The sequence below is a fragment of the Gordonia sp. PP30 genome, assembly GCF_023100845.1.
Taxonomy (GTDB): Bacteria; Actinomycetota; Actinomycetes; order Mycobacteriales; family Mycobacteriaceae; genus Gordonia.
This window is the reverse complement of record NZ_CP095864.1, coordinates 3,890,987-4,002,038: the sequence shown is the minus strand read 5'-3', so window position 1 is coordinate 4,002,038 and position 111,052 is coordinate 3,890,987. Positions and strand designations below refer to the sequence as shown.

Sequence of the window (111,052 nt, the reverse complement as noted above, 5' to 3'; positions counted from 1 at the left end):
TGGCCGCGGCCCGTGCGGCGGCGCCCGACCGGGAGATCATCGTCGTCGACCGCACCGATCGTGACCTGCCACCGTACGTGGAGGGCGATCCCGCCCGGCTCACCCAGGTGCTGCGGAACCTGATCGGCAATGCGATCACCCACGCGCCCGAACCCGCGCCGATCATCGTCGAACTGTCCGCCGACGACCATCGGGTGCGCGTCGAAGTGATCGACCAGGGGCCGGGCCTGTCGGAGGACGACGCCGACCGCGTCTTCGAGCGCTTCTACCGGGGCGACGACTCCCGGCACCGCGACTCGTCGTCCGGCGGCAGCGGCCTCGGCCTGTCCATCGTGGCCGCGCTGATCGCCGCGCACGACGGCACCGTCGGCGTGGCGTCCCGGCAGGGGGAGGGCGCGCGGTTCTGGTTCGTCCTGCCGCGGCTCGATCTGCCGGAGTGACCTTCGGCCCGGGCCGGGCGCGTGAGATGAACCACAGCGGGGTGCGAGCCCTACTCTTCCTCTGACGACTGAGAAGGCGGGGACTCGTAGGGGATGGGGCGGTGTTCGATACCGGCACGACGAGTACGTCGCGATCGACGCGCCGGATCCGTATCGCGAAATCGTCGTCCGGCTCCACCGGGTCGCCACGCACGTCGTCGAGTCGGAGTCCGGCGAAGTGTCGGGCCGGGTCGGTTCGGCGTTCTTGTACCGGCTGTTCGGCGTGTGCAATCGGTTCGGCCGCGAGAACCTTCCGCTGACGATCCGGGCGCGCGTGCAGGGGCCGGGTGCGCACGTGTCGATCAGCGACCGCTCCGGTCCCTGGATCTACGGGTCGGACACGCTGCTGACGCCGGTGTACGAGGTCCACGCCGACATGATCCTGTCGATACTGCGCGCGGTCTGAGTCGCCCGGCCGCCCCTTGTCTGGTCCGGGTGCCGACACCGCCCGCGCCATCTAGGCTGAGGTCATGGCTTCGATTTTCAGCAAGATCATCAACGGAGAACTGCCCGGGCGCTTCGTCTGGAAGGACGGCCAGTGCGTCGCGTTCCTGACCATCAACCCCGTCACGCCGGGGCACGTGCTGGTGGTTCCGCGCAAGGAGATCGACCACTGGGAGCAGATCGACACCCCCACGTTCACGCATCTCTCGGACGTCTCGCAGAAGCTGGGACGGGCCATCAAGGAGGCCTACGACGCCCCGCGCATGGGTCTGCTGATCGCCGGCCTCGAGGTGCCGCACCTGCACATCCACGTGTTCCCCGCGTGGAGCGAGGACCTGTTCGACCTGCGGGCCGCGGAGAAGAACCCGGATCCGGACGTGCTGGACGAGTCCGCCCGCCGGATCCGCGCCTCGCTGCGGGCGATGGGCTACCAGGAGAACGTGCCGGACGAGCCCGCTTCCTGACGACGGCCGCGGTGGCCGCGCCCCGGCGCGGTCACCACTGCTGTTGCAGGTCGCTGTTGCGGCCGATCACCTTGGCCTGCGCGATGATCCCGGTGATTACGAACACGAAGTACAGCAGGTACCACCACCAGCCGTGCGAGACGCGCGCGGTCACGTCGCCGTCGCTGAACTCCGAGGTGCGGATGGTGTCGGACAGCAGCATCAGGCCGCCGACGATGGCCGTGGAACCGCCGAGCGCGCTCAGCACCACGAGCAGGATGGCGGGCAGGTTCATCGCGAGCGCGGCCCAGGCCAGCAGGACGCCGACCACGACGCCGACCACGATCACCAGCCAGTTCCAGTCGACGCCGACGGCGGCCATCACCGCGGTGCCCAGCGCGAAGCCGATCGACGCCATCGCCAGCAGGACCGCCACCGCGTAGTAGAGATAGGCCAGCAGCGCGAAGACGACCGCGAGCAGGATACCGACGACCCACCCCAGCGCCGAGGTGAGAAATCCCTGGTCGCCGATCGCCGAGACCAGACCCGCGCCGAGATTGAAGCCGACGAAGGCGCCCCAGACGGTGATGACGATGCGCATCGCCACCACGCCGCGCAGACAGAAGACCGCACCCACGAGGATGGCGACGATCCCGATCACGATGTTCGACGTCATGCGCAGATCGTAGCCTTCCGCGGGCCGGCTCGTCGGCCGCTGGCTGAGGTGTGAACCCACCTCCGAGTCGCACCGCGCCGGTGATCCGTCGCGGATCCTGTCGCCGGGCGGCAGACGTCGCGGATCCTGTCGGATCCGTCGGCGAATCCGCGACAGATTTCGGCCCCGGCAGGATCCGCGACAGATCGCCCCGGGCGTCGTCGACGATGCGACCTCGTCTGGGTGGCGGTGCTGGCGTTTCGCCATCCTGCGGGCGACTCTGGACGCCGCTGGCCAGGTAGCGCCCGCACAATCCAAGTTCGCCCGCACCGTCCAAGTTCGCCCGCACCGTCCAGATCCGCACGATCGCGCGGCCGGGCCGTCAGACCGACTGGTGGATCAGCAGCGGCAGTACCGGTCCCGCGCCGGCCTCGCGGAGCGCCGCCGCGGCGAGAGCGATCGGCCAGGTCGAGGAGGTCTCGTCCACGACCAGCAGCACGCTCTCGCCGGTCCCGGCGGGCGGCTCGCCGAGCCGGTCGCGCCAGTGCGCCGCCTCGGCGGCGCCGTTGGCGTCCCGTCCCGGCCCGGGGCCCGGCTGCACCGGATAGTCGCCGCCGCCACGCCGGCCGACCGCCCGCAACCTCGCGGCGAGTTCGGTCGCCATACCGGTGCCGAGGTCGAGCCCACAGATCAGCTCCGGCCGGATCCCGGCCCGGCCCCACTGGGCCAGCACCTCGACCGCGGCCCGGGTCAGCTCGTCCCACGCCTGCTCGCGTGCGGCGGCGTCGCCGGAGCCCCGGATCGCCCGCAGGGTGTCCTCCCACTGCGGTGCATCGGCGAAGGCGAGCACCCGCCCGGTCTCGGCGAGCTGTCCGGCCGGGATCCGGCCGCGGGTACCGAAGACGCCGCCCGGCCACATCTTGCGCGGCTCCAGGACCTGCGCCTGCCGTCGCAGCGCCGCGGAGACCGTACCCAATGCTTCACGTGGAACGGTCTCGGTCAGCGGCGGCGTCAGGGCGCGGCGGCACACGCTGCAGCGCCCGCAATCGGCGGCGCGCGGATCGTCAAGGGCCTGGGTGAGCAGCTTCATCAGGCAGTCGCGGCCGCCGATGTAGCGGCGCATGATGTCGGCCTCACGCCGCCGCACGGCCAGGACCCCGGCGTAGTGCTCGGCGTCATACGACCAGCCCTGCCCGGTGCGGACCCAGCCGTCGGCGGTCCGTTCCACTGCGCCGTCGACCGCGAGCTGCTTGCACATCAACTCCACCCGCGTGCGCCGCATGCCGGTGAGCGCCTCCAACTGCGGCACGCTGACGGGACGGTCCTCGGCGGCCATCGCGGACAGCAGCCGTTCCATCCGCTGCGGGTCGGGGATGGTGGCGGTCGCGAAGTACTCCCACACGGCCTCGTCCATCGCCGACGCCAGCAGCACCACGACGGCCTCGTCGAGCGCACGGCCGGCACGACCCACCTGCTGGTAGTACGACACCGGTGACGGCGGTGCGCCCACGTGCACCACGAAGCCGAGATCGGGTTTGTCGAAACCCATCCCCAGCGCGGAGGTGGCGACCAGGGCCTTGACCCGGTTGGCGAGCAGATCGTCCTCCAGCCGGTGACGCTCGTCCGGCGGCAGCTGGCCGGTGTACGCGGCGACCGGATAGTCGTCGCCGTGCACCGCCCGGATCGCCGTCACCAGCCGGTCGGCGTCGGCGACGGTCAGCACGTAGACGATCCCCGAACCCGGCAGCGACGGCAGCTGGTCGGCCACCCAGCCGTACCGCTCGATCGGCGAGAGACCATCGATCACGTTGAGGTGCAACGACTTCCGGGCCAGTGGCCCGCGGAGCACCAGCGTCTCGGTACCGCCGCCCGATTGCAGTTGCTGCGCGACGTCGTGGGTCACCCGCTCGTTGGCGGTGGCCGTCGTGGCCAGCACCGAGGTCTGCGGATTGAGTCGCTGAAGGACGTCGGCGACGCGCCGGTAGTCGGGCCGGAAGTCGTGGCCCCAGTCGGAGATCGCGTGCGCCTCGTCGATCACCACCAGCCCGAGCCGCCCGGCGAGGGTGTCGAGCACGCGGCGGCCGAAGCCGGGATTGGCGAGTCGTTCCGGGGAGACCAGGAGAACGTCGAGCTCCCCGGCGGTCAGGTCGTGCTCGATCGCCGCCCAGTCGTCGACGTTCGACGAATTCAGCGTCGCCGCCCGCAGACCGGCCCGCGTGGCCGCCGCGACCTGGTCGCGCATCAACGACAGCAACGGTGACACGATCAGCGTCGGGCCACCGCCGGTCGGATTCGGCCCGCTCGCCGCGTTCCCGGCGCCGGCCTGCCTGATCACCGCCGTCGCCGCCCAGTACACCGCTGACTTGCCCCAGCCGGTCGCCTGCACCACCAGCGCGCGGGCGCCGGGCGTCGCCAGCGCGGCGACCGCCGTCTCCTGGTCGGGCCGCAGCCGGGCGTCGGGCCCGGCCAGGGCGGCGATCACCCGGCCGGCCACCTCCTGCTGGGCCGGATTCAGCTGGATCGGCCCCGCCATGCTCGACTCCGTCATGCCCCGAATCTATCGGTCACCGCCGACAACCAGGCGGCGTCGTCCACAGGCCCGCACGAGTGATGCCCGGTTGTCCACAGGCAGCTGAGCGCACACAGGAAGCTCCCAGCAACAGTCCAGGCGGGCTCCAGCGGCGTCGAACAGGCTCTGCACCATGACAACCACCATCGATCCCGAGCCGGCGGAGACGGAGCCCAAGGCGCCACCGCCACCGGTGCTCGACGTCGTCGTTCCCGTCTACAACGAGGAGCGCGACCTCGAACGCACGGTCCTGCGGCTGCGCGAGCATCTGGCCGCGCAGGTGCCGTACACCGCGCGCATCACCGTCGCCGACAACGCCAGCACCGACGCCACGCTGGCGATCGCGCAGCGGCTCACCGAGCGTTTCGACGGGCGCGACGGTGCCGCCGTCCGGGTGGTGCACCTCGACGAGAAGGGGCGTGGCCGGGCGCTCACCCGGGTGTGGGGGAGCAGCGACGCGCAGATCGTCGCCTACTGCGACGTGGACCTGTCGACCGATCTGAACGCGCTCATGCCGCTGATCGCGCCACTGATCTCCGGCCACTCGGACGTCGCGATCGGTACCCGGCTGAGCCGGTCGTCGCACGTGGTCCGGGGCGCCAAGCGCGAGTTCATCTCCCGCAGCTACAACCTGATCCTGCGGCTCGGCATGCGCGCGCACTTCTCCGACGCGCAGTGCGGCTTCAAGGCGATGCGCACCGACGTCGCCCGCGAACTGCTCCCGTACGTGGCCGACACCGGCTGGTTCTGGGACACCGAGATGCTGGTGCTCGCCGAACGGATCGGTCTGCGGATCGCGGAGGTCCCGGTCGACTGGGTCGACGACCCGGACAGCTCCGTCGACATCGTCGCCACCGCCGTCGCCGACCTCAAGGGCTGCGCCCGCGTCGGCTGGGCGCTGGCCGCCGGACGACTGCCGATCGATCAGCTGCGCCGCAATCTCGGCCGCGAACGCGACGACGGCCCCGACCTGCGCGGGGTGCCGACCGGCATGACCGGCCAGGTGATCCGCTTCGTCACCGTCGGCGTCGTCTCCACCGCCGCCTACGCGCTGCTGTATCTGCTGCTGCACGGCTACGTCGGCGCGCAGATCGCCAACTTCCTGGCGCTGGCGATCACCGCCGTGCTGAACACCGCGGCCAACCGGCGCTTCACCTTCGGCATCCGCGGCCGGTCCGGCATGGTCCGGCACCACGTGTTCGGCTGGGCCGTCTTCCTTTTCGGCTGGGCGGTGACCGCGGGGGCGCTCGCCGGCCTGCACGCCGGGATCCCGCACGCGAGCCGCGGCCTCGAACTGACCGTTCTCATCGTCGCCAACCTGGTGGCGACCGTCACCCGCTTCGTCGGACTCCGCTGGGTCTTCGTACGACGCAACCCGAACCTGGAGGTTCTTTCATGAGTACGACGATCGCTCCGCCGGCCCCGCCCGCCGAGCCGCCCGCCGCGGCGGAACCGGCGGGCAGCGCCGCGCCGCAGTCGAGTCCGCGGACCCTGCTGGTCGAGCGGCTGAGTCTCGGCGCACTCCTGGTCGGTACCCTGATCGCCTACCTGTGGAACCTGTCCGCCAACGGCTGGGCCAACTCGTTCTACACCGCCGCCATCCAGGCCGGCTCCAAGTCGTGGAAGGCGTGGTTCTTCGGGTCGTCGGACATGGCGAACTCGATCACCGTCGACAAGCCGCCCGCCTCGCTGTGGATTCCGGGGCTGTCGGTGCGGGTGTTCGGCCTCAACTCGTGGTCGGTGCTGGTGCCGCAGGTGCTGATGGGCGTGGCCACCGTCTGGCTGCTGTATGTGATCGTGAAGCGGTACTTCGGCCACTGGGCCGGGATCGGCGCGGGCCTGGTGCTCGCGCTGACGCCGGTCGCGGCCCTGATGTTCCGGTTCAACAACCCCGAGGCGCTGCTGCTGCTTCTGCTGACGGCCTCGGTGTGGGCGATCATGCGGGCGATCGACACCGGTAAATGGAAGTGGTTGATCTGGAGTGGCGTGGCCGTCGGCTTCGCCTTCCTCACCAAGCAGTTCGCCGCATTCCTGGTGCTGCCCGCGCTGGTGATCGCGTTCTTCGCCTTCGCTCCGGGCACCTGGCTGCGCCGGGTGGGGCAGTTGTTCGCGGCGCTCGGCGCGCTGATCGTCAGCGCCGGCTGGTGGATTCTCACCGTCGAACTGTGGCCGGCCGGCTCGCGGCCGTGGATCGGCGGCTCGCAGCACAACTCGATCCTGGAACTGACCTTCGGGTACAACGGCTTCGGCCGGCTCGACGGCAACGAGCGCGGATCGGTGGTGCCCGGTGGTGGGCACGGCGGGTCGTACGGGGCCGGTGGCATGTTCGGCGGTACCGGCGCCGAGGGCTTCCCCGGTGGCGGCTTCCCCGGTGGACGACGCGGCGGCGGCATGTGGGGGCAGGCCGGCTTCTGGCGGATGTTCCAGCCCGAGCAGGGCGGCCAGATCGCCTGGCTGATCCCGACCGCGCTGATCTTCGCGGTGGCCGCGCTGGTCCTGATCGGGCGTGCGCCGCGCACGGATCGCCGTCGTGCGTTCATCGTGCTCTCGGCGATCTGGATGCTCACCACGATGGTCGTGTTCAGCTACATGCAGGGCATCTTCCACAGCTACTACACCGCGGCGATCGCCCCCGCGCTCGCCGGCCTGGTGGCCGCGTCGGCCGCCGTCTGCTGGGGACAGCGAGACAAGCTGTGGGTGCGGCTGGTGCTGGCCGCCGGTGCGGCCACGGCCGCGATCTGGGGCTATGTGCTCCTGAACCGTGCGCCGGACTTCGTGCCGTGGCTGCGCTGGGTGGTGCTGGTGGTCGGCGTGCTCGCCGCCGTGGCGCTGATCGTCGTGCGCAAGGGTGTCGCCGGATACGCCGTCGCGGCGGCGGCGATCGTCGCCGCGCTGGCCGGCCCGGCCGCCTACACGTTCGACACGATCGGCACGCCCGCCGAGGGCTCGATCATCAGCGCGGGTCCGCGAGTGGCCGGCGGGTTCGGCCCCGGCGGCGGCCACATGCCCGGAATGCGCGGCGGCATGCCCGGTGGACGCGGCGGCTTCGGCGGCGGAAACGGTATGCCGAACGGCTTCCCTGGCGGCGCGGGGATGCCCGGCATGCCCGGCGGTACCGGGCAGCACGGCACGACGATGCCCGGCTTCGGCACGGGCCACCAGAGCGGCAGTCGCCGCGGCGGTGGCGGCGGCGGCCTGCTGATGGGCTCCAAGCCGAGCGAACAGGTGATCGCGACGCTGCGCACCGACGCCGACCGGTTCACCTGGGTGGCCGCGGCGGTCGGGTCCAACGAGGCCTCCGGGTACCAGATCGAATCCGGCTACTCGGTGATGCCGATCGGCGGATTCAACGGCACCGACCCGTCGCCGACGCTGGCGCAGTTCCAGAAGTACGTCGAGCAGCACAAGATCCACTACTTCATCGGCGGGAACAGCGAGTTCGGTGAGGGCTTCGGCGGCGGCTTCGGCGGCGGTGGCCGCTCCGGGACGTCGTCGGAGATCCGCGAGTGGGTCGAGGCGAACTTCACGCCGACCACGGTCGACGGGGTCACCCTGTACGACCTGACCGCTCCGAAGAAGTAGGCCATGTCTCCCAAATCTCTTTCCGGTCCTCGGCGTCCCGCTGAACGCCTGGCGGCGTTGTCGTCGGTCGGCATAGCGCCGCTATGCCTCCCTCCTCCGCCTTGCCAGCCGCCCAGCGGATCCACCGATGCCTACGGAGAAGATTTGAGAGACACGGCCTAACCGCCCGGTCGCGAACTCGCGGCTCCTGCGCTGGCACGCGCCTACGGCACCGATTACCGTAGGCGCGTGCCAGTGCGATCACAGCTGATGAAGATGACCGGCCGCGACCCTCATGAAGAGGGGCGCGCCGGCAGCAGCCTGGAGATCCTGTACGACCTGGTATTCGTGGTCGCCTTCTCGGTGGCCGGGGTGCAGCTGGCCGAGTACGCCGCCGAGGGACATTGGCTGCCCGCGATCGCCGGCTATCTGCTGACCACCTTCGCCACCATCTGGGCGTGGATCAACTTCGCCTGGTTCTCGTCGGCCTTCGACACCGACGACTGGTTCTACCGGCTGCTCACCCTGCTGCAGATGATCGGCGTCAGCATCATCGCGATCGGCATCCCGCCCGTCTTCTCGTCGATCCACGAGGGCGGTCACGTGGACGTGACCGTGCTGGTCATCGGCTACATCGTGATGCGGCTCGGGATGATCACCCAGTGGCTGCGGGCGGCGCTGCAGGCCCCGGACTACCGGCGGACCGCACTCGCCTACGCCCTGTTCACCGCGATCGCGCAGGTCGGTTGGGTGATCCTGATATTCCTGCCGACCGGGCTCTGGGCCACCCTGGCGATCGGGCTGGTGCTGGTCGGGGTGGAGATGGCCGGCCCGTTCGTCGCCGAGACGCGCATCCGGGCCACGCCGTGGAATCCCGAGCACATCGCCGAGCGCTACGCCACGCTGATGGTGATCACCCTCGGCGAAGGAGTGGTGGGCACCGTCGCGGTGCTGCAGGCGGTCGTCGGCCGGGAGGGCTGGAGTCACGAGACGGCGGTTCTCGGACTGGCCGCGATGGGCGTGACGTTCATGATGTGGTGGCTGTTCTTCCTGATGCCCAACGGTGCGATTCTGGCGCGGCGCCCGGAGAAGTGCTTCGGATTCGGCTACGGCTATCTGCCGCTGTTCATGGCGTGCGCGGCCGTCGGCGGCGGCCTGCACGTGGTGGCGTTGTGGATCGAGCGGCACGCGACCATCGGCCCGGTCGCGGTCGTGGCGACCACGGCGGTTCCGCTGGCGGTGTTCTGCCTGGGGCTGATCGGGATCCACGGATGGCTGGTCGGCGGACATCGGGTGCTGTGGCCGATGGGTATCGGTGCGACGGCGCCGATCGTGCTGGGTCTGGTGCTCGCGGCGGTGGGAGCACCGGTGTTGGTGGGCACGGTGGTGGTGTGCCTGGCGCCACTGATACCGGTGGTGATCGCCGAGGTCGCGACCGACGAGAGCGATGCCCTAGGCTGACCTGCGTGCGAGTACTCGTGATCGGCTCGGGCGGCCGCGAACACGCCCTCCTCCTCGGTCTGGACCGCGACCCTTCGGTGACGCAGCTGCACGCGGCACCGGGTAACGCCGGCACCGCCGCGGTGGCCGTCAACCACCCGGTCGACGTCGCGTCACCGGAGGAGGTCGTCGGGCTGGCCCGTTCCGTCGAGGCGGATCTGGTGGTTATCGGACCCGAGGTGCCGCTGGTCCACGGCGTCGCCGATGCGCTGCGTGACGCCGGTTTCGCGACCTTCGGTCCGGGTGCCGCCGCCGCCCAGATCGAGGGCTCCAAGGCCTTCGCCAAGGACGTCATGGCCGCCGCCGGGGTGCGCACCGCACGCGCCGAGGTGGTCGACGAGCTGGCCGGGCTTGACGCCGCGCTCGACCGTTTCGGCCCCACCTGGGTGGTCAAGGACGACGGTCTCGCCGCCGGTAAGGGCGTCGTGGTGACGCCGGATCGCGCCGCCGCCCGCGCTCACGCCGCGGACTGCCTGGAGCACGGTCATCCGGTGCTGCTGGAGAGCTTCCTGTCCGGCCCGGAGGTCTCGCTGTTCTGCCTGGTCGACGGCGACACCGTGGTGCCGCTGCTGCCGGCCCAGGATCACAAGCGCGTCGGCGACGGCGATCAGGGCCCCAACACCGGCGGCATGGGCGCGTACACGCCGCTGCCGTGGCTGCCGCCCGAGATGGTCCAGCGGATCGTCGACGAGGTGGTGGCCCCGGTCGCCGCCGAACTCGTCCGGCGCGGGACCCCGTTCTCCGGTCTCCTCTACGCGGGTCTGGCGATCGACGACGAGGGGCCGGCCGTCGTCGAGTTCAACTGCCGCTTCGGTGACCCGGAGACCCAGGCCGTGCTCGACCTGCTCGAATCCCCCCTCGGCGAGGCCCTGAACGCCGTCGCCACCGGCACTCTCGCCGACCTGGCGCCGCTGCGCTGGTACGACGGCAGCGCGGTGGTGGTCGTACTGGCTGCCGAGAACTACCCGGGCACCCCGCGCACCGGCGACGCCATCACCGGCGCGGACGGCGAGGGGATCCTGCACGCGGGCACCAAGCTCGGCGCCGACGGCGAGGTGCTCTCGGCCGGCGGCCGCGTGCTGTCGGTGGTCGGCCGCGGCCCCGATCTGGCCGCCGCTCGCGCGCAGGCATACCAGCGGCTCGCCGCCGTCACGCTCCCCGGTTCACACTTCCGCACCGACATCGGCCTCGCCGCCGAGGAGGGCCGGATCTCGCTGTAGGCGAGCGGTGCCGCGCGGACGAGCCTGGCACCGTGCCCGGGGCGTCGTGCCAGGCTGTCCCGACTGTGGCGTAGACGAGGCGACTCGCGGCCGGATCCGGGATCTCCCCAGGTCATGCGCACGGCCGGAACATCTACGCCACAGTAGGGACAGCTGTCCGCCGAGATACGGTCAGAGGGCGTCGATCACGGCCTGCAGCCGGGTCGTCACCTCGTCGGCGACCTCCGCCAGCGCCGGATTGTCGTCCACGACGGTCACCATGATCTGCGGGTTCATCGCCTCCACCAGCACGCGGCCGGCCTCGGCGGGATCCTGCCGGACCACCACGTTGCAGGGCAGCAGCAGCCCGATCTGCTTCTCCGCACTCACTGCGCGGTGCGCCATCGGGGGGTTGCAGGCGCCGAGGATGAGGTAGTCCTCCATATCGACGTCGATCTTGTTCTTCAGCGTGGCCGACATGTCGATCTCGGTGAGCACGCCGAAACCCTGTTCGGCGAGGGCGGCGCGGACGCGGCCGGCCACCTCGGGAACGGTGCCGGGGACCGCGGTGGAGAGGGCGATCTGCATGGGGTTCTCCTTACATTTCCGGAAGGTGGGGGTCGGCGCGTGTCAGGCCAGCGCCAGGAACAGCTTCTCCAGCTGGTCCACGTTGAGGCTCTCGCCGGTCTTCTCGCCGTCGGGCCGCTCGTCCTCGGCGAGGCACTCGCGCAGGCCGGTGGCGACGATCTTGAATCCGGCGCGGTCGAGCGCCCGGGACACCGCGGCGAGCTGCGTCACCACGTCCTTGCAGTCCCGGCCGTCCTCGATCATGTTGATGACGCCGGCCAGTTGTCCGTGCGCCCGGCGCAGGCGGTTGATGATGGTGGCGGTGGCCTCGTCGTCGCCGATCATGGTGAGTCCTTTCGTTCGTCTCCCGCATTCTATGCCCGCCGGGGTATCGACGGTGGGAGCGTCGTTCGCCGACGGTCTCAATGCTTGAAGCTGATCTTCGGCAGCAGCCGATCCAGCCATCGCGGGCTCCACCAGGCGCCGTGCCCGGAGATCCGGAGAATGGCAGGCAGCAGGATCAGGCGGATCAGGAGCGCGTCGAGCAGCACCGCGACACCGAGGATGATGCCCATCTCCTTCGGCGGCAGCGGATCGGCGAGGGCGAACGAGAAGAACACGGCCACCATCACCGCGGCGGCGGCGAAGATGATCCGGCCCGAGTAGGCCATCGCGTCGACCTGGGCCTGGTGCGGGTCGTCGTGGTGTTCGTAGTGCTCCTTGGCGGTGGCCAGCAGGAACACCGTGTAGTCCATCGCGATCGCGAAGATCATCGCGAAGAAGAACACCGGGCCCCAGCCGTTCAGGAAGCCCTGCGGCTGGAAGCCGAGCAGGCTGGCGCCGATGCCGTCACCGAAGATCAGCTTGGCGACGCCGAACGCGGCCGCGGTCGACAGCAGGCTGACGACGGTGCCGAGCAGCGCGATCACCGGTGCGCGCAGGGCGACCAGCAGGAGCAGGAAGCCCAGCGCCAGGATGGTTCCGGCCACCCGGGGGAACCAGGTGTTCAGCGCGTCCTGCAGGTCGAGGTTCTCCGCGGACGGGCCGCCGACGATCGCACCGTCCGGCATGGCCCGCCGCAGCGAGTGCAGAGTGCCGCGCATCGAGGGGTCCGACGGATCGGCCTTCGGCACGGCCTGGATCATCACCAGGCCGGAGTCGTCGGCGGCGGGTGCGGCGGGCATCACCATGGCGATCCCGGGGTTCTTCGCCGCGACGGACGACGCCTGCGCCGCCTCGTCGGCCGGGGCGATGACGGTCAGCATGCCCGGCACGCCGGGCCCCATCTCCTGGGCGATGATCTCGTAGCCCTGGCGGACCGGGGCGTCCTGGGGGACCACCGCGATCGACGGCATGGCGACCTTGAGCCCGAAGACGGGCGCGGCGAGGGCGACCAGGATGCCGATGGCGATGACGGCCGGTCCCCACGGGTGGCGGTGCAGGAAGTGTCCCCACTTGGTGAACAGCGGTGACGCGCCGTGGTGGCCCTTGGACCAGGGGAGCGAGCCGGCGTTCACCTTGCCGCCGAGTGCGGCCAGGGTGGCGGGCAGCAGGGTGAGGCTCGCCGCGAGGACGAAGACCACGGCCAGCATGATGCCGACCGCCATGGTCCGGACCGACGGCGCGGGCACCATCAGCACCGCGGACAGACTGACCAGAACGGTGAGCCCGGACAGCAGGATCGCTTTGCCCGCGGTGTCCATCGTCTCCGAGGTCGCACGGACCGCGGCACGTCTCTTGCCTGCGTCGTCGAGCCCGTCCGGTTCCTGCAGCGCGTAGGCCGCGCGGAACCGCGCGACCATGAAGAGCGCGTAGTCGATGCCCAGGGCCAGAGCGAACATCATGGCGAAGTTCATCGCCCACACCGAGATCGGCGTGACCATGTTGAGCAGCACCAGCGCACCCGCCGACGCGACCAGACCCGCCAGCGTCAGCAGCAGCGGAAGTCCGGCGGCGACGATGGAACCGAAGGCGACGATCATGATGGCCAGCGTCAGCGGCCACGAGAACATCTCGGCCTTCATCATCGCGTCGTGGTTGGCCTTGTTGAAGTCGCTCCACAGCGCCGACGAGCCGGTCGGATAGACGTCGATCTCGTCGCGGGAGAGCGCGGTGATCTCCTTCTTGTGGTCGTCGACGGCCTTCACCATCTCGTCGGTGTTCGCGTTCGCGCCGATGATCGCGATGGCGGTGCGCCCGTCCGGACTCACGGTCATGCCGGGCTGCGGCGGGATCACCGACGCGAAGCGGTCGTCGGCGTGGGCGATCCGGTCGAGCCCGGCGAGGATCTGGGACTCTCCGGTCTGGTTCAGCGGCCCGGACTCGGAATGCAGGACGACTTGGATCGCCGCCGAGGAGTTGCCGCCGAAGTGTTCCTGGGCGAGTTCGCGGACGTGGACCGACTCGGAACCGTTCGCCTGCCAGCCGGCTCCGGCCAGCGACGAGAACACCGACGGTGCCGCCGCGCCGAGGCCGATCACCAGGATCGCCCAGATGCCGAAGACCCACCGGCGATGGGTCGCGGCCCAGGTGCCGAGCCGGGCGAGGGGGCCGGGGCCGGTTGTGGTGGCTGTGGTGCCGGACTGTTCGTCGGGGGTGTCGCCGGCCGGGGCCGGCGGAACGTCGATGCTCATGCGATGACCTTTCGTAATACCCATGGGGGTATATGACTGACGGCCAATATACCCCTGTGGGTATAGGAGGACAAGACTGCGATCTGGACTCGTGGCGGCCATCGGGCCGTGACGCAGGTCCCGCGGCAGTTGCGCGATCTGTACAAGCGGCCGCGAGCACCGGCGATGAACACTGAGTCGGTGCTGACATCAACTACCCAGAGGAGCCGGAAACGGCTGGTCACGACCGCCGTGGTGCTGCTGCTCGCCGTTACCGGAGTGCTGCTGTTGCCGTCGACGATCGCTCGGCTCGGCTCGGGCGGCATGACCGCCGACTCGGCCGAATCGGTGCGGGCCGAGCGGCTGCTGAAGGACCGGTTCCCGGCGGCCGACCCCGACGTGGTCCTGCTCCTGACCCCGGCCGGCGGCGACTCCGCCGCGGCTCGGCGCGTCCTCGACGCGGTGGCGAAGCGGCCGGAGGTGACGCAGGTGCACTCCTCCTTCACCGATCTTCCCGTCGACGAACTCCGTTCCGGCGACACCGGTCTCGCCTTCGTCGCCGTGCGGCCCGGGACCTCGCCGGCCGATCTGCTGACGATCGTCGACGACGCCCGCGACACCGGGCACGCGCGGGACGTCACGGTCACCGCCAGCGGAAACGGAGTGATCGACGGCTCGATCGACGCGATCGCCGAGGCATCGCTGGTGCGGGCCGAGCTGATCGCGGCGCCACTGGTCGGGCTGATCCTCGTCGTCGTCTTCGGGTCGCTGTGGGCGGCGCTGATGCCGCTGGTGGCCGGAGGGGCGGCCGTCGCCATCGCCATGCTGGGGCTGAGTGTCCTCGCCCGGGTGACCGAGGTGTCGACCTTCGCCCTGAACCTCGCCACCGCGATCGGGTTCGGCCTGGCCGTCGACTATTCGCTCTTCATCATCGCCCGGTGGCGGGAGGGCCGGATGCTCGGCATGTCCGCCGAAGAGGCGCGGGCGCTGACCATCCGTACCTCGGGGCGCACCATCGTGTTCTCCGGCGTCACCGTGGTGATCGCGATGGCCGCCCTGCTCGTCTTTCCCGGCTACTTCCTGAAGTCCCTGGCCTACAGCGGAATCCTGACGGTGACCACCGTGATGGTCGTGACGGTGCTGATCGTGCCGTGGATGCTGGTCGCCCTCGACCAGCGGGCCGTCCGCCGCTACGCGTGGAGCCGGTGGGCCGCCGTCGAGCATGACCCGTCCGCGGTCGTCGTTCAGCGACCGCCGAGCCGGGCGCGCGTCTGGACGAGCGCGGTACTGATCACCGGGGCGCTGCTGGCGGTCGCCGCACCCTTCCTGAGCGCAGACTTCGTCCTGCGCGACTATCGCGAGCTGCCCTCGGGCGACCTCGCTCGCGCCGGTACCGAGCAACTGGCCGGCGAGTTCCCCGAGCTGAGCCGGAACGCGGTGAACATCGCCTTCCCGGACACGCCCGACCCGGCGACGCTGGGCGCGGTCGCCGATCGGCTCGCACGTGTGGACGACGTGCGCGCGGTGCACTGGGCGGGTGGCACGACCACGACCGCCCCGGCGTCGCGCGGCCCGGCGACGACCGCGCCGCCCAGTCCGTTCGACGCGATGGTGTTCACGGCACCGGACGGTGCGAGCTGGATGCGGGTGGACCTGTCGGTGGAGCCCGAATCGCCCGGGGCGGCGGCCGCGGTCCGCGCGATCCGCGAGGTGGTGAGTGAGCGCGGCGGGCTGGCCGGTGGGCAGACCGCGGCCCTCGTCGACAGCACCGAGGGGATCAAGAAGAACCTTCCCTATGCCCTGGCGGCGATCGTCGTGGTCACGGCGGTGCTGCTGTTCCTGCTCACCGGCTCGGTGGTGCTTCCGCTGATCGGTGTCGCGCTGTCGGTGCTGTCGCTCGGCGCGACCTTCGGCTCACTGGTGTTCATCTTCTCCGAAGGGCACTTCGCCGGGCTGCTCGGCGGCTTCACCGCGTTCGGCGCGATCAACGTGACCGCCCCGATCCTGCTCTTCTGCATCGCCTACGGGCTGTCGATGGACTACCAGATGTTCATCCTGTCCCGGATCGCCGAGGAGCGATCCGCCGGACGCAGCAGCGAGGAGGCCATCCAGGTCGGCCTCTCGGCGACCCGCCGGGTGATCGGCGCCGCGGCCGTCCTGATCGCCGTCGTGCTGGCCGCGATGGCCACCTCGGGCCTGACGTACCTGAAGATCCTGGGGTTCGGCCTGGCGGCGGCGGTGCTGGTCGACGCCTTCGTCGTGCCTGTATCTGCTGCCCGCCGCGATGCGCATCTTCGGCGACGCCGTCTGGTACCGGCCGTCCTGGCTCGACCCCGTCTACCAGCGCTTCCGGCTCTCCCACGGTGCGGGACCGGCCGCCGAGTGCGGACCGGAAGCCGGCGACGGCCGCAAGCCGATCGCCGCCGTGGCCGACTGATCCGCCCGGCGACATCGCACCGCAACGAGGTGTCGCGCGACCGGCGCGGCACCACCGACAGAAAGGCAACCCATGACCGAGCACGACCTGTCGCACCTGCACGTCGCCGTCACCGGCGGAGCGCAGGGCATCGGTGCGGCCACCGCCCGCCGGCTCGCCGCGCGAGGCGCCGCCGTGAGCATCGGCGACGTCGACGTGCCCGCGACCACCGCGCAGGCGGCCGCGATCGCCGCCGCGCACGGCCGCGGCCGCTGCTTCGCCGCGGAGCTGGATGTGCGCGCGGAACCGGACTTCCGGAGGTTCCTGGCCGCGGCCGGAGACTTCCACGGCACGGCCATCGACGTCATGGTGAACAACGCCGGGATCATGCTCGTCGGACCCTTCCGCGAGGAGGCCGTCGCCCTCACGGACAAGCAGCTCGCCGTCAACGTCGGCGGCGTCGTGAACGGCACCCGGGTCGCGCTGGAGGTCTTCGAGGACAGGGGCTCCGGACATGTCGTGAACATCGCCTCGGTGGCGGGCCGCAACGCCTTCGCGAACATCGCGACGTACACCGGCACCAAGCACTTCGTCTACGGCTTCACCGAGGCCCTGCGCAGCGAATACTCCGGCACCGGCATCGAGTTCACGACCGTGCTCCCGAACATCGCCAAGACCCGGCTGGGATCCGGCGTCTCCGGCGTGAAGATGGTGCGCAAGAGCGATCCCGAGGACATCGCCGAGGCGATCGTGGCCGCGATCGCGAGTCCGGCGCCGGCGACCTACATCCCGCGCACCCTGGCGCCGCTGTCCGGTCTGGCGCAAGCCGTCCCGTCGGCTGTCCGCGACCGGGTGTTCGGCCTCCTCGGTGCCGATCGGGCGCTCGTCGACACCGACGACGCCGAGCGGGCGGCCTACGACGAGGTGCTGGGTCGCTGAGCGCGGGGCGCCGGCGGTCGCGCCGTCGGCCCGGGGGGACTACCGTCGGCGACCGGACGCCGGGGTGCCGGACGCGGCGAGTAGGGAGTTGTCGATGACGGTGGCCTGGCGCGGCGAGGTGGTCGACTACGGGACGAATGCGGCGATGTACGTCGGCGCCTTCTGCCCGACCGCGCAGCACCGGCACTACGCGATCCAGCTGATCGACTGCCCGGGCGGTCTGTCGCTGCGAGTCGCCGCGACGAGCCACACCGGCGCGACCGCCGCGCTCATCGGTTCCGGCGTGCCCCACCGGCTGACCTCCGGCGGGGAGGGCACCTTCGTGTACGTCGCGCCGCACTCGGCGCACGGCCGGGCGCTGCGGAATCGGCTGCGCACCGACGGCGATGGCGAGGCGCTGGTGTCCACCGCCGATCGGACGGCCGCCCGGAGCGGTGCGCACGCCTGGACGCTGCCCGACGACCACGCCGGCGCCGGAATCGCCGACGAGATCGTGCTCTGGATCGGCGATCGGGTACGCCGCGCGCCGCATTCGCCGCTGTACCTCGCCGACGTCGCCCGGCACTTCCACCGTTCCGGCGCCGCCGTGAGCAGGTCGTTGCGCGAGGAGCTGGCGGTGAACTTCGCGTGCGTGGTCCGCTGGGAGCGACTTCGACTGGCGATCGATCTGATCGCCGGCGGCGCGTCGTGCACGCGCGCCGCCCACGACGCCGGCTTCTACGACGGCTCCCATTTCACGCGGGTGTGCAAATCGATGTTCTTCGATCCCGCCGAAGCTGCTGGAACTCGGGTGCCTGGCACCGGCGGACATCGACGACCTGCCGGCCGGACTCGGTCCGCGGGAGGTCTCCTGACCGCGCGTCGGGTGCGGTCGTCTGCCGCGCGGGATCGCGGATTCTCCCGAGCGTCCGTCGAGCCACTAGACTGGCTCGACGTGGGTAAACCTGCCATCAGCAATGTCCTGGCCAGCCGCTACGCCTCCGAAGGCCTCGCCGAGATCTGGTCGCCGCGGAACAAGATCATCCTCGAGCGCCGCCTCTGGATCGCGGTCCTGAAGGCCCAGCGCGACCTGGGTATCGACGTGCCGGACGGTGCCGTCGACGACTACGAGCGGGTCGTCGATCAGGTCGACCTGGAATCCATCGCCGACCGCGAGCGGATCACCCGGCACGACGTGAAGGCCCGCATCGAGGAGTTCAACGATCTCGCCGGGCACGAGCAGATCCACAAGGGCATGACCAGCCGCGATCTGACCGAGAACGTGGAGCAACTGCAGATCCTCAGCTCGCTGCGGTACGTGCGCGGGCACGGTGTCGCCCTGCTCGCCCGGATCACCGAGCGCGCCGCGCAGTACTCGTCGACCGTGATGGCCGGTCGCAGCCACAACGTGGCCGCGCAGGCCACCACCCTCGGCAAGCGCTTCGCCTCGGCCGCCGACGAGCTGATGACCGCGCTCACCCGGCTCGACGAGTTGATCGCCCGCTACCCGCTGCGCGGCATCAAGGGGCCGATGGGCACCAGCCAGGACATGCTCGATCTGCTCGACGGCGATGCGGCCAAGCTGGACGCCCTCGAGGGCAAGGTGGCGCAGCATCTCGGTTTCGATCGGGCGCTGACCTCCGTCGGCCAGGTGTATCCGCGGTCGCTCGACTACGACGTGGTCTCGGCGCTGGTGCAGCTGGCCGCGGCGCCGTCGTCGCTCGCCACCACCATCCGGCTGATGGCCGGGCACGAGCTGGTCACCGAGGGCTTCCAGCCCGGCCAGGTCGGCAGCTCGGCGATGCCGCACAAGATGAACACGCGCAGCTGCGAGCGGGTGAACGGTCTCGCGGTGATCCTGCGCGGCTACGCCTCGATGACCGGCGAACTGGCCGGTGCGCAGTGGAACGAGGGCGACGTGTTCTGCTCGGTGGTGCGCCGCGTGGCGCTGCCCGACGCCTTCTTCGCCATCGACGGCCTGATGGAGACCTTCCTGACGGTGCTCGCCGAGTTCGGCGCCTACCCCGCGGTGATCGCGAACGAGCTCGACCGGTACCTGCCGTTCCTGGCGACCACCAAGGTGCTGATGGCCTCGGTGCGCGCGGGCGTCGGCCGCGAGACGGCCCACGAGGCGATCAAGGAGAACGCCGTCGCGGTCGCCCTCGCCATGCGTGAGGAGGGTCGCGAGCCCGACCTGCTCGACCGGCTCGCCGCCGACGAGCGGATCCCGCTCGACCGGGCCGCGCTCGACGCGCTGATCGCCGACAAGTCCGCCTTCGTCGGCGCCGCGGAGGCGCAGGTCGCGCAGGTGCTCGCCGCCGCGGCGGCGGTCATCGAGAGCGACCCGCAGGCCGCCGCCTACGCCCCGGCACCGATTCTGTAAGCCCTTCCCGCACCAGAGGATTGACCGCCATGCGTCCAGCACTGTCCGATTACCCCCACGTCGCCTCCGGCAAGGTCCGCGACATCTACGAGATCGACGACGAGACGCTGCTGCTGGTGACCTCGGACCGGATCTCCGCGTACGACTTCATCCTGGACACCCCGATCCCGGACAAGGGGGCGATCCTCACCGCGGCCAGCTTCTTCTGGTTCGACGAACTCGGTGTGCCGAACCATCTCGCCGGCGGGCCGGAGGACGAGCGGATCCCGGCCGGGCTGGTCGGCCGCTCGATGGTGGTGCGCAAGCTCCCGATGGTGCCCGTCGAATGCGTCGCGCGCGGCTACCTGACCGGCTCCGGCCTGGTCGACTACCGCGCGACCGGAGCGGTCTGCGGCGTCCGGCTGCCCGCCGGACTCACCGAGGCCGACCGGCTCCCCGCGCCGATCTTCACCCCGGCCACCAAGGCCGCACTGGGCGACCACGACGAGAACGTCACCTTCGACCAGGTGGCCGAGCAGGTGGGCGACGACCTCGCGCGCACGCTCCGCGACGTGACCCTGGACATCTACAGCCGCGCCGCCGACCTGGCGCGTGATCGGGGAATCATCCTCGCGGACACCAAGTTCGAGTTCGGCCGGGCGCCGGACGGCTCGCTGGTCCTCGCCGACGAGGTGCTGACCCCGGACTCCTCCCGCTACTGGGAGGCCGCCACCTGGAAGCCCGGCGAGGTGCAGCCGAGCTTCGACAAGCAGATCGTCCGGAACTGGCTCACCTCCGCCGAATCCGGCTGGGACCGCCACGGCACGGTTCCGCCCCCGCCGCTGCCCGACGACGTCGTCGAACGCACCCGCGCGCGCTACATCGAAGCGTACGAGCGCATCTCGGGCCGCAGCTTCGCCGACTGGCCGGGTGGCAACAGCCCGTTGAGCCGGTGAGGAACGAAGTGACGAACCGAGTCGAAACGTCGTCTGCCCCACCCGTCGCGAAGAAGATCCCCGCCCGCCGCGAGCACCACGGCGACGTCTTCGTCGACGACTACGAGTGGCTGCGTGACAAGGACGATCCCGAGGTGGTCGCCTACCTCGAAGCCCAGAACGCGTACACCGAGACGCAGACCGCGTCGCTGGCCCCGCTGCGCAGCGACATCTACAACGAGATCCGTTCCCGCACACAGGAAACCGACATGTCGGTGCCGGTGCGCTCGGGCCGGTTCTGGTACTACGTGCGCACCGAGGAGGGGAAGTCGTACGGGATCCGGTGCCGTCGTCCGATCGCCGGTGACGACGACTGGACGCCGCCCGAGATCGCCGGCGACGGACCCATCGAGGGCGAGCAGATCCTGTTCGACAGCAACGTCGAGGCGGAGGGGCACGAGTTCTTCTCGCTCGGCGCGCACTCGGTGAGCCACGACGGCCGCTGGCTCGCGTACAGCACCGACACCGTCGGCGACGAGCGGTACACGCTCCGCATCAAGGACCTGGAGACCGGCGAACTGCTGCCCGACGTCATCGAGGGCACCGCGGGCGGGGCCACCTGGTCCAAGGACGCGAAGTACCTCTTCTACCTGACGGTCGACGACGCCTGGCGTCCCGACACCGTCTGGCGCCACACCGTGGGCGCCGGGAGCACTTCGACTTCGCTCAGCATGAATGCGGCGAGCGGGCCCGATCGAACCGGATCGGGCACCGACGACGTCCGGGTGTTCCACGAGCCGGACGAGCGCTACTGGGTGGGCTTCGGCGCCACCCACAGCGAGGAATACCTGATGATCGCGGCCGGCTCCAAGCTGACCAGCGAGATCTTCGCGCTGAGCATGAACGACCCGACCGGCGAGTTCACCAGCGTCGCCGGTCGTACCGAGGGCGTCGAGTACAGCGCCGAGCACGCCCGGCTGGGTGGCCGCGACTACTTCCTGATCGTGCACAACGATGAGATCGACGGCGTCAAGGCCGTGGACTTCGCCGTCGACGTGATGCCGGTCGACGACCCGTCCGCGCGTCGGAACCTGCTGCCGCACCGGCCGTCGTTCCGGATCGAGGACGTCGACTGCTTCGCCGACTATCTGGTGCTGTCGTACCGGGAGGATGCGCTGCCGCGGCTCGCGATCGCCGACCTGCGGGGGCGCGACGCGCTGCCCGGCGCGGACGACTTCGTGCCGGTCACCTTCGACCAGGAGCTGTGCTCGGTCGGCCTCGGACCCAATCCGGAGTGGGACACCCCGCACCTGCGGATCGTCTACGGCAGCTACGTCGACCCGACCGAGGTACTCGACCTGGACGTGAGCACCGGCGAGCGGACGCTGCTGAAGCGGGCCGTCGTGCTCGGCGAGTACCACCCGGCCGACTACGTCGCCGAACGCGAGTGGGCCGTGGCCGACGACGGCACCCGGATCCCGGTGTCGATCGTGCGGCGGGCCGACGCCGACCGCGGCGTGCCGGCGCCGGTGCTGCTCAACGGATACGGCGCGTACGAGATCAGCTCCGACCCGGGCTTCTCGGTGCAGGCGCTGTCGTTGCTGGACCGGGGTGTCGCGGTCGCGACCGCGCACGTCCGCGGCGGCGGCGAGATGGGTCGTGACTGGTACGAAGAGGGCCGCGTCCTGGCCAAGAAGAACACCTTCACCGACTTCGTCGCCGTCGCCCGGCACCTGGTCGAGACGGGGGTGACCACGCCGGGACAGCTGGTGGCCGACGGCGGCTCGGCGGGCGGTCTGCTGATGGGCGCGGTCGCCAATCTGGCACCCGAGCTGTTCGGCGGAATCCTGGCGGCGGTGCCCTTCGTCGACCCGCTGACCTCGATCCTGGATCCGTCGCTGCCGCTGACCGTGACCGAATGGGACGAGTGGGGCGACCCTCTGCACGACCCGGAGATCTACGCCTATATCCGCAGCTACGCGCCGTACGAGAACGTCGCCGAGCTGCCGTATCCGGCGATGCTGATCCTGACGTCGTTCCAGGACACCCGGGTCCTCTTCACCGAGGCCGCGAAATGGGCCGCGCGCCTTCAGGAGTCGACGACGTCCGGCAAGCCGGTCCTGCTGCGCACCGAGATGAACGGCGGCCACGGCGGGCCGAGCGGGCGGTACCGGCAATGGGAGGAGGCGGCCTTCGAGCTCGCCTGGATCCTGTCCGTCTCCGGCGCTGTGTCTGCCTGAGTGGCTGCGGCGGACGGCCGGGTCGATTCTCGGCAGTCCTCGCTACTGGACTCGAGCCGGCTCGCTGCCTGCTAGATGGGCTGCGGAGGGCTCGAATTCGACCCCGGCCGTCCGCCGCTCCCTGGCATGGCTCAGTGCCGCGGCTGGTGGCCGGTCGGTTCGAAGAGGGCCGCTGGTGACGCCTGGCGAAGTGGCCTTGTGTCGAGACACGTGCTGCTTTGCCGGCTGAGCGACCCCTCGTGATGGGCGAGCGGCCCCTTCGTGCTGGTCGAGCGGAGTCGAGACCGTGCGGCCTCGTCGAGTGGCAGCTGGTCGCCTCCCCACCTGCTTCCCGCACTCTGTGGACGTATGCGACGGAACGGTACGGGAGGGCGACGGGCGGCCGGAGGAGCGACGGTGGTGGGTGTCGCGGGGAACTGTCCCAACTGTGGCGTAAAGAGGCCGCCTCCGCCGTGAGGCGACCCGTTTTCCCGGTCGTGAGGCGGGGGCTCGGGTCGTACGTCACGGTTGGGACGGTCGCGGGGCTATCCCTCGCCGGCGAGGCAGAACAGGCCGTCGTCGGTCAGCTCCACCAGGCCGTCGGTGAGCAGGGAATCGAGGGCGCGGTCGCGCTGGGCGGGATCCCGGGTCCACGCGATGTCGAGAGCGGGTCGTTCGACCGGGCCGGAGCTGCCGCGCAGAACATCGAGCAGCCGGCCGCGGGCCTGCCGGTCGGTGCCCTCGTACTTCTGGGTGCGGCGCGCCGGACCGTCGTACGAGGGCCGCCCGCGCGCCAGCCACCGGCAGGAGTCGCTGACGGGACACACCTCGCACTTCGGGTTCCGCGCGGTGCAGACCAGTGCGCCGAGTTCCATCAGGGCGGCCGAGAACTCGGGCGCCTCGGCGGTCGGGAGACCGGCCGAATCGCGGGGCAGCAGAGCCTCGGCATCGGCCAGGTCCGCCTTCGACGGGTTTCCCGGCTCGCGGCCGTGGATCGCGCGGGCGATCACCCGTCGCACGTTGGTGTCCACGACCGGCACCGCCTGGCCGTAGGCGAAGCACGCGACGGCACGGGCGGTGTAGTCGCCGATGCCGGGCAGTGCCAACAGCGTGCCGACATCGTGGGGGACCACGTCGTCGTGCTCCGCGGCGAGAACCTTCGCGCACTCGTGCAGGCGCAGGGCGCGGCGCGGATAGCCCAGCTTGCCCCAGGCGCGCAGCACCTCGCCGCCGGTCTCGGCGGCCATCGCGGACGGAACGGGCCACCGCTGGACCCAGCTCTGCCACGGCTGCACCACCCGCGACACCGGGGTCTGCTGCAGCATGATCTCGCTGATCAGGATCTGCCAGCCGGAGACGCCGGCCGCGCGCCACGGCAGATCGCGCCGGACCAGACGGAACCAGTCCAGAATCGCCCGGTTCCAGTGGCCCGCATTCACGTCGTCGCATGTGGGCGGTGTAACACTAGAAGTCATGAAGAACCTCACCCCCGCACAGGCCTGGCAAGTCATCAAAGAGGGCAACGAGCGTTTCGTCCGGGGCGAGTCGATACATCCCAGTCAGGGTATCGCCGACCGCGCGAAGCTGATCGACGGCCAGGCGCCGCACGTCGTGCTGTTCGGCTGCGGCGACTCGCGCGTGGCCGCCGAAGTGATCTTCGACCAGGGGCTGGGCGACATGTTCGTCGTCCGTACCGCCGGGCACGTGATCGACTCGTCGGTGCTGGGCTCCATCGAGTTCGGCGTCGACATCCTCGACGTGCCGCTGATCGTCGTGCTCGGGCACGACAGCTGCGGTGCCATCTCGGCGACGCTGCGCGCGCTCGACCAGCTCGAACTGCCGTCCGGCTACGTCCGCAGCATCGTCGAGCGGGTGGCGCCGAGCGTCATCGCGGGTCGCAGCGAGGGTCTGACCAGGGTCGACGAACTCGAAGCGCGCCACGTGAACGAGACCGGCAAGCTGCTGATGGAGCGCAGCCGGATCATCGCGGAGCGCGTCGAGGCCGGGAAGCTCGCGATCGTCGGCCTCAACTACCACCTCGCGGACGGCAAGGTCAGCATGTCCGGGAAGATCGGCGACATCGGAGAATAGCCGCTCGGCCGCGCCGCGCGCCTGAGGTGAAGCTGTGATCTGTGCCGGCAACTCGCGACACGCCGCCGCAGGTCGGCGAGGCCTCTGGCGTGCGGCGATACCGTGGCAGGCGTGATCGAACCACAAGGACCGCTGCCTCCCGAGGTGTACTGGCGGCGCCGGCTGCTCGCCATCGCCGTCGGGGTGGTCGCGATCGCGGTGGTCGTCGGGCTGATCGTGTGGGCCGGCTCCGGGGGAAGCGGCGACAACAAGGCCGCCAATACCGCCGCCACCTCGTCGGCCACCGGCACGACGCCGGTCGCACCCGCACCCACCGGGGACAGCTCCGCGGCGCCGAAGCCGGGCGACGGCCAGCAGCCGGAGAGCACGCCGGTCGCGCCGCCGTCGTCGAGCGATCCGGCCGCCGGTGCGCAGACGCCCCCGACCGACGGCCAGGGCACGGTTCCCTGCTCGGATCAGGCGATCTCGGTGGTGCTCTACACCGATAAGCCCACCTATACCAAGGGTGATCAGCCGGTGTTCACCATCGTCGTCACCAACGCCGGTCTGGCCGCGTGCTCGCGCGACGTCGGCAAGGCCAGCCAGAACGTCGTCGTCCGTTCGCTCGACGGCACTCGTACCCTGTGGACCGCGCAGGACTGCGCCCCGGACAAGACGGTGAACGAGCAGGTCCTCGCACCGGGTCAGCAGGTCACCGACACCCTCACGTGGTCGGGCACCACCAGCAACCCGGGCTGCAACAAGCCGCGCGTCGCGATCCCGGTGGGCGCCTACCAGGCGATCGCCAAGATCGGTGCCAAGGAGTCGGCGCCGATCACCTTCAACGTCGTCGCCCCGGCGCAGCAGTAGCTAGTCGAAACGTTCGAGGCTCGACTCGGCCAGCCGGGACAGGCCCTCGCGGATGTGGCGGGCCCAGATGCTTCCGATGCCCTCGACGGCCTGCAGGTCGGCCGCACTGCACGCGAGCAGGGCCTGCAGGGTCCCGAACTCGCGGACCAGCCGGTCGATGTGCCCGAACTGCAACCGGGAGATCCGGGCGAGCAGCCGGTAGCCGCGCGGGCTCATCGGGAGGTCCTGCGCTTCGACCTTCGTCGGGTAGCCGAAGGCGCCGGCGACCAGGGTGAGATCGAGCAGGTCCACGTTCGACAGGTTCTCCAGCGCGTCCAGGATCTGCCGGACCTGTTCGGTGTTCGGGGCCTCGGGGCTGGAGTGGTAGTCGCGGACCAGCAACTCGCGCATGATGTCGTTGTCGCTGCTCAGTTCCTCGAGTTGCAGTGCCACCTGACGTCCGTAGACGCCGAGTTCCAGCACGTACTCCTCGATCTCGACGCCGACGCGGCGCACCATCTCCATCCGCTGGGCGGCGCTGCACGCGTCGCGCAGCAGCACGTAGTCCTCGATCTCCGCGCGGGAGAGCTGAGCGCTGACCTCGTCGAGCCGGGCCTTGTAGCGTTCCAGGGTCGACAGCGCGACGTTCGCCCGCGACAGCAGCGCGTCCGGGTTCTCCACGACGCGCCGGTTGCCGCCGACGTACAGGCTGACGATCGACATCGATGAACTGACCGTGATCACCGGCGTTCCGGTCTGGATCGCGGTGCGCTCGGCGGCGCGGTGACGGGTACCCGACTCGACGGTCGGGATGGTCGGGTCGGGCACCAGCTGCACGTTGGCGCGCAGAATCCGGGTGCCGTCGCCGGAGAGCACGACCGCGCCGTCCATCTTCGCGAGCTCGCGCAGCCGGGTGGGAGCGAACTCGACGTCCAGGTGGAAACCGCCGTCGCACAGGCGCTCGGTGTCCTCGTCGTAGCCGAGGACGATCAGTGCGCCGGTCCCGCCGCGCAGAATGCGCTCCAGGCCGTCGCGCAACCCCGTGCCGGGGGCCACCCGGCGCAGCATGGACCGCGTCTCGTCGGACGTGGGCTCGCTCAGGGTCATCGTCGTCTTTCGGTTCGCGGGCGGCGCGGCCGTCGTACAGCCACATGGATTAGCGTAGCCCGATGTGAACGACGCCCTCGATCTGCCCGCACACCCCGAACCGATGACGCGCCACCCGAAGGCGCCGTCCGCGGGTGAAGAGATCCGCTTGCATCACTCCCTGTGCTTCGCCTGCGGCGACGACGCTCCGGTGGGACTGCGTGTGCGAGTCGTGGCGGGGGAGGGCTTCACGGTGACCGCGTCGATGAAGGTCGAACCGTGGATGCAGGGCGGACCCGGTGTGATCCACGGCGGGCTGCTGGCGGCCGCGTTCGACGAGGTCCTCGGCACCGCGCCGCTGCTGATCGGCGCGGGCGTGGTGACCGCCCACCTCGAGATCGACTTCGCCGAGCCCATTCCGCTCGGGTCCACCCTGCACTTCCGGGGCGAGGTGCTCGCCAAGGAGCGTCGCAAGGTCTACCTGCGCGCCACCGCCCATCTCGACGACCCCGAGCGGCCGGTCGCGGCCGCGCACGGCATCTTCGTCGCGATCGACGTCCGCGAGCACTTCTCCCGGTACCGCGACACCGCGGTGAAGGTGGCGCGGTAGCCGCCCGGAAAGCTCCGTTCCGCGCCGATTCCGTGCCGTTGCGGCGATACTTGGCACTGACTCGATCCTCAGGAGGCAGTGCCATGAATCGTCTTGTCAGCCGGGCCGGTATCGCGGCCATTGCCGCCGTCGTCCTCGCCATCACCGGGTGCTCGACGTCGGTTGAGCTGTCGCAGAAGCAACTCGAAGACGGATCGTCGACGCAATTGGCGCTGGACCCCGAGCACAAGCCCGAAGTGCGTTGTGACGGCGGGCTGAAGGGCGAGGTGGGCGCGACGCAGAAGTGCAAGGTCGACGTCGGCGGTGGACGCTGGGTCGACTACACCGCCACCGTGACCAAGGTCGACGGCAAGACCGTGAATTGGGACATCAAGGCCGATCACCCGGAGCAGGTCTCCGGATAGCGGGGAACATTCCGGGTCGCCGTGCCCGTCCAATAGTCGACCGTCTCCGATCGTCGGGGACGCCGACGTGGACGGAGCGGTGCGACATGAAGAAGGCGATCAAGGGGATCACGCTGGCCGGACTGGTCGCGGCGGCCGTCGCGCTGAGCGGGTGCGAGGCGCACGTGAGCGTGGGCGACGCGTCGACGACGACCACCTTGACGGCGCCCGTGGTGAGCACCGAGAAGCTCGCCGAGGGTGTTCGCGATCAGCTCACCGAGACGGTCGGGCAGACTCCCGACCAGGTGCGCTGCGCGGGGAACCTCGAGGCGCGGGTGGGTGCGACGCAGCAGTGCGCGCTGGAATCGGGCGGTTCGTGGCTGCCGGTCACGGCGACCGTGACCGCGGTCGAGGGCACCGACGTCAACTACCACATCGAGGTGGGCAAGGACGAGATTCCGGAGCCGTCGTACTGACCGGCGAACGGGCGACGGCGAGGCGCCTTCAGAACGGCGCCTCGTCGTGATCGTCGTCCCCGGCCGGGCCGCGGCCGCTGCGGATCCTCGCCGCGGCGGCGGCCTCGGCCAGCGTGTTGACCTCGGTGACCCGGATGCCGCGCGGCATCTCCTCGCCGCACCCGGCCGGGATTATCGCGTGCGTGAAGCCGAGGCGCTTGGCCTCGGCCACCCGGCGGGCGGTGGACGACACCCGGCGCACCTCTCCGGTGAGCCCGACCTCGCCGATCGCGACGGTCCCGTCCGGGAGTGCGGAATCGTGTTTGGACGACGCCAGCGCCAGGAAGATCGCGAGATCGGCGGCCGGCTCAGTCACCCGCATGCCGCCGACGGTCGAGAGATAGACCTCGTGGTCGTGGGCCCGGACGCCGGCGTGCTTGGCCGCGACGGCCAGCATCATCGCCATCCGCGCGGTGTCGAGCCCGGACGCGGCGCGGCGCGGGTTGTGCGCCTCGGTCTTGTGCAGCAACGCCTGGATCTCGCCGACCATCGCGCGCCGTCCGTCCATCGCCACCATGTTGACGCTGCCGGCGACCGGCCCGTTGCGGGCCTGGACGAAGATCCCGGACGGATCGGCCACCTCGTGGATACCGTCGCTGCGCTGCTCGAAGCAGCCGACCTCGTCGGACGCCCCGAAGCGGTTCTTGATGCCGCGGATCAGCCGCAGTGACGAATGCCGGTCGCCCTCGAACGACAGCACCACGTCGACCAGGTGTTCCAGTGATCGTGGACCGGCCACGTTCCCGTCCTTCGTGACGTGTCCGACCAGTACGACGGCCACGCCGCTGTTCTTGGCGAGCGACACCAGGGCGGTGGTGACCGCGCGGATCTGCGTGACGCCGCCGGTGACCCCGTCGGTTCCGGTCGCGACCACCGTCTGCACCGAGTCGACGATCAGCAGTGTCGGCCGCACCTGTTCGACATGCCCGAGGATGGTGGCCAGATCGGTCTCCGACGCCAGGAAGATGTTCTCGCGCACGGCGTCGGTGCGCTCGGCGCGCAGCCGCACCTGTCCGGCGGATTCCTCGCCGGTCACGTAGAGCGCGGTCCGGCCGGCCTGCGCCCAGTGCTTGACGGTCTCCAGCAGGAGCGTCGACTTGCCGACGCCCGGCTCGCCGGCCAGCAGGATCACCGACCCGGGCACCACGCCGGTGCCGAGGACCCGGTCGAACTCGCCGATTCCGGTCGGGACGGCGCCCGCGGCGTTCGCGTCGATCTCGGTGATGCGCACGGCCGGGCTGCGCGGGGCCACCGCGGCGGCGCCGCTCGCCGCGACCGCCGGGGCGCCCTCCTCGATGGAGCCCCACTCGCCGCACTCGGGGCAGCGGCCGACCCACTTGGGGACCTGGTATCCGCAGGCCGCGCACCGGTACACCGATTTCGTCTTCGCCACGCGCTCACTGTAGTGGCCGCCTCCGACAGGGCCGGAGACGACCGCGGGCCCCGATCCGGTGTGGATCGGGGCCCGCGGTGACAATCGATGGGGAGGTGCTCAGTGGCCGCCCTCGCCCTCCTGCTCCGCCGGCTGGGCGTCGCGCACCACGTCCTGGCGGTCGAGTGCGCTGGCGTCGACGGGGACCTCGATGGTCTTCTGCTTCGGGCCCAGCTTGGTTGGCGCCGCGCCGCCCTTGCCGAGGTCGTAGACGTCGAAGTGCAGGGTCAGCGGGGTGGTCTGGCCCGCGGCGACGGTGTCGCCGGTGCCGGACAGCTCGGCCTCGATGTAGGTCACGTCCGCCGCCTTGGCCAGCGCCTCCGCGTTGGCGGGATCCTGCGGATTGCCGGTGCTGATCGCGGTGTTCGGCGCCATCGTGCCGGCGTCGCCCGGCGTGGCCGAGCGGGTCACGTTGCCCGAGGCGTCGCGGGTCAGGAACTGGACGGTGCCCTTGCCCGCGGTGATCCCGGTCAGCTTGATCGTGCGGATGTTGCTGTCGTTCGCGATGGTGAAGGCCAGCTTGAACGGGCCGCCGTCGCCCCAGATCTCCGAGGCCTTGTCGACCGGGTAGATGATCTGCAGATTCCGGATCGCGATGGTGCCGGCCTCGACCGTCTGATCGCCGAGCTGCTCGGCCGGATCGAGCTTGATGGTGCCGTTGGCGCCGTTGATCGCCGCATCCTGGTTATTGGTCTGCGAGATCTTGCCTGCTCCACACGCGGTGGTGCCCATGGCGACCGCGATGCCGAGCGCGCCGATCGTGGCGCCCTTGGCGATGCGGCGGGTGGTCCGAGTGAAGACTGACACCTGAATCCTCCGAGAGTCGACTCGCGCGCCACGCAAGTCGTGCGTGACGCTTCACTACGCAGCGTAGTGGGCGCGACCGGCAAAAGTCAGACGGGGTGGCCACATTGGCCCGAATTGGTGCGTGACGGGCCGTGTCCGCGGGCCGATGGCCTGCGGTGATCGGGGCATCGGAGGCGGGTCGGACGCGGCTGCTTCGGGCCTCGCACAGTGCCCTGACCTGCACCGTCGAGATCTCTGTCGGTGGGCGCGTGTTAGACTGGTAACACTCGAAAGGGGCACGGAACATTGAATTTCAAAGTTGGCGACACCGTTGTCTACCCGCATCACGGTGCTGCCAGGGTAGAAGACATCGTCGTACGGACCATCAAGGGCGAAGAAGTCGAGTATCTGGTCCTGAAGGTGACCGACGGTGACATGACGGTGCAGATCCCGTCGAGCAAGCTCGAGTACGTCGGTGTTCGCGACGTGGTCGGCGCCGAGGGGCTGGACGAGGTGTTCGAGGTGCTGCGCGCACCGCACACCGAGGAACCCACCAACTGGGCGCGTCGTTTCAAGGCCAATCAGGAGAAGCTGATCTCCGGCGACATCATCAAGGTGGCCGAGATCGTGCGCGACCTGTGGCGTCGTGAGCAGGACCGCGGCCTGTCGGCCGGCGAGAAGCGCATGCTGACCCGTGCGCGGCGCGTGCTGGTCGACGAGCTCTCGCTCGCCCAGGACACCGACGAGGCCCGCGCCGACAGCATCCTCGGCGAGATCCTGGCTGCGGCGTCCTGACCGACGATGTACAGGGCCGGATCGTCGCACTGATTCCGGCGGCCGGCCAGGGGACCAGACTGGGGCTCGACCGGCCCAAGGCCTTCGTCGAACTCGACGGCCAGACCCTGCTGAACCGCAGTATCGATGCGGTTCGCGCCAGCGGCGTCGTCGACCAGGTGGTGGTGATCGTGCCACCGGAACTGGTCGACGACGTCCGCGCGCGTTTTCCGGAGGTTTCGGTGGTCGCCGGTGGCGCCGAACGCAGTGACTCCGTCCGCGCCGGCCTGGCCGCAGCGGACCCGGACACCGAACTGGTGCTGGTGCACGACGCCGCACGCGCCCTCACTCCCCCCGCGTTGTTCGCCCGCGTCGTCGAGGCGCTGCGCGGTGGTGCCGGGGCCGTCGTCCCCGGCCTGCCGGTGACCGACACCCTCAAACGTGTCGACGACACCGGAGTCGTGATCGACACCCCGAATCGCGCCGAGCTGCGCGCCGTGCAGACCCCCCAGGGTTTCACCGCCGAACTGCTGCGGAGGGCCCACGCGAGTGCCGCCGACGCGACCGACGACGCCGGCCTCGTCGAAGCCCTCGGTGAGCCGGTGGTCGTGGTGCCCGGTGAGGCACGTGCTTTCAAGATCACCACCCCGTTCGACCTGCGGCTGGCCGAATTGCTGTGCGGCACACCGGATGTCGTCGAACCCGACCCGGAGGAGCAGTCGTCGTGAGAACCGGTATCGGCACCGATGTGCATGTGATCGAACCTGGCCGGGAGTGCTGGATGGTCGGGTTGCTCTTCGAGGGCGAGGACGGCTGCTCGGGCCACTCCGACGGCGACGTCGGCGTGCACGCGCTCTGTGACGCCCTGCTGTCGGCGGCCGGGCTCGGCGACCTCGGTTCGGTGTTCGGCGTCGATCGCGCCGAATGGCGGGGGGTGACCGGCGCGCAGATGCTCACCCACGTCGCCCGTCTCCTCGACGAGAACGGCATGGTCCCGGTCAACGGCGCCGTGCAGGTGATCGGGAACCGGCCGAAGATCGGCCCGCGGCGCGTCGAAGCCCAGGACACGCTGTCCGGATTGCTCGGTGCGCCGGTTTCGGTGTCCGCGACCACCACCGACGGCCTGGGGCTGACCGGCCGCGGCGAGGGCATCGCCGCGGTGGCGACGGCACTGGTGGCCCTGAAGTAACATTGCAGGTCGTGACTCTCCGCCTGTACGACTCCGCGTCCCGCGAGGTCCGCGACTTCGTTCCGCTCCGGCCCGGCATCGCGACCGTGTACCTCTGCGGTGCCACCGTGCAGGGCGTTCCGCACATCGGCCACGTGCGCAGCGGTATCGCCTTCGACGTGCTGCGGCGCTGGCTGGCCTCGCCCGATCGCGCGGACGGCGGCCTGGACGTGCTGTTCGTCCGGAACGTCACCGACATCGACGACAAGATCCTCCGCAAGGCCGCCGAGCACGACCGGCCCTGGTGGGAATGGGCGGCCACGCACGAGCGCGAGTTCACCGCCGCGTACGACGCCCTCGGTGTGCTGCCGCCGTCGGCCGAGCCGCGCGCCACCGGCTTCGTCACGCAGATGGTCGAATACATGGAGCGCCTGATCGAGCGCGGGCACGCCTACGCCGCCGACGGCAACGTGTATTTCGACGTCCGCAGCCAGCCGGACTACGGCAGCCTCTCGCGCTTCAAGCTCGACGACGTTCATCAGGGCGAGAGCGCAGGCACCGGCAAGCGGGACCTGCGCGATTTCACGCTCTGGAAGGCAGCCAAACCCGGGGAGCCGTCGTGGCCGACGCCGTGGGGTCCGGGCCGGCCGGGATGGCATCTCGAATGCTCCGCGATGGCCACGTCGCTGCTCGGCGGTGAGTTCGACATCCACTGTGGCGGAATGGATCTCATCTTCCCGCACCACGAGAACGAGATCGCCCAGGCGCACGGCGCCGGCGACGCTTTCGCGCGCTACTGGCTGCACAACGGCTGGGTGACGATGAGCGGCGAGAAGATGAGCAAGTCGCTCGGCAACGTGGTCGCGATCCCGGAGATGCTCAAGAAGGTCCGCCCGGTGGAACTGCGCTACTACCTCGGCAGCGCGCACTACCGCTCGATGCTGGAGTACTCCGATGCCGCGCTGCACGAGGCCGCCGCGGGCTACCGGCGCATCGAGTCGTTCGTCCAGCGCGTCGTCGACCGGGTGGGTGAGGTCGGGATCGGCGGTGTCGCCGCCGATTTCGCCGCGGCCCTGGACGACGACCTGGGTGTGCCCGCCGCGCTGGCCGTCGTGCACAACACGGTGCGTGAGGGCAATACCGCGCTGGAGGCCGGCGACGGTGAGCGGGCGCGGGAACTGGCCGCGCAGGTCCGCGGTATGGCGGCGATCCTGGGCACCGACCCGCTCGACCCGCACTGGGCGTCGGCGGGCGTGGACGAGGCCGCGACCGCCGCGCTCGACGTGCTGGTCGGCGCCGAACTGGAACGACGCGCCGCCGCGCGCGCGGCGAAGGACTGGGCGGTCGCCGACGAGGTGCGCGATCGCCTCGCCGCGGCCGGCGTGGAAGTGACCGACACCCCCGACGGCGCCCAGTGGGTGCTGGCAGAGAAGGACTCCTGACATGGCAGGCAACTCGCAGCGCAAGGGAGCCGTCCGCAAGGGTGGCTCCAAGAAGGGGCAGGTCGTCGGTTCCGGCGGCCAGCGTCGTCGCGGTCTGGAAGCCCGCGGCGCGACGCCGAAGGCCGTCGACCGCACCTATCACCCCGCCCACAAGAAGGCGAAGGCCGCGGCCAAGACGAAGACCGTCGCCAATCGCAAGACCAGCCGGCGCGGCGAGGGCGGCCCGGAGTACGTGGTCGGCCGCAATCCCGTGGTCGAGTGCCTGCGTGCGGACGTCCCGGCCACCGCGCTCTACGTGATGACCACGATCGACGCTGACGACCGGGTCCGCGAAGCCGTCGCCACCGCCGGCGACATGGGCATCGCGATCCTGGAGGCGAGCAAGCTCGAACTCGACCGGCTCACCACCAACGGACTGCACCAGGGGCTCGCGCTCCAGGTGCCCGAGTACACCTACGCTCATCCCGACGACCTGCTGGCCGACGCGTTCGCCTCGCCGACTCCGCCGCTGCTGGTGGCGCTGGACAACATCACCGACCCGCGCAACCTCGGCGCGGTCATCCGCAGCGTCGCCGCGTTCGGCGGCCAGGGCGTGCTGATCCCGCAGCGGCGCAGCGCCAGCGTGACCGCCGTGGCCTGGCGGACCAGCGCCGGCGCGGCCGCGCGGCTGCCCGTCGCCCAGGCCCCGAATCTGACCCGCACCCTGGTGGAGTGGGCCAAGGCCGGCTGCCAGATCGTCGGACTCGACGCCGACGGCGATGTGACCCTCGACGACTACGACGGCACCGGCCCGACCGTGGTGGTCGTGGGCTCGGAAGGCAAGGGCCTGTCTCGCCTGGTCCGGGAGAACTGCGACTCGATCCTGTCGATCCCGATGGCCGGCGATGTGGAGAGCCTCAACGCCTCGGTCGCCGCGGGCGTGGTCCTCGCCGAGTTCGCCCGTCAGCGCCGGATCGCCTCCGCCTGACCCGGGGGCGTTTCGACACGCTCCGGGTCCTGAGCTGGCGCGGCGGAGCGTGCGACGACGCGGCGCCGAAGGGCGCCCTTGCGGGCTCGAATCGGCTCAACGGGCTGGACGGGGCCCGGAACGACGCAACGGGCCGGACGGGCTCGGATCGGCTCAAGGGGATGGGCGGGTTCGGGAACGACTCATCGGGCTGGAACGAGTCGGAGGGACCCAGGAGGTGGACGGGGGCCTCACACGACAACGGCACCATAGCGAGCCACGATCCATATATGCCCGCGTGACCGCCCACAGTGCCGTTGTCATACTCGGGAACCGCACGCGACGACGCGGCGTCGAAGGGCGCCCTGCGGGCTCGGGACGGCTCAATGGGCCGTCTGACAGCCCCCGTGTCGAACGGATCGCCTGACCTGGTCGAAAGCTCGACGCGCCGCGCGCTCAGCCCGGCAGTTCCTCGCACTCGGAGATCCGGCGGGCGCGGGAGCGTCGACGACCGGCCAGCAGGGCGTCGGCGGTCAGCACCACCAGCGCCACCCAGACGATCGCGAAGCCGATCCAGCGAGCCGTGGTGACGTGCTCACCGAGGACGGTCACCGCGCATATCAGCTGGATCACCGGGGTGATGAACTGGATCAGGCCGACGGTGGTCAGGGGAATCCGGCGGGCCGCGGCGGCGAACAGCAGCAGCGGGACGGCGGTCGCGACGCCGCTGAACACGAGCAGCCCGGCGTGGACCGGCCCGTGACGGCCGAAGTCGAGCCCGGTGTCGGCCGCGATGAAGACGAGGATGCCCGCGGCGATCGGCAGCAGGATGAAGGTCTCCAGGCTCAGGCTGTGCAGCGCGGGCAGCGTCGCGCCGACCCGGTTCTTCACCAGACCGTAGAGGGCGAACGACGTCGCCAGGGTCAGCGCCGTCGCCGGGAACGACCCGCCCGCCACCGACAGATAGACGCCCGCGATCAGGCCGATCCCGACCGCGATCCACTGCAGCATCCGCAATCGCTCGCGCAGCACGACCACCCCGAGCGCCACGGTGACCAGCGGATTCAGAAAGTAGCCGAGGGCGGCATCGCTGGTGTGCCCGGACGTCACCGCGGCGACGTAGACCACCCAGTTCACGGCGATCAGGAGCGCGGCCAAGGTCACGCCGATCATCAGCCTGCGCTGGCGCACGAGCGGCGGCAGCCACGCCCAGTCGCGGGAGAGCGCCAGCACGATCAGGCAGAAGACCGCGGTCCAGACGATGCGGTTGGCGAGGATCTCCCACGGGCCGGTCGGGCGCAGGGCGTCGAAGTAGATCGGGAAGACACCCCAGATGCCGTACGCGGCGAACCCGGCGGCGATGCCCGCCGTCGCCCGTTCGGCCCTCATCGGGCGCGCACGTCGATGCCCGCGGCCTCCAGCGCGGCCCGTACCGCGCGGGCGTGCTCGACGGCGCCGGGGGTGTCGCCGTGCAGGCAGACCGAGTCCGCGTGCACGGCCACGTCGGTGCCATCGATGGCGGTGACCTCGCCGGTGGTCACCAGCCGCACCACCCGCTCGGCGATCGCGGAGGTGTCGGTCAGCACCGCACCGGGCGTCGTCCGCGGCACCAGCGTGCCCTGCGGGGTGTACGCGCGATCGGCGAAGGCCTCGGTCAGGATCGGGACGCCCGCGGCCACCGCGAACTCCAGTGCCACCGACCCAGGCAGGTTCATCAGCGGCAGCCCGGCCTGCGCCACCGCGGACACCACGGCCCGGGCCTGCTCCCGGTGCCCGACGATCGCGTTGTAGAGCGCGCCGTGCGGTTTCACGTAGTCGACGGTGCCGCCCACCGAGCGGGCGATCTCCGACAGCGCGCCGATCTGGAACAGCACATCGGCGACCAGGTCGTCGGGCTCGATCTCCATGAAGCGGCGGCCGAATCCGTCCCGGTCCGGATAGGACACCTGCGCGCCGATCCGCACCCCGGCGGCGACCGCTTCCGCGCAGGTGCGGCGCAGCAGGGAAGGGGTGCCGGCGTGGAAGCCGCAGGCGACGTTCGCGCTGGTCACGAGGGCGACCATGGCGGCGTCGTCGCCGATGCCTTCGCCGAGATCCGCGTTCAGATCGACGCTGGTGATGGCCATTGCATCATGGTAGGCCCGCCCCGATCGGGACGGTGCCGTGCGTCCCGCGGGCGGTGTCGTGCGGCGCGTATCACGAACGCCGGAGACGGCTGGGAGGCTGTCATCGTCCGGCGATAAGGTTGGTGTCCATGACGCAGATGGACACGACGGTCGACACGGTCGAGGGCACGGTCGACGGCAAGCGGGGCCGGCGCAGCAGGCGCGGCACGGTGTCGTGGCTGGGCATCCCGTACGCGGCGCCGCCGGTCGGGCCGTTGCGGCTGCGCGCCCCGCAGCCGGTGCAGCCGTGGGACGGCGTGCTCGAGTGCTTCGACTACGGCTTCTCGCCGATCCAGGACAAGCTCTTCACGGCCCGCGCCGACGGGACGTTCCAGCCGCGCAGCGAGGACTGCCTGACGGTCAACGTCTTCGCGCCGGACACGGTGTCGGCGACGCCGCGGCCGGTGATGGTCTTCAACTACGGCGGCGCCTACGTGCTGGGCGGATCGTCGACGCCCATCTACGACGGGTCGTTCCTGGCCCGGGCCCGCGACGTGATCGTGGTGACCGTGAACTACCGTTTCGGGCCGTTCGGCTTCCTCGACCTGTCCGAGTACTCGACGCCCGAGCGCAGGTTCGACAGCAACTGCGGCCTGCGCGACATGGTCGCCGCGCTGGAGTGGGTGCAGCGTAACATCGCGGCCTTCGGCGGTGACCCGGACCGGGTGACCGTCTTCGGCGAGAGCGCGGGCGGTGCGGCGGTGCTGACCCTGCTGTCCACCCCGGCCGCCGAGGGGCTCTTCTCGCGGGCGATCGCGCAGAGCCCGGCCGCCGAGCTCGTCGTGCACGAGGAGAACCGCGCCGTCCTCGCCGACGAATTCGTGCGTCAGCTGGAGAACCCGGGGCGGCGCAGCGGGCCGCAGCGCACCGAGCCGCCGATGTCCCCGGAGAAGGTGGCCGCGCTCATCGACGATGCCGACCCGTACGCGCTGCTCGCCGCCGGGAACCGGCTCCTCGGGTTCACCAAGCACGCCGAACTGTCCGACCCGATGCCGTTCGCGCCGGCCGTCGACGGCGACTATCTGCCGCTGGCCCCGGTCGACGCCGCCCGCGCCGGGACGACGCACCGCGTGCCGCTGATCGCCGGCAGCAACCGCGACGAGGGCGAGCTGTTCGCGCGGTTCTGGAGCATCCTGCCCGAGCCCACGCACTACCTGGTCGGTGTGCACGACCCGGAGGTCCGCGAGGAGCTGACCAGGCTCTATCCGGGCACCCGCGATCAGGTGCGGCTGTCGGCGGATGCGGTGTTCTGGATCCCGACGATGATCTTCGCCGAGAACCACGCCAAGCACTCGCCGACGTACGTCTACCGGTACGACTACGCCGTCCGCGCGCTCAAACTCACCGGAATCGGGGCCACGCACGCCACCGAACTGCTCGCGATCTTCGGCGTCTACCGGCACCCGATCGGCATCGGGCTGGCCGCCGCCGGAAGCTGGTTCTCCACCAAGCGCATCACCGGCACCATGCAGTCGATGTGGACGTGGTTCGCCCGGACCGGAGTGCCCGCGGAGAACTGGCCGCGATACAGCGCGGACGACCGCCGCGTGCTGGTGCTGGATCACCCGGTGACCGTCGAGGACGACCCGGACGGCGCCCGCCGCGCCGCCTGGGAACGAGTCCACCTGGAACTGCGGAACTCGTGAACGTGCGCCGGTCGAGGTTCGTCGCCGTCGCGGTGCCACTCGCCGCGGCGGCCGCACTGCTGGCCGGCTGCGGGTCGGACTCCGGCCCGGTTTCGGCGCCGGCATCGTCGCCCGCCACGTCGTCGACGAGCGCCGTCGCGCCGTCGTCCGAGACGAGTGCTGCCGAGTCCGAGGAGTATCCGTCCACGTCGACGCCGCCCAGTCTCCCGCCGCCGTACATCGACTACACCGAGTGGGTGCAGACCGCCGTCGGCCCGAGCCTGCAGATCCACCCGACGCAGGCCGGCCGCACGGTCACCGGGGACGGCACGCAGGACGAGGCCTGGTCCGAGGTGCTGAAACTGTCACCGAACGCCGACACCCCGGGTATGCGCGCCCAGTTCGACTGTCACTGGACCTTCGCGCGGCTGGTCGATCCGAACAAGCCCAGCTGGAATCTGGAACCGGGCCGGCCGGTGGTGTCGCAGAGCGAGATGATCGCCACCCGGTGCAACCCCGGTTTCGCCGAGGAGTGACGGCCGGCGGTTCGGCCGAATCCCGCGTGTCGACCGCCCGGCCGTGAGACCGTTTCTGCAGATTTTCCTGGTGGACGATGTGGGGACGAAGTGAGATCGATGCGAACCTTGTCCGGCCGCGTGGTGAGCGGCCTTCTCGCCTGCGGGCTGCTCGTGGGCGTGCCGGTGGTGGTCGGCGCGCCCGCCGCTGCCGTTCCGCGGACCCAGCAGCAGCGCGATCTGGCCGCCGAGTTCGACGCCTACCGGGCCGGGAACTCCGGGGAGCGCGGTTTCGCCGGTCTGCCGTGGCCGGCCACCCGTCCCGGTCCCTACGTCGCCGCCGTCACGTGGGTGACGCTGCCGACCGGGCCGAGCCTGCAGATCCGTCCCACCGCGGCCGGCCGCCGTGCGACGGGCTGGGGCGTCCCGGATGCGGCGTGGCGCGAGGTGCTGGCGCTCGCTCCGGACGGCGGCGGCCCGGGTATGCGGGCGCAGTTCGACTGCCACTGGGTGTTCGCCCGGCTCGTCGATCCGAACAAGGCGAGCTGGAATCTGGAGCCGAACCGGCCGGTGGTCGGGGTGGCCGAGATGATCGCCACCCGCTGCAATCCCGGCTTCGCCGAGGAGCGCCTGACGAATCTGTCCCAACCGTGACGTAACTTCGCCGCGGACGGCCGACCCGAACGGAAACGCCGTGGTCGGTGCGGGTGGCGAGAGTGCCGGTACTGCCTGGACGTCACAGTACGGTCAGCCGGGCCCGCTACTCGGTTCAGTCGCGGGCGCGCATGCCCACCGCGCGGCAGAGCAGATAGATCACGAACGAGATGGTCGTGACCAGCACCGACACCGGCAGTTCCGGCGCCAGCGACAGGATCAGGCCGCCGACCGAGGCGATCAGCGCGAACAGCACCGACAGACCGACCTGCTTGGCCGGCGAAGCGGTGAGGCGTGCGGCCGCGGCGGCCGGGGTGATCAGCAGCGACATCACCAGCAGCGCGCCGATGATCTGCACGCCCTGCGCGGCGGCGAGGCCGACCAGCACGGCGAAGACCACCGACAGGCCGCGCATCGGGACACCCGACGCGGTCGCCACCCGGGGATCGAGGCTGGCGAACAGCAGCGGGCGATAGATCACCGCGAGAACCGCGACCACCACCGCCGCGGTGACGGCGACCGCCAGCAGGCCGCCGGAGCCGACGCTGACCACCTGGCCGGTCAGCAGTGCGAAACCGGTGCCGGTACGGCCGTGCAGGTGCAGGAACAGCACGCCGAGACCGAGCCCGAAGGCCATCACCACGCCGATCACCGAGTCGCGTTCACGCGCACGGTTGCCCAGCCAGCCGAAGACGGCGGCGGCCACGACCGCGCCGATCACGCCGCCCAGGTTCACGTTGATCCCGACGAGCAGGGCCGCGGCCGCGCCGGTGAAGCTCAGCTCCGAGGCGCCGTGCACGGCGAAGCTCATCTGCCGGGACACGATCATCGGCCCGAGCAGGCCGCCGACCAGTCCGAGGAGAGCCAGTGCCAGCAGCGACTGCTGGACGAAGGTGCGGGAGAGGAGATCGCCGGTCTGCGAGAAGTTCCAGAACTGGCCCATCTGGGCGGCCACCGTGTACGTGGTCATCGGGTGATCACCCGGGGCTCCTCCGTGTTCTCGTCGTAGGGGTGTTCCTCGCAGTGATAGTGCTCGCCCTCGCCGCCGACCACCACCAGGCGGCCGGCCACCTCGATCACCTCGACGCGGCTGCCGTACAACTCGGAGAGCGTCGCCGAGTTCATCACCTCGGCGACGGTACCGATCCGGAACCGGCCGTCGACCAGGTAGAGGACGCGGTCCACGAACGGCAGGACCGGATTGATCTCGTGCGTCACGAACAGCACCGCGGTGTCGCGGCGGCGCCGGCGTTCGTCCAGCAGATCGACGACCGTGCGCTGATTCCGCAGATCGAGGCTGGCCAGCGGCTCGTCGCACAGCAGGACCGCCGGATCGTCGGTGAGCGCCTGCGCGATACGCAGACGCTGCTGCTCGCCGCCGGAGAGCAGCCCGAACGGGCGATCCACGAAGTCCTGTGCGTGGACCTCGGCGACGGCGGCGTCGATCCGCCGGCGCCGGTCGGTGCGGCGCAGCAGACCGATGCCCCACGACGCGCCGTCGACGCCGAAGCCGACCAGGTCGCGGCCGCGCAGCGCCATCGTGTCGGAGTCGTCGGCGTGCTGCTGCGGCACGTACCCGAGTCGGCCGTGCACCGCGAGCGATCCCGAGGTCAGCGGCAGCCGCCCCAGGATCGCCCGCAGGAGAGTGGTCTTGCCCGAGCCGTTGGGGCCGAGCACGGCGATGAACTCGCCGGGTCGCACGTCCAGGTTCAGGTCGTGCCAGAGGACGCGGTCGCCGATGGCCAGGGTGGCCCCGGAGAACTCGATGACGGGGTTCATGCGTTGAGTGCTTGCTCCAGTTGCTGAATCTGCGCGGACTGCCACGCAAGATAGTCGGTGACGCCGGCCGGCAGCGACTCGGTCACCTGGACCACCGGAACGTTCGACGTGCGCGCCACCTTCAGCAGCGCTTCGGTCGCCGGATCGACGGCCTGCGTGTTGTAGATCAGGGCGCGGACCTGGCGGCCGGTCAGCAGATCGTTGAACTTGGCGACGTCGGCGGCCGACGGCGACTGACCGTCCTCGACGGCGGCGGTGAACGACGCCGGGGCGACGTCGACCAGGCCGGCCTCGGTCAGCAGGTAGCCCGCCAGCGGCTCGGTGGCGGCGACCTTCGCGCCGTCGTGGCGGGCCTTGATCGCGGCCAGCCGATCGCGCAGGCCGGTGATCCCGGTGTTGAACTTGGCGGCGTTGTCCTTGTAGTACTGGGCGTTCTTGGGGGAGACCTTGCCGAGCTTCTCGGCGGTCTGGTCCGCCACCTTCCCGACGACGGTGAGGTCGTAGAAGACGTGCTCGTTCACACCGCCGTGGTCGTGGTGATGGCCCTCGTCGCCGTGGTCGTGGTCGTGATCTTCCTGGGTGGCGTCACCCGCGCCGCCGGGGAGCAGCGAGACGGCGTTCACCTTGTACGCCTTGGAGTTCTTGGCGGCCGTCTCCATGTAGGCGTCGTAGTCGAGGCCGTTGAACACCAGGACATCGGCGTCCTCGATCTTGGCGGTGTCGGCCATCGACGGCTCGAACTCGTGGGGGTCGGAGCCGGGCGAGTGGAACAGCGAGGTGACGGTGCCGTGGTCGCCGACCACCGCGCTCGCCACCGATCCCCAGACGTCGGTGGAGGCGACGACGGTCGGGTTGTCGGTCTCCTTCGGGACCTCGCTGTCGCTGCCGCAGGCGACGGCGGCGAAGCCGGTCGCGGCGATCAGGGTGGTGGCGGCGAGACGACGCAGCGCGACGCGCCGGGTAAGGGTGGCTTTCATCAGCGAGTCCGAACCTTCCGATAATGACAATCGTTGCTGACAGCAGTCTAGGGAGAGGTGCGGTGCACCACTAATCTCCAACCGTGCATAGATGTGCCCGGGGAAGACGTTCGCGGTGGGGCCGGGGCGCCGAGGACCGGAAAGAGACTTGGGCGACATGCCATAGGCTGGATCCATGACCGGTGGACTGCGGCCGCGACGCCTCGCGCTGATCTCAGTGCACACCTCGCCCCTCGCGCAGCCGGGTATCGGCGATGCCGGTGGGATGAACGTCTACGTGTGGCAGACCGCGACCCGCCTGGCGCGCCGCGGGATCGAGGTCGAGATCTTCACGCGGGCGACGTCGTCCGATGATGCGCCGGTGGTGCACGCCGCCCCGGGCGTGCTGGTCCGGCACGTGGTGGCCGGGCCGTTCGACGGCCTCGACAAGCGTGATCTGCCCGGCCAGCTGTGCGCTTTCTCGGCCAACGTGCTGCGCGCCGAGGCCGCGGAACCCGGCGGCTACTACGACCTGATCCATTCGCACTACTGGCTCTCCGGCCAGGTCGGATGGCTGGCGCGGGATCGCTGGAAGGTTCCGCTGGTGCACACCGCGCACACCCTCGCCGCGGTGAAGAACGCGTCTCTCGCGGGGGGTGACACCGCCGAGCCGATGGGCCGGGTGATCGGCGAGCAGCAGGTGGTGGACGAGGCCGACCGGCTGATCGCCAACACCGCCACCGAGTTCGCCGAACTCGTCGATCACTACGGGGCCGACCCGGACAAGATCGACGTGGTGGTGCCCGGCGCGGACCTGGACTGCTATTCCCCGGGAGACAAGTCGGCGGCGCGGGCCGCGCTGGGTCTGGACGACGACGATGTCCTGGTGACCTTCGTCGGGCGCATCCAGCCGCTGAAGGCTCCCGACGTGCTGCTCGCCGCGATGGCCCCGCTGATCAGGTCCGATCCGACCGGGCGGCGGAAACTGCTGATCGTGGGCGGGCCGTCCGGCACCGGGCTGGAGCGGCCGACGGTGCTGACTGAACTCGCCCGTGACCTGGGTGTCGCCGACCGGGTGATCTTCCGTCCGCCGCAGTCGCCGGCGGTGCTCGCGCAGGTGTACCGCGCGTCGGATCTCGTCGCGGTGCCCAGTTTCTCGGAGAGTTTCGGGCTCGTGGCCGTCGAGGCGCAAGCGTGCGGGGTGCCGGTGATCGCGGCGAACGTCGGCGGCCTGGGCGTCGCCGTCGACGACGGGGTGACCGGCCGGCTCGTCGCCGGGCACGACATCGACGAGTGGACGGCGCAGCTGGCCGACCTGCTCGGCGACCCGGCGCGGCTGACCCGCTTCGGCGCGGCCGCCGCCGGGCACGCCGCCCGCTTCTCCTGGGAGCACACCACCGACGCGCTGCTGAATTCGTACAGCGCCGCGCTCTCCGGGTTCCGCCCGGGCCCCCGCTGGACTCCGACCGGACGGCTGCGGCGGAGCTGGCTCAAGAACCGACCGAGGATGGCAGGATGACCGCAACCGCGCAACAGAACCTGGCGGCGCTCGAGGCCGCGCTCACCGAATCCGGCATCGACTATGTGCGCAAGGACTCCGGCAGCGCGCGCGCCGAACACGTCGTCGTGGAACTGCCCGGCGAACGCAAACTCAAGACCACGGTGCTGCTGACCGCTGGTGTGCACGGGGTGCGGGTGGAGGCCTTCGTGTGCCGGCGGGCCGACGAGAACTTCGCGTCGTTCTATCACTATCTGCTCCTGCAGAACCGGCGCATGTACGGCGTCGCCTACACCCTCGACAACATCGGCGACGTGTATCTGGTCGGCCGGATCTCCACCGACGCGCTGACCCGCGACGAGGTGGACCGGGTGCTCGGTCAGGTCTTGCAGTCCGCCGACGGCGACTTCAACAAGCTGCTGGAGATCGGCTTCCTCACCTCGATCCACCGCGAGTGGGCCTGGCGCAAGGCGCGCGGCGAGTCGATGGTCAATCTGCTCGCCTTCGAGCATCTGATCGACGAGGACAAACTGCCCGAGATCGGCCCGCTCGACGGTGCGGCTCCGGCCGGGATCGAGGAGGCGTCACCCGGCGGGGACGCCGCCGACGACGAGTAGAACCACCCCGAGGCAGAATCGGACATACCCGATGATCTGCCGCGGCGCCGGGTGGCCGCCGTCACCGAAACCGTGACAATCACCATTGCTACCATTGCTCCGCACACCACCGATGGAGGGCCCATGAGCTTTCGCAATCCGTACGACGACGTCGAGATCCCGAATGTCAGCGTCTACGACTTCCTCTTCGGCTCGATCGCCGAGAGTGATCTCGACCGAGTCGCCCTGATCGACGCCAAGACCGGCGCCACCACCACCTACCGCCAGCTGATCGGCCAGATCGACGCGGCCGCCGGTGCGCTCGCCGCCCGCGGCATCGGCGTGGGCGACGTGGTCGCCGTGCTGTCGCCGAACATCCCGGCGTTCGCCACCGTGTTCCACGGCATCCTCCGCAGCGGCGGCACCGCGACCACGCTCAACGCGCTGTTCACCGAGAAGGACATCGCCAAGCAGCTGGTCGACTCCAAGGCCAAGATGATCGTCACCATCTCGCTGCTGTCGCCGCAGGCCATCGAGGCCGCGCGCGAGGTCGGCATCGACGACGCGAACATCATCGTTCTCGACGGCGAGGGGCAGGCCGCGAGCGGTCACCCGAACGCCGCCGACCTGCTCGGCGCCGGGCTGCGCGCCCCGGACGTGTCGTTCGACGCGGCCACCCACCTCGCGGTCCTGCCGTACAGCTCCGGTACCACCGGCAACCCCAAGGGCGTCATGCTCACCCACCGCAACCTGGTGGCCAACGTGGCGCAGATCGAGCCGCTCAACGGGATGACCCCGGACGACGTGGTCCTCGCGGTGCTGCCCTTCTTCCACATCTACGGCATGACCGTGCTGCTCAACGCGGCGCTCAAGGCGCGGGCCTCGCTCTTCGTGATGCCGCGCTTCGACATGATCGAGTTCCTCGAGGGCATCCAGACCCACAAGATCACCTACGCGTTCATCGCGCCGCCGGTGGCCGTCGCCCTCGCCAAGCACCCGATCGTCGACAAGTACGACCTGTCGTCGGTGCACACCATGCTCTCCGGCGCGGCACCGCTCGACGCCGAGCTGGGCCACGCCGTCGCCGAGCGCCTGAACCTGCGGATGCTGCAGGGCTACGGCATGAGCGAGCTGTCGCCGGTCAGTCACATCATCCCGTTCGACGGCGGCGAGAACACCCGCGGCGTGCTGGCTCCCCTGTCGTCGGTGGGCTGGCCGGTGCCGAACACCGAGAACCGGCTGGTCGACCCGGGTACCGGCGACGACATCGACATCCCCGCCGAGGGTGTTTCGGAGCCGGGTGAGCTGTGGGTGCGCGGCCCCAACGTGATGGCCGGCTACCTGAACAACGACAAGGCCACCGCCGAGACCATCGACGCCGACGGCTGGCTGCACACCGGCGACATGGCGACCGTCGATGCGAGCGGCTGCATCACGATCGTCGACCGCCTCAAGGAACTGATCAAGTACAAGGGCTACCAGGTGCCGCCGGCCGAGCTGGAGGCCCTGCTGCTGACCCATCCGAAGATCGCCGACGTCGCCGTCGTCGGCTCGCACGACGACGAGGGTGAAGAGGTGCCGAAGGCGTTCGTCGTGCTCCAGGAGGGCCAGGAGCTGACCGCGGACGAGGTGATGGCCTTCACCGCCGAGCGGGTGGCCCCGTACAAGAAGGTCCGCCAGGTGGAGTTCATCGCCGCGATCCCGAAGTCGGCCTCCGGCAAGATCCTGCGCAAGGATCTGCGCAAGTAGTCCTCGCTCAGCGATTCAGTTTTGGCCGGTGATCAGCGGAAACGTTGACCACCGGCCTTCACTGTATCTGAGTACAGCGCTGTGTGGCAAGATATAGGGCATGTCCGGCGAGTTCACCACTGACGACCTGAGAGACCTCATGGCCTCCTGGGTGCTTCACCTGCGCGCCGAACGCAAGTCCGCGAACACGCTCAAGGGCTACACCACCGGCGTCTCACAGTTCCTGGCCTGGGCCGACGAGACCGGGACGCCGCCGAACCTCGACCGCACCACCGTCGCGGCGTTCATGACTCACCTGCTCGACAACGGGGCGGAACCGGCGACTGCCGCCACCCGACATCTGGCGCTGCGCCGATTCTCGGCCTGGCTCGCCGCCGAGGACGAGATCGACGCCGACCAACTCCTCAACAGCAAAGCGCCGAAGATCGACGTGAAGGTCGTCGAGACCCTCGACGACACTCAACTCGCCGCCCTCGTGAAGGCGTGCCAAGGCAAAGAGTGGACCGATCGCCGCGACGAGGCGATCGTGCGCGTCATGCTGGAAACCGGAATGAGAGCCGGTGAAGTCGCCGGGCTCACCCTCGACGACATCGACCTCGCGAAGGGGCTCGTCACGGTCCGCCGCTCGAAGTCCAAGCGCGGCCGCATAGTGCCGATCGGACCCGAAGCCGTGCAAGCCCTCGACCGCTGGATCCGAGCCCGCCGTAAGCACCGACTCGCCGAGTCTCCGCGCCTGTGGCTCGGGGAGCGGGGGCGCACCTTCGAGTACATGGGTCTCTATCGCGCACTGGAACGCAGAGCGACCGCCGCGGGAATCTCCAACTTTCACCCGCATGTACTCCGACACACCGCGGCGTCCCGGTGGCTGGCCGCCGGCGGATCCGAAGGCGGCCTGATGAGCGTCGCCGGATGGCACAGCCGCGAGATGGTCGACCGATACGCCGCACACACCAAGTCGATGCGCGCCGCCGATGAGGCGCGCCGTCTGAACCTGGGGGATCTGTGATCGACACCGTTGTCGTCGTGGACGGCCGCAAGATGCTGCACACCCTTCGCCGGGCCGGGTCCGCTGGCCAGCGCTGGGACATCGACACACCGCAGTCGGCACAGCAGGACCGGCGCGACGGATACACCCGCGAGCCCGGCAACGTCCGCACACGAGCCGATGACCCGTTCGCCGTCGTCAAGGCGATGGACAAGGCCCGCGAGCAGGAGCAAACCGACGCGCGCGCTCACCTGCAGAACTTCAGTTTCTGGGAACCGCCGACCGGCAAGAGCGGGCCCGAGCGCCAGAAGGACGCGCTCGATAGCGTGGATCCGAGTAAGACCATCGCGCGCCGCCGGGACGTCGGGCGCACTCACTCGGCGCGGAAGGCACCAGGCGGTCCGGTGCAGATCGGTCAGGAGACCTGGGATCTCGGTGGCGGGGTGCCGCGTGCTCGCGCGCGGCTGTTCTATCAGATCTTCAACGGGCTCTGCGATGCCGCCGAGCACGGAACTGAACTGCCTGCCGGGATCCGAATCGACGGAACTGCGATTCTGATCGACTCCGGCGTGTTGCGCACACTGGTCACTCGCGCGCGCTGATACGCTGTGCCCGAGTACATAGGTACTCCGGGAGCTTGGGACTCGTGATTATCCCGAGCGCAGCACCCACCGGGTGTGAGCCACTACAGGACTGCTTCACCACAAGTAGTCCACCTCGACGTACCCCGAGGTAAGTCATGGCTCTCACACCTACAGAGCGCGCACTTCGCGCCGAAATCGCCGCCCACGAATCATGGGCACGCACTCCCGACCGCGCCGCGCGCACCGCACCGGCCCGTAAAGCCGCTCTCGACCGGTTCGAGAAGCAGGTGGACCCAGACGGCACCCTGCCGCCGGCCGAACGCGCACGCCGCGCTGAGCACGCCCGCAAAGCGTACTTCAAGCGGCTCGCACTCAAGTCGGCGCAGGCTCGTCGCAAGTCCCGAGAGTTCGCCGAGACCGCCGCTGCGGCCGAACGCGAGCTCGCCCAGGCAGAGCACGCTGATCTGGGACTCACCGATCACCAGGCCGACCGGATCGGCGGTGAGGTCTGATGCAGACAGAAGAAAACCCCGGCGTGCAGACCGGGGCTCTCCAGAATGATCGGGCGGATCACCTCGATAGTAGCTCGGATCCGAAAACGAAGCGCCGACCCTGCAGCTACCAGGAAGCACTGGTCGTCCGTTCCAGGCTCCGGGCGATCGTCCCGCCGCCGGCAGTTGATCCCGAGCTCTGGACGGACGCGCTCACGTGCCTCGTGCGCGGCGCGCTCGACCGGGAGCGTGAACGTCTGCAGCGGGCCGAGGCGATGAAGGCCGCATCCGTCGCTGTCTCCGCCGCCCGGGACTGGTCGGCCGAGGCGAAATTCTTGTCCGACCGCGCGTCTGCGGCATACATTCCGCGAGCTGAGAGCGGGGTGAGCTAGATGACGTACGTGAAGACGGGCGATCAGCTCGACGCTCAGGTGTTCCCGCCGCTGCGCTGGGCCGTGCCCGGCCTCATCCCCGAAGGTATGGGACTTCTCACCGGCGCGCCCAAGGCCGGCAAGTCCTGGGCCGCACTCGGTATCGCCCTGGCGGTGGCCTCAGGTGGTCGTGCGCTCGGGAAGGTGCCGACCGGACACGCGCGGCCGACCCTGCTGATGGCACTCGAAGATGGGGAACGCCGCCTCCAGGGTCGCTGTCGCGCGCTGCTCGACGGGGAACCGATCCCGCCGCTGCTGCACTACATCACCAGGATCCCGCCGGCGCATGTGTGGGACGAGATGGGAGCGTGGCTGTACGAGCACGGAAGTGCTGCGCCCCTGGTCATTCTGGACACGCTCGGGAAGGTCGCACCGGATAGCGCACCGGGCGAGTCGGCGTATCAGCGGGACTACCGGATCGGCTCGAAGTTGAAGGCGTACGCCGACGAGCATCCGGGCGCATGTGTCCTGGTCGTTCACCACGTCCGGAAGGCGGCATCGGATGACTGGATGGACTCGACCAGCGGCACGAACGGGCTCAACGGGGCCGCGGACTTCACGCTCAACCTATCGCGCAGTCGCAACGATGACGCCGGGATCATCCGGGTCACGGGCCGCGACGTTCCCGAGTCTGAGTATGCGGTGACGTCCCGAGAGGGGCGCTGGGTGCTCGATGGGGAGGTGCTCGCCGAGGCCGCGAGCAAGGCGCAGACCGCGCGAGCCTCGGCAGGGCTGGGAGACCGGGCGATCGAGATCCTGAACGTCGTCACCGAGCACCCCGGGGGCATCGGACCGACCGCCGTCGCCGAGGCCCTGGATCCTCCGATCACGGCCGAATCGGCCGGAACGTATCTCGGTCGCCTGTCCAAGGCGGGCCGGATCATGAAGGCAGGCCGGGGCGTCTATACCCCTGTTGAAAGTGTTGAAAGTGTTGAAACCGACGAACACTCGGATGCCGACCATGACCGCGTTTCAACACTCCCCCTCGGCAATGTTGAAACCGAACAGGGCCTCTCACCAGGCAATTACACACTTTCAACGGTTTCAACACCCGATGTCGACTGCTCAGTGTGCGGATACGGACCGCTCGACGCCGAGGACGCTCCGCTAGGCCGCCACGCCATGTGCGCGCCACCGCCGGGCGGTCTCACACCCGACTCGCCGGGGCAAACCGACCGCGTCGCCGCCGCCCTCGCCAACGCACAGAAGGAGGCCGACCGATGATCTCTCCTGACCGCGATACTGATCGCCTGATCCACGCCGCGCGCCGCCTGGTTCGCACCAGCACGTGGTTGCTCCAGGAACTGTCCGATCACGGCCATAGCGACGACTGCTGTAGCGAGCCTGCCGAGGCGTTCACCGCCGCGCTGATCGCCATGCCGCCGGACCCGTTCACGCGGTACAGCGACGGCCGCCCGATCTGCTCGACGGTCCGCGTCGACGGCGACGGCATGGAGTTCGAGCACCTGTGGCCGGCCGATCCGGCGAACCTGCCTACCGAGGCCTGGGAGGAACTGCCGACCGCCCTGGCGCCGCACGCCCGGCACGGGGATCGCGGGTACGCGGTGGTGCGCTGGTGCCCGGTGACCTTCACCGGGTCGGTCAGGTACATCGCCCCTCCACGGTTGGAGGTAGTCCGATGAAGAAACGTCGCGGTGTCCGATGCAGATCGTGTCCGAAGGTCACCCGTTCAGCGACCCGGTACTGCCGGAACTGCCGGCCCGATCAGCTGATCCCGGTCGTGCACCTGCTCGGCGACGGCATGGTGTCGCTGGAGGGGATCACGCTCACAGCCGGGCAGGCCCGCCGTCTCGCCGACGCCCTGCATGACGCCGCCGATCGCGGGGTCGAGCTGTGAGCGCCCGGAAGCTCGCCGAGCTGCTGGCCGACCAGCCCGACCTCACCGAGGCCGCCTGCCGAGGGCAATGGGCGCTGTTCGATCCGGCCGCCGAGGACGAGGACCACGCCGAGGTCGAAGCACGACACCATCGCGCCGCCGCCATCTGCTCGAGGTGCCCAGCGCTGGCCGCCTGCCGGGACTGGGCCGAGCGGATCCCGCCGAAGCACCGACCTCCCGGCGTCCTCGCCGAGATCATCCCCCAGGCCCGACCGGGCCGCCCCCATGAAAGGAAAACACCCTGATGACCACTGAACCCACCGTGAAAGACGAAATCCGGGTCCGCCGCGGCCGCCTCCAAGCGTTGGACATCGCCGCCAAGATCCACTGGAACGAGCCCGAAGAGGCGGACATGCTCTATCGGCACGAGCAGACGAGCGGGACCGTCGACGAACTCCTCGCCGGCGCCACCGCGATGCTGCTGTCGGTGGTCCGCAGTTTCGCCGAGCTCACCGGCAGCACACCCGAGGCAGTGATCGACGCCCTGTGGCAGCAGGAAGCACACGTGATGGTCACCCTCGCCGACATCGACCAACTACCCACCATCACCACCGACCAGGAAGGCCAGCAATGACCGAGCAGACCAGCACCGAAGACCAGCGCATCGACGACCCGACCGTCGAGCCCGAGGACACCATCGACGAACAGGTCGACGACGGATCCGACGAACAGGAGAGCGAAGCACCGGAGGACAAGGGCAACGGCAACCGTGAGGCCGCCAAGCTCCGGCACCAGCGCAACCAGGCCCGCACCGAACGCGACGAACTCGCCGCACGCCTGGAAGCGGTCGAGACCAAACTGCTCGGCCACGCCCTGGCCACGGCGAACCTCGACCCGCGTCTCTGGGAGGTATCCGAGCAGAAGCTCGACGACTTCCGCGACGACGACGGCCACCTCAACCTGACCGCCCTCACCGAACGCGCCCAGGCGATCAAGACTGAACTCGGGCTCGGCGGGCCACGTCCCAACCCGCAGCAAGGGCTACCGTCTCACCGGCCCCGCGGCACTCTCGAAGCGGCGTTCGACTACCGCCAGCAGGGCCGATAAACTGAGAGGGCCGGGACCAGCCGAGGCGAGAGGCCCCACGGTCCCGGCCCGATCGCCCCAGGAGGGCAACCGACGCACCGCGTGACGCGGACACCGGAACCCCGACACTCCAACCTGGGAGCAATCCAATGCCGCACACCATCTCCACCGCCGCCGCCGCTACCCCGTGGCGTCCCGACCAGCACGTGTTCGACGCCGGCGAAGTCCTGCCGGACGCGCTGATCCTCACCGACACGCTCACGGTCGGAGCGATCGAAGGCGACCAGCCGGTGATCGAAGTCGCCTACATCGTCGACGACGACGCCCAGTTCGTCGCCGAAGGGCACGCTCGAAGCCGCGTTCGACTGGCGCACGCGATAAACTGTGAGGGCCGGGACCGGCACAGGCGAGACGCCCCAACGGTTCCGGCCCGCACGCCCCAGGTGGGCACCCGGCAGACCGCAGGACGGCACCGGATCCCCTAAGCCCTTTTCATCACACCTGGAGCACTCATGGCACACACCGCCACCACCAGCAATTCCGCCAGCCCCTGGCGCCCAGATCAGCACGTGTTCGACGCCGGCGACGTCCTGCCGGACGCGCTGATCCTCACCGACACGCTCGCTGTCGGCGCGATCGAAGGCGACCAGCCCGTCATAGAGGTTGCCTACGTCGTCGACGACGACGCGCAGTTCGTCGCCGAAGGAGACGAGATCCCCGAAGGCGAACCCGGACTCGCCGCAGCCACCATCTACAGCCGCAAAATCGCCCAACTGATCCGCCTCACCAGCGAGCAGTACCGGCAGAACAACACCCCGGCCGAGCTCGCCCGCAGCGTCTCCCGAGCACTCACCCGCAAAGCCGACCAGGCACTGCTGGCACAGGCAGCACCGACCGCACCCGCAGTCGCACCCGTCGCCGGGATCCTGAACACCACCGGCTTGTCGGTCGAAGTCGTCGAAGACGGCAACCTCGACGCGCTGATCGACCTCGAAGCGTCCGTCCGCGCGGCTGGCGCCAACCCCACCGCGTGGGTACTCGCGCCCGCGACGTGGGCCGAGATCCGAAAGTTCAAGACGGCCGCGGCCAGCAACCAGAACCTGCTCGGCGCCGGCACCGAGAACGCCCAGCCACTCCTGCTGGGCATCCCCGTCAAGGTCAACCCCGCGATCCCCAGCGGCTCCGGTGTCCTCCTCGACCAGTCCGCGATCCTCACCGCTGCTGGACCCGTCACCGTCACCACCGACCCGTCCGCCTACTTCGCCCACGACTCAATCGGAATCCGGGCAACCTGGCGAACCGGCCACGTCCTGCCCCGCCCCGACCGAATCGGGAAGTTCACCATCGACGACGGCGAAGGCTGACACACAAGACCCGGGCGGATCACGCTTGGTCGCCTGACCGCCCGAACCGAGACCCGGCCCGCAGTTTCTGGTTACTGCCGGCCGGGTCTCACCCTTTCTGCGACACGCGCGACCACCAGCACAAACAGAGGGGTGGGACATTGCCCCCTCCGCCCCCGGGGTCAGACGGGCCCGTTGGTCATACGTGCTCAGGTTCTGCACGGGTCTGGGGATTTCGGCCTCCTGGGGGAGGGGGGATCAGAGAGAGATACCGCCTATGCCCTGGACGGCGGCTGGACCCTTCGCGGGGGATCAATGCCCCAGCCCCGCTCGGTGCTCTCCGTTGTGCACGGGCCGGACCCCCGGACAGGGAACATGGTCTGCAGAAGACGGTGCTCTCCCGCTGCGCGCGGGCCGGACCTTGATGGTCTTCTTCTGAAGGAGACCATCCCGGTGCTCTCCGCTGCGCACGGGCCGGACTTCCTGTTGACCAGGTTAAGAAGAACTCCCCAAGTTCTCCTCCCATGCGCGCGGGCCGGACACTTCCCGAGCTGGACTGATCGGTGCGACACGCCCGGTCTACGTTCACTTCCAAGCCAGTCGAACCCAAGGGTGCCGGTGTCGTTGCCCCATCGCCGTTCGACCCACGAGCCTTGCCTACCTATCGCGTCAGGCCATCACCGAATGGACCCGGCCCGTTGGGACGTGTCTGGGTAATGGCACCGATAGCGCGTTGATCAGGCGTGTCTACGGTGGCCCATGAGCACGGCATGGGACTGGGCTACGTGCTGCTGGTCGGTTTACGTCGGACCCTGCGGATAGCGACGGCAACGCGGTCGGAACGGTTGCGTGCGTGCCCTGCGCGGGAATCGAACCCGCGCACTCGAAGTCAGGGACAAGGTGTCACCGACTTCGAGCGGACCGTCAGGGCCGATCGGTTAAGCGTTGCCGATCCGCGGGTGCGGGCCGTCGATACCGGAGGCGACGTCGGCGAGCCAGGTGAGTTCGGCGGCGAGTTGCCGCGCCTCGGCCGGTGAGAGCAGAACGTCAGGGATCAGACTGCATTCGGGCCCGGTCTCGATGAACAATCCGATGCCGGAGTGTCGTTCGAGTTCGTCGAACGCGCGCCACTGCTCGCGTGTCTGGGCGCCGTGGAAGTACGGCCTGACCGGGTTGAGCCAGAGCCGGGTGCGTTCCCCGCGCGGCCCGCAGCCGAGGCCGCCGAGGGACACGCCGAGGCAGAACGCCCCGTGGTCCTCGTTGGTCGTGCCGGATCGGGGATGGTCGCCGTTGATCGCACCCTGACAGAAGCTGCTGCAATGCCCGTGCCGGTCGAACGCCTCGCCGCTGCTCATGCTGCACCGCCGATCACGGCCGCGTCGAGCATGTACCCGTCTGCCGGATCGGTCGTCGGCCACACAATCACCTGCACCTCGTCGGATAACTGCGCGACCGAGATCGTCACCGACGTCGGCCACCACCGCGCCCGCATCGCCTGCTCCCGGCACCGGATCTCCCGGCACGCGTCGTCATAGGCCGCCAGGTCGTCGGCGGTCAGCCCACGCTCGCGGGCCGCGTTGAGCCGCGCCCGCGTGGCGTCATGCAACTCGCGGATCGTCTGCGCTTCGGCGGCCTGCTCGACCGTCAGCGTTGTGGTCGGGGCGCTCATGACGGTGCTCCGGCGTACCAGCCGAGTGCGAACACCAGGTGAGCGAGCAGCAGGAACGCGCCATAGACGGCGAGCGTGCCGACCCCGATCAGGGCCGCGGATAGGATGTGATGACGGTGCATCGGAATGTCCTCCGGTGTGTCCGAGGCCCTGGCCGGTGCGTGAACACCTGTCGGGGCCGTCTCAGTTGTGACACCGAATCGCCAGGCAAGGATATTTCGCGGACAGCGCTAGTCTGTCTACTGGGCTATTGCCTCGTCCGCACAGCGTTCATGCGGCCATACTGCGCAAGGATCTGCGCAAGTAGTCGTACGGACGACGACCCCCGGGCCGGTGCCCCTGCGACTCCCGCAGGGCGCCGGCCCGCGTCGTCCGGCGATGCGGTCCGGCGCGGTCTGGCGGCTCGGCCTGCGGCTCGCCGACGATGTGCGAAACTGTGACCATGAGCAACGGCAAGCTGATTCTTATGCGGCACGGCGAGTCCGAGTGGAACGCCTCCAACCAGTTCACCGGGTGGGTCGACGTCGACCTCACCGAGAAGGGACGCTCCGAGGCGGTGCGCGCCGGCGAGTTGCTCGCCGAGAACGGCCTGCTGCCCGACGTCCTGTACACCTCACTGCTGCGCCGCGCGATCACCACCGCGAACATCGCGCTGGACAAGGCCGACCGTCACTGGATTCCGGTGCACCGCGACTGGCGGCTCAACGAGCGCCACTACGGTGCGCTGCAGGGGCTGAACAAGGCGGAGACCAAGGAGAAGTACGGCGACGACCAGTTCATGCTGTGGCGCCGCAGCTACGACACGCCGCCGCCGGCGATCGACCCGGACACCGAGTACAGCCAGGTCGGCGACCCCCGCTACGCCGGAATCGAGGTGCCGCTGACCGAGTGCCTGCTCGACGTGGTGAAGCGGCTGATCCCGTACTTCATCGACACCATCGCGGCCGACCTGCGGGAAGGCAAGACCGTTCTGATCGCGGCGCACGGAAACTCGCTGCGCGCCCTGGTCAAGACCCTGGACAACATCTCGGACACCGACATCGCGGGCCTGAACATCCCGACCGGCAATCCGCTGGTCTACGAGCTCGATGCGAACCTCCGTCCGATCAACCCGGGCGGCACCTACCTGGACCCGGAGGCGGCCGCCGCCGGTGCCGCCGCGGTCGCCGCACAGGGCAGCAAGTAGTTCGAACACGGCCCGCCGTGCCCGGCCCGTATCGCCGAGCCCACCCGTCGCACGCCACTGCGCGACCGGGTGGGCTCGGCTACATTGGAGGGCATGAGTGACGGGGCAATCACGGTGACGCATCTGGACGAGCGCGAGCGGTTCCGCGCGGAGATTCTCGACGAGGACGGTGTGCCGACCGAGGTCGGCTACCTCGACTACACGCGCGACAGCGGACACTCCGACGGAGACCATCTGGCGCTCACCCACACCGTCGTCTTCGCGCAGTACGGCGGGCGCGGTTACGCCGGCCAGCTCGTCCAGCAGGTCTTCGACCAGATCCGCGCCGACGGCAACAAGGTGATCCCGGTCTGCTCCTACGTCATCAAGTACCTCGGCCAGCACCCCGAGTACGACGACCTCGTCGTCAGCTCCAGCTCCTGAGCGCGGTTCACCTCGTGGACACTCGCGCGAATCTTCCGTGAACAGCGCGCTAACCGGCTCGTCTCAGGTCGCCCCTGCGGGTTGACTGGTCGTAGACTGCCGGTTGTGTCCGAGTCCACCGCTAGCCCGCGCGTGCCCGATCATGCGGCCGGGCTGTCGGGTCCGGCCTTCGTCGACGAGGGTGCCGTCACCTACAACTCCGACGGCTCGGTGAGCCGCGGTGGCCTGCTGAATCTGCTGGTCACCCACTCGGAGTCGGGACTGGCCGTGGTCGATGTGGACCACAACATCGTGCTGTTCAACCAGCGGGCCGTCGAACTCGGGTTGCTGCGCGACGTGCTCGCCGATCCGGTCGCCGAAGTGGTCACCGAGGTCTTCGCGACCGGTGTCGACCGGCACTTCGAGTTCGTGCCGCCGGTGTCCACCATGGGCTTCGTCTCCACCGGGCGCACCATGCCGCGGACCATCGAGAACGTGCGCTGCGTGGTGCGCCTCGCCGAGCACGGGACGTCCCGGTACGCGCTCGTCTACGGCGACGACGACTCCACCAACCTCCGTGTCGAGGCCACCCGCCGCGACTTCGCCGCGAACGTCTCGCACGAGCTGAAGACCCCGCTCGGGGCGATCAGCCTGATGGCCGAGGCGATGCTCGAGTCGCGCGACGACCCGGCCGCCGTCGAGCACTTCGGGCACCGCGTGCTGCACGAGGCCACCCGGATGAGCACGCTGATCAACGAGCTGATCGGTCTGTCCCGTCTGCAGGAGGGCCGGATCGAGGAGTTCACCGAGGTCGACGTCGACGCCCTCATCGACGACGCGCTCTCGTCCGCGGCGGTGAGCGCCGAGGTGGGGCAGATCGAGCTGGTCAGTGACCGGCGGGCCGGTTACGTGGTACCCGGCGACCGCACCCTGCTGCTCACCGCGCTCAACAATCTGCTGGTCAACGCCATCAACCACTCGCAGCCCGGCGACGTCGTCTCGATCAGCCGGAAGCTGGTCGAGGTCGACGGTCAGACGATGGCGTCGATCGCGATCACCGACCGCGGCATCGGCATCGCGCCGGTCGATCAGCAGCGCGTGTTCGAGCGCTTCTTCCGCGTCGACAAGGCCCGGTCGCGCGCCACCGGCGGTACCGGGCTGGGCCTGGCGATCGTCAAACACGTGGCGGCGAGCCACGGCGGCCACATCGGACTGTGGAGCCGGCCCGGCACCGGATCGACCTTCACCCTGTATCTCCCCATCCAGCCGTCCCCAGAAACATAAGGAACCCACGCCTTGACGCACGTATTGATCGTCGAAGACGAGGAAGCCCTCGCCGACCCGCTGGCCTTCCTGCTCCGCAAGGAAGGCTTCGAGGCCAGCATCATCAACGACGGCTCCGAGGCCGTCGGCGCCTTCGAACGGCTCAGCCCCGACATCGTCCTGCTCGACCTCATGCTGCCCGGCATGTCGGGCACCGAGATCTGCAAGGTGATCCGCGCCAAGAGTTCCGTGCCGGTCATCATGGTGACCGCCCGGGACAGCGAGATCGACAAGGTGGTCGGCCTGGAACTCGGCGCCGACGACTACATCACCAAGCCGTACTCGGCGCGCGAGCTGATCGCCCGCATCCGGGCCGTGCTGCGCCGCGGCGGCGTGGTCGCGGACGACGATGATGCGGCGATCGGTGTCCTCGAGGTCGGGCCCGTCCGGATGGACGTGCAGCGGCACACGGTGACGGCCGCCGGCAACGAGGTGACCCTCCCGCTCAAGGAGTTCGACCTCCTGGAGTATCTGCTCCGCAACGCCGGCCGGGTGCTCACCCGCAGCCAGCTGATCGATCGGGTGTGGGGCGCCGACTACGTCGGCGACACCAAGACCCTCGACGTGCACGTCAAGCGGCTGCGCTCCAAGATCGAGCCCGATCCGTCACAGCCGCGTCACCTCATCACCCTGCGCGGTCTCGGCTACAAGTTCGAGCCCTGACGGTCGCTGCGCGACGTCTTTCGACTGAAGACTGTCTTTTTCGGGGCTGCTCGCTGCGCTCGCCCAGGTGAAGGAATGCGGTAGGACTCGCTGCGCTCGTGCTGCCGCATTCCTTCACCTGGTCCGGCCGCGGACTCGCTTCGCTGCGTCCGGGGCCGGAGGGTCGGGGTGTCCGTTCAGCCTGTTGGGTCCGGGGCCGGAGGGTCGGGGTGTCCGTTCAGCCCGTTGAGCCCGGCCGAGGCGATAGCCGAGGGCGGTGTCGAAACGTCGCTTCGTGACGGTGGCTACAGCTGCTCGTATTTGAGGTCGCGATCCAGGCGGGTCGTGGCGGCGGCGGTGGCCGGGTGGACCGCCACGATGCCCAGGCGGGTGCGCTGCCGGCACGCGGCGGCCAGCACCTCGTAGGCGGGGGCGCCGAGCAGTTCGGTGAGCTCCGGCGCGTACGACTCGAAGACCGGCGTCGCGCCGACGTGCGCGTCGGGGGAACCCGAGCAGTACCACTGCAGGTCGTGCCCGCCCTCGCCCCAGCCGCGGCGGTCGTATTCGGTGATCGTGGTCTTCAGGATCTCGGTGCCGTCGGGCCGGGTGACCCACTCCTGCTCGCGGCGCACCGGCAACTGCCAGCAGACGTCCGGCTTCACGGTCAGCGGCTCCAGGCCGCGGCGCAGGGCCATCGAATGCAGCGCGCAGCCGGGTCCGGCGGCGAAGCCGGGACGGTTCAGGAAGATGCACGCGCCCTTGACGGTGCGGGTCTTCAGCGCGGGCTCGTCGTCCAGATCGCTCTCCTCCAGATAGCCGCGCTCGCCCAGCGGATCGGCCCCGGAGCCCTTCTTGAAGAACTGCCAGTCGTCCGCGGTCAGCAGCGCCATCCCGGCCGCCAGTCGTTCGCGGTCCTCGTCGTCGGTGAGATACGCGCCGTGCGAGCAGCAGCCGTCGTCCGGCCGTCCGGCGATGATCCCCTGGCAGGCCGGGGTGCCGAACACGCACGACCACCTCGACAGCAGCCAGGTCAGATCGGCGCTGATCAGGTGCTCGGGATCGGCGGGATCGAAGAAGTCGTACCACTCGTGCGGGAAGTCGAGCGGAACCTCGGGCGCGGGCCGGCGCGGTTGATCGGGGGACACAACGATCCACGGTAGTCGCGCGCAGTTCACACGAGCGCCGCTGACACAGTAATTTGAGCGGGTGAGACTCGGAGTGCTCGATGTGGGCAGTAATACGGTGCACATGCTCGTCGTGGATGCGAAGGCGGGCGGCGCACCGACCGCGATGAGTTCGACCAAGGCGGTGCTGCGTCTGGCGGAGCAGATCGACGACGACGGCCGGATGACCAAGGCGGGCGCCGACTCGCTGGTCAGCACGATCGAGGACTTCACCCGGATCGCCGAGTCGTCCGGTTGCGGCGAGATCATGGCGTTCGCCACCTCGGCCACCCGCGACGCGACCAACTCCGACGAGGTGCTGCGCCGCGTCAAGAAGACCTCGGGGCTCGACGTCGTGGTGCTCAGCGGCGTCGACGAGGCCCGGCTGACCTCGCTCGCGGTGCGCCGCTGGTACGGTTGGCAGGCTGGCCGGATCCTGGCCCTCGACATCGGCGGCGGGTCGCTGGAGATGTCGAACGGCGTCGACGAGGAGCCCGACATCGCGATCTCGCTGCCGCTCGGCGCCGGCCGCGTGACCCGCGAGTGGATCCAGGACGACCCGCCGGACAGGCGCCGGATCGCGGTGCTGCGCGACTGGCTCGATGCCGAACTCAAAGGGCCGGCCAAGGAACTCCGCGCACCCGGCAAGCCCAGTCTGGCGGTCGGCTCGTCCAAGACCTTCCGCTCCCTGGCCCGGCTCACCGGTGCCGCGCCGTCGAGCGCCGGCCCGCGCGTGCAGCGCTCGGTGACCCAGGACGGCATCCGTCAGCTGATCTCGTTCATCTCCCGGATGACGACGGCCGACCGGGCCGAGCTGGAGGGGGTCAGTGCGGACCGGGCGCCCCAGATCGTGGCCGGCGCACTGGTGGCCGAGGCGACGATGCGGGCACTGGGTGTGGATAGACTCGAGATATGTCCGTGGGCGCTGCGCGAGGGCGTCATTCTCCGACGACTCGACAGTGAGCCTGCGGGACCGATGACCACCGACCACTAGGATTGTCGGAAACCCGCGGGGGAAGCACTCGCGGGCCGCGCGAGCAGGATGGAGTGGCCGCTGATGGCGCAGGAGCCGGATCCCGATTCCCGACCGATCACGGTCGACGAGTTGATCGCCCGTACCTCCGACGAGGCCGCCTTCCCGCGCGCCGGATCGCCGTCGGTCCACCGCGACCACCCGGCCGACGACGCGGCGGCGCCGACCGCCTCGGGGATGCCCGGCTACACGCCGCCGGCCAAGACCCCGACGGCCCGCGTGGTCGGCGCGAGCGGAATGCCGGCCTACGTGCCCGCGCCGTCGACGCAGGTCGGCGGCGAGTCGGCGAACGTGGTCACCGGCATCATCCCGGTGGTCTCCGGCGACGAGGACGACTTCGCGCCGATCGACACCGGGAGCCTGCGGGCCGTCGAACGCGACGACCTGCTCGGCGAAGACCTGCCGACCGGTGAACAGCCCGTCGTCACCACCACCGCCGCTTTCGCCTACGACGATGAGACCGGGACGGCGAGCGACACCGAGACGGTCGCCACGATCGTCGCCGACGAGGATGCCGACCACCTCGCGAGCCCGAGTGAACTCGCCGCGGCGCAGCGGGCCGACGACGACGCGGTGGAGGCCGCGGGCGACACCGGCGAACACCGGCGCTCGCCGGTCTGGGGCTGGCTCGGCCTGATCGGCGAGGTGATCCTCGGTCTGGCGATCGGTGCCGGCCTGTTCTGGGGCTTCACCGTGCTCTGGAGGGAGTACGTGTACTTCGCCCTGGTCCTGGCCGTGCTGGTGATCTTCGCGATCGTGACCTTCGCGTACGTGCTGCGCAAGCGCGACCTGCCGACCACCCTGCTGGCGCTGGCGGTGGGTCTGATCGTGACGATCGGCCCGCTCGTCCTGCTGGTCTAGCGTCGAGGGAACGGCCGTGCGCCCCGAGATCCCGATCGGCCTGTCCACGGCCTCGGTCTATCCGCAGAACACCGAGGCGGCGTTCGCCTACGCGGCGGAGATTGGCTACGACGGCGTCGAACTGATGGTCTGGTCCGATCCGGTCAGCCAGGACGTCTCGCATGTCGCGCACCTGTCGCAGAAGTACCAGGTGCCGGTGCTCTCGATCCATGCGCCGTGTCTGCTGATCAGCCAGCGGGTGTGGGGCCGTGATCCGTCGGCCAAGCTGGTGCGTTCGGTGCAGGCGGCGGAGGACCTGGGCGCCGACACCGTCGTGGTGCATCCGCCGTTCCGCTGGCAGCGCGAGTACGTGCGTGGCTTCGACCGGCTGGTACGACGCCTCGAAGCCGAGTCCGACGTCCGGGTGGCCGTGGAGAACATGTTCCCGATGCGGGCGGACCGGCTGTTCGGCAGCGGCACCCGATCGGCGCAGCGGATGGCCAACCGCGGCGGCGGGCCGGGACTCGCCGCATCGGCCTTCGGGAAGTCGATCGACCCGACCGATCACGGATACGACAGCTACACGCTCGACCTGTCGCATGCGGCCGCGGCCGGCGTCGACGCGCTTGCGATGGTGGAGCGGATGGGCGGCGCGCTGGCCCACCTGCACCTGACCGACGGGACCGGCGCCGCGACCGACGAGCATCTGATCCCCGGCGACGGCGGTCAGCCCTGCGTCGAGGTCTGCCGTCACCTGGCGGCCGGTGATTTCACCGGGTCGGTGGTGCTGGAGGTGCACACCGGATCGGCCAAGAGCAAGGCCGAGCGCACCGCGATGCTGACGCGTTCGCTGGAATTCGCCCGGCGCCATACCGATCGCAGTACCGCGGAGGAGACCGATGTCGACCGCACTTGGTGACCTGCTCGATCTGACGGTGACCGACCGGGCGCCGGATTCCAGTGCGATCGGGTACCGGGGGAGTATCTCCGCGGTGTTCACGATCGGGCCGAAGGTACACGGCGGAAGCCTGCAGATGATGGTGGCCGCCGCGGCCCGGCGAGCGCTGAGCGACCTGGCCGAGCCCGACGCCGATCCGGCGTTGCTCGACGGGGTGTCGTCGCTCGCGCTGGCCAGCGACTACCTGGCCGCACCCGATCCGGACGAGGTGGACCTGGCGGTACGGATCGTCAAACGGGGCCGGACGGTGTCGCTGGCCCACGTCGAGGTGACCCAGCGCGGCAGGCTCATGGTGTCGTCGACGGTCACTCTCGGGCGCCTGGACACCGGGGAACCGCACCATCGTGGCGCCACCCCGGTCGACGACCTGCCGGCCGAACCGGTGCCCGGAGCCGTGGCTATCGGCGACTCGCCGCTCGGCGAGGTGATGCACCTGGCGCCGGCGCTCGACCTGTCGCTCGACCCGGACTGGTTCCCGGTGCTGCGCGGCGGGACCGGTGAACCCGCGATCCGCGGGTGGACCCGGCCGCGGGACGCGGCGGCGCAGCCGGAGACGATGGCTCTCGACTTCCCGGTGCTGGTCTGCGACATCTCGCCGCCGGTGGTGATGAACCTGGGACTGTTCGGCTGGGCGCCGACCGTGCAGCTCACCACCTATCTGCGGCGCGTTCCGGAACCGGGCTGGCTGCGCTTCGCGGCGACCAGCACCGAGGTGGGCCGGGGCATGTTCGCCGAGGATCACGTCGTCGTCGACGCCGCCGGTGCGTTGGTGGCGCAGTCCCGGCAGCTGGCACTGATTCCGGCGCGGCGCTGACCGGCCCGGGAGTCCAGGGCGATTTTCCGTGACGAGAACGAGAGTGGAGACATGACAGAGCGCATTGCGATCATCGGCGGCGGCAAGATCGGCGAGGCCCTGCTGGCCGGGCTGATCAACGCGGGGAAGCCGGTGCGGGACCTGGTGGTGGTCGAGAAGCTGCCCGCGCGGTCGGCGGAGCTGGCGGACGAGTACGGCGTGCGGGTCACCACGGACACCCGCGACGCCGCTGAGAGCGCGCAGGTGGTGTTCCTGGCCGTCAAACCGGACGGTGTCGACGATGTCCTGCGCGACCTGGCGCGCGCGGAGGATCACGGGGAGAGCGAGCGCATCACGGTGACCCTGGTCGCCGGGATCCCGACGGCGCGTTACGAGGCCGCGCTCCCGGCCGGCTCTCCGGTGGTCCGTGTGATGCCCAATACGCCGATGCTCGTGAACGAGGCGATGAGCGCCGTCAGCGGCGGGCGGTACGCGAACGACGACCAGGTGGCCGTCGCGGTCCGGCTGATGGAGACCGTCGGCAAGGTGATGGTGGTCCCGGAGAAGCAGATGGACGCGGTGACCGCGATCTCCGGTTCCGGCCCCGCCTACTTCTTCCTGCTCGTCGAGGCGCTCACCGACGCGGGCGTCGGACTCGGGCTGGCCCGGCCGCAGGCGCTGGAACTGGCCGCGCAGACGCTGCGCGGTTCGGGACTGCTGCTCAGCGAGTCGGGACTCTCGCCGGTCGACCTGCGGGCCGCGGTCACCTCGCCCGGCGGCACGACGGCCGCGGCGCTGCGCGAGTTCGAGCGATTCGGGCTCCGGCACGCGGCGAGCGAGGCCGCCCGGGCGGCCGCCGAGGTCAGCCGTCAGGCGACACGTCGAGTCGACATTGAGGGTTCTCGCGGGTCGGGTGCGTCGAACGCCGATTTGGGCGCCGACGAGCACTGACGCCGCTACCTGCGATTTCTTCCGCTTTTCCGGTGTGAACCGACGCCGATCGGCAGGTTTTAGCCACTCACGTCGCATATTTCACATCCGCCACGTTAAGCTGCTGGCAGCACGTACGTGTCTATGTCCGCCGGAGGGGAAGCCGGTGGCCGCGATGCGTGCACCGGAGGTTTATATATTCATGGCTGCTGCAGATAAGCCTGGAGATAGGAACGACTTCGCCGACGCCCGCACCGCGGGCGCCAGTTCGGCGTCGCAGTTCCTCACCGTCGCCGAGGTCGCCGCGCTGATGCGCGTCTCCAAGATGACCGTGTACCGCCTGGTGCACAATGGTGAGCTGCCCGCCGTCCGCGTGGGCCGCTCGTTCCGTGTGCACGCCAAGGCTGTGCACGACTACCTGGAGACCTCCTACTTCGACGCCGGCTAGTCGACCGGGTCCTTCGCCGAGTTCGTGACGGTCGAGCGGAGTCGAGACCACACGGCAGATGTGTGGCCTAGACTCCGCTCGATCGGCATGGAAGGCGCAGCCGATTTCGCCATGAAGTCGGGTAATCGCTAGAATGAACACTCGGGTCCCGGTCGCTGCTGAGCGGGACTGGAGCGCCGCCGTTCGTCGTCGCTTGACGCCGTGGTGGCCTACGGACCATCAGCACCGATCGTGAGGAGACCCCCATGGGTTCAGTGATCAAGAAGCGCCGCAAGCGCATGTCGAAGAAGAAGCACCGCAAGCTGCTGCGCCGCACGCGCGTTCAGCGTCGCAAGCTCGGCAAGTGACGATCATGTGAAAGAGACCCGCCCGATCCCGGGCGGGTCTCTTCGTTCGTTAACCTGATGTCATGTCTGAGGCAGCGCCGATCACTCCGCCGCGGTCGGTGCTCGTCACCGGCGCCTCCAGTTTCATGGGCGGCTACCTGGTGTCGCGGCTGGCCGAGAACCCGGACATCGAGCGCGTGGTGGCCGTCGACTCCCGGGTGCCCACCAAGTCGCTGATGCGGCGGATGGGGCGCGCGGAGTTCCTGCGCCTGGACATCCGGCGCCCGGCCATCGCCAAGGCGCTCGCCAGCTACGAGGTCGACACCGTCGTCCATGCGGCGCCGTCGCTCATGGATTCGGCCGGTCATTCCCCGGCCATCAAGGAGCTGAACGTCGTCGGCTCCATGCAGGTGTGCGCGGCCTGCCAGCGCACCCCCAGCGTCAAACGGCTGATTCTGCGGTCCACCGCGATGATCTACGGCGCCAGTTCCGGTGACCCGGCGTACTTCGCCGAGGGGACGCCCGCGCGTCGCGAGCCGCGCCGCGGCTACGGCCGGGACATGCTCGACGTCGAGGGTTACGCGCGCGGTCTGGCCCGGCGCCGCCAGGACATCGCCGTGACCATCCTGCGTCCGCAGGCGATCCTCGGTCCGCGGATCGCGACGCGGATGAGCGCCTACCTCGCGATGCCGGTGGTGCCGGTGGCCTTCGGGCATCAGGCACGACTGCAATTCCTGCACGAGGAGGACGCGCTGGCGGCGCTGGAGCACGCCACGCTGCGCCGCATCCCGGGCACCTTCAATCTGGCCGGTGACGGCGTCGTCAGTCTGTCGCAGGCGGTGCACCGCGCCGGACATCTGCAACTGCCGGTGCCCGCGCCGCTGCTGACCTCGCTGATCGGTGTCCTCAAGGACGGTCGCGTGCCGGTGATCCGCGGCGAACAGGAGAGCTACCTCGCCTTCGGCCGGGTGCTCGACACCACCCGCATGCGTGGTGAGCTGGGATTCGAGCCGCGCTACACGACGCTGCAGACGCTCGACGACTTCATCGAACGCGGCCGCACCGAACCCGCCATCGGCGCCTCCGCGTGGCGTTCGCTGGAACGTCGGGCAGTGTCGGCCGCCACTGCGCTGTTGTGAACAGGGCACTACGATGAGGGATCGCAGATCGGCACCGATACCGGGAGAGGGGGTACATCCGCAATGGCCTCGATCGACAAACCAGCGGACGCGCGCACCGCGAAGGTGATCTCGCTGTACACTTCCGGCGCCCGCGCGGCCGGCATGGCGCAGGGGCATCCGAACACCGACGGCTTCGGCCGTCCGGCGGCGGACGTCGTCCCGATCAGTAACGAGATCCTGCTGCCCGACGAGCCGTCGCAGACGATCGATCCGGTTCGGAACTCGCCGCTCTTCAGCCTCGGCGGCCTGCGGTCCGCGGTCGCCGACACCCTGATCGCCACGTCCGGCTTCATCCGCGAACGGATGACCGGTGACTACGCCGTCGACGACTTCGGCTTCGACCCGCACTTCACCGAGACGGTCTGGTTCCCGGCCGTGCGGCAGCTGTACCAGAAGTGGTTCCGGGTGGAGGTCTCCGGCGTGGAGAACCTGCCCGCGGAGGGGGCGGCGCTGCTCGTCGCCAACCACGCGGGGACCATCCCGGTCGACGCGATCATCTGCTCGCTCGCCGTGCGCGACAACCACCCGAACCAGCGGTACCTGCGGCCGCTCGCGGCGGACATGGCCTTCGACACCCCGGTGATCAGCGACATCGCGCGCCGCATCGGTGCCACGCTGGCCTGCACCGACGACGCCGAGGCGCTGCTGCGTCAGGGCGAACTGACCGCGGTGTGGCCGGAGGGCTTCAAGGGCATCGGCAAGATGTACAAGGACCGCTACAAGCTGCAGCGCTTCGGCCGCGGCGGGTTCGTGACGACGGCGATCCGCACCGGGGCGCCGATCATCCCGATGTCGATCGTCGGCTCGGAGGAGATCTACCCGATGGTCGCCGACCTCAAGCCGCTCGCCAAGGCGCTCGGCCTGCCGTACTTCCCGGTGACACCGCTGTTCCCGCTGCTCGGGCCTCTCGGCCTGATTCCGCTGCCGTCCAAGTGGCACATCCACTTCGGCCGGCCGATCGACACGTCGTCGTACGACGTGAGCGCCGCCGACGACCCGATGGTGGTGTTCGACCTCACCGACCACGTCCGCGAGGAGATCCAGCAGACGCTGTTCCGGATGCTTTCGCGCCGCGGCAGCGTCTATCTCGGCTGACCGGTTCGGCGGGATGAGTGGAACGGCGGACGGCAGGCTCGTCGTCCACGCCTGGCTCAGCGTCCCGAAGATCCTGGCCGGGATCGTGGTCGCTTTCGTGGTCGTCATCTGTCTAGGGACGGGCGCTGAGAATGTGGTCAAGGCGCTGGTCGGCGCCGGTGATTCGGCGCCGGGGGCCGGTGGGGCTCTGATCGTCGTCGGTCTGGTCATCGCCGCCGCATTCACAGGCATTCTGCGGCTACTCAGGCGCCAGATCGCGGTCCTGGACCCCGGCGGCATCGTCATCTCGGGCCTCGATCCGCAGGTCGTGAGTCTGCGCTGGTCCGAGGTCAGGCAGGTGAGCCTGGTGGTGCGGGGCGCCCGGCGGCAGTGGGACGTCCCGGAGATGAGTTTCCACATGTCGTATCCGTACGCGCCGACCCTGGACTTCAGGCCCGGCGTCCGCCCCAAACCCGCCCGGGTGCTCGCGTACATCGCGACGGTCGCCCCGCAGGTCGCGATCGATGACCGCGGCCGCCTAGCCGCCCCGCCCCTCGGCCGTCATGGAGCGGTTTGACCCAAGCGTGACGGGCCGGGACGACCCGGTCGGCGCGTTCGGTGATGACCTGGGGTTTCGTCAACCCCGACGGTGGGATACGCCACGGTACTGGTCAATCCGTGAGGAGCCGGCGCTGATCCGCCGGGCCGCTGGCGTCGTCCGCGCTGCTGGCGGATCTGGACGGCGCGGGCTAGTACAGCTAGGTAGCGCCCGCGTCACGGAAGAACGCCAGCGGCCCCGCGTCCGGATCCACCGGACCCGACGCGATACGACGCACCGAGGCGGGGGTCTCGCCACCGGTGTACCGGCGAGCCTGTCCGAAACCCGAGACGACGTCCACGACGCCGGTCCACTCGGCGGAGTCGGAGCTCGGACCGCCGCGTCGGGCCTTGGCGATCCAGTGGTCGTCGACGATCGGCAGCCGCAGGATCGCCGTGGCGGCCAAGTCCTTGGCGGTCGGTGGCGGCAACTCGGCGGACCGTCCGGGAAGGATCGCGTCGGTGAGAGCGATCAGGGCGGCGGCGGGGTCGTCGCAGGCCGTCAGGTGTCCCCGCAGAACCGCCGAGCGGTAGTTCGCCGAGTGGTCCATCAGCGTGTCGGCCACGACGAGCCCGTCGACCAGGGTGACGGTCAGTGTCACCGGTGCACCGGCCGCGACATGGCGCAGCGCGCCCGCGCCGGTGGAGCCGTGCACCAGGACGTCGTCGCCGACACGGGCGAAGATCATCGGGACCGACCAGGGGAAGCCGTCGACGACGGTCGACAGCGTGCCGACCCACGTCGAATCGAGGATCTCGTCGAGCAGCTCGCGATCGCCCCGGCGGTCGCGTTTCCGCTTCAGGGAGCCGAGGATGTCCGGTTCGGTGACCATGGCGACTCATCCTCGCCGCGCGGGCCGCCGTCGGCAACCGAATTTCCGGCGGGTGGTGGCGATACCGGCGTAGTCGCGCGCCGCGGGCGAATCCGGATCAGGCGGGTCGGGTAGCGCCCGCGTCGTGGAAGAACGGCGGCGTGCGGGAGACATGCCGGCGTCGTCGTCGACGACGTCCCCGTGCGCGGCCTATCGGTGGGCGAGCCGCTCGCGCAGGAGGTGCCCGACGATGAACGCGCCGCCGGTCGCCGCGCCCAGGACCATCGCGCTGCCCAGGCCGTATTTGGCGGCCTTGCGTGCCGTGCGGAAGTCGTACGACTCCCAGCCGCGGACCTTCGCGACGTCGCGTAGGTCGGCGTCGGGGTTGATCGCGACCGCGGTGCCGACCAGCGAGAGCATCGGGACGTCGTTGTAGGAGTCCGAATACGCGGTGCACCGCTTGAGGTTCAGGCCCTCCCGGACGGCGAGCGAGCGGATGGCGTGCGCCTTGCCTGGGCCGTGCAGGATGTCGCCGACCAGCCGGCCGGTGAAGATGCCGTCCTCGCTCTCGGCGACCGTGCCGAGGGCGCCGGTCAGGCCGAGGCGCTTGGCGATCACCTGCGCGAGCTCCACCGGGGTCGCGGTGACCAGCCACACCTGCTGTCCGGCCGCCAGATGGCGCTGGGCGAGGGCCTGTGTGCCGGGCCAGATCTTGTCGGCGATGTAGTCGTCGTAGATCTCCTCGCCGAGCTGCACCAGTTCCTCGGTGGGGCGTCCGGCGATGAAGCTGAGGGCCTTGTCGCGGCCCTGTGCGACGTCGTCCATGTTCTCCCGGCCGGTCAGCCGGAACTTCGCCTGCTGCCAGACCGCCGACATGATGTCGCTGTACGAGAAGTACTTGTGCGCGGCCAGGCCGCGGGCGAACAGCACGATCGACGCGCCGTGCACCAGCGTGTTGTCGACGTCGAAGAACGCGGCCGCGGTCAGGTCGGTGATCTGCCCGTCTGCGGTGGCCGCCTCGTCCGGGATGCGGGCCCGCAGCGATTCGATCGCGGCGGTGGCCGATGCTTCACCGGCGAGCACCTGCCGCAGTTCGGCCGCGCTCTGCCGGAACCGGCCGGCCCGGTCGGACAGCCACGCGGCGACGCGGCGGCTCTCCTCCTCTTCGCGGAGCGCGGCCTCCGCGGCCTCGCTCAGCTCTTCGCCGAGCTCGGCCTCGGCGGCGTCGATCTCGGCGTCCGTCACATGCTCGCCGAACTGCTCCACCGCCAGCTCCTGCGCCTCGCGCACCGACGCGGCGAGTTCGGCGTCGTCGTCCACGCTGGCCCCGGGCTCGGGGTCGGTGGATTCGGGCGACGGGGTGAACTCGTCGTCGGGTTCGGGCGCGTTGCGGCTCACGAGCCACCTCCTCGGGCAGTCGGGTGAAGCGGATGCCCCCAGCCTATCGCGGGGAACCGACGGCGGCCCGCGCGCGAGGGCGCGTCGTACGTCACGCCGCGTGGGTAGACTCGCCGGTCGTGGAAGCCTCGAAGAATCGCCCGGTCGTGACCCTGATGACCCGTGCCGGATGCCACGCGTGCGCCACCGCGCACGACCAGCTGTCCGCGATTCTCGCCGGCTACGGACTGACCGCCGAGATCGTCGACGTCGATGCGGCGGCCGCCGCCGGCGACCCCGAGCCGCGCGCCGAGTACGGCGACCGGGTTCCGGTGATCCTGCTCGACGGCGCCGAACACGGCTACTGGGAGGTCGACGAACCGCGGCTGCGGGCCGACCTGGAGGCCCGTCTCGGACCGGTCCCAGGCGCCGCCGCGGAGGGGTGAACGGGCCGGTTCACCAGGCACATGGTGTCTTTCGCGCGGCGTGAACTAATCTGTGTAGTACATGTGCTCGCCTCGGGGACGTGAACGCGGCGTGAAATCGGTGCCGCGCAAGTACGAGGAACGGTGACAGCGTGAGTCTTTTGTTGTTCGGGTTCTCCCATCGGAGTGCACCCGTCCCGGTGCTCGAACGACTCGCCGTCTCCGACTTCGATCGCCCCAAAGTGGTCGAATCGCTCATGCAGAGCCGCGCCGTGTCCGAGGCCATGCTCGTCTCCACCTGCAACCGCATCGAGGTCTACGCGGTGGTCGACGCCTTCCACCCCGCCCTCGAGGCCGTCGGCCAGGTGCTCGGTGACCATTCCGGGATGGCGGTCGGCGAGATGACCGATCACGCCTACGTCCACTACTCCGAGGCCGCGGTGGAGCACCTGTTCACGGTGGCCGCCGGACTGGACTCCATGGTGGTCGGCGAACAGCAGATCCTCGGGCAGATCCGCAGCGCCTACACCGTCGCCGACGAATGCCGCTCGGCCGGCAGCACCCTCCACGAACTCGCGCAGCAGGCCCTCCGCGTCGGCAAGCGCGTCCACACCGAGACCGGCATCGACCGGGCCGGCGCCTCCGTGGTGTCGGTGGCGATTCAGCGGGCCCGCGCCGTCCGCGGCGAAGGCCGGCCGCCGATGCGCCGCGCCGTGGTGATCGGCGCCGGCGCGATGGGCTCGCTGGCCACCAGCCAGCTGGCGCGCGAGGGCGTCACCGAGATGATCGTCGTGAACCGCACCGCCGACCGGGCCGCCGAACTCGCGGCCGGTGTCGCCGAACGCTACGGCGTCAGCGCCCGCGGCGTCGGCTTCGACGACGTCGCCGCGGCGATGGCCGACGCCGACATCGTGGTGACCGCGACCGGTTCGGTCACCCCGGTGCTCCAGGTGGGCGACGTGCACCAGGCGCTGATCCGGCGCCAGTCGATGGTGCCCCTGATGATCTGCGACCTCGGCCTGCCCCGGAACGTCGACACCGCCGCGGCCCGGCTGCCCGGTGTGCACGTGATCGACATCGAGAGCCTGCGCGGGGTCTCCGAGGCCAAGGCGGCCGTCGACGACGCCGCCGCGGCGCGCACCATCGTCGCCGCCGAACTGGCCGACTATCTGGCCGCGCAGCGACAGGCCCAGGTCACGCCCACCGTCGCCGCACTGCGCCAGCGGGCCGCGGACGTCGTCGAGGCCGAGATCCTGCGCCTGGAGAGCCGCCTGCCCGACCTGGACGCCGCCCAGCGCGACGAGGTGGCCAAGACGGTGCGCCGCGTCGCCGACAAACTGCTGCACGCGCCGACCGTGCGCGTCAAACAGCTCGCCTCCGCCGGGAACGGTGATCACTACGCCGAGGCGCTGCGCGAGCTGTTCGAGCTCAAGCCGGGCACCGCCGAACAGGTGGCGGCCCCGGATTCCGGACTGTCGTAACCGGCCCCAGGGCCGGGTGAACCCCGAGGAGATTCGTGTCCGACCCTGCTCCCATCCGTATCGGTACCCGCGGCTCGCTGCTGGCCACCACCCAGGCGCAGGGCGTCGCCGACCGGCTCGCCGCGCTCGGGCATCCCGCCGAACTGGTGATCATCAAGACGCCCGGCGACCTGTCGGCCGCACCGGTGGAGCAGATCGGGGTCGGCGTCTTCACCACCGCGATCCGCGTCGCGCTGCGCGAACGCGACTGTGACGTCGCGATCCACTCCTACAAGGACCTGCCCACCGCGCCGGAATCCGACCTGGCGATGGCCGCGGTTCCCGAGCGGGTGGATCCGCGAGATGCGCTGGTCAGCCGGGATGGCATGGTCCTCGGTGAGTTGCCGGTGGGCTCGGTGATCGGGACGTCGTCGCCGCGTCGGGCCGCGCAGCTTAGAGCACTGGGTCTCGGTTTGGAAATTCGCCCCCTTCGAGGCAACCTTGATTCTCGGTTGGGCAAAGTCGCGAACGGTGAACTGGACGCGGTGGTCGTCGCCCGAGCCGGACTGGTACGCATCGGCCGCGCCGATGTCGTCACCGAGGCACTGGACCCCGTGGTCATGGTGCCCGCGCCGGCGCAGGGGGCACTGGCCGTCGAGTGCCGCGCCGACGATGCCGAACTGGTGAGAATCCTCGCTGAGTTGGACGACCCGTCCACCCGAGCGGCGGTCGACGCCGAACGCGCGGTGCTCGCGGCCCTGGAGGCCGGGTGCACGGCACCGGTCGGCGCCATCGCCGAGGTGGTCGAATCGCTCGATGACGCCGGGCGCATCTTCGCCGAACTGTCGCTGCGCGCGGTGGTGGCGGCCGAGGACGGATCAGAAGTGATCCGCGCTTCGGCGGTGGGTCCGGTCGATCGGGCCGCCGAGCTGGGCAGGGATCTCGCCGCCGAACTGCTGGAGCTCGGTGCCGCCGCACTCGTCGGACCGGAGTCGTGACCTACGACCCCGCCTGACGGCTCCCGCGTGAACGAACTGCAGCCCCGCGGGCGGGGCAGGAGAGTGCTGACGCATGAGCCGTACCAAGAATGCTAATCCCGGCCGGATTCTGTTCGTGGGGTCGGGTCCCGGTAACCCGGATCTGCTGACTGTGCGCGGCAAAGAAGTACTGGTCAACGCGACGGTCGCCTTCGTCGATCCCGACGTGCCCGCCTCGATCGTGGGCCTGATCGGCTCCGCGCAGAGCGTCGCCGCCGAGGTCCCCGAACGCGCCGGCCGCAAGGCCGCCGCCGACACCGAGCCGCCGGCCCCGGTCGAGGAGGCCGAGCAGGTGGTGCGACCGGCACTGGGCGACCCGGCGCAGGTCGCCAAGACCCTCGTCACCACGGCGCGCACCGGCGTCGACGTGGTGCGCGTGGTGTCCGGTGATCCGATGACCACCGACGTGGTGCTCGCCGAGATCACCGCCGTGGCCCGCACCACCGTCGCCTTCGAGGTGCTTCCCGGACTGCCGCACGCGGCCGTCGTGCCGGGTTTCGCGGGCCTGCCGCTCGGCTCCGGCCACACCGTCGCCGATGTGCGCGGCGAGGTCGACTGGGCGGCGCTGGCCGCCGCGCCGGGCCCCCTGGTGCTGCACGCCACCGACGGTCACCTCGGCGAGGTCGCGAGCGCGCTGACCGAGCACGGCCTCGCCGCGCAGACGCCGGTCGCCGTCACCGTCAACGGCACCACCTGCCAGCAGCGCACCGTGGAGACCACCCTCGCGGCGCTCACCGAGCAGGCGGCCGGCCTGGCCGGCTCGCTGATCCTGACCGTCGGCAAGCTCGTCGGCCAGCGCGCCAAGTTCTCCTGGTGGGAGTCGCGGGCCCTGTACGGCTGGACCGTGCTGGTGCCGCGCACCAAGGACCAGGCCGCCGACATGAGCGAGCGGCTGATCGGGCACGGCGCCATCCCGCGCGAGGTCCCGACCATCGCCGTCGAGCCGCCGCGCAGCCCGGCCCAGATGGAGCGCGCGGTCAAGGGCCTGGTCGACGGCCGCTACCAGTGGATCGTCTTCACCTCCACCAACGCCGTCCGCGCGGTCTGGGAGAAGTTCGCCGAATTCGGCCTGGACGCCCGCGCCTTCTCCGGCGTCAAGATCGCCTGCGTCGGCGAGGCGACCGCCGCCAAGGTCCGCTCCTTCGGCGTCGAACCCGAGCTGCTGCCGACCGGCGAGCAGTCGTCGCTCGGCCTGCTGGAGGTCTTCCCGCCCTACGACGAGATCTTCGACCCGGTCGACCGAATCCTGCTGCCGCGTGCCGACATCGCCACCGAGACGCTGTCCGAGGGCCTGCGTGAGCGCGGCTGGGAGATCGACGACGTCACCGCGTACCGCACCGTGCGGGCGGCCCCGCCGCCCGCCGAGACCCGCGAGATGATCAAGACCGGCGGTTTCGACGCGGTCTGCTTCACCTCGAGTTCGACGGTCCGGAACCTGGTCGGCATCGCGGGCAAGCCGCACGCGCGCACCATCGTCGCCTGCATCGGCCCGAAGACCGCCGAGACGGCCATCGAGTTCGGGCTGCGCGTGGACGTGCGCCCGGAGAACGCCTCGATCCCGGATCTGGTCGACGCGCTCGCCGCGCACGCCGCCGCGCTGCGTGCCGAGGGGGCGCTGCCGCCGCCGCGGAAGAAGTCGCGCCGCTCGCGGTCCTGATCCCGGGCCCGTTCAGCCCGCTCTCAGTGTCGACTTCGTACGATTGAGGGCATGGATCGTCCCGTGATTCGTCCCCGCCGCCTGCGCGGCACCCCCGCCATGCGGCGGCTCGTCGCGCAGACCCGGCTCGATCCGGCGCAGCTGGTGCTGCCGATGTTCGTCGCCGACGGCATCGACGCGCCGCGGGCCATCGTCTCGATGCCCGGCGTGGTGAACCACACGCTCGACTCGCTCCGCGTCGCCGCCCGTGCGGCCGTCGACGCCGGTGTCGGCGGCCTGATGCTGTTCGGCGTGCCGAAACCCGAGGACAAGGACGCGAGCGGGTCGTGCGGGGCGCGCCCGGACGGCATCCTGAACCGCGCGCTGAGCGTGCTGCGGGCGGACCTCGGCGACACTACGGTCCTGATGGCCGACACCTGCCTGGACGAGTTCACCGATCACGGCCACTGCGGCGTGCTCGACGCCGACGGCCGCGTCGACAACGACGCGACGCTGGAGCTGTACCGCGAACTGGCGGTCTCCCAGGCGCGCGCCGGGGCGCACGTCGTCGCCCCGAGCGGCATGATGGACGGCCAGGTCGCCGCGATCCGGGACGCGCTCGACACCGCCGGGTTCTCCGGCGTCTCGATCCTCGCGTACACCGCCAAGTACGCGTCGGCCTTCTACGGCCCGTTCCGCGAGGCCGTCGGGTCGTCGCTGGAGGGGGATCGTCGTACCTACCAGCAGGATCCGGCCAACCGCAGCGAGGCGGTGCGCGAACTGCTCGCCGACCTCGACGAGGGCGCCGACATGGTGATGGTGAAGCCGGCGATGAGCTACCTGGACATCGTGCGCGACGTCGCCGACCTGTCGGACCGGCCCGTCGCGGCCTATCAGATCTCCGGTGAGTACTCGATGATCTGTGCCGCCGCCGAGCGCGGCTGGATCGACCGGGAGGCCGCCCTCGACGAGGCCGTGCTGTCGATCGTGCGGGCCGGTGCGTCGATCGTGCTGACCTATGCCGCGGTCGAACTCGCCGGCCGACTCTCCGCCATCCACCTGACTAACCTGTAAATCATGACCGTTCCGTCGCTGCCTCCACGCGCCCCGGCGCCGCCGGTGCCGTCGGCCGGCCCGGGGGAACGCCCGGCCCGCCCGGAGAGCGTGACCGCGGTCCTGCAGCTGGCGCCGGTCTCGATCGTCGCGGGGCTGGTCGCGTTCATCGGCGACTACCCGTCGGTGCGGGCGCAGGCGCGCGAGTCCGCGCAGAAGTACGCCGCGCAGCAGGGCAGACCGGAGTCGGTCGACGGCTACCAGACGATGCTGGCGCTCGGCAGCATGGTGGTCTCGGCGGTCATCGTCCTCGGCGTGGTGGCGGTGGGGCTCACGATGATGCTGCGCGGCCATCGGTGGGCGCGGATGCTCGTCGGGCTGCTCGGCGCGGTGACCGCGGTGACGATGGTGTTCGACGTGGCCGGCATCGATTTCGGGCTGTCGAACGGTGCTGCCGATGTGCCGCTGCCCGCCTGGGCGACGGTGGCCCAGATCGTCGGCGGAGTGGCCGCGATCGGTATCGCGGTGGCCGCGATGCACCCGGATACCATGCGCTATGTCGATACGCTGGCCAAGCGGCGCGGCCGCACCACCAGTTCAGGACGAGGGAGTCGATCATGACCGATGCGGCGGCGGCGAAGCCGGATCCCGCGCGACGGCCGAACACGGTGCGGTGGGCGCTGCGGCTGTGGCTGACCTCCGGTGTCCTGCTGATGATCCTCGGCGTGATCTCGATCATCACGTCCGCGTTCGGTGCGGGCTGGCATCTCGGTGATCTGGCGGTCGCGGTGATCGTCGTCGGTATCGGCCTGGTGTACGCGTCGCTCGCGCGCAAGGCCTACTGCCAGCCCCAGTGGCGGGGCTCGCTGGCCGCGTTGACCGTGGTGGTCGTGATCATGGTGCTGGTGCTGACCATCGGCTATCAGTCGCCCGGGCTGGCCGTGGTCCTCGCCGCCGCGGTGGTCGGTCTGGCCGGGTCGATCCTGGCCTACCGGCCGGATGCCGATGCGTGGTTCAACTGCCGGCTGAACCGCCTGGCGGCCGCCGCCGAGTCCGGGAAGGACGAGTAGTGGCGGACGACGCCGATCGCGCCGAGCATGATGATCGAGCGGAGCATGATGATCGAGCGGAGTCGAGATCAGACGACGCCGATCGAGCAGAGCCGCCCCTCGATGGTCGCCCTTCGACCGCGTGTCGTCGCACGCTCCGCCACGCATGCTCAGGACCCGCGGAGTCGAGATCGACCCGCGCCGATCGAGCGAAAGCCCGCCGGGGGCCCGAAGAGGCGAGATCGGAAGAGCCCGACGCCGTCGCCGACGAACCGGTCGTCGACGAGGGCGAGGTCCTGTTCTACGAGCCGGGCGGCAGCTGGCGGGTAGTCGCGATCGGTCCGGTCCTGATCGGCGCGATCCTCATCATGGAGATATTCGGCAAGGGACAGGTGCATTGGCCGGTCCTGTCGATCTTCTTCGTCATCCTGGTGGGCTTCTCGGCATTGCAGGTGGTGGCCGCGCGCCAGCACGTCAGCGTGCGGCTGACGGAGACCACGCTGCGCCAGGGCGCGCAGACCATCCCGCTCAGCGCGATCGCCGAGGTGTACCCGGAGAACCGGGGCGGTGAGCACCAGAAGTGGGAGAGCGCCCGCGCTCTCGGCGAGCTTCCCGGCGTGCCGCGCCGGCGCAAGGGCGTCGGAGTGAAGCTGAAGAACGGGAAGCTGGCGCAGGCCTGGGCGCGCGACGTCGACCGCTTCCGGACCGAGCTCACCGAGGCGCATCTCGCGGTGAAGATGGGCCTGGAGCCGAAGAAGCGGTCGTGACCCGGCGTCGCTGGATGCTGCTCTCGGCGGCGGTGCTGGTCGTGCCGGTCGTGATCGCGGTGGTGCTGGTGGTCCGCCGGCCCGCCGAGCCGGTCGAGGCTTCGCCGTCGACCTCCCAGACCGGCGAGCCGTCCGCGGCCGTCCACGCCCACCTCGGCGACAGCTACGCCGCGGGCACCGGGTTGAAGCCGCTGGTGCCCGACTCGTCGCTGCTCTGCCAGCGCGGCACCGCGAACTTCGGCGAACTCCTGGCCCGGCGGCGCGGCTGGGCGCTGACCGACGTCTCCTGCGCCGGTGCCACCACGGCGAACCTGCAGGAGGGCCAGTACGAGGGCGTCGGCCCGCAACTCGATGCCCTGTCGCCGAAGACCGAGACCGTCACGCTCACCCTCGGCGGCAACGACGCGAAGCTGTTCTCCACGGTGGTCGGGGAGTGCACTCGTCTCGGCCGCACCGATCCGTCGGGCGCCCCGTGCCGCCGCAGCCTGGGCGACACCCTGACCGCGGCGATCTCGACACAGGTGCGGCCCGCCCTGACCTCCGGTTTCCGGGAGATCGCCGCGCACGCACGCCGCGCGCGGGTGTTCGTGGTCGGATACCCGTGGCTGCTGTCGGCGAGCGGCTGCTTTGACGTGATCCCGATCGCCGCCGGCGACGTGTCGTACGTGCGGGGTGTCCAGCGGCAGCTGAACGACGCCGTGCGCGAGGCCGCGAAGGACGCGGGAGTGGTCTACGTGGACATGTCGCGGCGCTCGGCTGGGCACGACGCCTGCGCGGGCCCGGCGCGCTGGATCACCCCGGTCGGCAAAGGGGTCGGCTCGATGCACCCCAACGCCGCGGGCCAGGCGGCCATGGCCGACGCCGTCGCCGCCGCGATGGCCGGTCACTGATCCGGGCCGGTGCGGCTGCCTGCCGGTGACGCCGGGCTGGTCGTGCACGACCGGAAGGAGGATCCTAGACCTATGAGCACGAGCCTGGACCCGTCGACCGAGACGGCGGTCACCACCTACGCGGATTTCGCGCGGCTGTGGCGCGCTCGTGCGGATCTTCGGGGTGACCCGTCATTCGCCGTCCGGGTGCTGAGGGAGAGCGTGCTGCAAGCTCAGCGAATGCCTCCCGGCCCGGAGTTGGACCGATTTCATGCCGAGCCGCCGACCGTCGGCTCGACCGGCTGGGATGCGCTGGTGGCCGGCGCGGCGGTGTTCACCGGTGCGGGCCGGGTATCGCGTGGCGTGCTGGACTGGACGCGATCGCCGGATCGATGGAGTCGCGAACTGTTCGATCCCCTCGGCGTGCCCGCGAAGTATCTCCTTCTCGAAAGCCTCCGCACGCCTGCCGCGCTTCGTGAGCGGAACGTCATCTTGTCCATCGGTAACCTGCAGGGGGTGTGATCGAGGTGCCCGAGATCGAATTCACCGCGGACCAGATCGACGAACTCCTCGGTGCGCTGGAGGAGGAACTGCGTCGGCGCGGTCTGGCGGGGATCATCTTCATCGTCGGCGGTGCCGCCATGGCGCTGGCCTACAACGCATCGCGATCGACCGGCGACATCGACGGTGTTCTGCGCCCGCGCGACGATCTACTGGCGGCGGCGGATGCGGTCGCCGCCGAGCGCGGCCTCCCGAAACACTGGCTATCCGACGGTGTCACGCAGATACACATGCCTGATCGCGCCGATCCAGACCCGATCACCCGGGTGATCGGCCCGGCACTCACCTTCGAGATCGCCTCCGCGGAGTATGTCCTCGCGATGAAGGCGATGTCGACGCGGCACTCCGACGGCGACCTTCGGGACGCCGCCGAACTCTGCCGCCTCCTCGGGATTTCCGACGAGCACCAGATCGAGCAGACGGTCCGGAGGTTCTACGGCGGCGACGTCTCGGTATTCGGTGCGCAAGAACTGTGGTTCGACAGGATCGCCGAGCGGGTCCGCGACGAGTGACGGGCGCCGGCGATCCGGGGCTTCCGCAGTGAGATGCATCCCCCGAAAACGCCCGGAGCTGGCCTTCCGGTCGCGCGCGATTGGGAGCCCGCGCGCACATTTGGAACACTGGAGGTCATGGTCCGTCCTTCTGCCCTCCCCGAGCAGGCCACCGTCGCCAGTGCCGGGCTCTTCGCCCGGGCGAGCGACGCCATCCCGGGCGGGGTGAACTCGCCGGTCCGCGCGTTCTCCGCGGTGGGCGGAACACCCCGCTTCATCAAGTCCGCGTCCGGATACACGCTGACCGACGTCGACGACAATCGGTACGTCGATCTGGTGTGCTCGTGGGGGCCGATGATCCTCGGCCACGCCCACCCGGCGGTCGTGGAGGCGGTGCGCACGGCGGCGACGAGCGGACTCAGCTTCGGCGCCCCGACCGAGGCGGAGATCGCCCTGGCCGAGGCGATCATCGGGCGCGTCGACCCAGTCGAGCGCGTCCGGCTGGTCAACTCGGGCACCGAGGCCACCATGTCCGCGGTACGACTCGCCCGCGGCTTCACCGGCCGCAGCAAGATCATCAAGTTCGCCGGCTGCTACCACGGCCACGTCGACGCTCTGCTGGCCGACGCCGGCTCGGGTGTCGCCACCCTGGGCCTGCCGACCTCGCCGGGTGTCACCGGGGCCTCCGCGCACGACACGCTCGTCCTGCCGTACAACGACCTCGACGCGGTGGCGCAGGCCTTCGAGCTGCACGGCGACGACATCGCCGCGGTGATCACCGAGGCCGCCGCGGGAAACATGGGCGCCGTCGCCCCGCTGCCCGGCTTCAACGCCGGCCTGCGCGAGCTCACCCGCCGTCACGGTGCACTGCTGATCATGGACGAGGTGATGACCGGGTTCCGGGTCAGCCCGTCCGGCTACTTCGGGCTCGACGGCGTGGCCGGTGACCTCTACACCTTCGGCAAGGTGATGAGCGGCGGCCTGCCCGCCGCGGCCTTCGGCGGCCGCGCCGACGTCATGAATCACCTCGCCCCGGTCGGTCCCGTCTATCAGGCGGGCACCCTCTCCGGGAACCCGGTGGCCGTCGCCGCCGGCCTCGCCACGCTCGAGCACGCGACCGCCGAGGTCTACGCCGCGCTCGACGCCAACTCGCTGCGTCTGCAAGCGCTGCTGGGCGAGGAACTGACCAAGGCAGGCGTGGCCCATCGCGTGCAGGCCGCGGGCAACCTGTTCAGCGTGTTCTTCCTCGACGACGCGTCGTTCCCTTCGACAGGCTCAGGGGGCGGTGGCCAGATCGCCGACTATGCGTCGGTGAAGGCCACCCAGACCTGGCGCTTCGCGCCCTTCTTCCACGCCCTGCTGGCCGGGGGCGTGTACCCGCCGCCGAGCGCCTTCGAGGCGTGGTTCGTATCCGCGGCACTCGACGACGACGCCTTCGCGCGCATCGCCGATGCCCTTCCGGCCGCCGCGGCAGCGGCTGCCGCCGCCGTCCCACCGGCGGCCTCATGACCTGCCCAGTGGCTCGACAAGGAGCGAAATGAAGACGATCGTCCACATGATGCGCCACGGCGAGGTCTACAACCCCGACGGGATCCTGTACGGCCGGCTGCCGGGCTTCCGGCTCGCCGACAACGGCCGCGCGCAGGCGCAGGTGGTCGCCGACACCCTCGCCGACCACGACATCGCCGCCGTCTTCGCGTCGCCGCTGCAGCGCGCCCAGGAGACGGCCACCCCGATCGCGTCGAGCCACGGCCTGACGATCCGCACCAACGACGACCTCATCGAGGCCGACAACCAGTTCGAGGGCCTGCGGGTCTCGGTCGGCGACGGCGCGCTCGGCAAGCCGCGGCACTGGGCCAAGCTGCGCGACCCGTTCACCCCGTCGTGGGGCGAGCCGTACATCCAAATCGCGCATCGCATGCTGTCGGCCGCCAACGTCGCGCGAGAGGCCGGCGCCGGCCACGAGGTGGTCTGTGTCAGCCACCAGCTGCCGGTCTACACCCTGCGCCGCTTCCTCGAGGGCCGTCGTCTGTGGCACGACCCCCGCGTCCGGCAGTGCTCGCTCGCCTCGCTGACCAGCCTCATCTACGACGGCGACGAGCTCGTCGACATCGTCTACACCGAGCCGGCCGGCGCCTCCGATCCCCGGATCACCGGCGCGTGAACGGCGTGCATCCCGCTGCCGGGCGCCGCATCCTGGTCGCGCTCACGGCGCTGATCTGCGGCGCGCTGGTGATCAGCGGCTGCAGCACCGGCGACGACGCCGTGGTGCAGGGGCAGGGCAACCAGATCGTCGCCCCCGGCGGTAAGACGGTGATCACCTATGCCGCGAAGGATCGCAAGCCGATCGGCAACGTCTCCGGCCCCGACCTGCTGACCGGGCAGACGATCGACCTCGACTCGTACCGGGGCAAGGTCGTGGTGGTCAACGTGTGGGCGTCCTGGTGCCCGCCGTGCCGCAAGGAGGCGACCGACCTGGAGCAGGTGTTCACCCAGACGCAGGCCAAGGGTGTGCAGTTCGTGGGCATCAACTTCCGTGACGACAAGGGCTCCGCGCAGGACTTCGTCCGCGACCGCGGCCTCACCTACCCCTCGATCTACGACTACGGGGGGCGGAGCCTCGCGGCCCTGCGCGTCCCGGTCGGCGCCGTCCCCACCACCGTGGTCCTGGATCGGCGGTTGCGCCCGGCCGTCGTCTATCTGAAGTCGGTCGGCCCGGACGAGCTGCGCGACGCGATCGACCGCGTGCTCGCCGAGGAGCAGCCCGCGCAATGACGTCGATCCCGCTGGCGAGCGTCGCCGACACCTTCGCGAACACCGCGTCCTCCGGGCCGCTGCTGCTCGCGCTGGGGGTGTGCGTGCTCGTCGGCCTGGTGTCGTTCGCGTCGCCGTGCGTGGTGCCGCTGGTGCCCGGTTACCTGTCGTACCTGGCCGGACTCGTCGGCGCCGAGGCGCCGGCCGTGGTGCCGGGGGAGGCCCCCAAGAAGGGCCGGATGCGGGTGCTCGGCGCGGCGCTGCTGTTCGTGTTCGGGTTCACCGTGGTCTACGTGCTGATGACGGTGGCCTTCTTCGGGCTCACCGGCGCCCTGTACAACGAGGACCGCCTGCTGCTGTTGCAGCGGATCGGCGGCGTCGTCGTCATCCTGATGGGCCTGATCTTCCTCGGTGCCATCCCGATGCGGGACCGGCAGCTGCCGATCATGCAGATGTCCAACTGGATCGGCGCGCCGCTGCTCGGCGCCGTCTTCGCGATCGGCTGGATCCCCTGCAGCAGCGCGACCCTCAGCGCGGTGCTGCTGACCGCGCAGGGCACCGAGGGCATGACGGTGTTCCGCGGCACCCTGCTGGTGGCGGGCTACTGCTTCGGCCTCGGCCTGCCCTTCCTTATCCTGGCGTTCTCGTCGGCGTGGGCGGTCCGCAGCCTGGGCTTCCTGCGCCGCAACGCCCGCGTCATCCAGCTGGTCGGCGGCGCCCTGATGATCGTCGTCGGGGTGCTGCTGTTGTTCGGCTGGTGGAACGACATCATCGACTGGATCCGGATGCGACTCGTCTTCGACATGGAGCTGCCGATATGACCGCCACTCTTCCGGCCCCGCCGCGCCCCGGCCCGGCCCGCCCGAATCCCGTCGTGCGCTGGGTGATCCGCCCGCTGCGCAAGGCGTGGCGCGAGCTGACCTCGATGCGCACCGCGCTGGCGCTGCTCTTCCTGCTCGCGCTCGCCGCGGTTCCCGGCGCGCTGCTCCCGCAGCGCGAGCTGAACGAGGCCAAGACCGAGCGCTACATCGCCGCCAAGGGCACCTTCGGGGTCTGGATGGACCGCGCCGGCCTGTTCCACGTCTTCTCGTCGCCCTGGTTCACCGCCATCTACCTGCTGCTGTTCATCTCCCTCGTCGGCTGCATCACGCCGCGGATCTGGGAGTTCTACCAGCAACTCCGCGCCCAGCCTGTGCCCGCGCCACGCAATCTCAAGCGGCTCCCGCGGCACATCACCGAGACCGTCGACGGCACCCCCGACGAGCTGGCCGACCGGATCGGCACCAACCTGCGCGGCTGGCGCAAGAGAACCCGGACCATCGAGCCGAACAAGCAGTACCCGGACGGCGCCGTCGAGATATCCGCGGAGAAGGGCTACCTGCGCGAGGCCGGGAACCTGGTGTTCCACATCGCGCTGGTCGCCATGCTGGTGTCGATCGCCCTCGGCAAGCTGTGGGGCTACGAGGGCACCCGCACGCTCGTCGCCGGCGACGACCAGGTCCTCTGCAACACCTCCACCGCCGTGTACGACTCGTTCCGCTCCGGCGCCATGGTCGACGGCACCGGCATGGGCGGCTTCTGCATCAAGGTCGACGACTTCGAGGCCACCTTCCTGCCCAACGGCCAGCCGGACATGTACACCTCCAAGGTGTCGTACACGACCGACGTCAACGCGCCGGAGGACACCTGGAAGCGCACCACCATCAAGGTGAACCATCCGCTGCGGATGGACGGCGAGCGCATCTACGTGCTCGGCAACGGCTTCGCCCCCACCTTCACGGTGACCTTCCCGAACGGGGAGAAGCGCACCCAGACCGCCCCCTACCTGCCGCAGTCCACCCAGACCATGCTGTCGGAGGGGGCGATGCGCTTCGACACCCCGGCCGGGATGTATCCGGATGAGGACACCCGCCGCAAGCACCAGATCGCGATCGACGGCCTGTTCGCCCCGGACCCCGTCTACCACTCGACGCTGCTGATGTCGCAGTCGGCGATCGTGCACGACCCGGCCGTCGCCATCCGCGTCTACGAGGGCGACGCCGGACTCGACACCGGCCGCGCGCAGAGCGTCTACACTCTCGACCGCGACCTGATCGACCAGGGCCGGCTGGTCCGCAAGGCCTCGGTCAACCTGACCGTCGGACAGTCCACCACCATCCCGGGTCCCTCCGGCGACACCGTCGTCACCTTCGACGGCTACAAGCGCTGGGTTTCCATGCAGGTCAGCTACGACCCCGGCCAGGACTGGGTGCTGGTCTCGGCGATCGTCATGCTGGTCGGGCTGGTGGTCTCGCTGGTGATCCGGCGTCGCCGGATCTGGGTCCGGCTTGTCCCGATTGCTCCCGGAACCGTCGACGACGATGGAGCGCAGGGCGATCAGCGACGTACTGTAGTAGAGGTGGCCGGGCTGGCCCGGACCGATCAGGCCGGCTGGGGCGAGGGCTTCGAGGAACAGGCCCGCGGGCTGCTGGTCGAGGGCGGCCGTGCCGCCGTCGGCAAGTTGTGAGTCTTGAGGCACGAGTGGAGAACTGAGGAGTCGGGCACGTGAACACGGACATGGCCGCCTACGTCAACGAGACGCTGGGCCGCTACTCGGATCTGCTGTACGGGACCGCACTGGGCGTCTACATCCTCGCGATGCTGATGTTCCTGATCGCGCTGGGCATGCAGAGCACCAATAAGAAGGCGTTCGCCGAGGTGGCGGTGGCCGACCGGGAACTCGTCGGTGCCGCCGCCGGTTCCACGGCCGGTTCGGTGCCCATCGCCGGGGACCGCACCCCGGGCCGGATCGCCGGGCCGGAACGCAAGCTCCGTCGCCCCCGCGCCGCGGTGCTCAGCGCCGCCGCGTACCCGGTGGTCTTCGTCGGTATCGCCGCGCAGATCGCGTCGATCGTGTTGCGCGGCCTGGCGACCGAACGCATGCCGTGGGGCAACATGTTCGAGTTCATCTCGCTGACATGCGCCGCCGTCGTCGTCGGTGGACTGGTCGCCCTGCGTAAGGCCGAGTACCGGCCGCTGATGGGCGTGGTGCTGGTGCCCGTCAGCCTGATGATGTTCATTGCGGGTAAATGGCTGTACGCCCAGGCGGCACCGGTGGTGCCGTCGCTCAAGTCGTACTGGCTGGCGATCCACGTCTCGGTGATCTCGATCTCGTCCGGCATTCTGCTGGTGTCCGGTGTCCTGAGCCTGTTGTTCCTGGCGCGCGAGCGCTGGCCCGAGCGGACCGACTTCCTGCCCCCGGCCGCCGCGATGGACCGCGTCGCCTACAAGTGCGTCGTCGTCGCGTTCCCGCTGTTCGGCCTGGGCGTCGTGTTCGGAGCGATCTGGGCCGAGTCGGCCTGGGGCCGGTTCTGGGGCTGGGACCCGAAGGAGGTCGTGAGCTTCATCGCGTGGATCGTCTACGCCGCCTACCTGCACGCCCGGGCGACCGCAGGCTGGCGCACCGCCGCCGCCTGGATCAACGTCGCCGGCTTCGCGACCCTGCTGTTCAACCTGTTCGCGATCAACCTGGTGGTCTCCGGCCTGCACTCGTATGCCGGAGTCAGCTGACACCGAACCCGCGAAGGGGCGAGACCCCAAAGCTCGTCGAGCCGATCGAGACAATAGGCGAGATCGTGCCTGGCCCTGAGCGGTCGAAGGGGCGAGACCCCTATAGCTCGTTGAGCCGGTCGGGCCGCCAAGCAAAGATCGAGACCCCCATAGCTCATTGAGCCGGTCGGGCCGCGAAGCAAAGATCGAGACCCCTGTAGCTCATTGAGCCGATCGAGCCGCTAGGCGAGATCGAGTCGAAATGATCCAACCGAAATGGAGAATGAATTGAAGAATGTCGGAGTGATCGGCGGCGGCACCATGGGTGCCGGTATCGCCGAGGTCCTGGCCAAGGCCGGATCGACCGTCCGCGTCCTGGAGCGCGCGGAGGCCGTCGACGCCGCCCAGGAGCGGATCGCCAAGAGCCTGGCGCGCGGCGTGAAGGCCGGCAAGCTGAGTCAGGAAGACGCCGACGCCGCCCTCGCGCGCGTCACCGTCACCACCGAGATCGACACCTTCGCCGACAGCGACCTGGTGATCGAGGCGATGCCGGAGATCGAGTCGCTGAAGCTGGAGTACTTCCACAAGCTCGACGAGATCATCCGCCAGGACGCGATCCTGGCGACCAACACGTCGTCGATCCCGGTGATCCGTCTGGCGAACGCCACCAAGCACCCCGAGCGCGTGCTCGGCATGCACTTCTTCAACCCGGTGCCGGTGATGCCGCTCGTCGAGATCGTCACCACCCTCAAGGTGGACCGCGCCGTGGTCGACAAGGTGGCCGCGTTCGCGACGGACACCCTCGGCAAGCGCACCATCGAGTCCAAGGACCAGGCCGGCTTCATCGTCAACGCGCTGCTGATCCCGTACCTGACCAACGCGATCCGCATGTACGAGTCGGGCTTCGCCAGCGCCGAGGACATCGACGCGGGCATGGTCAACGGCTGCGGCCACCCGATGGGCCCGCTGCGCCTGTGCGACACCGTCGGCCTCGACATCTGCCTGGCGGTCGCCGAGTCGCTGTTCGCCGAGTTCGGCCAGCCGCACTACGCTCCGCCGGTGCTGCTGCGCCGCATGGTCGATGCCGGCTACCTGGGCCGCAAGACCGGTCGCGGCTTCTACGACTACGCCAAGTAGATCCCGGATCTGTCCTGACCGTGACGTCACCCCGGCGGCGGCGCCGCCATCGCCCCGGAAGCCCAGGCCGGGTCCGCCGGCCGCGGACGCTACGTCACAGTCGGGACAAGACGACCACGTGAAAGGGCGCCCACGGATCTCCGTGGGCGCCCTTTCACGTCGCGATCACAGCTTGCGCAGGAACTCGGGATCGTCGTCCGGGCCGCGCGGTGCATCGCGCCGCGGAGTCGGGGCCTTGGGCGACCGCGCGATCCGCCAGACGACGAAAGCCACCGCGATCACCACGATGAGGACGTACACGAGAGGCATTCCTCCACGGTACCCGTCGCGGCGGCGGGGACGGTCGGCTCAGCGGTTGAGCAGCGCCACCACGTCGGCCTCGCGGAAGCGGCGATGTCCGCCGGGCGTCCGGATCGAGGGCAGCACACCGGTGCTGGCCCAGCGGGCGACGGTCTTGGGATTCACGTTGAACATCTCGGCGACCTGACCCGGCGTCAGATTGTGCTGGCGTGCCAGGGTCGGGGTGATCTGGGTGGGATTCTCGGCGATGGTCATCGCTGCCTCCATTGGTTCGACGTGAACATGTCCCGTCGGGACGTTCTGTTGGTCGACTCCATAAGTACACCGCGAAGTACCAGGTGCTCGAATGGTCAGTAAACGGTAAAGAGTCGGTAATGTCCGACTGGCGAGGTTCTGTTTCGGCCCCGGCAGCGCGGCGACGTAGGCTGAGGGGCATGACTGACGACCAGGCCGGATCCGCCCGCGGCGACCTTTCGAGCACCGACGAAGCCCCCGCGAAGAAGGCGACGATCGGCTCGCTGATCGGCTGGATCGCGCTGTACTCGGCGGTCCGGCTGGGCCTGGTGGTGGTGATCGCTTTACTCATCATCGGCGTCGGGCTGCTCTTCGGCGTCAAGGTCTGGGTGGTCGCCGCCCTCGCGTTCGGCGTGGTGATCGCGATCCCGCTCGGCATGGTGCTGTTCAAGCCGCTGCGTCTCAAAGTCAACGCGCAGATCACCGAGATCGACGCGGACCGCGCCGCGCGCAAGTCCGACCTTCACGCCCGGCTGCGCGGCGACGGGCAGTAGACGTGGCGCTCGTCGAGGCGACCGACCTGGTTCGCGAGTACCGGATGGGTACCGAATCGGTCCGGGCCCTCGACGGAGCGAGCCTGCGGCTGGACGGCGGTCAGTTCGTCTCGGTGATCGGCCCGTCCGGGGCGGGCAAGTCGACGCTGCTGCACATCCTCGGGGCGCTCGACACCCCCACCTCCGGATCGATCGTCGTCGACGGGGTGGAACTGGGGTCGCTGAACGACGACGCCGCCTCCGAGTTCCGGCGCCACCGCGTCGGGTTCATCTTCCAGTTCTTCAACCTGGTCCCGACGCTGTCGGCGTGGGAGAACGTCGCCCTGCCGAAGCTGCTCGACTCGACCTCGCTGGCCGCCGCGAAACCCCGCGCGGTGGAGCTGATGGAGCGGGTCGGGCTCGGGGGCCGCATCGATCATCGCCCGGCCGAACTGTCCGGTGGACAGATGCAGCGGGTCGCCATCGCGCGCTCGCTGATCATGGACCCGAAGATCGTGCTGGCCGACGAGCCGACCGGCAACCTGGACTCCAAGACCGGCGAAGACGTGCTCGAACTCCTCGCCGAGGTCGCGCACGACCGGCCCGATCGCCTGGTGCTGATGGTCACGCACGACGCGCATGCCGCCGACTTCAGCGACCGGGTGATCACCGTCCGCGACGGCAAGGTCATCGATCCGTCCGAGGAGGGGGCGACAATCCCCGCGACGCAGGACCCGCTTCGACCGCGCGTCGTCGCAAGCTCCGACATGGGCGCTCAGGACCCGCGGAGCCGAGATCACGCGCTACCGGTCCCCGGCGCACCGTGGATGACCGGCCCCATTCCCCGCGTCGGCGACAGCGGCCGGCACCGGGCGGAATGACGTGCCCCGCTCACCGGCGCGCCTCTCGTTCTTCGCCGGGGCCCGGGCCGCGCTGACCCGGGTCCGGGTCCTCAACCTGCGTGAACTGGCCGGGCATCGGCTGCGGGTGATCACCTCGCTGATCGTGGTCGTGGTGTCGTCCGGTCTGCTGATCGCGGTCCTCGGGGCATACGGCTCGATGTCGGAGACGGTGCGCCAGTTCAATGCCGCGATCTCCGGGAACGCCACCGTCGAGGTCGCCGCCATCGCCGACACCGGCGTGGACGACGATCTCATCGGCGAACTCCGCGAGAAGGTCACCGACGCGAAGGCCGTCGTGCCGCTGGTGCGCGGCACCGTGATGATCGACGGCCGACAGACCACGCTCCTCGGCTCGGATGCGCGCGTCGCCTCGCTGTCGCCGAAACTGCGCGCCGCGATGGGCTCGGGCCGGTCGATCGACCTGAACGCGCTCGACGACGGGATCTTCGCCGGCCGCGCCACCGGACTGCACAAGGACCAGCGCCTGTCGATCAGCGGCGTCGACGTCCGGGTGCTCGACGTGATCGACGATTCCGGCACCGACGTCCTCAACGGCGGACGCTTCGTCTTCGCCTACCTCGGCCTGGCGCAGCGTCTCGCCGGTCTCGGGGGAGCGGTCGACTCCATCATGATCGTGCCCAAGCCCGGGGTGTCCGACGCGGCGCTGCGGACGCAGGTGGCGGGGGTCGTCGACGGCCGGGCCAGCGTGGTGAATCCGGACTTCCGGGTCAAGCAGGCCGAGGTGGCGAGCTCGGTGACCCGCGATTCGACCCTGCTGGTCTCGCTCGTGTCGCTGATCATCGCGGGCTTCCTGGTCTTCAACACGATGAACATGGCCGTCGCCTCGCGGAGGCAGTCCCTCGCCATGATCCGTGCGCTCGGCGCGCGCCGCCGCCACCTGGTGGGCGACCTGCTCGCCGAATCGGCGGTCTTCGGTCTGGCCGGCGGTCTCCTCGGCGTGCCGGTCGGCGTCCTCGCCGGGCGCTGGGCCGTCGGACGGCTGCCCAACGCGGTCGGGTCGACGACGTTGCAGGTGGCCTACCACCTGCCGTGGTATGCCGCGCCCCTCGCCGTCGCGGCCTGCGTGGTGGCGTGTATCGGGGCCACCGCCCTGGCGGCCCGGTCGGTGTTCGCGGTCGATCCGGTCGAGGCGATGGTCCCCGGGGCCGCCGCCGACGCCGAACCGCCGAATCGCCGCCTGCTGATCGGGGCGGTCGCGGCGGGCACGGCGACCGTGATCGGTGCCTTCGTGATGGCGCGGACGGCGCAGGGCCAGATCGCACTCCTCGCCGGAGTCGTCTACGCGATCGGCGGTATCGTCGTGTGCTTCGGTCTGACGGTGCCGATGGTGCGCGGGGTGGTGGCGGTCTCCCGCTGGTTCCGCGGGCCCGGCCGGCTGGCCGCGGTCAACTCCGAGAGGGCGCCGCGCCGGGTCTGGGCCACGGTGATGACCGTCGGCGTGGCGATCGCCGTCGGGATCGGTATCTCGGGTGCCCTCAGCAACATGGTCGGCTCCATCTCCAATTCGCTCGCCGGACTGAGCGATCCGGACATCTACGTGTCGTCGCGGGCCGCGAACGACGTCCCCGTCGGCCCGATCCTCAACCCGGAGATCGCCGAGCAGGTGGCGCGGGTGCCGGGCGTCGACCGGGTGGTCGGAGGGCAGTGGGCCACGGTCAACCTCGGCGACGCGCGCGCTCTGCTGCAGGGGCTGGAACCGGGTTCGGCGGCGCCGTTCATCCGCAAGGCGTCACCCGAGGCGGTGCGGCAGACGCTCGACGGCGAGGGCATCCTGCTCTCCCGGGTGCTTGCCCGGACCCTGGATGTGAAGGTCGGCGACACGCTCCGGCTGGCGACGCCGACCGGTTACCACGAGCTGGTCGTGCGCGACACGGTCAACTACGTGACCATCGACTCCGGGACCGGAGCGATCTCCTCGACGCTGATGGCCGAGTGGTTCGGTCGGCCCGGCAGCACGTACCTGCAGGTCTTTCTGAAGCCGGATACGGACGTCGCGCAGGCGAAGGCCCGGATCGGTGAGATCGCCGCGAAGTATCCGGGAGCGGGCGACCGGCCGGTCTACGTGTACACCGGCGCCCAGGCCCTGGCGGCGACGCAGCGGTCGGTGCAGCAGGCCGGGGCGTTCACCGTCGCGATCCAGTGGATCGTCGCCGGAGCCGCCGCGATCGCTTTGCTCAACACGCTGCTGCTGTCCGTCCTGGAACGACGCCGCGAGCTCGGCGTGCTCCGCGCCATGGGGGCGTCGCGGCGGTTCGTCACCCGGATGGTCCTGGCCGAGGCCGGATCGGTCGCCGTCGTCGGCGCGCTGATCGGCGTCGTCCTGGGGACGGGGCTGCACGTGATCGCCGACAAGATCCTCGCCGAGACCACGTCCATCGACATCATCTACCGCCCGCTGTGGTCGTCGGCGGGTTACGTCGCCACCGCGGCCGCCCTGTGTCTGCTCGGCGCGATCGTCCCCGCCGCACGCGCCGCCCGGATGAACATCAGCGAGTCGATCCTCTCGGAGTGAGCCCGCCGCCGAACACGGCGGTCGGGCGGAAGCACTCCATGATGGTCCAGCGGAGCACCATGCCGGTCGAGCGAAGTCGAGACCTCGTCAACAAATCTTGACAACGCATGGATCGTCAACATAACCTGACAACATGCACGACGACGAGAAGTTGACAGCAGCACCCGAACACCGAGTATCGGAGGGCGACCAGGTCGCCGGAGCCGCCGCGAGCGGTGATCCGGCGGTAGGCCTCGCCGCGGTCCGGGCGCTGCGGACTCTCGCCGACCGACTGGAGGACGTCCAGGTCGCGAATGCCCGCTCCCAAGGGTGGAGCTGGCAGGCGATCGCCGACATCCTGCAGATCAGCCGGCAGGCCGTGCATCAGAAGCACTCCTATCGCGAGGCCGCTCCGCGCGACCACCGCGATACCGACTCGGCCGATGAGGCCGGAAAGGACGGCAGTCATGTTTGACGCCCGTTTCAACACAGATGACCGCGTCGTGATGATGTTCGCGACGCAGGAAGCCCGCGACCTCGGACACCGGGGCCTGGGCAACGACCACCTGATCCTCGGCATGCTCGGCAACGCGCGCAGTCCGCTGTTCACGCTGCTCGGCGAGCAGGGCCTGACCCTGGACGCCGCCCGCGAGGCGGTGCGCGAGTACCACGCCGAGCACACCGAGGACCTCGACGACGCCGAGGCTGCCACCGCGGCCGACCGCTACGAGGCCGACCGCGAGGCGCTCGCCAGCATCGGCATCGATCTCGACAAGGTCCGCGCCGCGGTGGGCGACCGCTTCGGCGAGGACCTCTCCGACAGCTGGGGCGAACGACGCGGCCGGGGCCGCGGCCGCGAGGGCGACGAACGCGGACGCGGGCGCGGTCGGGGACATGCGCACGGTCGCGGACGCGGGGGTTTCGGCCCCGGCGGGCGTGGCCGCGGCTTCGGGCCCGGGTTCGAGGGCGGCCCGATCGGCGCCGGACCCGGCTTCGGGTTCGGCCCGGACGAGGACGGCCCGTGGGAGGGCGGTCGTGGACGGCGCGGCCCGCGCGGCCGCGGTGGGCGCCCCCGCTTCGGCGGCGCCACCCGTGACGCACTTCGGGGCGCGGTGCAGCTGGCCCGCGAGCGCGGTGACCGCACCATCCGCGCGGAGTACGTGCTCCTCGGGATCCTCGACGTCGCCGATCCGGCGTCGACCGCGCTGATCACCTCGGCCACCACGGTCGAAGCCCTGCGCGACGCGGTGCTGGCGAGCCTCCCCGAGGTTCCCGCCACCGCGTGATCCCCGTCGAGTCGAAGCCGGGTTCCCTTGATCGGGGCGTGGCTTCGACTCGATCTCGCCCTATCGGGCTCGGTCGGCTCAACCGGCGGGTGGCCGCGGTCGGCTCAGTCGGCGGGTGGCCGTGATCGGCTCAGCTGGCGGGTCGGCTCGATCGGCTCAGCCGGCGAGGGCGGCGTAGGCGTCGTGCAGCTGGGTCAGTGGAGCGCTGCGCAGGCTGCTCAGCGCGAACAGCCGGTCGATCTGGTTCACCTGACTCCGCGCGCACGACGCCTGGGCGGCCCGCGCGTCCGGGCTCAGCGCGGCGATCCCGTCGAGGTACGCCCGCACGAGTTCCGGCGTCGTGGCGAGCGCGACCGACGGCAGACCGAGATTCCCGCGGTTCAGATTCAGTGTCGGCCGGAAGACGAAAGCCTGAACGCGGTTCGCGGGCTGGCTGCTCGGGCCGACCGAGAAGGTGAACGTCGACCCGCCGCCGCCGGGTACCGCGTGGTCGAACGGCGTGGTGACGGTCTGCGCGGCCATGGCGGAGGACGCGTCGGTGACCGCGGACAGCTTGATCGTGTAGTCACCGTCGATCGTCTCCGCGGGTTCGGCCGTGCGGGCGTCGAGCGCCGTCGAGTCGAAGCACGGCGCGAGGCTGTACGCCTCCAGAACCGCCGTGTCGATCGACGTGGTGCGCAGGTCGTCGCCGTGATTGCGGACGGCCACGTCGAGCGGTGTGGAGGTCGCGCCCTCGGCGACGGGCCAGACCTGCGTGCTGAACGTGGTCGACGTGATCTGCACCTTGTCGCGCGAGCCGATCACCCACAGCGCGATACCCGCGGCGATCGCCGCGACCACGATCAGCACCCCGATCGCGGTCCACACCGGATGTCTGATCGCGCCCGGATCGACGCGCTTGGTGTTTCCGGTCATCGTGGTACCTCCCGGGTCGGCTCGCGGATCAGGCCAGGCCGACGGCGACTCCCGTCGCGATCGCCCATACCAGCATCGCAAGACCGGTGGTGGCGAGGGAAGGGATCAGCGCACGACCCTGTCCGCCGGTCACGATCGGCCGGACCGCGACCGCCGCGAGGGGCAGCGCAAGCAGCCCGAACAGCGCCCACCAGGTCGCGGCGGCGCCGATCCCCACGGTCACCGCGAACGGCACGACAAGCAGCACGACGAACAGGATCCGGGTCCGGCGATCACCCAGCCGCACGGCGAGCGTCACCTTGCCCGATTCGGTGTCGGTCGGGATGTCGCGCAGATTGTTCGCGACCAGCACGGCGCTGGAGAAACAGCCGATCGCGACGGCGCAGAGGACGCCGACGCCGTCGACGCTCCCGGCCACCACATACTGCGTGCCGCACACCGCGACCAGGCCGAAGAACACGAAGACCGCGATCTCGCCGAAGCCCAGGTAGCCGTACGGGCGGCTGCCGCCGGTGTAGAACCACGCGCCCAGGATGCAGAGCGCGCCGACCGCGAGCAGCCACCACGAGGTGGTCACCGAGACCGCGATACCGGCCACGGCGGCGACGCCGAGGCACACGAACGCGGCGGTCTTGACGGCTTGCGGGCTCGCCGCCCCGGAGCCGACCAGGCGGAGGGGGCCGACGCGGTCGTCGTCGGTGCCGCGGATGCCGTCCGAGTAGTCGTTGGCGAAGTTGACGCCGAGGATCAGCGCGACCGCGACCACCAGGGCCAGCGCGGCCTTCCACCACTGCACCTCGCCGACATAGGCGGCCGCCCCGGTGCCGACGACGACGGGGGCGATCGCATTCGGAAGGGTGCGGGGCCGGGCCCCTTCGATCCACTGACTCACGGTTGCCACCCGACAATCCTGTCACCGTGTCCGGGCGCCCGTCCTCGCGCCCCGACTTCTTGTGTCATCCGATGAGACGAATCCGGTAATTCATCCATTCGGGGTCTTACGGCCCTGGTGACGTCGGTGGTTTGCTCGACGCGTCAGCTGCGCGACGTCTCATCAGCCCTGTGACCGGACTCGCAGCTTCTCGTGTTGAAAGAGCTGTCGTGAATTCTCGGCCGAACCCCGCCCGGCACAATCCGGCCCGCCGCCGCCGTCTCGCCGCCTCCGCCGTCGCCTGCGGGCTGTGCCTGGGAGCGGTCACCCCGTATGCGCCGGCCGCCACGCCGTCGCCGGTGGCCGCGCTGAACGGCAACGCGAACATCGCCTGGGAGACGGGGAGTGCGGCCCCGCGCAACGGTCTCCTCGGCCAGGTGCTGGATGAGACCGGCGGGAGAGAGGCGATCGTCATCGTCACTCCCGGCACCGACGACACCGGTCTGCACCCGCGCATCGACGGCATCGTCGGCGGCCGCGCCGCCGGATACGTCCAGTACCCGGAGTCGTTCTGGCCCGTCATCGGCGGCAAGTCCGATGCCTTCCTCGGGCTGCCGTTCTTCGCGCCGACCTACCAGGACTCCCGGAAGGTCGCCGAGGACGCGAACGTCGACGTCATGCGGAAGCTGGCGGGGTACGACGGCGTCGTCGTCTACACCGGCTATTCGCAGGGCGCCGAGGCCGTCGGCAACGCGGCGGAGACGGCTCACGACTCCCTCGGCGGCAATTCGCTGATCCTGCTTATCTCCGACCCGCGCAGCCCGTGGGGTATCAAGGGCTGGGCCGCCGCTCTGCCTCTCGGCAATCTGTGGCTGTCGCCGGTCCTCGGTGCGATCGGCATCGACGACAACGGCGCGCGCAATCCTGCGGACACCGGTGACGTGCAGGTGATCTCGGTGATCGTCCAGGGCGATCCGGTCGCTGACTTCCAGTGGGTCTGGTATCGCCCGGTGTCGTCGCTGCTGGTCGACGCCGCCGGCTTTTTGACGATCCACTCGCCCGGCGACGGCCCGTACGGTCACCTCGACGGCACCCCCGGCGAGAACGGCATCGTGCTGGTGACCGGTGGTCCGGAGATGCTGCACAGCACCGACGGCAAGACCGCCTATGCCGTCTACGACACATACCACCCGCTCGCGCTGCTGATGGCGACGGTCTACGACGGTCTCGGCATCGAGTACACGCGGGCCGACCTGGAGAAGTGGGACAAAGCCGCCGAGACGTTCTATCCGATGACCGACGTCAAGGACAAGACACCGTACGGCGGGATCTCGATCGACGGCGGGAACGGCGGTCTGCAGGCCACCGCCCCGACCGCCGCCGCCCCGGTGACCCAGACGGCGTCGCTGCGGTCGGCCGGTGCGGCGGACTCCGAGATTCAGGCGGCCGGCGACGGCACGGACGACGCGTCGTCGTACATCGGCAAACACCGGCAGGACCGGATGGCCGACCGGGGGACTCCCGGCGACCACTACCGGGGCCGCCACCGCGCCGAGCCGCCCGCGGCGCCGGCGCCGAGTCCCGAACCGCAGCCCGCGCCCGAACCCCAGCCCGAGCCGCAGACCCAGCCCGAACCGCAGACCCGGCTCGAAGTGCCGGGCAGTGGCGTGCCGGACGCGACGGTGGACCGGCCCAGTACGACGGCCACCGCGACCGACACGGGCCTCTCCGAGTAGACGGATTCCGTCCCCCACACGGTTTCCGTTCCGCCCGTCGCACCAGACCAACGGGTGGAACGGAAACCGTGTGCCGGAACGGAATGCGGGTGGTGGGACGGAATGCGGCCACGTGAACAGACTCCGGCCCCCACCGTCCAGGACGATGGGGGCCGGAGTGGTCTCGTGCTCGCGGGACCGGCGGGGGTTAGGTCAGGGACGAGCCGTCGTACAGGATGTCGAAGAACTGCGCGGCGACCAGCTGCTCCTTGCTGCGCTCGGCGCCGGCGGCCTTGCGGTAGGCGAGGACGTGGCGCAGGCTCAGCGCCGAGTAGATCAGCGGCATGTGGTCCTTGCGCTGGTCGTACACGCCCTTGGCGCCCTTGGCCGCGGCGAAGTCGGCCTTCGCGCGGCTCGGGTGCAGGATCGCATCGCGCAGCACCGCGGCCTTGATCATCTTCTTGCGGCCGCCGGGGACCACGACCAGTCCGTTCGGGTCGAACAGCGCGGTGTTGAACTCGTCGGCGGTGGCGACGGTGCAGCCGGCGGTGGGCCGTGGGTTGCATTCGACCATGTAGTGGGTGCCGTCCGCGGTCGCCAGGTAGTCCATGCTGATCTGGCCGGTCCAGTTCAGTTCCTTGGCGATCTTCTGCACCGCTTCCAGGGACTCCGGGGAGTCGACGGACTCGAACACGATGCCGCCGCGGTCGTCGATCGCGAGCGGATGGCGGTAGCACGAATGCAGCACCACTTCACCCTCGTGCACGACGCTCCAGCTGCACCGGTCCTCGCCGACCAGGAACTCCTGCACCAGCCACGGGTCGTCCGCGGTGGGCTTGATGTCCTCGACGGCGGTCTCGCCGGCCAGCGGGCCGTAGTTGGTGATGATGTCCAGGCCGCCGCGGCCGAAGGTGGCGCGCGCGAACCAGTGCTCCCAGCGCTGGGTCGCCGCCACGAACTCCTCGGGGCTGCTGCACACGATGGTCTCGGCGACGTGCAGGTCGAGGCGCTTGCACAGCTCGGCGAAACGCGACTTGTCGTTCACCTCGAGCAGCGCGTCGAGCTGAGGGAAGAAGAAGTTGACGTCGGGGCGGCCCGCTTCCAGCTTCTCCCGGTTGGCGGCGAGGTAGAAGACCTCCTCGAACATCGGCAGCACCCAGTCGATGCGGTGCTGGTCGATGATCCGCGCGACGTCGTCGACGAACGCCTCCGGCTCCTGGGTGGGCGGTGCGGTGATGATCGCCTCGCTCACGCCCTTGGAGTGCATGCCGGGCGACTCACGGAAGGTGTCCGTCGCGATGAGGAAGTGTCCCTTCTCCTCACCGAGCTTGTGGATCTCGTCGACGGCGAACGGCATACGGGCGCTGGTCGCGAGGATGCGGGGGAATTCAGATGCCATGAGGTCAATCTAACAGGGCGAACGTCCCTGTTCGGGGCTCGTGGCACGACCTGATCGGGTGGACCCGGAATTCACCCTTTTCTGGCACAAAAGCGTTGCCGGAGAGCTCGCCGATCGACCTTTCCCGGACCGCGCACGGGGAGTTCGTCGACGACGACGACGTGCCGCGGCGCCGCGTACCGATCCAGCCGGGCTGCGACGGCGTGCCGCATCTCGTCGGCCGACGGCGCCGTGCCGTCGGGTACGACGGCCACCGCGATGGCCTCGCCGAGTCGCTCGTCGGGCACGCCGAACACCGCGCAGTGCGCGACGCCGGGGAGCGCGTCGATCACCGCCTCCACCACCTGCGGCACCACGGTGAGGCCGCCGGTGGAGATCGCCTCGTCGGCGCGGCCGACGATGGACAGCACGCCGTCGTCGATGGTGCCGAGGTCGTCGGTGCGGAACCACCCGGCTTCGGCGAAGGCCGGGTGCCCGGGCAGGTTGCGGTAGCCCCGCGCGAGCGTGGCGCCGCCCAGTTCGACACGGCCGGTCCCGTCCGGGGCCGGCTCGGCGATGCGCATGAGGGCGCCCGGCAACGGCACGCCGTCGTACACGCAGCCGCCCGCCGTCTCGCTCATCCCGTACGTCCGCACGATGGGCAGACCGGCCGCCACGGCGGCGTTCCGGAGCGGTGCGGGCGTGGCCGCCCCGCCGATCAGGATGGCGTCGAGGCCGGCAAGCGCACGGGTGGCCTCTGGGTCGCCCAGGGCCTTGCCGAGCTGCAACGGGACCAGGGAGGTGTATCGGCGGGGACCGGTCATCGCGTCGATCGCGGCGGGCAGGACGGCGGGATCGAAGCCGCCGCTGAGGTCGAGCACCACGGGATCGTACCCGGCGGCGAGGGAACGCAGGAGCACCTGCAGCCCGGCGATGTGGTGCGGCGGCAGCGCCAGCAGCCACGATCCGGGCCCGCCGAGCGCGGCGGCGGTGCCGTCGGCGGAGGCGTGCAGCGAGGCGGCCGTGTGCACGGCGCCCTTCGGGGTGCCGGTGGAACCGGAGGTGGAGACGACGAGCGCGGCGTCGCCGTCGATCTGCTGCCGCGCGCCGAGCGTATCGGCGAGCATGCGGGCGGTGCGGTCGTCGCCGGCGGGTACCGGGAGGTAGGCCGCGGTGCCGTCCAGCAGAGACGACAACTCCCGCCGTACGTCGAGCACGGCGGGAGTCGGGGACAGCGGCAGAACCTGCAGACTGCGGGTCAGGGCTCGTCCTTCGGGTCCGGGGCGTCGGAGGCGGCGCCGGGGTGGAGTGGCTGGGCGAGCGGCGCGTCGTCGAACGGCCAGCCCGCGGTTTCCAGCGTAGTCCGCACCCGGGCGATGTCCTCGTCCCGAGGCACCTCGTCGGTGATCCGGGAGATCGCGACCCCGGTGTCGATCCGGTCGATCGTGTCGTCGGACGACGCGTCCACGCTGAGCCGCGCGGCCACGTCGCTGATCTCGTCGACGGTCAGCTGGCGGCGAAGCAGGGCGAACAGCGGGACGTAGTCGTGCTCCGGCACCCCGTTCGGATAGCCCTTGCGCAGCCAGGCGACCACCGACGAGAGCTTGCTGGAGATCTCCGGCATGTGATCAGCCGGGCTGTCCGACGCGCATGTCGAGCGGCCAGCCGGCCGCGGCGAGACGTGCCGCGACCTGATTGACTTCGTCCTGGGACGGGTGCGAGTCGGTCACCGCGGCGATCGCCGCGGCGACGTCGTCGCGGGTGGTCGGGGACTCCGGGTCGCGCGACAGCGCGAGCGCGAGCACCACGTCGGTCAGTTCGCTCTCGTCGAGGATCGGCGTGAGGAGGGCGAACAGCGGCGGGTAGTCCTTGGGCGGGATACCCTCGGGGTAGCCGCTGCGGAGCCAGTTGATGACGTTCTCGAAGACGTTCGAAGCCATGGGGTCAGATGGCCTTCCGTGTCGGGATGGATTACTTGTACGCGCCGGCGGGGAAGATCTTCACGTCGAAGTGGTGGTAGATGGTCTGCCGGGTGATCCAGAGGATCCCGAGCAGGATCACCGCGGCGACGATGATGTAGAGCAGGTACCCGAGGTACTTCAGCGCGGGGTTCGGCGCGGTGAGGGCGCCGGTGGCATCCTCGCCGCCCTCACCCGCGGCGACGCAGCGCATGCCGACGGCGAACAGGGCGGGTAGGCCGGCGCCGAGCACCAGACCCACGGCCAGGACCTGGGCGATCGCCTGGCCGATGGCGGCGAAATCGATTCCAAACATTGTTCTTCTCTGCCTTTCGGTTCCGGGTCAGGCCTGCTGCTTGGGCTCGATGTCGACCACGTCGGTCTCGATCGCGGCCGGGACCGGCGAGTTGGTGGTGTCGTCCCATTCGGCGTTGACGTTGCTGGAGTCGACCTTCTGCTGCTGGGCGCGCCACCACATCCAGCCGGAGAGCGCGGCGAGGATGACGAAGATCGTGATGGCACCCGCGGCGCCGCCGATCGAGTGGGCGATCCAGAACGAGACCGCACCGACCACCGCGGCGGCCGGGAGCGTGGTGAGCCAGGCGAGGGCCATGCGGCCGGCGACGCCCCAGCGGACCTCCGCGCCCTTGCGGCCCAGGCCGCTGCCGAGGATCGAGCCGGTGGCGACGTGGGTGGTCGAGAGCGCCATGCCGGCGGCCGACGAGGTCAGGATGATCGCGGCCGACGACGCCTCGGCGGCCATACCCTGCGGGGCGCTGATCTCGACCAGGCCCTTGCCCAGGGTGCGGATGATGCGCCAGCCGCCGAGGTAGGTACCGAGCGCGATGGCGGCGGCGCAGCTGCCGATGACCCAGAGCGGCAGGCCCTTGTCGGCGATGTCGGGATCGAGGTGGCCGGTCACGATGAGGCCGAGGGCGATCACGCCCATCGTCTTCTGCGCGTCACCGGTGCCGTGGGCGAGCGAGACGAGCGAGGCCGTCGCGATCTGGCCGTGGCGGAAGTTCGCTTCCTTGCGGCTCTCGGAGATCTTCTTGGTGATCGCGTAGATCGCCATGGTGCCGACCGAGGCGACGATGCAGGCGATGACCGGGGCGAGGATCGCCGGGACGATCACCTTGCCGACGATGCCGTTCCAGTTGATGCTGACGCTGGCGGCGAGGCCCGAGCCGATGAGGCCGCCGAACAGGGCGTGCGACGAACTCGACGGGAGACCGAGGAGCCAGGTCAGGATGTTCCAGATGATGGCGCCGACCAGGCCCGCGGAGATGATGGTGAGGGCGATCTGCGGACCGCCGACCTGGCTGCTGAGTTCGGACGGATTGGAGGGGAGGTTCAGCACGCCCTTGGTGACCGTGGTGGCCACCTCGACGGAGAGGAATGCGCCGACCAGGTTGAGGATCGCCGCGATGGTGACCGCGACCTTGGGCTTGAGGGCGCCGGTGGCGATCGACGTCGCCATGGCATTGCCGGTGTCGTGAAAACCGTTGGTGAAGTCGAATCCGAGTGCTGTCACGATCAGCAGCACGAGGATCAGAGTTTCTGCGCTCATATCGACAACTATGAGGCCTCGCGGGCCGGATGCGTCAATTTTCGGCTAACCCGGGACTAAGGTCTTGACCTGGGGGTTTCCTGAGGATTCAGGGTGGTTCACGAAGTGTTTACCTTCCGGTCGACAAGGTTTTCCGATCGCGGGTGAACGGCTCCGGACGGGCAATTAACGGACGGTGAACTATCGGTGGCGCAGCGGTGGTTTCCGGGAGTGGCGACCGCTCCCTCGGGTCACTCGCCGCGGGTGGCAGAATGCGGGCCATGACGATGACACTCGGGATGCCCATCAACTACGCGGGTGACTTCCGCGAGACCATCGACCACCTTCGCGACTTCGAGTCCGTCGGCGTCCGGCGGGTCACCGTCCCCGAGGCGTACAGCTTCGACGCGGTCTCGCAGCTCGGCTACATCGCCGCCCGCACCGACTCGATGGAGTTGCAGTCCGGCATTCTGCCGCTCTTCTCGCGCACGCCCACCAATCTCGCCATGACGGCGGCCGGCCTGGACTACATCTCCGGGGGCCGCGCGATCCTCGGGATCGGCGCCTCCGGCCCGCAGGTGATCGAGGGCTTCCACGGCGTCAAGTACGACCATCCGCTCGGCCGGGCCCGCGAGACCGCCGAGATCTGCCGGAAGGTCTGGCGGCGCGAGCGGCTCGAGTACGACGGCCGGGACTACCACCTGCCGCTCACCCCGGAGCACGGCGGCAGCGGCCTCGGCAAGGCGCTGAAGATCATCAACCACCCGGTGCGCGAACGCATCCCGATGCTGCTCGCCGCGATCGGCCCCAAGAACGTCGAGCTGGCCGCGGAGCTGTTCGAGGAGTTCCAGCCATTCCTGTTCCATCCCGACTACGTCGAGGCCGCCTTCGGTCCCGCGCTCGCGGCCGGTGCCGCCAAGCGCGATCCGGAGCTCGGGCCGCTGCGGATCGTCGTGCAGGCCTCGGCGCTGATCTCCGAGGACTCCGAGCAGATCGACCGCGCGCTGGCGGCCGTCCGGCACCATGCCGCGCTGTACATCGGCGGCATGGGCGCCCGGGGCAAGAACTTCTACAACGCGCTGGTGCAGCGCTACGGATACGTCGACGAGGCCCGGCTCATCCAGGACCTCTATCTCGACGGGCGCAAGGACGAGGCCGCCGCGGCGGTGCCCGACGATCTGGTGCGCGCGATGAGCCTGATCGGGCCGAAGAGCGTGGTCGCCGAACGCGTTGAGGCCTTCCGCGGCGCCGGCGTCGGGGTGCTGCTGGCCTCCCCGGCCGCCCCGACGCACGCCGAGCGGGTCGAGACCATGCGGGTGCTCGCGGAACTGGCGGGATAACTTTCGGCGGATTGGTAATGGCGCGGGGCGTGCCGAATCGGTTAAAATAGTTGTTGCACAGATCAGATGGCTGCCTGGCAAGCAGTAGTCAGGCAGCTCGCAGTTCGAGGAGGTGTCTACTGTGCTTCGATTCGATCCGTTCACGGAACTTGATGCGCTCAGCCGGTACCTGCAGAGCAGTGACCGCGGAACCGCGGCGTCGGCGCCGCGGTTCATGCCGATGGATCTCTGCAAGGTCGATGACCACTATCTGCTGACGGCCGATCTGCCCGGCGCCGATCCCGGCTCGATCGACGTGAGCGTGGACAACGGCGTGCTCACCATCTCGGCCCGCCGCACCGCCCGGATGACCGAGTCCGAGCACGCCCAGTGGCTCGCGACCGAGCGGTTCTCCGGCGTCTACCGGCGGCAGCTGTCCCTTGGAGAGGGGATCGACCCAGCGAAGATCAGCGCGCAGTACACCAACGGTGTGCTCACAGTGACGATCCCGCTCGCCGAGGTCGCCAAGCCCCGCAAGATCGCCGTCGACCACGTCGATGCGCCGCGTGAGATCAGCGCGGCGGCCGGAGCCGAGTGAGGAGGTGATCGTCGTGCCTGAGGAAGTCGTGCTCTCGTCGCTGCCGGCCGAGGTCGATGCTATCGACTGGCTCGACCAGAGGCTGGAGGCGGAGTTCGACGACGACGCCTACGAGCACGCGCCGGCCGGTCCGCCAACGGCCGTCGCCGCCTGATCGCCGGTGCCAGGCCGCCCCCGCCACCCGGCGGGGGCGGCCTGGCTTCGGTGCGGCGGTCAGTCGAACAGCGCCGCGAGGTGATCGAGGTTGGACTCCATGCCGTGCCGCCAGACGCCGAGCCGCTGCTCGACGATCCGGCCCTCCTTCTCCGGCATCCGTGCGACGAATCCGGCGAGCGGCGACTCGCCGTCGCCGATCTTGGCCCACTGCCGGACCAGACTGCCGTCGCGAGCGGGTTCGACCTCGAAACCCCAGTAGGCCCACGGCTCGGCCGCCTCCGGGCCGACCGACCACACCCAGCGGCGGCCGGGATCCACCTCGGTGACCGTCGAGACGGTGTGCCACTCGCCGAGGTCGTCGTTGGCGTTGCGGCCCCCGAACCGGGCGCCGACCGCGACGGACGACGCGCCGTCGAGCCACTGCACTTCCTGCAACTCGCCGGCGGCGCGGACCGGGAGTTCGATGTCGGTCACCAGCTCCCAGGCCCGCTCGGGAGGGCAGGGGAGTCTGCGGGTCACCTCGACGGTGGGATTGTCGCGCAGGCGCACGGACGTTCCTCTCAGTAGAAGTACGGATAGTCGTCCCAGTTCGGCGGACGCTTCTCCAGGAAGGCGTCGCGGCCCTCGACGGCCTCGTCGGTCATGTACGCCAGGCGGGTGGCCTCGCCCGCGAACACCTGCTGGCCCATCAGGCCGTCGTCGGTGAGATTGAACGCGAACTTGAGCATGCGCTGCGCGGTCGGCGACTTGCCGTTGATCTTCCGCGCCCAGTCGATCGCGGTGTTCTCCAGCTCGGCGTGGTCGGCGACGCGGTTCACCGCGCCCATCGCATGCATGGTCTCGGCGTCGTAGTCCTCGCCGAGGAAGAAGATCTCGCGCGCGAACTTCTGGCCGACCTGCTTGGCCAGGTAGGCGCTGCCGTACCCGGCGTCGAAGCTGCCGACGTCGGCGTCGGTCTGCTTGAACCGGGCGTGTTCGCGGGAGGCGAGGGTCAGGTCGCACACCACGTGCAGCGAATGACCGCCGCCGGCCGCCCAGCCGTTGACCACGGCGATCACCACCTTGGGCATGGTGCGGATCAGGCGCTGCACCTCCAGGATGTGCAGCCGCCCGCCCTCGGCCTTCGCGCGGGCCTCGTCCACCGAGTCGACGGTCGCGGCCTCGACATCGCTGTCGTGCGCGGTGGCGTACTGGTAGCCGCTGCGCCCGCGGATGCGCTGGTCGCCGCCGCTGCAGAAGGCCCAGCCACCGTCCTTCGGGCTGGGGCCGTTGCCGGTCAGCAGCACGGTGCCGATGTCGGGGGAGCGTCGTGCGTGATCGAGGGTGCGGTACAGCTCGTCGACCGTGTGCGGCCGGAACGCGTTGCGGACCTCGGGCCGGTCGAAGGCGATCCGGACGATCCCGTTCGCCCGGCCCTCCCCGGTGTGCCGGTGATAGGTGAGGTCGGTGAGGTCGGCGAAGCCGGGGACGGTCTTCCACTGCTGCGGATCGAACGGCGAAGTCATGAGCCCGAGCCTATTACGGATCCGAGAGCGGGCCCGCGACCTCCCGTCGGCCGAGCGACCTCCCCGTCGGCCGGGCGTCCTCCGGCGGCCGAGCGTCCTCCCGTCGGCTGAGCGTCCTCCTGCCGGCTGAGCGTCCTCCCGCCGGCCGAGCGTCCTCCTGCCGGCTGAGCGTCCTCCCGCCGGCTGAGCTTGTCGAAGCCCCCCGAGTGTGCGCTCGGTCGCAGCCGGGTTACGTTGTTTCGATGAAGGGTGCACCCGCCGACGACAACTGGCATGCCGCGCAGTCCGAGGAGGAATCGCCGCACGCCGGTGGTTTCCGCGCGAAGATCGACATCACGACCGAGCGGGGCGGCCCCCGGTACGGGGAACTGATCGAGCAGGTGCGCACCTTCATGGACAAGGTCCGCTACGCCTGCCCGACCCCCGAACTGGCCGACGAGATTATCGACGATCTCAAGGGCTTCAACGCCAAACTCGACACCATGCTCGTCGACGAGTGGACCAGCCCCTCGGGCACCCGCATCGACCTGCCCGCGCGCGGCAACATCACCCTGCCGCCGTACGAGGTGATCGACGGCGGCGCCCACGGTGTCACCGCCACGATCACCTTCCGGCCGTATCACCTGGGCGGCAACAACGTCGCGCACGGCGGTCAGGTCGCCATCGCCTTCGACGACCTCGGCGGCATGGCGGGCGCCCTGCACGTGCTCGGACTCTGCCGCACCGCGTATCTGACGGTGAACTACCGCTCGCTCACGCCGCTGCTGACCCCGCTGACCCTGAAGACCTGGGTCGCCGAACGGGACGGCCGCAAACTCTTCGTCAAGGGCACCCTGCACGACGGCGACCGCCTCTGCGCCGAACTCGACTCTCTCTTCATCGCCCTGAAACCCGGTCAGGCGTAGGCCGACGACGCCGATCCATCCGCGCACGCACCGGGCGATCAGCTCTCGGCGGAAAGCGTCCTGATGGGCACGGCGGGGGATCCCACCGCGACGACGTGATCGGGCAGGTCGCGCACCACCACGCTGCCCGCCCCGACCACGGTGTTGCGGCCGATCGTGACACCGGCCCCCACCGTCACGCTGGAGCCCAGCCAGCAGTTGTCGCCGATCGTGATCGGCGCGGTGCGCTCGTAGCCCTCGCGGCGGAGCCGATGATCCTCGATCGGGTGCAGCGCGGTCGCGAGGACGGCCGACGGGCCGATCCGGACGCGGTCGCCGAGAGCAGGGCGCGCACATTGTCGTGCATCGGCGAGGCGCTACGTCAATTCGTGGACCTCGAGGACGAAGCCCGCCTCCCGCAGACGCTCGATCAGGACGTCGCCCATCGCGACGGCCGGGGTCAGCGCGCCGGCGCGGTCCGGCAGCTTGTCGCGGTCCAGGGCGAGCGCCAGGGCGGACTCACCGAGCATCACCGCGGTGGCCTTGTAGCCGGGATCGCCTTCGGCGCGCATCTGCGAGCGGAACCGTCGTCCGTCGCTGGTCCGGGTGAAGGTCTGGGTGGTGAAGTGCCCGGCTTCCCGGGCCCGCTCGCTCGGGCCCTCGCCGGGCTTGGGCAGGACGCGGTCGAGCACCGCCCGGGTGGGGCGGAAGCTGAGCGCGGCCAGCCCGATTCCGGTGCCCACCGCGACGGCGCCGGCCGTCAGCGTGGAGAGCACCGGGAGGCGGCCGACGTTCATGGTCTCCTGGTATCGGAAACCGGGGCCGTAGGCGTCGTCCAGCAGCGCGTTGGACCGGCGGACCACCCGGGTGTTGTACGACGACATGAAGAACGGGGCCAGCGTGCCGCTCAGCGACGGGTCCACCTTCTTGGCGTCGACCGGCGAGAGGTCGCTGGGTTCGGAGCCCGGTCCCGCGTGCTCGAGTCGGCCAGGCCCGGCCGACAGGGCGCGGGGATTCATCAGCAGGCGGCGCTGTTCGGGGTCCCGGGCCTGTTCGGCGATCACCCGCATCGAGTCGACGGTGCCGCCGGACACCGCGCCGCGGAACGATTCGAGCACCATCGTGGTCTCGCCGAGCGTCCCCGCGCCGGCCTCCTTGACCGCCTCGTAGAGCATGTAGGCGCCGAGATCGGAGGGCACCGAGTCGAACCCGCAGGAGTTCACGATCCGGGCGCCGGTGCCCTGCGCGAGCTCGTCGGCCTTGTCGATAGTGAACCGGGTGAACGGCACCTCGCCGGTGAGATCGACGTAGTCGGTGCCCGCCGACGCGGCCGCGATCACCAGGTTCTCGCCGTAGCGCAGGTACGGGCCGACGGTGGTGCAGACCACCTGGGTGCGTGCGCACATCGCGTCGAGCGAGGCGGGCGAATCCGAGTCGGCGACCACGAGCGGCCACCCCGCGGCCCGCTCCGGGAGACGACGGCGCACCGCCGCCAGCTTGGTCTCGTTGCGGCCGGCCAGCGCGATCCGGGCGCCGCCCGGAGCCTGCTCGGCCAGATAGCGGGCGGTCAGCTCGCCGACGAAACCGGTGGCTCCATAGACGATGACGTCGAATTCACGGCTCATACCCCCGACCCTATGGCATGGCGCTACCGATCGGTACAGATGTGGATCGGCGCGATCACGCCGGTGTCGGTTCGCGTCGAGGCGGCCTACTCTTCAGATATGCGATCCCGCTTGTTCGCCCTGTTCGGTTCGCTCCTCCTCGTCGCCGGCCTGCTCGCGGGCTGGCCGGCGCCGGGCGCCCGGGCGGCGACCGGCGACGGTGCGGTGCTCTCCACCGCCCCGGTGCCCGCGGTGATGCTGCCCACCGGGGCGGCCCGCGCGGTCAAGATCCGCTATCAGACCAGGAACCAGGCGGGCCGGCGGGCGGAGGCCGAGGGGATCGTCTACTACCCGCACGGAACCCCGCCGCCCGGCGGCTGGAAGGTGGTGTCGTGGGCGCACGGCACCAGCGGGATCGCCCCGAAGTGCGCGCCCAGCAACTACACCGGCGCGGAGCAGGACCGGTTGCAGCCGAGTATCGCCGCCGCCCTGGCACGCGGATACGTGGTCACCGCCTCCGACTTCATCGGGATGTCCGGGACCCCGGGCACCGAGTACCTGGCCGGGCGCTCGGTCGCCTACAACGTGATCGACATGGTGCGCGCGGCCCGTAACGACGACCCGACGATCGGCAAGCGGTGGGCCTCGCTCGGCCACTCGCAGGGCGGGCATGCGGCGCTCTGGGCGTCGTACCTGGCCGACGACTACGCCCCCGGACTCCGCGACGTGGGCACCGTGGCGCTGGCCCCGGCCAACCAGCTCGAAACGCTGATCCCGCTGCTCGGGCAGCCCGCCATCCCGAACATCGGTCCGCTCAATCGCACCGCGACCTTCGCGCTCTACCTGCTCGACGGCCTCAACCACGCCCGTCCGGGGCTGCACGCGCTGAATCGGCTGTCCCCGCGCGGCCGGTACTGGCTGGGGCGGGCCCGCACCGAATGCGTGTCCGAGATGACGCAGGCCCTCCAGAACGTCCCGCCGGGCACCCTGTTCGCCCGCCCTCTGGGTGACCCGCCGATCGGCGACGCCCTGCGGGACTATGCCGCCATCCCGGTCGAGGGCTGGCAGCGGGCGCGGCCGATCCTCATCAATCAGGGACTGACCGACACCGTCGTGCTGCCGCCGACCACGGCCCTGCTCACCGCGCAGTTGCAGCACGGCGGTGCGCGTGTGACCACGCGGACCTACCCGGGCGACCACAACGCGGTGCTGGCCGAGTCGATGACCGACACCTTCCGGGCGATCGACGGCTACTTCCGCTGAGTGCGCCGTCGGCCGGGCCGGCGCCTCTCGATCCGGTGGGTTTCGGTGTCGTGACGACCCCGAAGTCCGCCGGCTGAGTCCCGGCTACCCGGGATCGACCGCGTACCCGCGGCTGAACGCGGCCCACGGCTTCGGTGCGGCCTTCGCGTAGAACTGCTCGAGCTCCTCGATGCGCCAGCCGGCCGCCCGCACCTGCGCGGCAGTGTCGCGGGTCAGCTCGCACCCGCCGGCCACAAGACGCTCGATCGGATCGAGCATCCGCTGCACGCGCCGTACCCCGCTGTCCGGTGCCGTCCCGTGCTCGAGGAAGGCCAGCGTTCCGCCCGGCTTCACGACCCGCCGCAGTTCGGTCAGCGCCGCCGCGATGTCGGGCACGGTGCACAGCGTGAACGTCGACAATGCGCTGTCGAAGGTGTCGTCCGGGAACGGGATCCGCTGTCCGTCCAGACCGCCCCGGCTGATCGGGATCGACGACGACGCCACCCGCCGTTGCGCGCGTTCCCATCCCACGTCCGACGGTTCGATGCCGACGACCGAGGTGACGGCGTCCGGGTACTGCCCGACGTTGAAACCGGAGCCGAAACCGATCTCGACCACGTCGCCGTGCAGCGGAGCACACGCGTGTCGCCGGAGCTTGTTCATCTGCGGCATGCCGCACGTCTTCTCGATCAGCCGCGGCAGGATCTTGTCGTCGTAGAACCCCATGCCCCACGGTATCGCCGTGTCCGGGCCGGGGGATGATCTCGACTCCGCTCGATCGTCGTGCCATCGCTGTCATTACGCTCGGAGCCATGAATCCGTCGACCCTGCAGGCCCGCGTGATCGTCGACGAACTGATCCGCGGCGGCGTGCGAGAGGCGGTGCTCTGCCCGGGTTCGCGGAACGCGCCGCTGGCGTTCGCCCTGCACGCCGCCGACGCGCAGGGGCGGCTGCGGCTGCACGTCCGGATCGATGAGCGTTCGGCCGGCTATCTGGCGCTCGGTCTGGCGGTCTCGTCCGGGGTGCCGGTGCCGATCGTGATGACGTCCGGCACCGCGGTCGCCAATATGAGCCCGGCGGTCTTCGAGGCCAACTACGCCCGCGTGCCGCTGGTCGTGATCAGTGCGAACCGGCCGTACGAGCTGCTCGGCTCGGGGGCCAATCAGACCATCGAGCAGTTCGGCATCTTCGGTACCCAGGTCCGCGCGGCGATCAGCCTCGGCCTCGCCGAGGAAGACCTCGACACCAATTCGCAGTGGCGCTCGGCCGTCGGCCGGGTGCTCGCGGCGGCCCGCGGCGCGCGCACCGGCAACGCCGGTCCGGTCCAGTTCGACATCCCGTTGCGCGAGCCGCTGGTGCCCGACGCCGGCGACGACCCGGCCGCCACGCTGGACGACGCCGACGGCGGCCGCTACGCCGGGCGCCCCGGCGGACTGCCGTGGACGCAGGCGCCGGTCGGCCGGCTCGACATCCCGATCGAGATCGACCTGTCGGTGCCGACGGTCGTGGTGGCCGGGCACGGCGCCGGCCACCACCCGGAACTCGCGGCGGTACCGACCGTCGCCGAACCGACGGTGCCCGCACCCGCCACACCCCTGCATCCGCTGGCGCTGAACCGGGTCGCGCCGCGGCAGGCGATCATCTGCGGACGTCCGACGCTGCACCGCTCGGTGTCCCGGCTGCTGGCCGACCCGCAGGTCCGCGTCTACGCGCTCACCACCGGCCCGCGCTGGCCCGACGTGTCCGGGAACGTGTACGCGACCGGCACCCGCGCGGTGCCGACCGCGGGGCCCGACCCCGGCTGGCTCGATCACTGCGCGCGGATCGACGGCCGGGTTCGCGCGCTGGTCGCCGCGGAGCTCGCGGCCTGCCCGGAGACCACCGGGCTGCACGTGGCCGCCGCGGTGGCGGCGGCCGTCCGGCCGGGTGATCAGCTGATGGTCGGACCGTCGAACCCGATCCGTGATCTGGCCCTGGCCGGCGCCGTCGCCCCGGGCGTGCGCGTGCTGTCCAACCGCGGGGTCGCGGGCATCGACGGAATCAACTCGACCGCGATCGGGGCCGCGCTGGCCGCCGACCGCGCCCCCGGCGGGCCGGCCGGGCAGACGGTGGCGCTGCTCGGCGACCTCACCTTCATCCACGACGCCACCGGGCTGCTGATCGGTCCCGCCGAACCGCGGCCGTCGGCGCTGCGGATCGTCGTCGCCAACGACGACGGCGGCGGCATCTTCGGCGTGCTCGAACAGGGTGATCCGCGTTTCGCCGGCGACGACTACGCGGGCGCCTACGAACGGATCTTCGGCACCCCGCACCGCACCGATCTGGCCGCGCTCTGCGCGGGCTTCGGGCTGCCGCACACGCGGCTCACCCTCGACCGGCTGCCCGCCGCGCTCGCCGCGCCGGCGCCGCCCGGCGGGATCGAGGTCCTGGAGGTCGCCACACAGCGGGAGCCGCTGCGTCGGCTGCACCAGCGCATCGCCGCGGAGCCGGCCCCGTGAACCCGGTGGTCCAGCGGCGCGTGCAGTTCTTCCTGCTCGCGGGCGCGATTATCGCCACCCTGGTCGGCACCGTCATCGTGCTGGGCGCCTACCGGAACGACGCCAAGATCAACGCGAACAAGGCGACCGCCGTCGCCGAGGTGATCTCCACCGACCGGCTCCACGCCGCGGTCAACTTCGTCACCCCGGACGGGGTGTTGCGCAACCCAGATCTGGGTCTGCTCTATCCGACCCAACTGCAAGCGGGCCAGCGCATCTTGGTCGACTACGACGCCACCGACCCCGACCACCTCGCTCGGCCCGCGGGCCGCGACGCGCGGCTCGCGCTGCTTCCCGGG

The 111,052-nt window shown here is 70.2% G+C and carries 119 protein-coding genes and 4 pseudogenes (2 of these 123 cut by a window edge); 88 read left to right on the top strand and 35 right to left on the bottom strand.

What is annotated here, in order from left to right; translation table 11 throughout:
* From MYK68_RS18515 to MYK68_RS18505, 3 genes are all read left to right on the top strand, one after another.
* Window positions 1–440, top strand: partial view of a sensor histidine kinase gene (locus MYK68_RS18515; RefSeq protein ID WP_247865205.1) — the end only. It extends 1,060 nt beyond the left edge of the window; the window shows 440 of its 1,500 coding nt (coding positions 1,061–1,500); the start codon falls outside the window, past its left edge; the stop codon is at window positions 438–440.
* A gap of 217 nt (window positions 441–657) precedes the next feature.
* Complete coding sequence (locus MYK68_RS18510; protein WP_247865204.1) at window positions 658–885, top strand: hypothetical protein; 228 nt, start codon at window positions 658–660, stop codon at window positions 883–885.
* 64 nt (window positions 886–949) lie between these two features.
* Window positions 950–1,387: an HIT family protein gene (locus MYK68_RS18505; protein WP_247865203.1), complete on the top strand. Its 438-nt coding sequence runs from the start codon at window positions 950–952 to the stop codon at window positions 1,385–1,387.
* Between the two features lie 31 nt (window positions 1,388–1,418).
* On the opposite strand, the gene MYK68_RS18500 is transcribed toward MYK68_RS18505, so the two are convergent.
* Both MYK68_RS18500 and MYK68_RS18495 read right to left on the bottom strand, forming a co-directional pair.
* Window positions 1,419–2,042 carry a TM7S3/TM198-like domain-containing protein gene (locus MYK68_RS18500; protein WP_247865202.1) on the bottom strand — a complete coding sequence of 208 codons (624 nt, stop codon included), beginning with the start codon at window positions 2,040–2,042 and terminating at the stop codon, window positions 1,419–1,421.
* Between the two features lie 361 nt (window positions 2,043–2,403).
* Window positions 2,404–4,569 carry a RecQ family ATP-dependent DNA helicase gene (locus tag MYK68_RS18495; RefSeq protein ID WP_247865201.1) on the bottom strand — a complete coding sequence of 722 codons (2,166 nt, stop codon included), beginning with the start codon at window positions 4,567–4,569 and terminating at the stop codon, window positions 2,404–2,406.
* Window positions 4,570–4,723: 154 nt separating this feature from the next.
* Here MYK68_RS18495 and MYK68_RS18490 point away from each other — a divergent pair, with 154 nt between their 5' ends.
* From MYK68_RS18490 to purD, 4 genes are all read left to right on the top strand, one after another.
* On the top strand, window positions 4,724–5,989 hold the full coding sequence (locus MYK68_RS18490; protein ID WP_247865200.1) for a bifunctional glycosyltransferase family 2/GtrA family protein: 1,266 nt from the start codon (window positions 4,724–4,726) through the stop codon (window positions 5,987–5,989).
* The gene (locus tag MYK68_RS18485; RefSeq protein ID WP_247865199.1) at window positions 5,986–8,172 is read left to right on the top strand and encodes an ArnT family glycosyltransferase; all 2,187 of its coding nucleotides are present in this window, start codon (window positions 5,986–5,988) and stop codon (window positions 8,170–8,172) included. The genes MYK68_RS18490 and MYK68_RS18485 overlap by 4 nt, the downstream gene beginning before the upstream one ends.
* Before the next feature lie 228 nt (window positions 8,173–8,400).
* Complete coding sequence (locus MYK68_RS18480; RefSeq protein ID WP_247865198.1) at window positions 8,401–9,612, top strand: low temperature requirement protein A; 1,212 nt, start codon at window positions 8,401–8,403, stop codon at window positions 9,610–9,612.
* A 5-nt stretch (window positions 9,613–9,617) separates the two neighbouring features.
* On the top strand, window positions 9,618–10,871 hold the full coding sequence (gene purD / locus MYK68_RS18475) for a phosphoribosylamine--glycine ligase (RefSeq protein WP_247865197.1): 1,254 nt from the start codon (window positions 9,618–9,620) through the stop codon (window positions 10,869–10,871).
* A gap of 171 nt (window positions 10,872–11,042) precedes the next feature.
* Here purD and MYK68_RS18470 read toward each other — a convergent pair whose 3' ends face one another.
* The 3 genes from MYK68_RS18470 to MYK68_RS18460 all read right to left on the bottom strand — a co-directional run bounded on the left by MYK68_RS18470 (window position 11,043) and on the right by MYK68_RS18460 (window position 14,050).
* Window positions 11,043–11,438 (bottom strand): DUF302 domain-containing protein, encoded by a 396-nt coding sequence (locus MYK68_RS18470; protein WP_247865196.1) that lies wholly within the window; start codon window positions 11,436–11,438, stop codon window positions 11,043–11,045.
* A 42-nt stretch (window positions 11,439–11,480) separates the two neighbouring features.
* Window positions 11,481–11,762, bottom strand: a complete 282-nt coding sequence (locus MYK68_RS18465) for a metal-sensitive transcriptional regulator (RefSeq protein WP_247865195.1) — start codon at window positions 11,760–11,762, stop codon at window positions 11,481–11,483.
* A 77-nt stretch (window positions 11,763–11,839) separates the two neighbouring features.
* The gene (locus MYK68_RS18460) at window positions 11,840–14,050 is read right to left on the bottom strand and encodes an MMPL family transporter (protein WP_247865194.1); all 2,211 of its coding nucleotides are present in this window, start codon (window positions 14,048–14,050) and stop codon (window positions 11,840–11,842) included.
* Window positions 14,051–14,215: 165 nt separating this feature from the next.
* Between MYK68_RS18460 and MYK68_RS20925 the strand changes: the two are divergent.
* The 8 genes and pseudogenes from MYK68_RS20925 to MYK68_RS18415 all read left to right on the top strand — a co-directional run.
* Window positions 14,216–15,202 (top strand): annotated as a pseudogene (locus MYK68_RS20925) (MMPL family transporter); the annotation flags it as partial.
* Between the two features lie 486 nt (window positions 15,203–15,688).
* A pseudogene (locus MYK68_RS20920) lies at window positions 15,689–16,231 on the top strand (MMPL family transporter); the annotation flags it as partial.
* 82 nt (window positions 16,232–16,313) lie between these two features.
* Entirely contained in the window at window positions 16,314–16,466 is a 153-nt protein-coding gene (locus MYK68_RS18440; protein ID WP_247865190.1) for a hypothetical protein, read from the top strand.
* A 72-nt stretch (window positions 16,467–16,538) separates the two neighbouring features.
* A complete protein-coding gene (locus MYK68_RS18435) occupies window positions 16,539–17,384 on the top strand; it encodes an SDR family NAD(P)-dependent oxidoreductase (protein ID WP_247865189.1) in 846 nt (281 codons plus the stop codon).
* 94 nt (window positions 17,385–17,478) lie between these two features.
* A pseudogene (locus tag MYK68_RS18430) lies at window positions 17,479–18,084 on the top strand (hypothetical protein); the annotation flags it as partial.
* Window positions 18,085–18,318: 234 nt separating this feature from the next.
* The gene (gene purB / locus MYK68_RS18425; RefSeq protein WP_247868104.1) at window positions 18,319–19,746 is read left to right on the top strand and encodes an adenylosuccinate lyase; all 1,428 of its coding nucleotides are present in this window, start codon (window positions 18,319–18,321) and stop codon (window positions 19,744–19,746) included.
* 29 nt (window positions 19,747–19,775) lie between these two features.
* The gene (locus MYK68_RS18420; protein WP_247865188.1) at window positions 19,776–20,681 is read left to right on the top strand and encodes a phosphoribosylaminoimidazolesuccinocarboxamide synthase; all 906 of its coding nucleotides are present in this window, start codon (window positions 19,776–19,778) and stop codon (window positions 20,679–20,681) included.
* An 8-nt stretch (window positions 20,682–20,689) separates the two neighbouring features.
* Complete coding sequence (locus MYK68_RS18415; protein WP_247865187.1) at window positions 20,690–22,900, top strand: S9 family peptidase; 2,211 nt, start codon at window positions 20,690–20,692, stop codon at window positions 22,898–22,900.
* 524 nt (window positions 22,901–23,424) lie between these two features.
* On the opposite strand, the gene MYK68_RS18410 is transcribed toward MYK68_RS18415, so the two are convergent.
* Window positions 23,425–24,354 (bottom strand): iron-sulfur binding domain-containing protein, encoded by a 930-nt coding sequence (locus MYK68_RS18410; protein ID WP_247865186.1) that lies wholly within the window; start codon window positions 24,352–24,354, stop codon window positions 23,425–23,427.
* On the opposite strand from MYK68_RS18410, the gene MYK68_RS18405 reads away from it, so the two are divergent.
* Window positions 24,353–24,970 (top strand): carbonic anhydrase, encoded by a 618-nt coding sequence (locus MYK68_RS18405; RefSeq protein WP_247865185.1) that lies wholly within the window; start codon window positions 24,353–24,355, stop codon window positions 24,968–24,970. The genes MYK68_RS18410 and MYK68_RS18405 overlap by 2 nt on opposite strands.
* Before the next feature lie 111 nt (window positions 24,971–25,081).
* On the top strand, window positions 25,082–25,819 hold the full coding sequence (locus MYK68_RS18400; RefSeq protein ID WP_247865184.1) for a hypothetical protein: 738 nt from the start codon (window positions 25,082–25,084) through the stop codon (window positions 25,817–25,819).
* Here MYK68_RS18400 and disA read toward each other — a convergent pair whose 3' ends face one another.
* Window positions 25,820–26,905: a DNA integrity scanning diadenylate cyclase DisA gene (gene disA, locus MYK68_RS18395; protein WP_247865183.1), complete on the bottom strand. Its 1,086-nt coding sequence runs from the start codon at window positions 26,903–26,905 to the stop codon at window positions 25,820–25,822.
* A 103-nt stretch (window positions 26,906–27,008) separates the two neighbouring features.
* Between disA and MYK68_RS18390 the strand changes: the two genes are divergently transcribed.
* The 3 genes from MYK68_RS18390 (at window position 27,009) to MYK68_RS18380 (ending at window position 28,353) form a co-directional block, all read left to right on the top strand.
* Window positions 27,009–27,494 (top strand): PaaI family thioesterase, encoded by a 486-nt coding sequence (locus tag MYK68_RS18390; RefSeq protein WP_247868103.1) that lies wholly within the window; start codon window positions 27,009–27,011, stop codon window positions 27,492–27,494.
* Window positions 27,495–27,577: 83 nt separating this feature from the next.
* Complete coding sequence (locus tag MYK68_RS18385; RefSeq protein WP_247865182.1) at window positions 27,578–27,898, top strand: DUF4333 domain-containing protein; 321 nt, start codon at window positions 27,578–27,580, stop codon at window positions 27,896–27,898.
* Window positions 27,899–27,984: 86 nt separating this feature from the next.
* Window positions 27,985–28,353 carry a DUF4333 domain-containing protein gene (locus tag MYK68_RS18380; protein WP_247865181.1) on the top strand — a complete coding sequence of 123 codons (369 nt, stop codon included), beginning with the start codon at window positions 27,985–27,987 and terminating at the stop codon, window positions 28,351–28,353.
* A gap of 28 nt (window positions 28,354–28,381) precedes the next feature.
* Here the strand turns inward: MYK68_RS18380 and radA are convergent, their stop codons facing one another.
* A complete protein-coding gene (gene radA / locus MYK68_RS18375; RefSeq protein WP_247865180.1) occupies window positions 28,382–29,785 on the bottom strand; it encodes a DNA repair protein RadA in 1,404 nt (467 codons plus the stop codon).
* Window positions 29,786–29,884: 99 nt separating this feature from the next.
* Window positions 29,885–30,631 carry a copper-binding protein gene (locus tag MYK68_RS18370; protein ID WP_247865179.1) on the bottom strand — a complete coding sequence of 249 codons (747 nt, stop codon included), beginning with the start codon at window positions 30,629–30,631 and terminating at the stop codon, window positions 29,885–29,887.
* A gap of 285 nt (window positions 30,632–30,916) precedes the next feature.
* On the opposite strand from MYK68_RS18370, the gene MYK68_RS18365 reads away from it, so the two are divergent.
* The 5 genes from MYK68_RS18365 to rlmB are packed head-to-tail and all read left to right on the top strand — an operon-like array spanning window position 30,917 to window position 34,961.
* Entirely contained in the window at window positions 30,917–31,405 is a 489-nt protein-coding gene (locus MYK68_RS18365; RefSeq protein ID WP_247865178.1) for a CarD family transcriptional regulator, read from the top strand.
* Window positions 31,402–32,112, top strand: a complete 711-nt coding sequence (gene ispD / locus MYK68_RS18360; protein ID WP_247868102.1) for a 2-C-methyl-D-erythritol 4-phosphate cytidylyltransferase — start codon at window positions 31,402–31,404, stop codon at window positions 32,110–32,112. The genes MYK68_RS18365 and ispD overlap by 4 nt, the downstream gene beginning before the upstream one ends.
* Window positions 32,109–32,573, top strand: coding sequence for a 2-C-methyl-D-erythritol 2,4-cyclodiphosphate synthase (ispF, locus tag MYK68_RS18355; protein WP_247865177.1), 465 nt, complete (start codon window positions 32,109–32,111; stop codon window positions 32,571–32,573). The genes ispD and ispF overlap by 4 nt, the downstream gene beginning before the upstream one ends.
* Window positions 32,574–32,584: 11 nt before the next feature.
* Window positions 32,585–33,994 (top strand): cysteine--tRNA ligase, encoded by a 1,410-nt coding sequence (cysS, locus tag MYK68_RS18350; RefSeq protein ID WP_247865176.1) that lies wholly within the window; start codon window positions 32,585–32,587, stop codon window positions 33,992–33,994.
* A gap of 1 nt (window position 33,995) precedes the next feature.
* Window positions 33,996–34,961 (top strand): 23S rRNA (guanosine(2251)-2'-O)-methyltransferase RlmB, encoded by a 966-nt coding sequence (gene rlmB / locus MYK68_RS18345; protein WP_247865175.1) that lies wholly within the window; start codon window positions 33,996–33,998, stop codon window positions 34,959–34,961.
* Window positions 34,962–35,396: 435 nt separating this feature from the next.
* Here the strand turns inward: rlmB and rarD are convergent, their stop codons facing one another.
* Together rarD and MYK68_RS18335 are read right to left on the bottom strand one after the other, a co-directional pair.
* Entirely contained in the window at window positions 35,397–36,329 is a 933-nt protein-coding gene (gene rarD / locus MYK68_RS18340; RefSeq protein WP_247865174.1) for an EamA family transporter RarD, read from the bottom strand.
* Window positions 36,326–37,066 carry a LamB/YcsF family protein gene (locus MYK68_RS18335; protein WP_247865173.1) on the bottom strand — a complete coding sequence of 247 codons (741 nt, stop codon included), beginning with the start codon at window positions 37,064–37,066 and terminating at the stop codon, window positions 36,326–36,328. Before MYK68_RS18335 ends, rarD begins: the two co-directional genes overlap by 4 nt.
* A gap of 128 nt (window positions 37,067–37,194) precedes the next feature.
* Here MYK68_RS18335 and MYK68_RS18330 point away from each other — a divergent pair, with 128 nt between their 5' ends.
* From MYK68_RS18330 to MYK68_RS18320, 3 genes are all read left to right on the top strand, one after another.
* A complete protein-coding gene (locus tag MYK68_RS18330; RefSeq protein WP_247865172.1) occupies window positions 37,195–38,751 on the top strand; it encodes a carboxylesterase/lipase family protein in 1,557 nt (518 codons plus the stop codon).
* On the top strand, window positions 38,748–39,266 hold the full coding sequence (locus tag MYK68_RS18325) for a DUF2599 domain-containing protein (protein ID WP_349306143.1): 519 nt from the start codon (window positions 38,748–38,750) through the stop codon (window positions 39,264–39,266). Before MYK68_RS18330 ends, MYK68_RS18325 begins: the two co-directional genes overlap by 4 nt.
* Before the next feature lie 99 nt (window positions 39,267–39,365).
* A complete protein-coding gene (locus tag MYK68_RS18320) occupies window positions 39,366–39,899 on the top strand; it encodes a DUF2599 domain-containing protein (RefSeq protein ID WP_247865171.1) in 534 nt (177 codons plus the stop codon).
* A 115-nt stretch (window positions 39,900–40,014) separates the two neighbouring features.
* On the opposite strand, the gene MYK68_RS18315 is transcribed toward MYK68_RS18320, so the two are convergent.
* From MYK68_RS18315 to MYK68_RS18305, 3 genes are read right to left on the bottom strand one after another with little or no spacing between them, the layout of a single operon-like run.
* Window positions 40,015–40,869, bottom strand: coding sequence for a metal ABC transporter permease (locus MYK68_RS18315; protein ID WP_247865170.1), 855 nt, complete (start codon window positions 40,867–40,869; stop codon window positions 40,015–40,017).
* Window positions 40,866–41,678: a metal ABC transporter ATP-binding protein gene (locus MYK68_RS18310; RefSeq protein WP_247865169.1), complete on the bottom strand. Its 813-nt coding sequence runs from the start codon at window positions 41,676–41,678 to the stop codon at window positions 40,866–40,868. The genes MYK68_RS18315 and MYK68_RS18310 overlap by 4 nt, the downstream gene beginning before the upstream one ends.
* On the bottom strand, window positions 41,675–42,655 hold the full coding sequence (locus MYK68_RS18305; protein ID WP_247865168.1) for a metal ABC transporter solute-binding protein, Zn/Mn family: 981 nt from the start codon (window positions 42,653–42,655) through the stop codon (window positions 41,675–41,677). The genes MYK68_RS18310 and MYK68_RS18305 overlap by 4 nt, the downstream gene beginning before the upstream one ends.
* Window positions 42,656–42,830: 175 nt before the next feature.
* Here MYK68_RS18305 and mshA point away from each other — a divergent pair, with 175 nt between their 5' ends.
* From mshA to MYK68_RS18230, 15 genes are all read left to right on the top strand, one after another.
* On the top strand, window positions 42,831–44,153 hold the full coding sequence (mshA, locus tag MYK68_RS18300; RefSeq protein WP_247865167.1) for a D-inositol-3-phosphate glycosyltransferase: 1,323 nt from the start codon (window positions 42,831–42,833) through the stop codon (window positions 44,151–44,153).
* Window positions 44,150–44,749 carry a type III secretion system chaperone family protein gene (locus tag MYK68_RS18295; protein ID WP_247865166.1) on the top strand — a complete coding sequence of 200 codons (600 nt, stop codon included), beginning with the start codon at window positions 44,150–44,152 and terminating at the stop codon, window positions 44,747–44,749. The genes mshA and MYK68_RS18295 overlap by 4 nt, the downstream gene beginning before the upstream one ends.
* Before the next feature lie 123 nt (window positions 44,750–44,872).
* On the top strand, window positions 44,873–46,477 hold the full coding sequence (locus MYK68_RS18290) for an AMP-binding protein (RefSeq protein WP_247865165.1): 1,605 nt from the start codon (window positions 44,873–44,875) through the stop codon (window positions 46,475–46,477).
* Between the two features lie 100 nt (window positions 46,478–46,577).
* Window positions 46,578–47,483: a tyrosine-type recombinase/integrase gene (locus MYK68_RS18285; RefSeq protein WP_247865164.1), complete on the top strand. Its 906-nt coding sequence runs from the start codon at window positions 46,578–46,580 to the stop codon at window positions 47,481–47,483.
* Window positions 47,480–48,064, top strand: a complete 585-nt coding sequence (locus MYK68_RS18280; protein WP_247865163.1) for a hypothetical protein — start codon at window positions 47,480–47,482, stop codon at window positions 48,062–48,064. Before MYK68_RS18285 ends, MYK68_RS18280 begins: the two co-directional genes overlap by 4 nt.
* A 137-nt stretch (window positions 48,065–48,201) precedes the next feature.
* The gene (locus MYK68_RS18275; RefSeq protein ID WP_247865162.1) at window positions 48,202–48,558 is read left to right on the top strand and encodes a hypothetical protein; all 357 of its coding nucleotides are present in this window, start codon (window positions 48,202–48,204) and stop codon (window positions 48,556–48,558) included.
* Window positions 48,558–48,929, top strand: coding sequence for a hypothetical protein (locus MYK68_RS18270; RefSeq protein WP_247865161.1), 372 nt, complete (start codon window positions 48,558–48,560; stop codon window positions 48,927–48,929). Before MYK68_RS18275 ends, MYK68_RS18270 begins: the two co-directional genes overlap by 1 nt.
* Window positions 48,930–50,192, top strand: coding sequence for an AAA family ATPase (locus MYK68_RS18265; protein ID WP_247865160.1), 1,263 nt, complete (start codon window positions 48,930–48,932; stop codon window positions 50,190–50,192).
* Entirely contained in the window at window positions 50,189–50,611 is a 423-nt protein-coding gene (locus MYK68_RS18260) for a hypothetical protein (RefSeq protein ID WP_247865159.1), read from the top strand. The genes MYK68_RS18265 and MYK68_RS18260 overlap by 4 nt, the downstream gene beginning before the upstream one ends.
* Entirely contained in the window at window positions 50,608–50,826 is a 219-nt protein-coding gene (locus tag MYK68_RS18255) for a hypothetical protein (protein WP_247865158.1), read from the top strand. The genes MYK68_RS18260 and MYK68_RS18255 overlap by 4 nt, the downstream gene beginning before the upstream one ends.
* Window positions 50,823–51,110, top strand: coding sequence for a WhiB family transcriptional regulator (locus MYK68_RS18250; RefSeq protein WP_247865157.1), 288 nt, complete (start codon window positions 50,823–50,825; stop codon window positions 51,108–51,110). Before MYK68_RS18255 ends, MYK68_RS18250 begins: the two co-directional genes overlap by 4 nt.
* The gene (locus MYK68_RS18245) at window positions 51,110–51,439 is read left to right on the top strand and encodes a hypothetical protein (protein ID WP_247865156.1); all 330 of its coding nucleotides are present in this window, start codon (window positions 51,110–51,112) and stop codon (window positions 51,437–51,439) included. The genes MYK68_RS18250 and MYK68_RS18245 overlap by 1 nt, the downstream gene beginning before the upstream one ends.
* On the top strand, window positions 51,436–51,912 hold the full coding sequence (locus tag MYK68_RS18240) for a hypothetical protein (protein WP_247865155.1): 477 nt from the start codon (window positions 51,436–51,438) through the stop codon (window positions 51,910–51,912). Before MYK68_RS18245 ends, MYK68_RS18240 begins: the two co-directional genes overlap by 4 nt.
* A gap of 128 nt (window positions 51,913–52,040) precedes the next feature.
* A complete protein-coding gene (locus tag MYK68_RS18235; protein ID WP_247865154.1) occupies window positions 52,041–52,376 on the top strand; it encodes a hypothetical protein in 336 nt (111 codons plus the stop codon).
* Between the two features lie 27 nt (window positions 52,377–52,403).
* A complete protein-coding gene (locus MYK68_RS18230) occupies window positions 52,404–53,255 on the top strand; it encodes a phage major capsid protein (RefSeq protein WP_247865153.1) in 852 nt (283 codons plus the stop codon).
* A gap of 917 nt (window positions 53,256–54,172) precedes the next feature.
* Here MYK68_RS18230 and MYK68_RS18225 read toward each other — a convergent pair.
* From MYK68_RS18225 to MYK68_RS20820, 3 genes are read right to left on the bottom strand one after another with little or no spacing between them, the layout of a single operon-like run.
* Window positions 54,173–54,589, bottom strand: coding sequence for a hypothetical protein (locus MYK68_RS18225; protein ID WP_247865152.1), 417 nt, complete (start codon window positions 54,587–54,589; stop codon window positions 54,173–54,175).
* Entirely contained in the window at window positions 54,586–54,903 is a 318-nt protein-coding gene (locus MYK68_RS18220; RefSeq protein ID WP_247865151.1) for a hypothetical protein, read from the bottom strand. The genes MYK68_RS18225 and MYK68_RS18220 overlap by 4 nt, the downstream gene beginning before the upstream one ends.
* Window positions 54,900–55,025 (bottom strand): hypothetical protein, encoded by a 126-nt coding sequence (locus MYK68_RS20820; protein WP_283255247.1) that lies wholly within the window; start codon window positions 55,023–55,025, stop codon window positions 54,900–54,902. The genes MYK68_RS18220 and MYK68_RS20820 overlap by 4 nt, the downstream gene beginning before the upstream one ends.
* Window positions 55,026–55,345: 320 nt before the next feature.
* Here MYK68_RS20820 and MYK68_RS18215 point away from each other — a divergent pair, with 320 nt between their 5' ends.
* From MYK68_RS18215 to MYK68_RS18200, 4 genes are all read left to right on the top strand, one after another.
* Window positions 55,346–56,089, top strand: a complete 744-nt coding sequence (locus MYK68_RS18215; RefSeq protein ID WP_247865150.1) for a phosphoglyceromutase — start codon at window positions 55,346–55,348, stop codon at window positions 56,087–56,089.
* A gap of 93 nt (window positions 56,090–56,182) precedes the next feature.
* Window positions 56,183–56,512, top strand: a complete 330-nt coding sequence (locus MYK68_RS18210; protein WP_247865149.1) for a GNAT family N-acetyltransferase — start codon at window positions 56,183–56,185, stop codon at window positions 56,510–56,512.
* A 105-nt stretch (window positions 56,513–56,617) separates the two neighbouring features.
* Window positions 56,618–57,775, top strand: coding sequence for a sensor histidine kinase (locus MYK68_RS18205; RefSeq protein WP_371307194.1), 1,158 nt, complete (start codon window positions 56,618–56,620; stop codon window positions 57,773–57,775).
* Window positions 57,776–57,787: 12 nt separating this feature from the next.
* The gene (locus tag MYK68_RS18200; protein ID WP_247865148.1) at window positions 57,788–58,477 is read left to right on the top strand and encodes a winged helix-turn-helix domain-containing protein; all 690 of its coding nucleotides are present in this window, start codon (window positions 57,788–57,790) and stop codon (window positions 58,475–58,477) included.
* A gap of 284 nt (window positions 58,478–58,761) precedes the next feature.
* Here the strand turns inward: MYK68_RS18200 and MYK68_RS18195 are convergent, their stop codons facing one another.
* Window positions 58,762–59,601 (bottom strand): DUF3109 family protein, encoded by an 840-nt coding sequence (locus MYK68_RS18195; protein WP_247865147.1) that lies wholly within the window; start codon window positions 59,599–59,601, stop codon window positions 58,762–58,764.
* A gap of 61 nt (window positions 59,602–59,662) precedes the next feature.
* Here MYK68_RS18195 and MYK68_RS18190 point away from each other — a divergent pair, with 61 nt between their 5' ends.
* The 10 genes from MYK68_RS18190 to MYK68_RS18145 all read left to right on the top strand — a co-directional run bounded on the left by MYK68_RS18190 (window position 59,663) and on the right by MYK68_RS18145 (window position 67,779).
* Window positions 59,663–60,613, top strand: a complete 951-nt coding sequence (locus MYK68_RS18190) for a Ppx/GppA family phosphatase (protein WP_247865146.1) — start codon at window positions 59,663–59,665, stop codon at window positions 60,611–60,613.
* 63 nt (window positions 60,614–60,676) lie between these two features.
* On the top strand, window positions 60,677–61,513 hold the full coding sequence (locus MYK68_RS18185; RefSeq protein WP_247865145.1) for an Rv0497 family membrane protein: 837 nt from the start codon (window positions 60,677–60,679) through the stop codon (window positions 61,511–61,513).
* A gap of 16 nt (window positions 61,514–61,529) precedes the next feature.
* Window positions 61,530–62,411 carry a sugar phosphate isomerase/epimerase family protein gene (locus MYK68_RS18180; RefSeq protein ID WP_247865144.1) on the top strand — a complete coding sequence of 294 codons (882 nt, stop codon included), beginning with the start codon at window positions 61,530–61,532 and terminating at the stop codon, window positions 62,409–62,411.
* Window positions 62,392–63,264: a thioesterase family protein gene (locus MYK68_RS18175; protein WP_247865143.1), complete on the top strand. Its 873-nt coding sequence runs from the start codon at window positions 62,392–62,394 to the stop codon at window positions 63,262–63,264. Before MYK68_RS18180 ends, MYK68_RS18175 begins: the two co-directional genes overlap by 20 nt.
* A 51-nt stretch (window positions 63,265–63,315) precedes the next feature.
* The gene (proC, locus tag MYK68_RS18170; RefSeq protein ID WP_247865142.1) at window positions 63,316–64,194 is read left to right on the top strand and encodes a pyrroline-5-carboxylate reductase; all 879 of its coding nucleotides are present in this window, start codon (window positions 63,316–63,318) and stop codon (window positions 64,192–64,194) included.
* Between the two features lie 181 nt (window positions 64,195–64,375).
* On the top strand, window positions 64,376–64,621 hold the full coding sequence (locus MYK68_RS18165; protein WP_247865141.1) for a helix-turn-helix domain-containing protein: 246 nt from the start codon (window positions 64,376–64,378) through the stop codon (window positions 64,619–64,621).
* A gap of 245 nt (window positions 64,622–64,866) precedes the next feature.
* Window positions 64,867–64,968, top strand: coding sequence for a 30S ribosomal protein bS22 (locus MYK68_RS18160; RefSeq protein WP_003402602.1), 102 nt, complete (start codon window positions 64,867–64,869; stop codon window positions 64,966–64,968).
* A gap of 62 nt (window positions 64,969–65,030) precedes the next feature.
* The gene (locus tag MYK68_RS18155) at window positions 65,031–66,086 is read left to right on the top strand and encodes an NAD-dependent epimerase/dehydratase family protein (RefSeq protein ID WP_247865140.1); all 1,056 of its coding nucleotides are present in this window, start codon (window positions 65,031–65,033) and stop codon (window positions 66,084–66,086) included.
* A gap of 63 nt (window positions 66,087–66,149) precedes the next feature.
* Window positions 66,150–67,223, top strand: coding sequence for a lysophospholipid acyltransferase family protein (locus MYK68_RS18150; protein WP_247865139.1), 1,074 nt, complete (start codon window positions 66,150–66,152; stop codon window positions 67,221–67,223).
* A 13-nt stretch (window positions 67,224–67,236) separates the two neighbouring features.
* The gene (locus MYK68_RS18145) at window positions 67,237–67,779 is read left to right on the top strand and encodes a hypothetical protein (protein WP_247865138.1); all 543 of its coding nucleotides are present in this window, start codon (window positions 67,237–67,239) and stop codon (window positions 67,777–67,779) included.
* Between the two features lie 181 nt (window positions 67,780–67,960).
* On the opposite strand, the gene MYK68_RS18140 is transcribed toward MYK68_RS18145, so the two are convergent.
* The gene (locus MYK68_RS18140; protein WP_247865137.1) at window positions 67,961–68,632 is read right to left on the bottom strand and encodes a pyridoxamine 5'-phosphate oxidase family protein; all 672 of its coding nucleotides are present in this window, start codon (window positions 68,630–68,632) and stop codon (window positions 67,961–67,963) included.
* A gap of 189 nt (window positions 68,633–68,821) precedes the next feature.
* On the bottom strand, window positions 68,822–70,009 hold the full coding sequence (locus MYK68_RS18135; protein ID WP_247865136.1) for an HAD family hydrolase: 1,188 nt from the start codon (window positions 70,007–70,009) through the stop codon (window positions 68,822–68,824).
* Between the two features lie 155 nt (window positions 70,010–70,164).
* Between MYK68_RS18135 and MYK68_RS18130 the strand changes: the two genes are divergently transcribed.
* From MYK68_RS18130 to MYK68_RS18045, 18 genes are all read left to right on the top strand, one after another.
* Window positions 70,165–70,434, top strand: coding sequence for a glutaredoxin family protein (locus MYK68_RS18130; protein WP_247868099.1), 270 nt, complete (start codon window positions 70,165–70,167; stop codon window positions 70,432–70,434).
* A gap of 131 nt (window positions 70,435–70,565) precedes the next feature.
* Window positions 70,566–71,894 (top strand): glutamyl-tRNA reductase, encoded by a 1,329-nt coding sequence (locus MYK68_RS18125; RefSeq protein WP_247865135.1) that lies wholly within the window; start codon window positions 70,566–70,568, stop codon window positions 71,892–71,894.
* A gap of 35 nt (window positions 71,895–71,929) precedes the next feature.
* Window positions 71,930–72,871, top strand: a complete 942-nt coding sequence (gene hemC, locus MYK68_RS18120) for a hydroxymethylbilane synthase (RefSeq protein WP_247865134.1) — start codon at window positions 71,930–71,932, stop codon at window positions 72,869–72,871.
* 73 nt (window positions 72,872–72,944) lie between these two features.
* A complete protein-coding gene (locus tag MYK68_RS18115; RefSeq protein WP_247865133.1) occupies window positions 72,945–74,567 on the top strand; it encodes a bifunctional uroporphyrinogen-III C-methyltransferase/uroporphyrinogen-III synthase in 1,623 nt (540 codons plus the stop codon).
* 51 nt (window positions 74,568–74,618) lie between these two features.
* Window positions 74,619–75,620 carry a porphobilinogen synthase gene (gene hemB / locus MYK68_RS18110; RefSeq protein ID WP_247865132.1) on the top strand — a complete coding sequence of 334 codons (1,002 nt, stop codon included), beginning with the start codon at window positions 74,619–74,621 and terminating at the stop codon, window positions 75,618–75,620.
* A gap of 3 nt (window positions 75,621–75,623) precedes the next feature.
* The gene (locus MYK68_RS18105) at window positions 75,624–76,220 is read left to right on the top strand and encodes a hypothetical protein (protein WP_247865131.1); all 597 of its coding nucleotides are present in this window, start codon (window positions 75,624–75,626) and stop codon (window positions 76,218–76,220) included.
* Window positions 76,217–76,669, top strand: a complete 453-nt coding sequence (locus MYK68_RS18100) for a hypothetical protein (protein ID WP_247865130.1) — start codon at window positions 76,217–76,219, stop codon at window positions 76,667–76,669. The genes MYK68_RS18105 and MYK68_RS18100 overlap by 4 nt, the downstream gene beginning before the upstream one ends.
* A complete protein-coding gene (gene mce1N, locus MYK68_RS18095; protein WP_247865129.1) occupies window positions 76,669–77,415 on the top strand; it encodes a transport-regulating membrane protein Mce1N in 747 nt (248 codons plus the stop codon). Before MYK68_RS18100 ends, mce1N begins: the two co-directional genes overlap by 1 nt.
* Window positions 77,412–78,305, top strand: coding sequence for an SGNH/GDSL hydrolase family protein (locus MYK68_RS18090; protein WP_247865128.1), 894 nt, complete (start codon window positions 77,412–77,414; stop codon window positions 78,303–78,305). The genes mce1N and MYK68_RS18090 overlap by 4 nt, the downstream gene beginning before the upstream one ends.
* Window positions 78,306–78,314: 9 nt before the next feature.
* Window positions 78,315–78,806, top strand: a complete 492-nt coding sequence (locus tag MYK68_RS18085) for a hypothetical protein (RefSeq protein ID WP_247865127.1) — start codon at window positions 78,315–78,317, stop codon at window positions 78,804–78,806.
* Complete coding sequence (locus tag MYK68_RS18080; RefSeq protein WP_247865126.1) at window positions 78,803–79,357, top strand: hypothetical protein; 555 nt, start codon at window positions 78,803–78,805, stop codon at window positions 79,355–79,357. Before MYK68_RS18085 ends, MYK68_RS18080 begins: the two co-directional genes overlap by 4 nt.
* Before the next feature lie 117 nt (window positions 79,358–79,474).
* Window positions 79,475–80,845 (top strand): glutamate-1-semialdehyde 2,1-aminomutase, encoded by a 1,371-nt coding sequence (gene hemL / locus MYK68_RS18075; RefSeq protein WP_247865125.1) that lies wholly within the window; start codon window positions 79,475–79,477, stop codon window positions 80,843–80,845.
* 28 nt (window positions 80,846–80,873) lie between these two features.
* Complete coding sequence (locus MYK68_RS18070) at window positions 80,874–81,500, top strand: histidine phosphatase family protein (protein ID WP_247865124.1); 627 nt, start codon at window positions 80,874–80,876, stop codon at window positions 81,498–81,500.
* Window positions 81,497–82,111 carry a TlpA family protein disulfide reductase gene (locus MYK68_RS18065; RefSeq protein ID WP_371307184.1) on the top strand — a complete coding sequence of 205 codons (615 nt, stop codon included), beginning with the start codon at window positions 81,497–81,499 and terminating at the stop codon, window positions 82,109–82,111. The genes MYK68_RS18070 and MYK68_RS18065 overlap by 4 nt, the downstream gene beginning before the upstream one ends.
* Complete coding sequence (locus tag MYK68_RS18060; RefSeq protein WP_247865123.1) at window positions 82,108–82,911, top strand: cytochrome c biogenesis CcdA family protein; 804 nt, start codon at window positions 82,108–82,110, stop codon at window positions 82,909–82,911. Before MYK68_RS18065 ends, MYK68_RS18060 begins: the two co-directional genes overlap by 4 nt.
* Complete coding sequence (resB, locus tag MYK68_RS18055; RefSeq protein ID WP_247865122.1) at window positions 82,908–84,596, top strand: cytochrome c biogenesis protein ResB; 1,689 nt, start codon at window positions 82,908–82,910, stop codon at window positions 84,594–84,596. The genes MYK68_RS18060 and resB overlap by 4 nt, the downstream gene beginning before the upstream one ends.
* 50 nt (window positions 84,597–84,646) lie before the next feature.
* A complete protein-coding gene (gene ccsB / locus MYK68_RS18050; RefSeq protein ID WP_247868097.1) occupies window positions 84,647–85,639 on the top strand; it encodes a c-type cytochrome biogenesis protein CcsB in 993 nt (330 codons plus the stop codon).
* 267 nt (window positions 85,640–85,906) lie between these two features.
* The gene (locus tag MYK68_RS18045; protein WP_283255317.1) at window positions 85,907–86,755 is read left to right on the top strand and encodes a 3-hydroxybutyryl-CoA dehydrogenase; all 849 of its coding nucleotides are present in this window, start codon (window positions 85,907–85,909) and stop codon (window positions 86,753–86,755) included.
* 165 nt (window positions 86,756–86,920) lie between these two features.
* Here MYK68_RS18045 and MYK68_RS18040 read toward each other — a convergent pair whose 3' ends face one another.
* Both MYK68_RS18040 and MYK68_RS18035 read right to left on the bottom strand, forming a co-directional pair.
* Window positions 86,921–87,064 carry a hypothetical protein gene (locus MYK68_RS18040; RefSeq protein WP_247865120.1) on the bottom strand — a complete coding sequence of 48 codons (144 nt, stop codon included), beginning with the start codon at window positions 87,062–87,064 and terminating at the stop codon, window positions 86,921–86,923.
* A gap of 39 nt (window positions 87,065–87,103) precedes the next feature.
* The gene (locus MYK68_RS18035; RefSeq protein WP_247865119.1) at window positions 87,104–87,310 is read right to left on the bottom strand and encodes a BldC family transcriptional regulator; all 207 of its coding nucleotides are present in this window, start codon (window positions 87,308–87,310) and stop codon (window positions 87,104–87,106) included.
* Window positions 87,311–87,489: 179 nt separating this feature from the next.
* On the opposite strand from MYK68_RS18035, the gene MYK68_RS18030 reads away from it, so the two are divergent.
* The 5 genes and pseudogenes from MYK68_RS18030 (at window position 87,490) to MYK68_RS18010 (ending at window position 92,522) form a co-directional block, all read left to right on the top strand.
* A complete protein-coding gene (locus MYK68_RS18030; protein ID WP_247865118.1) occupies window positions 87,490–87,843 on the top strand; it encodes a DUF4229 domain-containing protein in 354 nt (117 codons plus the stop codon).
* A gap of 44 nt (window positions 87,844–87,887) precedes the next feature.
* Window positions 87,888–88,511: pseudogene (locus MYK68_RS18025) on the top strand (ABC transporter ATP-binding protein); the annotation flags it as partial.
* A 193-nt stretch (window positions 88,512–88,704) separates the two neighbouring features.
* Window positions 88,705–91,257 carry an FtsX-like permease family protein gene (locus MYK68_RS18020; protein WP_247865116.1) on the top strand — a complete coding sequence of 851 codons (2,553 nt, stop codon included), beginning with the start codon at window positions 88,705–88,707 and terminating at the stop codon, window positions 91,255–91,257.
* 133 nt (window positions 91,258–91,390) lie between these two features.
* The gene (locus MYK68_RS18015) at window positions 91,391–91,711 is read left to right on the top strand and encodes a helix-turn-helix domain-containing protein (protein ID WP_247865115.1); all 321 of its coding nucleotides are present in this window, start codon (window positions 91,391–91,393) and stop codon (window positions 91,709–91,711) included.
* Window positions 91,704–92,522, top strand: coding sequence for a Clp protease N-terminal domain-containing protein (locus MYK68_RS18010; RefSeq protein WP_247865114.1), 819 nt, complete (start codon window positions 91,704–91,706; stop codon window positions 92,520–92,522). Before MYK68_RS18015 ends, MYK68_RS18010 begins: the two co-directional genes overlap by 8 nt.
* 156 nt (window positions 92,523–92,678) lie before the next feature.
* On the opposite strand, the gene MYK68_RS18005 is transcribed toward MYK68_RS18010, so the two are convergent.
* On the bottom strand, window positions 92,679–93,437 hold the full coding sequence (locus MYK68_RS18005; protein WP_247865113.1) for a hypothetical protein: 759 nt from the start codon (window positions 93,435–93,437) through the stop codon (window positions 92,679–92,681).
* Window positions 93,438–93,465: 28 nt separating this feature from the next.
* Window positions 93,466–94,338 (bottom strand): 1,4-dihydroxy-2-naphthoate polyprenyltransferase, encoded by an 873-nt coding sequence (locus MYK68_RS18000; RefSeq protein ID WP_247865112.1) that lies wholly within the window; start codon window positions 94,336–94,338, stop codon window positions 93,466–93,468.
* A 200-nt stretch (window positions 94,339–94,538) separates the two neighbouring features.
* Between MYK68_RS18000 and MYK68_RS17995 the strand changes: the two genes are divergently transcribed.
* Entirely contained in the window at window positions 94,539–96,044 is a 1,506-nt protein-coding gene (locus tag MYK68_RS17995; protein WP_247865111.1) for an alpha/beta hydrolase family protein, read from the top strand.
* 187 nt (window positions 96,045–96,231) lie between these two features.
* Here the strand turns inward: MYK68_RS17995 and MYK68_RS17990 are convergent, their stop codons facing one another.
* The 6 genes from MYK68_RS17990 to MYK68_RS17965 all read right to left on the bottom strand — a co-directional run bounded on the left by MYK68_RS17990 (window position 96,232) and on the right by MYK68_RS17965 (window position 100,929).
* Complete coding sequence (locus MYK68_RS17990; protein ID WP_247865110.1) at window positions 96,232–97,422, bottom strand: ATP-grasp domain-containing protein; 1,191 nt, start codon at window positions 97,420–97,422, stop codon at window positions 96,232–96,234.
* A gap of 71 nt (window positions 97,423–97,493) precedes the next feature.
* Window positions 97,494–98,618 (bottom strand): o-succinylbenzoate--CoA ligase, encoded by a 1,125-nt coding sequence (gene menE, locus MYK68_RS17985; protein ID WP_247865109.1) that lies wholly within the window; start codon window positions 98,616–98,618, stop codon window positions 97,494–97,496.
* A 41-nt stretch (window positions 98,619–98,659) separates the two neighbouring features.
* Window positions 98,660–99,025 (bottom strand): DUF3349 domain-containing protein, encoded by a 366-nt coding sequence (locus MYK68_RS17980; RefSeq protein ID WP_247865108.1) that lies wholly within the window; start codon window positions 99,023–99,025, stop codon window positions 98,660–98,662.
* A gap of 4 nt (window positions 99,026–99,029) precedes the next feature.
* Window positions 99,030–99,341: a DUF3349 domain-containing protein gene (locus MYK68_RS17975; protein WP_247865107.1), complete on the bottom strand. Its 312-nt coding sequence runs from the start codon at window positions 99,339–99,341 to the stop codon at window positions 99,030–99,032.
* 31 nt (window positions 99,342–99,372) lie between these two features.
* The gene (locus tag MYK68_RS17970; RefSeq protein WP_247865106.1) at window positions 99,373–99,675 is read right to left on the bottom strand and encodes a hypothetical protein; all 303 of its coding nucleotides are present in this window, start codon (window positions 99,673–99,675) and stop codon (window positions 99,373–99,375) included.
* 27 nt (window positions 99,676–99,702) lie between these two features.
* Entirely contained in the window at window positions 99,703–100,929 is a 1,227-nt protein-coding gene (locus MYK68_RS17965; protein WP_247865105.1) for an inorganic phosphate transporter, read from the bottom strand.
* Between the two features lie 266 nt (window positions 100,930–101,195).
* On the opposite strand from MYK68_RS17965, the gene MYK68_RS17960 reads away from it, so the two are divergent.
* The 3 genes from MYK68_RS17960 (at window position 101,196) to MYK68_RS17950 (ending at window position 102,979) form a co-directional block, all read left to right on the top strand.
* Window positions 101,196–102,248, top strand: a complete 1,053-nt coding sequence (locus MYK68_RS17960; protein WP_371307624.1) for an LLM class F420-dependent oxidoreductase — start codon at window positions 101,196–101,198, stop codon at window positions 102,246–102,248.
* 121 nt (window positions 102,249–102,369) lie between these two features.
* On the top strand, window positions 102,370–102,825 hold the full coding sequence (locus MYK68_RS17955; protein WP_247865103.1) for an Hsp20/alpha crystallin family protein: 456 nt from the start codon (window positions 102,370–102,372) through the stop codon (window positions 102,823–102,825).
* 13 nt (window positions 102,826–102,838) lie between these two features.
* A complete protein-coding gene (locus tag MYK68_RS17950) occupies window positions 102,839–102,979 on the top strand; it encodes a hypothetical protein (RefSeq protein WP_247865102.1) in 141 nt (46 codons plus the stop codon).
* A 59-nt stretch (window positions 102,980–103,038) separates the two neighbouring features.
* On the opposite strand, the gene MYK68_RS17945 is transcribed toward MYK68_RS17950, so the two are convergent.
* Both MYK68_RS17945 and MYK68_RS17940 read right to left on the bottom strand, forming a co-directional pair.
* Complete coding sequence (locus tag MYK68_RS17945) at window positions 103,039–103,530, bottom strand: SRPBCC family protein (RefSeq protein WP_247865101.1); 492 nt, start codon at window positions 103,528–103,530, stop codon at window positions 103,039–103,041.
* Window positions 103,531–103,541: 11 nt separating this feature from the next.
* A complete protein-coding gene (locus tag MYK68_RS17940) occupies window positions 103,542–104,486 on the bottom strand; it encodes a 1,4-dihydroxy-2-naphthoyl-CoA synthase (protein WP_247865100.1) in 945 nt (314 codons plus the stop codon).
* 242 nt (window positions 104,487–104,728) lie between these two features.
* Between MYK68_RS17940 and MYK68_RS17935 the strand changes: the two genes are divergently transcribed.
* Window positions 104,729–105,391, top strand: coding sequence for a PaaI family thioesterase (locus MYK68_RS17935; protein WP_247865099.1), 663 nt, complete (start codon window positions 104,729–104,731; stop codon window positions 105,389–105,391).
* A 38-nt stretch (window positions 105,392–105,429) separates the two neighbouring features.
* On the opposite strand, the gene MYK68_RS20915 is transcribed toward MYK68_RS17935, so the two are convergent.
* Together MYK68_RS20915 and MYK68_RS17925 are read right to left on the bottom strand one after the other, a co-directional pair.
* A complete protein-coding gene (locus MYK68_RS20915; protein WP_502798266.1) occupies window positions 105,430–105,570 on the bottom strand; it encodes a hypothetical protein in 141 nt (46 codons plus the stop codon).
* 177 nt (window positions 105,571–105,747) lie between these two features.
* Window positions 105,748–106,995 carry a saccharopine dehydrogenase family protein gene (locus MYK68_RS17925; RefSeq protein WP_247865098.1) on the bottom strand — a complete coding sequence of 416 codons (1,248 nt, stop codon included), beginning with the start codon at window positions 106,993–106,995 and terminating at the stop codon, window positions 105,748–105,750.
* Window positions 106,996–107,094: 99 nt separating this feature from the next.
* On the opposite strand from MYK68_RS17925, the gene MYK68_RS17920 reads away from it, so the two are divergent.
* Complete coding sequence (locus MYK68_RS17920; protein ID WP_247865097.1) at window positions 107,095–108,237, top strand: lipase family protein; 1,143 nt, start codon at window positions 107,095–107,097, stop codon at window positions 108,235–108,237.
* A gap of 84 nt (window positions 108,238–108,321) precedes the next feature.
* On the opposite strand, the gene MYK68_RS17915 is transcribed toward MYK68_RS17920, so the two are convergent.
* On the bottom strand, window positions 108,322–108,942 hold the full coding sequence (locus MYK68_RS17915; protein WP_247865096.1) for a class I SAM-dependent methyltransferase: 621 nt from the start codon (window positions 108,940–108,942) through the stop codon (window positions 108,322–108,324).
* Window positions 108,943–109,028: 86 nt separating this feature from the next.
* Between MYK68_RS17915 and menD the strand changes: the two genes are divergently transcribed.
* On the top strand, window positions 109,029–110,714 hold the full coding sequence (menD, locus tag MYK68_RS17910; RefSeq protein ID WP_247865095.1) for a 2-succinyl-5-enolpyruvyl-6-hydroxy-3-cyclohexene-1-carboxylic-acid synthase: 1,686 nt from the start codon (window positions 109,029–109,031) through the stop codon (window positions 110,712–110,714).
* Window positions 110,711–111,052, top strand: the 5' portion of a protein-coding gene (locus MYK68_RS17905) for a DUF3592 domain-containing protein (protein ID WP_247865094.1). It continues 147 nt past the right edge of the window; 342 of the gene's 489 nt are visible here — the first part of the coding sequence; its start codon is at window positions 110,711–110,713; its stop codon lies off the right edge, out of view. Before menD ends, MYK68_RS17905 begins: the two co-directional genes overlap by 4 nt.

Excerpts from the sequence above, each read along its gene's own strand:
- MYK68_RS18335 (WP_247865173.1), bottom strand. The coding sequence starts at position 37,066 with ATGGCCATCACCAGCGTCGATCTGAACGCGGATCTCGGCGAAGGCATC.
- MYK68_RS17980 (WP_247865108.1), bottom strand. The coding sequence starts at position 99,025 with ATGCCGGAGATCTCCAGCAAGCTCTCGTCGGTGGTCGCCTGGCTGCGC.
- MYK68_RS17915 (WP_247865096.1), bottom strand. The coding sequence starts at position 108,942 with ATGGGGTTCTACGACGACAAGATCCTGCCGCGGCTGATCGAGAAGACG.
- MYK68_RS17975 (WP_247865107.1), bottom strand. The coding sequence starts at position 99,341 with ATGGCTTCGAACGTCTTCGAGAACGTCATCAACTGGCTCCGCAGCGGC.
- MYK68_RS17965 (WP_247865105.1), bottom strand. The coding sequence starts at position 100,929 with ATGAGCGCAGAAACTCTGATCCTCGTGCTGCTGATCGTGACAGCACTC.
- hemB (WP_247865132.1), top strand. The coding sequence starts at position 74,619 with ATGGATCGTCCCGTGATTCGTCCCCGCCGCCTGCGCGGCACCCCCGCC.
- MYK68_RS18275 (WP_247865162.1), top strand. The coding sequence starts at position 48,202 with ATGGCTCTCACACCTACAGAGCGCGCACTTCGCGCCGAAATCGCCGCC.
- MYK68_RS18140 (WP_247865137.1), bottom strand. The coding sequence starts at position 68,632 with ATGGTCACCGAACCGGACATCCTCGGCTCCCTGAAGCGGAAACGCGAC.
- MYK68_RS18285 (WP_247865164.1), top strand. The coding sequence starts at position 46,578 with ATGTCCGGCGAGTTCACCACTGACGACCTGAGAGACCTCATGGCCTCC.
- MYK68_RS18240 (WP_247865155.1), top strand. The coding sequence starts at position 51,436 with ATGACCGAGCAGACCAGCACCGAAGACCAGCGCATCGACGACCCGACC.
- MYK68_RS18015 (WP_247865115.1), top strand. The coding sequence starts at position 91,391 with ATGCACGACGACGAGAAGTTGACAGCAGCACCCGAACACCGAGTATCG.
- MYK68_RS18265 (WP_247865160.1), top strand. The coding sequence starts at position 48,930 with ATGACGTACGTGAAGACGGGCGATCAGCTCGACGCTCAGGTGTTCCCG.
- MYK68_RS18260 (WP_247865159.1), top strand. The coding sequence starts at position 50,189 with ATGATCTCTCCTGACCGCGATACTGATCGCCTGATCCACGCCGCGCGC.
- hemL (WP_247865125.1), top strand. The coding sequence starts at position 79,475 with ATGGTCCGTCCTTCTGCCCTCCCCGAGCAGGCCACCGTCGCCAGTGCC.
- MYK68_RS18305 (WP_247865168.1), bottom strand. The coding sequence starts at position 42,655 with ATGAAAGCCACCCTTACCCGGCGCGTCGCGCTGCGTCGTCTCGCCGCC.
- MYK68_RS18460 (WP_247865194.1), bottom strand. The coding sequence starts at position 14,050 with ATGAGCATCGACGTTCCGCCGGCCCCGGCCGGCGACACCCCCGACGAA.
- MYK68_RS18175 (WP_247865143.1), top strand. The coding sequence starts at position 62,392 with ATGTCGACCGCACTTGGTGACCTGCTCGATCTGACGGTGACCGACCGG.
- MYK68_RS18500 (WP_247865202.1), bottom strand. The coding sequence starts at position 2,042 with ATGACGTCGAACATCGTGATCGGGATCGTCGCCATCCTCGTGGGTGCG.
- MYK68_RS17960 (WP_371307624.1), top strand. The coding sequence starts at position 101,196 with ATGACACTCGGGATGCCCATCAACTACGCGGGTGACTTCCGCGAGACC.
- MYK68_RS18005 (WP_247865113.1), bottom strand. The coding sequence starts at position 93,437 with ATGACCGGAAACACCAAGCGCGTCGATCCGGGCGCGATCAGACATCCG.
- mshA (WP_247865167.1), top strand. The coding sequence starts at position 42,831 with ATGACCGGTGGACTGCGGCCGCGACGCCTCGCGCTGATCTCAGTGCAC.
- MYK68_RS18220 (WP_247865151.1), bottom strand. The coding sequence starts at position 54,903 with ATGAGCGCCCCGACCACAACGCTGACGGTCGAGCAGGCCGCCGAAGCG.
- MYK68_RS17925 (WP_247865098.1), bottom strand. The coding sequence starts at position 106,995 with ATGAGCCGTGAATTCGACGTCATCGTCTATGGAGCCACCGGTTTCGTC.
- resB (WP_247865122.1), top strand. The coding sequence starts at position 82,908 with ATGACCGCCACTCTTCCGGCCCCGCCGCGCCCCGGCCCGGCCCGCCCG.
- MYK68_RS18465 (WP_247865195.1), bottom strand. The coding sequence starts at position 11,762 with ATGATCGGCGACGACGAGGCCACCGCCACCATCATCAACCGCCTGCGC.
- MYK68_RS18385 (WP_247865182.1), top strand. The coding sequence starts at position 27,578 with ATGAATCGTCTTGTCAGCCGGGCCGGTATCGCGGCCATTGCCGCCGTC.
- MYK68_RS18215 (WP_247865150.1), top strand. The coding sequence starts at position 55,346 with ATGAGCAACGGCAAGCTGATTCTTATGCGGCACGGCGAGTCCGAGTGG.
- proC (WP_247865142.1), top strand. The coding sequence starts at position 63,316 with ATGACAGAGCGCATTGCGATCATCGGCGGCGGCAAGATCGGCGAGGCC.
- MYK68_RS18130 (WP_247868099.1), top strand. The coding sequence starts at position 70,165 with ATGACCCGTGCCGGATGCCACGCGTGCGCCACCGCGCACGACCAGCTG.
- MYK68_RS18255 (WP_247865158.1), top strand. The coding sequence starts at position 50,608 with ATGAAGAAACGTCGCGGTGTCCGATGCAGATCGTGTCCGAAGGTCACC.
- MYK68_RS18235 (WP_247865154.1), top strand. The coding sequence starts at position 52,041 with ATGCCGCACACCATCTCCACCGCCGCCGCCGCTACCCCGTGGCGTCCC.
- MYK68_RS17920 (WP_247865097.1), top strand. The coding sequence starts at position 107,095 with ATGCGATCCCGCTTGTTCGCCCTGTTCGGTTCGCTCCTCCTCGTCGCC.
- disA (WP_247865183.1), bottom strand. The coding sequence starts at position 26,905 with ATGACCCTGAGCGAGCCCACGTCCGACGAGACGCGGTCCATGCTGCGC.
- ccsB (WP_247868097.1), top strand. The coding sequence starts at position 84,647 with ATGGCCGCCTACGTCAACGAGACGCTGGGCCGCTACTCGGATCTGCTG.
- MYK68_RS18060 (WP_247865123.1), top strand. The coding sequence starts at position 82,108 with ATGACGTCGATCCCGCTGGCGAGCGTCGCCGACACCTTCGCGAACACC.
- menD (WP_247865095.1), top strand. The coding sequence starts at position 109,029 with ATGAATCCGTCGACCCTGCAGGCCCGCGTGATCGTCGACGAACTGATC.
- MYK68_RS18160 (WP_003402602.1), top strand. The coding sequence starts at position 64,867 with ATGGGTTCAGTGATCAAGAAGCGCCGCAAGCGCATGTCGAAGAAGAAG.
- MYK68_RS18225 (WP_247865152.1), bottom strand. The coding sequence starts at position 54,589 with ATGAGCAGCGGCGAGGCGTTCGACCGGCACGGGCATTGCAGCAGCTTC.
- MYK68_RS18155 (WP_247865140.1), top strand. The coding sequence starts at position 65,031 with ATGTCTGAGGCAGCGCCGATCACTCCGCCGCGGTCGGTGCTCGTCACC.
- MYK68_RS18505 (WP_247865203.1), top strand. The coding sequence starts at position 950 with ATGGCTTCGATTTTCAGCAAGATCATCAACGGAGAACTGCCCGGGCGC.
- MYK68_RS18290 (WP_247865165.1), top strand. The coding sequence starts at position 44,873 with ATGAGCTTTCGCAATCCGTACGACGACGTCGAGATCCCGAATGTCAGC.
- MYK68_RS18010 (WP_247865114.1), top strand. The coding sequence starts at position 91,704 with ATGTTTGACGCCCGTTTCAACACAGATGACCGCGTCGTGATGATGTTC.
- MYK68_RS18115 (WP_247865133.1), top strand. The coding sequence starts at position 72,945 with ATGAGCCGTACCAAGAATGCTAATCCCGGCCGGATTCTGTTCGTGGGG.
- MYK68_RS18320 (WP_247865171.1), top strand. The coding sequence starts at position 39,366 with ATGCGAACCTTGTCCGGCCGCGTGGTGAGCGGCCTTCTCGCCTGCGGG.
- MYK68_RS17935 (WP_247865099.1), top strand. The coding sequence starts at position 104,729 with ATGAAGGGTGCACCCGCCGACGACAACTGGCATGCCGCGCAGTCCGAG.
- MYK68_RS17990 (WP_247865110.1), bottom strand. The coding sequence starts at position 97,422 with ATGGCATCTGAATTCCCCCGCATCCTCGCGACCAGCGCCCGTATGCCG.
- MYK68_RS18295 (WP_247865166.1), top strand. The coding sequence starts at position 44,150 with ATGACCGCAACCGCGCAACAGAACCTGGCGGCGCTCGAGGCCGCGCTC.
- MYK68_RS17970 (WP_247865106.1), bottom strand. The coding sequence starts at position 99,675 with ATGTTTGGAATCGATTTCGCCGCCATCGGCCAGGCGATCGCCCAGGTC.
- MYK68_RS18410 (WP_247865186.1), bottom strand. The coding sequence starts at position 24,354 with ATGACTTCTAGTGTTACACCGCCCACATGCGACGACGTGAATGCGGGC.
- MYK68_RS18380 (WP_247865181.1), top strand. The coding sequence starts at position 27,985 with ATGAAGAAGGCGATCAAGGGGATCACGCTGGCCGGACTGGTCGCGGCG.
- MYK68_RS20820 (WP_283255247.1), bottom strand. The coding sequence starts at position 55,025 with ATGCACCGTCATCACATCCTATCCGCGGCCCTGATCGGGGTCGGCACG.
- MYK68_RS18435 (WP_247865189.1), top strand. The coding sequence starts at position 16,539 with ATGACCGAGCACGACCTGTCGCACCTGCACGTCGCCGTCACCGGCGGA.
- MYK68_RS18330 (WP_247865172.1), top strand. The coding sequence starts at position 37,195 with ATGACGCAGATGGACACGACGGTCGACACGGTCGAGGGCACGGTCGAC.
- MYK68_RS18495 (WP_247865201.1), bottom strand. The coding sequence starts at position 4,569 with ATGACGGAGTCGAGCATGGCGGGGCCGATCCAGCTGAATCCGGCCCAG.
- MYK68_RS18165 (WP_247865141.1), top strand. The coding sequence starts at position 64,376 with ATGGCTGCTGCAGATAAGCCTGGAGATAGGAACGACTTCGCCGACGCC.
- MYK68_RS18145 (WP_247865138.1), top strand. The coding sequence starts at position 67,237 with ATGAGTGGAACGGCGGACGGCAGGCTCGTCGTCCACGCCTGGCTCAGC.
- MYK68_RS18270 (WP_247865161.1), top strand. The coding sequence starts at position 48,558 with ATGCAGACAGAAGAAAACCCCGGCGTGCAGACCGGGGCTCTCCAGAAT.
- MYK68_RS18030 (WP_247865118.1), top strand. The coding sequence starts at position 87,490 with ATGACTGACGACCAGGCCGGATCCGCCCGCGGCGACCTTTCGAGCACC.
- MYK68_RS18035 (WP_247865119.1), bottom strand. The coding sequence starts at position 87,310 with ATGACCATCGCCGAGAATCCCACCCAGATCACCCCGACCCTGGCACGC.
- MYK68_RS18310 (WP_247865169.1), bottom strand. The coding sequence starts at position 41,678 with ATGAACCCCGTCATCGAGTTCTCCGGGGCCACCCTGGCCATCGGCGAC.
- MYK68_RS18490 (WP_247865200.1), top strand. The coding sequence starts at position 4,724 with ATGACAACCACCATCGATCCCGAGCCGGCGGAGACGGAGCCCAAGGCG.
- MYK68_RS18245 (WP_247865156.1), top strand. The coding sequence starts at position 51,110 with ATGACCACTGAACCCACCGTGAAAGACGAAATCCGGGTCCGCCGCGGC.
- MYK68_RS18100 (WP_247865130.1), top strand. The coding sequence starts at position 76,217 with ATGACCGATGCGGCGGCGGCGAAGCCGGATCCCGCGCGACGGCCGAAC.
- MYK68_RS18070 (WP_247865124.1), top strand. The coding sequence starts at position 80,874 with ATGAAGACGATCGTCCACATGATGCGCCACGGCGAGGTCTACAACCCC.
- MYK68_RS18405 (WP_247865185.1), top strand. The coding sequence starts at position 24,353 with ATGAAGAACCTCACCCCCGCACAGGCCTGGCAAGTCATCAAAGAGGGC.
- rarD (WP_247865174.1), bottom strand. The coding sequence starts at position 36,329 with ATGAGGGCCGAACGGGCGACGGCGGGCATCGCCGCCGGGTTCGCCGCG.
- MYK68_RS18420 (WP_247865188.1), top strand. The coding sequence starts at position 19,776 with ATGCGTCCAGCACTGTCCGATTACCCCCACGTCGCCTCCGGCAAGGTC.
- MYK68_RS18230 (WP_247865153.1), top strand. The coding sequence starts at position 52,404 with ATGGCACACACCGCCACCACCAGCAATTCCGCCAGCCCCTGGCGCCCA.
- MYK68_RS18470 (WP_247865196.1), bottom strand. The coding sequence starts at position 11,438 with ATGCAGATCGCCCTCTCCACCGCGGTCCCCGGCACCGTTCCCGAGGTG.
- MYK68_RS18210 (WP_247865149.1), top strand. The coding sequence starts at position 56,183 with ATGAGTGACGGGGCAATCACGGTGACGCATCTGGACGAGCGCGAGCGG.
- MYK68_RS18150 (WP_247865139.1), top strand. The coding sequence starts at position 66,150 with ATGGCCTCGATCGACAAACCAGCGGACGCGCGCACCGCGAAGGTGATC.
- MYK68_RS18390 (WP_247868103.1), top strand. The coding sequence starts at position 27,009 with ATGACGCGCCACCCGAAGGCGCCGTCCGCGGGTGAAGAGATCCGCTTG.
- MYK68_RS18040 (WP_247865120.1), bottom strand. The coding sequence starts at position 87,064 with ATGCCTCTCGTGTACGTCCTCATCGTGGTGATCGCGGTGGCTTTCGTC.
- rlmB (WP_247865175.1), top strand. The coding sequence starts at position 33,996 with ATGGCAGGCAACTCGCAGCGCAAGGGAGCCGTCCGCAAGGGTGGCTCC.
- MYK68_RS18185 (WP_247865145.1), top strand. The coding sequence starts at position 60,677 with ATGGCGCAGGAGCCGGATCCCGATTCCCGACCGATCACGGTCGACGAG.
- MYK68_RS18105 (WP_247865131.1), top strand. The coding sequence starts at position 75,624 with ATGACCGTTCCGTCGCTGCCTCCACGCGCCCCGGCGCCGCCGGTGCCG.
- MYK68_RS18315 (WP_247865170.1), bottom strand. The coding sequence starts at position 40,869 with ATGACCACGTACACGGTGGCCGCCCAGATGGGCCAGTTCTGGAACTTC.
- MYK68_RS18485 (WP_247865199.1), top strand. The coding sequence starts at position 5,986 with ATGAGTACGACGATCGCTCCGCCGGCCCCGCCCGCCGAGCCGCCCGCC.
- MYK68_RS18440 (WP_247865190.1), top strand. The coding sequence starts at position 16,314 with ATGCGCATCTTCGGCGACGCCGTCTGGTACCGGCCGTCCTGGCTCGAC.
- MYK68_RS17940 (WP_247865100.1), bottom strand. The coding sequence starts at position 104,486 with ATGACTTCGCCGTTCGATCCGCAGCAGTGGAAGACCGTCCCCGGCTTC.